This is a genomic window from Nonomuraea sp. NPDC050227, from assembly GCF_044459705.1.
Lineage (GTDB): Bacteria > Actinomycetota > Actinomycetes > Streptosporangiales > Streptosporangiaceae > Nonomuraea.
On sequence record NZ_JBITJF010000002.1, the window covers coordinates 113,148 to 224,164 of the forward strand.

104 protein-coding genes (1 of these 104 only partly in view) are annotated in these 111,017 nt (G+C 74.1%); 50 read left to right on the forward strand and 54 right to left on the reverse strand.

Going from position 1 to position 111,017, the window contains the following annotated elements:
* Window positions 1-252: 252 nt before the first annotated feature.
* From ACIBK9_RS07745 to ACIBK9_RS07755, 3 genes are all read right to left on the reverse strand, one after another.
* Complete coding sequence (locus ACIBK9_RS07745) at window positions 253-594, reverse strand: Lsr2 family protein (RefSeq protein ID WP_352330153.1); 342 nt, start codon at window positions 592-594, stop codon at window positions 253-255.
* Between the two features lie 531 nt (window positions 595-1,125).
* Entirely contained in the window at window positions 1,126-1,314 is a 189-nt protein-coding gene (locus ACIBK9_RS07750; RefSeq protein WP_397156104.1) for a hypothetical protein, read from the reverse strand.
* On the reverse strand, window positions 1,251-1,679 hold the full coding sequence (locus ACIBK9_RS07755; protein ID WP_397156106.1) for a hypothetical protein: 429 nt from the start codon (window positions 1,677-1,679) through the stop codon (window positions 1,251-1,253). Before ACIBK9_RS07755 ends, ACIBK9_RS07750 begins: the two co-directional genes overlap by 64 nt.
* An 84-nt stretch (window positions 1,680-1,763) precedes the next feature.
* Here ACIBK9_RS07755 and ACIBK9_RS07760 point away from each other — a divergent pair, with 84 nt between their 5' ends.
* Window positions 1,764-2,495: an ankyrin repeat domain-containing protein gene (locus ACIBK9_RS07760; RefSeq protein WP_397156108.1), complete on the forward strand. Its 732-nt coding sequence runs from the start codon at window positions 1,764-1,766 to the stop codon at window positions 2,493-2,495.
* A gap of 79 nt (window positions 2,496-2,574) precedes the next feature.
* Here the strand turns inward: ACIBK9_RS07760 and ACIBK9_RS07765 are convergent, their stop codons facing one another.
* From ACIBK9_RS07765 to ACIBK9_RS07775, 3 genes are all read right to left on the reverse strand, one after another.
* A complete protein-coding gene (locus ACIBK9_RS07765; RefSeq protein WP_397156110.1) occupies window positions 2,575-3,789 on the reverse strand; it encodes an RNA polymerase sigma factor in 1,215 nt (404 codons plus the stop codon).
* Window positions 3,786-4,154 (reverse strand): YciI family protein, encoded by a 369-nt coding sequence (locus ACIBK9_RS07770; RefSeq protein ID WP_397156112.1) that lies wholly within the window; start codon window positions 4,152-4,154, stop codon window positions 3,786-3,788. The genes ACIBK9_RS07765 and ACIBK9_RS07770 overlap by 4 nt, the downstream gene beginning before the upstream one ends.
* Before the next feature lie 65 nt (window positions 4,155-4,219).
* Window positions 4,220-4,648 carry an ATP-binding protein gene (locus ACIBK9_RS07775; protein WP_397156114.1) on the reverse strand — a complete coding sequence of 143 codons (429 nt, stop codon included), beginning with the start codon at window positions 4,646-4,648 and terminating at the stop codon, window positions 4,220-4,222.
* A 188-nt stretch (window positions 4,649-4,836) separates the two neighbouring features.
* Between ACIBK9_RS07775 and ACIBK9_RS07780 the strand changes: the two genes are divergently transcribed.
* Window positions 4,837-5,178, forward strand: coding sequence for a hypothetical protein (locus tag ACIBK9_RS07780; protein ID WP_397156115.1), 342 nt, complete (start codon window positions 4,837-4,839; stop codon window positions 5,176-5,178).
* Between the two features lie 34 nt (window positions 5,179-5,212).
* Here the strand turns inward: ACIBK9_RS07780 and ACIBK9_RS07785 are convergent, their stop codons facing one another.
* Entirely contained in the window at window positions 5,213-5,530 is a 318-nt protein-coding gene (locus ACIBK9_RS07785; RefSeq protein WP_358301360.1) for a transcriptional regulator, read from the reverse strand.
* Window positions 5,520-5,951, reverse strand: coding sequence for a hypothetical protein (locus ACIBK9_RS07790; protein ID WP_397156117.1), 432 nt, complete (start codon window positions 5,949-5,951; stop codon window positions 5,520-5,522). Before ACIBK9_RS07790 ends, ACIBK9_RS07785 begins: the two co-directional genes overlap by 11 nt.
* A 109-nt stretch (window positions 5,952-6,060) precedes the next feature.
* On the opposite strand from ACIBK9_RS07790, the gene ACIBK9_RS07795 reads away from it, so the two are divergent.
* Window positions 6,061-6,186 carry a hypothetical protein gene (locus ACIBK9_RS07795; RefSeq protein ID WP_397156119.1) on the forward strand — a complete coding sequence of 42 codons (126 nt, stop codon included), beginning with the start codon at window positions 6,061-6,063 and terminating at the stop codon, window positions 6,184-6,186.
* 12 nt (window positions 6,187-6,198) lie between these two features.
* On the opposite strand, the gene ACIBK9_RS07800 is transcribed toward ACIBK9_RS07795, so the two are convergent.
* Entirely contained in the window at window positions 6,199-6,768 is a 570-nt protein-coding gene (locus ACIBK9_RS07800) for a cupin domain-containing protein (protein WP_387669628.1), read from the reverse strand.
* A 47-nt stretch (window positions 6,769-6,815) separates the two neighbouring features.
* On the opposite strand from ACIBK9_RS07800, the gene ACIBK9_RS07805 reads away from it, so the two are divergent.
* Entirely contained in the window at window positions 6,816-7,637 is an 822-nt protein-coding gene (locus tag ACIBK9_RS07805) for a class I SAM-dependent methyltransferase (RefSeq protein WP_397156121.1), read from the forward strand.
* Window positions 7,638-7,694: 57 nt separating this feature from the next.
* Entirely contained in the window at window positions 7,695-8,870 is a 1,176-nt protein-coding gene (locus ACIBK9_RS07810; RefSeq protein WP_397156123.1) for an acyltransferase family protein, read from the forward strand.
* 6 nt (window positions 8,871-8,876) lie between these two features.
* On the opposite strand, the gene ACIBK9_RS07815 is transcribed toward ACIBK9_RS07810, so the two are convergent.
* Window positions 8,877-9,830, reverse strand: a complete 954-nt coding sequence (locus ACIBK9_RS07815) for a zinc-binding alcohol dehydrogenase family protein (protein WP_397156125.1) — start codon at window positions 9,828-9,830, stop codon at window positions 8,877-8,879.
* 78 nt (window positions 9,831-9,908) lie between these two features.
* Between ACIBK9_RS07815 and ACIBK9_RS07820 the strand changes: the two genes are divergently transcribed.
* Complete coding sequence (locus tag ACIBK9_RS07820) at window positions 9,909-10,499, forward strand: TetR/AcrR family transcriptional regulator (RefSeq protein WP_397156127.1); 591 nt, start codon at window positions 9,909-9,911, stop codon at window positions 10,497-10,499.
* A gap of 30 nt (window positions 10,500-10,529) precedes the next feature.
* Here ACIBK9_RS07820 and ACIBK9_RS07825 read toward each other — a convergent pair whose 3' ends face one another.
* From ACIBK9_RS07825 to ACIBK9_RS07855, 7 genes are all read right to left on the reverse strand, one after another.
* Window positions 10,530-12,791, reverse strand: a complete 2,262-nt coding sequence (locus ACIBK9_RS07825; RefSeq protein WP_397156129.1) for a SpoIIE family protein phosphatase — start codon at window positions 12,789-12,791, stop codon at window positions 10,530-10,532.
* An 82-nt stretch (window positions 12,792-12,873) separates the two neighbouring features.
* The gene (locus tag ACIBK9_RS07830) at window positions 12,874-13,236 is read right to left on the reverse strand and encodes an STAS domain-containing protein (RefSeq protein WP_358286019.1); all 363 of its coding nucleotides are present in this window, start codon (window positions 13,234-13,236) and stop codon (window positions 12,874-12,876) included.
* Between the two features lie 174 nt (window positions 13,237-13,410).
* Entirely contained in the window at window positions 13,411-14,865 is a 1,455-nt protein-coding gene (locus tag ACIBK9_RS07835) for an MFS transporter (protein WP_397156132.1), read from the reverse strand.
* Window positions 14,866-14,976: 111 nt separating this feature from the next.
* A complete protein-coding gene (locus tag ACIBK9_RS07840) occupies window positions 14,977-15,582 on the reverse strand; it encodes a TetR/AcrR family transcriptional regulator (RefSeq protein WP_358286025.1) in 606 nt (201 codons plus the stop codon).
* Between the two features lie 74 nt (window positions 15,583-15,656).
* Window positions 15,657-16,100 (reverse strand): CBS domain-containing protein, encoded by a 444-nt coding sequence (locus ACIBK9_RS07845; RefSeq protein WP_358286027.1) that lies wholly within the window; start codon window positions 16,098-16,100, stop codon window positions 15,657-15,659.
* Between the two features lie 77 nt (window positions 16,101-16,177).
* Window positions 16,178-16,453, reverse strand: coding sequence for an RNA 2'-phosphotransferase (locus tag ACIBK9_RS07850; RefSeq protein WP_397156135.1), 276 nt, complete (start codon window positions 16,451-16,453; stop codon window positions 16,178-16,180).
* 35 nt (window positions 16,454-16,488) lie between these two features.
* Window positions 16,489-17,457, reverse strand: a complete 969-nt coding sequence (locus ACIBK9_RS07855) for an ArsR/SmtB family transcription factor (protein WP_397156137.1) — start codon at window positions 17,455-17,457, stop codon at window positions 16,489-16,491.
* A gap of 83 nt (window positions 17,458-17,540) precedes the next feature.
* Between ACIBK9_RS07855 and ACIBK9_RS07860 the strand changes: the two genes are divergently transcribed.
* The 3 genes from ACIBK9_RS07860 to ACIBK9_RS07870 are packed head-to-tail and all read left to right on the forward strand — an operon-like array spanning window position 17,541 to window position 22,288.
* Complete coding sequence (locus ACIBK9_RS07860) at window positions 17,541-18,758, forward strand: MFS transporter (RefSeq protein WP_397156139.1); 1,218 nt, start codon at window positions 17,541-17,543, stop codon at window positions 18,756-18,758.
* Window positions 18,755-19,294, forward strand: coding sequence for a DUF892 family protein (locus ACIBK9_RS07865; protein WP_352351383.1), 540 nt, complete (start codon window positions 18,755-18,757; stop codon window positions 19,292-19,294). Before ACIBK9_RS07860 ends, ACIBK9_RS07865 begins: the two co-directional genes overlap by 4 nt.
* Before the next feature lie 57 nt (window positions 19,295-19,351).
* Window positions 19,352-22,288, forward strand: a complete 2,937-nt coding sequence (locus ACIBK9_RS07870; protein WP_397156141.1) for an FAD-binding and (Fe-S)-binding domain-containing protein — start codon at window positions 19,352-19,354, stop codon at window positions 22,286-22,288.
* Between the two features lie 81 nt (window positions 22,289-22,369).
* On the opposite strand, the gene ACIBK9_RS07875 is transcribed toward ACIBK9_RS07870, so the two are convergent.
* The 3 genes from ACIBK9_RS07875 to ACIBK9_RS07885 are packed head-to-tail and all read right to left on the reverse strand — an operon-like array spanning window position 22,370 to window position 26,943.
* Entirely contained in the window at window positions 22,370-24,502 is a 2,133-nt protein-coding gene (locus ACIBK9_RS07875; RefSeq protein ID WP_397156143.1) for an ATP-dependent RecD-like DNA helicase, read from the reverse strand.
* A gap of 34 nt (window positions 24,503-24,536) precedes the next feature.
* A complete protein-coding gene (locus ACIBK9_RS07880) occupies window positions 24,537-25,793 on the reverse strand; it encodes an erythromycin esterase family protein (RefSeq protein ID WP_397156145.1) in 1,257 nt (418 codons plus the stop codon).
* Entirely contained in the window at window positions 25,786-26,943 is a 1,158-nt protein-coding gene (locus ACIBK9_RS07885; protein ID WP_397156147.1) for an acetate/propionate family kinase, read from the reverse strand. The genes ACIBK9_RS07880 and ACIBK9_RS07885 overlap by 8 nt, the downstream gene beginning before the upstream one ends.
* A gap of 132 nt (window positions 26,944-27,075) precedes the next feature.
* Here ACIBK9_RS07885 and ACIBK9_RS07890 point away from each other — a divergent pair, with 132 nt between their 5' ends.
* The 4 genes from ACIBK9_RS07890 (at window position 27,076) to ACIBK9_RS07905 (ending at window position 31,113) form a co-directional block, all read left to right on the forward strand.
* Complete coding sequence (locus ACIBK9_RS07890) at window positions 27,076-27,564, forward strand: 2Fe-2S iron-sulfur cluster-binding protein (RefSeq protein ID WP_357977060.1); 489 nt, start codon at window positions 27,076-27,078, stop codon at window positions 27,562-27,564.
* The gene (locus ACIBK9_RS07895) at window positions 27,561-28,532 is read left to right on the forward strand and encodes a xanthine dehydrogenase family protein subunit M (protein ID WP_364343682.1); all 972 of its coding nucleotides are present in this window, start codon (window positions 27,561-27,563) and stop codon (window positions 28,530-28,532) included. The genes ACIBK9_RS07890 and ACIBK9_RS07895 overlap by 4 nt, the downstream gene beginning before the upstream one ends.
* Window positions 28,529-30,550 carry a xanthine dehydrogenase family protein molybdopterin-binding subunit gene (locus ACIBK9_RS07900; protein WP_397156150.1) on the forward strand — a complete coding sequence of 674 codons (2,022 nt, stop codon included), beginning with the start codon at window positions 28,529-28,531 and terminating at the stop codon, window positions 30,548-30,550. Before ACIBK9_RS07895 ends, ACIBK9_RS07900 begins: the two co-directional genes overlap by 4 nt.
* Before the next feature lie 65 nt (window positions 30,551-30,615).
* Complete coding sequence (locus ACIBK9_RS07905; protein WP_352327547.1) at window positions 30,616-31,113, forward strand: DUF6328 family protein; 498 nt, start codon at window positions 30,616-30,618, stop codon at window positions 31,111-31,113.
* On the opposite strand, the gene ACIBK9_RS07910 is transcribed toward ACIBK9_RS07905, so the two are convergent.
* The 7 genes from ACIBK9_RS07910 to ACIBK9_RS07940 form a co-directional block, all read right to left on the reverse strand.
* Window positions 31,065-31,406, reverse strand: coding sequence for a cation:proton antiporter (locus ACIBK9_RS07910; RefSeq protein ID WP_397156152.1), 342 nt, complete (start codon window positions 31,404-31,406; stop codon window positions 31,065-31,067). The two genes, ACIBK9_RS07905 and ACIBK9_RS07910, sit on opposite strands and share 49 nt — an antisense overlap.
* Before the next feature lie 2 nt (window positions 31,407-31,408).
* Complete coding sequence (locus ACIBK9_RS07915) at window positions 31,409-31,669, reverse strand: monovalent cation/H+ antiporter complex subunit F (protein WP_352351365.1); 261 nt, start codon at window positions 31,667-31,669, stop codon at window positions 31,409-31,411.
* Window positions 31,666-32,208, reverse strand: a complete 543-nt coding sequence (locus ACIBK9_RS07920) for a Na+/H+ antiporter subunit E (protein ID WP_397156155.1) — start codon at window positions 32,206-32,208, stop codon at window positions 31,666-31,668. The genes ACIBK9_RS07915 and ACIBK9_RS07920 overlap by 4 nt, the downstream gene beginning before the upstream one ends.
* Complete coding sequence (locus ACIBK9_RS07925) at window positions 32,205-33,773, reverse strand: Na+/H+ antiporter subunit D (protein ID WP_397156157.1); 1,569 nt, start codon at window positions 33,771-33,773, stop codon at window positions 32,205-32,207. The genes ACIBK9_RS07920 and ACIBK9_RS07925 overlap by 4 nt, the downstream gene beginning before the upstream one ends.
* Window positions 33,774-33,794: 21 nt before the next feature.
* Window positions 33,795-34,625: a Na(+)/H(+) antiporter subunit C gene (locus tag ACIBK9_RS07930; RefSeq protein WP_397156159.1), complete on the reverse strand. Its 831-nt coding sequence runs from the start codon at window positions 34,623-34,625 to the stop codon at window positions 33,795-33,797.
* Window positions 34,622-37,393: a Na+/H+ antiporter subunit A gene (locus tag ACIBK9_RS07935; protein WP_397156161.1), complete on the reverse strand. Its 2,772-nt coding sequence runs from the start codon at window positions 37,391-37,393 to the stop codon at window positions 34,622-34,624. The genes ACIBK9_RS07930 and ACIBK9_RS07935 overlap by 4 nt, the downstream gene beginning before the upstream one ends.
* A 146-nt stretch (window positions 37,394-37,539) precedes the next feature.
* Window positions 37,540-38,775 (reverse strand): alpha/beta hydrolase, encoded by a 1,236-nt coding sequence (locus tag ACIBK9_RS07940; protein WP_397156163.1) that lies wholly within the window; start codon window positions 38,773-38,775, stop codon window positions 37,540-37,542.
* A gap of 295 nt (window positions 38,776-39,070) precedes the next feature.
* Here ACIBK9_RS07940 and ACIBK9_RS07945 point away from each other — a divergent pair, with 295 nt between their 5' ends.
* Entirely contained in the window at window positions 39,071-39,439 is a 369-nt protein-coding gene (locus ACIBK9_RS07945) for a hypothetical protein (RefSeq protein WP_397156165.1), read from the forward strand.
* A gap of 122 nt (window positions 39,440-39,561) precedes the next feature.
* Here ACIBK9_RS07945 and ACIBK9_RS07950 read toward each other — a convergent pair whose 3' ends face one another.
* The gene (locus tag ACIBK9_RS07950) at window positions 39,562-39,981 is read right to left on the reverse strand and encodes an SRPBCC family protein (RefSeq protein ID WP_352330618.1); all 420 of its coding nucleotides are present in this window, start codon (window positions 39,979-39,981) and stop codon (window positions 39,562-39,564) included.
* A gap of 179 nt (window positions 39,982-40,160) precedes the next feature.
* Between ACIBK9_RS07950 and ACIBK9_RS07955 the strand changes: the two genes are divergently transcribed.
* The 5 genes from ACIBK9_RS07955 (at window position 40,161) to ACIBK9_RS07975 (ending at window position 51,325) form a co-directional block, all read left to right on the forward strand.
* Entirely contained in the window at window positions 40,161-41,825 is a 1,665-nt protein-coding gene (locus ACIBK9_RS07955; protein WP_397156167.1) for a TIGR02677 family protein, read from the forward strand.
* On the forward strand, window positions 41,822-43,036 hold the full coding sequence (locus ACIBK9_RS07960; protein WP_397156169.1) for a TIGR02678 family protein: 1,215 nt from the start codon (window positions 41,822-41,824) through the stop codon (window positions 43,034-43,036). Before ACIBK9_RS07955 ends, ACIBK9_RS07960 begins: the two co-directional genes overlap by 4 nt.
* Window positions 43,033-47,103, forward strand: coding sequence for a TIGR02680 family protein (locus tag ACIBK9_RS07965; RefSeq protein ID WP_397156170.1), 4,071 nt, complete (start codon window positions 43,033-43,035; stop codon window positions 47,101-47,103). The genes ACIBK9_RS07960 and ACIBK9_RS07965 overlap by 4 nt, the downstream gene beginning before the upstream one ends.
* 61 nt (window positions 47,104-47,164) lie before the next feature.
* On the forward strand, window positions 47,165-48,721 hold the full coding sequence (locus ACIBK9_RS07970; RefSeq protein ID WP_397156171.1) for a beta-N-acetylhexosaminidase: 1,557 nt from the start codon (window positions 47,165-47,167) through the stop codon (window positions 48,719-48,721).
* Between the two features lie 21 nt (window positions 48,722-48,742).
* Window positions 48,743-51,325, forward strand: a complete 2,583-nt coding sequence (locus ACIBK9_RS07975; RefSeq protein ID WP_397156172.1) for a glycosyl hydrolase 2 galactose-binding domain-containing protein — start codon at window positions 48,743-48,745, stop codon at window positions 51,323-51,325.
* A 55-nt stretch (window positions 51,326-51,380) separates the two neighbouring features.
* Here the strand turns inward: ACIBK9_RS07975 and ACIBK9_RS07980 are convergent, their stop codons facing one another.
* The 3 genes from ACIBK9_RS07980 to ACIBK9_RS07990 all read right to left on the reverse strand — a co-directional run bounded on the left by ACIBK9_RS07980 (window position 51,381) and on the right by ACIBK9_RS07990 (window position 53,407).
* Complete coding sequence (locus ACIBK9_RS07980) at window positions 51,381-52,376, reverse strand: carbohydrate kinase (RefSeq protein ID WP_397156173.1); 996 nt, start codon at window positions 52,374-52,376, stop codon at window positions 51,381-51,383.
* A 144-nt stretch (window positions 52,377-52,520) separates the two neighbouring features.
* Window positions 52,521-53,096: an SRPBCC family protein gene (locus tag ACIBK9_RS07985; RefSeq protein WP_397156175.1), complete on the reverse strand. Its 576-nt coding sequence runs from the start codon at window positions 53,094-53,096 to the stop codon at window positions 52,521-52,523.
* Window positions 53,093-53,407 (reverse strand): metalloregulator ArsR/SmtB family transcription factor, encoded by a 315-nt coding sequence (locus tag ACIBK9_RS07990; RefSeq protein ID WP_358286085.1) that lies wholly within the window; start codon window positions 53,405-53,407, stop codon window positions 53,093-53,095. The genes ACIBK9_RS07985 and ACIBK9_RS07990 overlap by 4 nt, the downstream gene beginning before the upstream one ends.
* Window positions 53,408-53,781: 374 nt before the next feature.
* Here ACIBK9_RS07990 and ACIBK9_RS07995 point away from each other — a divergent pair, with 374 nt between their 5' ends.
* On the forward strand, window positions 53,782-54,504 hold the full coding sequence (locus ACIBK9_RS07995) for a hypothetical protein (protein ID WP_397156178.1): 723 nt from the start codon (window positions 53,782-53,784) through the stop codon (window positions 54,502-54,504).
* A 111-nt stretch (window positions 54,505-54,615) separates the two neighbouring features.
* Here the strand turns inward: ACIBK9_RS07995 and ACIBK9_RS08000 are convergent, their stop codons facing one another.
* Window positions 54,616-55,428, reverse strand: a complete 813-nt coding sequence (locus tag ACIBK9_RS08000; protein WP_397156180.1) for an SDR family NAD(P)-dependent oxidoreductase — start codon at window positions 55,426-55,428, stop codon at window positions 54,616-54,618.
* A 170-nt stretch (window positions 55,429-55,598) separates the two neighbouring features.
* Here ACIBK9_RS08000 and ACIBK9_RS08005 point away from each other — a divergent pair, with 170 nt between their 5' ends.
* Together ACIBK9_RS08005 and ACIBK9_RS08010 are read left to right on the forward strand one after the other, a co-directional pair.
* Window positions 55,599-56,078: a winged helix-turn-helix transcriptional regulator gene (locus tag ACIBK9_RS08005; protein ID WP_397156182.1), complete on the forward strand. Its 480-nt coding sequence runs from the start codon at window positions 55,599-55,601 to the stop codon at window positions 56,076-56,078.
* 29 nt (window positions 56,079-56,107) lie between these two features.
* Complete coding sequence (locus tag ACIBK9_RS08010; protein ID WP_397156184.1) at window positions 56,108-56,914, forward strand: GNAT family N-acetyltransferase; 807 nt, start codon at window positions 56,108-56,110, stop codon at window positions 56,912-56,914.
* Between the two features lie 90 nt (window positions 56,915-57,004).
* On the opposite strand, the gene ACIBK9_RS08015 is transcribed toward ACIBK9_RS08010, so the two are convergent.
* Window positions 57,005-58,432, reverse strand: coding sequence for a PLP-dependent aminotransferase family protein (locus ACIBK9_RS08015; protein WP_397156186.1), 1,428 nt, complete (start codon window positions 58,430-58,432; stop codon window positions 57,005-57,007).
* Between the two features lie 69 nt (window positions 58,433-58,501).
* On the opposite strand from ACIBK9_RS08015, the gene ACIBK9_RS08020 reads away from it, so the two are divergent.
* A complete protein-coding gene (locus ACIBK9_RS08020; RefSeq protein WP_397156188.1) occupies window positions 58,502-58,954 on the forward strand; it encodes a carboxymuconolactone decarboxylase family protein in 453 nt (150 codons plus the stop codon).
* An 87-nt stretch (window positions 58,955-59,041) separates the two neighbouring features.
* Complete coding sequence (locus ACIBK9_RS08025; RefSeq protein WP_397156190.1) at window positions 59,042-60,238, forward strand: MFS transporter; 1,197 nt, start codon at window positions 59,042-59,044, stop codon at window positions 60,236-60,238.
* 566 nt (window positions 60,239-60,804) lie between these two features.
* Here the strand turns inward: ACIBK9_RS08025 and ACIBK9_RS08030 are convergent.
* On the reverse strand, window positions 60,805-61,629 hold the full coding sequence (locus ACIBK9_RS08030) for a PIG-L family deacetylase (protein WP_397156192.1): 825 nt from the start codon (window positions 61,627-61,629) through the stop codon (window positions 60,805-60,807).
* Window positions 61,630-61,722: 93 nt separating this feature from the next.
* Window positions 61,723-63,114, reverse strand: coding sequence for a tetratricopeptide repeat protein (locus tag ACIBK9_RS08035; protein WP_397156194.1), 1,392 nt, complete (start codon window positions 63,112-63,114; stop codon window positions 61,723-61,725).
* Window positions 63,115-63,263: 149 nt separating this feature from the next.
* Between ACIBK9_RS08035 and ACIBK9_RS08040 the strand changes: the two genes are divergently transcribed.
* Window positions 63,264-64,493 (forward strand): cytochrome P450, encoded by a 1,230-nt coding sequence (locus tag ACIBK9_RS08040; RefSeq protein ID WP_397156196.1) that lies wholly within the window; start codon window positions 63,264-63,266, stop codon window positions 64,491-64,493.
* Here ACIBK9_RS08040 and ACIBK9_RS08045 read toward each other — a convergent pair.
* From ACIBK9_RS08045 to ACIBK9_RS08070, 6 genes are read right to left on the reverse strand one after another with little or no spacing between them, the layout of a single operon-like run.
* Window positions 64,468-64,965: a MarR family winged helix-turn-helix transcriptional regulator gene (locus tag ACIBK9_RS08045; RefSeq protein WP_352327198.1), complete on the reverse strand. Its 498-nt coding sequence runs from the start codon at window positions 64,963-64,965 to the stop codon at window positions 64,468-64,470. The genes ACIBK9_RS08040 and ACIBK9_RS08045 overlap by 26 nt on opposite strands.
* A gap of 45 nt (window positions 64,966-65,010) precedes the next feature.
* Window positions 65,011-66,579 (reverse strand): amidohydrolase family protein, encoded by a 1,569-nt coding sequence (locus tag ACIBK9_RS08050; protein ID WP_358286100.1) that lies wholly within the window; start codon window positions 66,577-66,579, stop codon window positions 65,011-65,013.
* Entirely contained in the window at window positions 66,576-67,286 is a 711-nt protein-coding gene (locus tag ACIBK9_RS08055; RefSeq protein ID WP_397156199.1) for an ABC transporter ATP-binding protein, read from the reverse strand. The genes ACIBK9_RS08050 and ACIBK9_RS08055 overlap by 4 nt, the downstream gene beginning before the upstream one ends.
* Window positions 67,283-69,040 (reverse strand): ATP-binding cassette domain-containing protein, encoded by a 1,758-nt coding sequence (locus tag ACIBK9_RS08060; protein ID WP_397156201.1) that lies wholly within the window; start codon window positions 69,038-69,040, stop codon window positions 67,283-67,285. The genes ACIBK9_RS08055 and ACIBK9_RS08060 overlap by 4 nt, the downstream gene beginning before the upstream one ends.
* Window positions 69,027-69,884 carry a branched-chain amino acid ABC transporter permease gene (locus tag ACIBK9_RS08065; RefSeq protein ID WP_352327194.1) on the reverse strand — a complete coding sequence of 286 codons (858 nt, stop codon included), beginning with the start codon at window positions 69,882-69,884 and terminating at the stop codon, window positions 69,027-69,029. The genes ACIBK9_RS08060 and ACIBK9_RS08065 overlap by 14 nt, the downstream gene beginning before the upstream one ends.
* Window positions 69,884-71,077, reverse strand: a complete 1,194-nt coding sequence (locus tag ACIBK9_RS08070) for an ABC transporter substrate-binding protein (protein WP_397156204.1) — start codon at window positions 71,075-71,077, stop codon at window positions 69,884-69,886. The genes ACIBK9_RS08065 and ACIBK9_RS08070 overlap by 1 nt, the downstream gene beginning before the upstream one ends.
* A gap of 96 nt (window positions 71,078-71,173) precedes the next feature.
* Between ACIBK9_RS08070 and ACIBK9_RS08075 the strand changes: the two genes are divergently transcribed.
* Entirely contained in the window at window positions 71,174-72,109 is a 936-nt protein-coding gene (locus ACIBK9_RS08075) for a TIGR03619 family F420-dependent LLM class oxidoreductase (RefSeq protein ID WP_397156206.1), read from the forward strand.
* Window positions 72,110-72,150: 41 nt separating this feature from the next.
* On the opposite strand, the gene ACIBK9_RS08080 is transcribed toward ACIBK9_RS08075, so the two are convergent.
* Window positions 72,151-72,543 carry a nuclear transport factor 2 family protein gene (locus ACIBK9_RS08080; protein ID WP_358286112.1) on the reverse strand — a complete coding sequence of 131 codons (393 nt, stop codon included), beginning with the start codon at window positions 72,541-72,543 and terminating at the stop codon, window positions 72,151-72,153.
* Between the two features lie 12 nt (window positions 72,544-72,555).
* Entirely contained in the window at window positions 72,556-73,326 is a 771-nt protein-coding gene (locus ACIBK9_RS08085; protein ID WP_387669562.1) for a MoaF C-terminal domain-containing protein, read from the reverse strand.
* 66 nt (window positions 73,327-73,392) lie between these two features.
* Between ACIBK9_RS08085 and ACIBK9_RS08090 the strand changes: the two genes are divergently transcribed.
* Window positions 73,393-74,181: an SDR family NAD(P)-dependent oxidoreductase gene (locus ACIBK9_RS08090; RefSeq protein WP_397156209.1), complete on the forward strand. Its 789-nt coding sequence runs from the start codon at window positions 73,393-73,395 to the stop codon at window positions 74,179-74,181.
* Between the two features lie 66 nt (window positions 74,182-74,247).
* Window positions 74,248-75,087: a DUF1206 domain-containing protein gene (locus tag ACIBK9_RS08095; protein ID WP_397156211.1), complete on the forward strand. Its 840-nt coding sequence runs from the start codon at window positions 74,248-74,250 to the stop codon at window positions 75,085-75,087.
* Window positions 75,088-75,190: 103 nt separating this feature from the next.
* Here the strand turns inward: ACIBK9_RS08095 and ACIBK9_RS08100 are convergent, their stop codons facing one another.
* Both ACIBK9_RS08100 and hpaE read right to left on the reverse strand, forming a co-directional pair.
* Window positions 75,191-76,285, reverse strand: a complete 1,095-nt coding sequence (locus tag ACIBK9_RS08100; RefSeq protein ID WP_397156213.1) for a glycerophosphodiester phosphodiesterase — start codon at window positions 76,283-76,285, stop codon at window positions 75,191-75,193.
* A gap of 74 nt (window positions 76,286-76,359) precedes the next feature.
* Window positions 76,360-77,826 carry a 5-carboxymethyl-2-hydroxymuconate semialdehyde dehydrogenase gene (hpaE, locus tag ACIBK9_RS08105; RefSeq protein ID WP_397156215.1) on the reverse strand — a complete coding sequence of 489 codons (1,467 nt, stop codon included), beginning with the start codon at window positions 77,824-77,826 and terminating at the stop codon, window positions 76,360-76,362.
* A 277-nt stretch (window positions 77,827-78,103) separates the two neighbouring features.
* Between hpaE and ACIBK9_RS08110 the strand changes: the two genes are divergently transcribed.
* The 8 genes from ACIBK9_RS08110 to ACIBK9_RS08145 all read left to right on the forward strand — a co-directional run bounded on the left by ACIBK9_RS08110 (window position 78,104) and on the right by ACIBK9_RS08145 (window position 87,361).
* Entirely contained in the window at window positions 78,104-79,363 is a 1,260-nt protein-coding gene (locus tag ACIBK9_RS08110) for an ABC transporter substrate-binding protein (RefSeq protein WP_397156217.1), read from the forward strand.
* Window positions 79,363-81,249 carry a hypothetical protein gene (locus ACIBK9_RS08115; RefSeq protein ID WP_397156219.1) on the forward strand — a complete coding sequence of 629 codons (1,887 nt, stop codon included), beginning with the start codon at window positions 79,363-79,365 and terminating at the stop codon, window positions 81,247-81,249. The genes ACIBK9_RS08110 and ACIBK9_RS08115 overlap by 1 nt, the downstream gene beginning before the upstream one ends.
* A complete protein-coding gene (locus tag ACIBK9_RS08120; RefSeq protein WP_358286125.1) occupies window positions 81,246-81,935 on the forward strand; it encodes an ATP-binding cassette domain-containing protein in 690 nt (229 codons plus the stop codon). Before ACIBK9_RS08115 ends, ACIBK9_RS08120 begins: the two co-directional genes overlap by 4 nt.
* The gene (locus ACIBK9_RS08125; RefSeq protein WP_397156222.1) at window positions 81,932-82,618 is read left to right on the forward strand and encodes an ABC transporter ATP-binding protein; all 687 of its coding nucleotides are present in this window, start codon (window positions 81,932-81,934) and stop codon (window positions 82,616-82,618) included. Before ACIBK9_RS08120 ends, ACIBK9_RS08125 begins: the two co-directional genes overlap by 4 nt.
* Window positions 82,605-84,092, forward strand: a complete 1,488-nt coding sequence (locus ACIBK9_RS08130; protein ID WP_397156224.1) for a GMC family oxidoreductase — start codon at window positions 82,605-82,607, stop codon at window positions 84,090-84,092. Before ACIBK9_RS08125 ends, ACIBK9_RS08130 begins: the two co-directional genes overlap by 14 nt.
* The gene (locus ACIBK9_RS08135; protein WP_397156226.1) at window positions 84,089-85,525 is read left to right on the forward strand and encodes an aldehyde dehydrogenase family protein; all 1,437 of its coding nucleotides are present in this window, start codon (window positions 84,089-84,091) and stop codon (window positions 85,523-85,525) included. Before ACIBK9_RS08130 ends, ACIBK9_RS08135 begins: the two co-directional genes overlap by 4 nt.
* Window positions 85,525-86,385, forward strand: coding sequence for a 3,4-dihydroxyphenylacetate 2,3-dioxygenase (hpaD, locus tag ACIBK9_RS08140; protein ID WP_397156228.1), 861 nt, complete (start codon window positions 85,525-85,527; stop codon window positions 86,383-86,385). Before ACIBK9_RS08135 ends, hpaD begins: the two co-directional genes overlap by 1 nt.
* A gap of 283 nt (window positions 86,386-86,668) precedes the next feature.
* On the forward strand, window positions 86,669-87,361 hold the full coding sequence (locus tag ACIBK9_RS08145; RefSeq protein WP_352351279.1) for a GntR family transcriptional regulator: 693 nt from the start codon (window positions 86,669-86,671) through the stop codon (window positions 87,359-87,361).
* A 47-nt stretch (window positions 87,362-87,408) separates the two neighbouring features.
* On the opposite strand, the gene ACIBK9_RS08150 is transcribed toward ACIBK9_RS08145, so the two are convergent.
* Window positions 87,409-88,575, reverse strand: a complete 1,167-nt coding sequence (locus tag ACIBK9_RS08150) for an acyl-CoA dehydrogenase family protein (protein WP_397156230.1) — start codon at window positions 88,573-88,575, stop codon at window positions 87,409-87,411.
* A gap of 153 nt (window positions 88,576-88,728) precedes the next feature.
* On the opposite strand from ACIBK9_RS08150, the gene argG reads away from it, so the two are divergent.
* Window positions 88,729-90,177, forward strand: coding sequence for an argininosuccinate synthase (gene argG / locus ACIBK9_RS08155; RefSeq protein WP_352351275.1), 1,449 nt, complete (start codon window positions 88,729-88,731; stop codon window positions 90,175-90,177).
* 203 nt (window positions 90,178-90,380) lie between these two features.
* A complete protein-coding gene (locus ACIBK9_RS08160) occupies window positions 90,381-91,496 on the forward strand; it encodes a cupin domain-containing protein (protein WP_397156233.1) in 1,116 nt (371 codons plus the stop codon).
* On the opposite strand, the gene ACIBK9_RS08165 is transcribed toward ACIBK9_RS08160, so the two are convergent.
* From ACIBK9_RS08165 to ACIBK9_RS08180, 4 genes are all read right to left on the reverse strand, one after another.
* Window positions 91,488-92,087, reverse strand: a complete 600-nt coding sequence (locus ACIBK9_RS08165) for a class I SAM-dependent methyltransferase (RefSeq protein WP_397156235.1) — start codon at window positions 92,085-92,087, stop codon at window positions 91,488-91,490. The genes ACIBK9_RS08160 and ACIBK9_RS08165 overlap by 9 nt on opposite strands.
* Before the next feature lie 7 nt (window positions 92,088-92,094).
* The gene (locus ACIBK9_RS08170; RefSeq protein WP_397156237.1) at window positions 92,095-92,757 is read right to left on the reverse strand and encodes a glycine-rich domain-containing protein; all 663 of its coding nucleotides are present in this window, start codon (window positions 92,755-92,757) and stop codon (window positions 92,095-92,097) included.
* A 10-nt stretch (window positions 92,758-92,767) separates the two neighbouring features.
* Window positions 92,768-93,223 (reverse strand): hypothetical protein, encoded by a 456-nt coding sequence (locus tag ACIBK9_RS08175; protein WP_397156239.1) that lies wholly within the window; start codon window positions 93,221-93,223, stop codon window positions 92,768-92,770.
* A 100-nt stretch (window positions 93,224-93,323) separates the two neighbouring features.
* Window positions 93,324-93,500, reverse strand: coding sequence for a hypothetical protein (locus ACIBK9_RS08180; protein ID WP_358286146.1), 177 nt, complete (start codon window positions 93,498-93,500; stop codon window positions 93,324-93,326).
* A gap of 174 nt (window positions 93,501-93,674) precedes the next feature.
* Between ACIBK9_RS08180 and ACIBK9_RS08185 the strand changes: the two genes are divergently transcribed.
* Genes ACIBK9_RS08185 through ACIBK9_RS08200 form a run of 4 tightly spaced genes read left to right on the forward strand, consistent with a single transcriptional unit; the run spans window position 93,675 to window position 97,214 of the window.
* Window positions 93,675-94,589: an ATP-binding cassette domain-containing protein gene (locus ACIBK9_RS08185; protein ID WP_397156241.1), complete on the forward strand. Its 915-nt coding sequence runs from the start codon at window positions 93,675-93,677 to the stop codon at window positions 94,587-94,589.
* Window positions 94,586-95,380 (forward strand): ABC transporter permease, encoded by a 795-nt coding sequence (locus tag ACIBK9_RS08190; protein ID WP_397156243.1) that lies wholly within the window; start codon window positions 94,586-94,588, stop codon window positions 95,378-95,380. Before ACIBK9_RS08185 ends, ACIBK9_RS08190 begins: the two co-directional genes overlap by 4 nt.
* An 11-nt stretch (window positions 95,381-95,391) precedes the next feature.
* The gene (locus ACIBK9_RS08195) at window positions 95,392-96,579 is read left to right on the forward strand and encodes a sensor histidine kinase (RefSeq protein WP_397156244.1); all 1,188 of its coding nucleotides are present in this window, start codon (window positions 95,392-95,394) and stop codon (window positions 96,577-96,579) included.
* A complete protein-coding gene (locus ACIBK9_RS08200) occupies window positions 96,570-97,214 on the forward strand; it encodes a response regulator transcription factor (protein WP_358286154.1) in 645 nt (214 codons plus the stop codon). Before ACIBK9_RS08195 ends, ACIBK9_RS08200 begins: the two co-directional genes overlap by 10 nt.
* Before the next feature lie 13 nt (window positions 97,215-97,227).
* Here ACIBK9_RS08200 and ACIBK9_RS08205 read toward each other — a convergent pair whose 3' ends face one another.
* A complete protein-coding gene (locus ACIBK9_RS08205) occupies window positions 97,228-98,055 on the reverse strand; it encodes a metallophosphoesterase family protein (RefSeq protein WP_397157555.1) in 828 nt (275 codons plus the stop codon).
* A 115-nt stretch (window positions 98,056-98,170) separates the two neighbouring features.
* On the opposite strand from ACIBK9_RS08205, the gene ACIBK9_RS08210 reads away from it, so the two are divergent.
* Window positions 98,171-99,007, forward strand: coding sequence for an aldo/keto reductase (locus ACIBK9_RS08210; protein ID WP_397156246.1), 837 nt, complete (start codon window positions 98,171-98,173; stop codon window positions 99,005-99,007).
* 19 nt (window positions 99,008-99,026) lie between these two features.
* Here ACIBK9_RS08210 and ACIBK9_RS08215 read toward each other — a convergent pair whose 3' ends face one another.
* Window positions 99,027-100,376: an amidohydrolase gene (locus ACIBK9_RS08215; protein ID WP_397156248.1), complete on the reverse strand. Its 1,350-nt coding sequence runs from the start codon at window positions 100,374-100,376 to the stop codon at window positions 99,027-99,029.
* A 185-nt stretch (window positions 100,377-100,561) separates the two neighbouring features.
* Here ACIBK9_RS08215 and ACIBK9_RS08220 point away from each other — a divergent pair, with 185 nt between their 5' ends.
* Genes ACIBK9_RS08220 through ACIBK9_RS08240 form a run of 5 tightly spaced genes read left to right on the forward strand, consistent with a single transcriptional unit; the run spans window position 100,562 to window position 106,005 of the window.
* Window positions 100,562-101,311 carry an ABC transporter ATP-binding protein gene (locus ACIBK9_RS08220; protein WP_387669528.1) on the forward strand — a complete coding sequence of 250 codons (750 nt, stop codon included), beginning with the start codon at window positions 100,562-100,564 and terminating at the stop codon, window positions 101,309-101,311.
* Window positions 101,311-103,029, forward strand: a complete 1,719-nt coding sequence (locus ACIBK9_RS08225) for an ATP-binding cassette domain-containing protein (protein WP_397156250.1) — start codon at window positions 101,311-101,313, stop codon at window positions 103,027-103,029. The genes ACIBK9_RS08220 and ACIBK9_RS08225 overlap by 1 nt, the downstream gene beginning before the upstream one ends.
* Window positions 103,026-104,177, forward strand: coding sequence for an ABC transporter substrate-binding protein (locus ACIBK9_RS08230; protein WP_397156252.1), 1,152 nt, complete (start codon window positions 103,026-103,028; stop codon window positions 104,175-104,177). Before ACIBK9_RS08225 ends, ACIBK9_RS08230 begins: the two co-directional genes overlap by 4 nt.
* On the forward strand, window positions 104,177-105,049 hold the full coding sequence (locus ACIBK9_RS08235; RefSeq protein WP_397156254.1) for a branched-chain amino acid ABC transporter permease: 873 nt from the start codon (window positions 104,177-104,179) through the stop codon (window positions 105,047-105,049). The genes ACIBK9_RS08230 and ACIBK9_RS08235 overlap by 1 nt, the downstream gene beginning before the upstream one ends.
* Window positions 105,046-106,005: an aldo/keto reductase gene (locus ACIBK9_RS08240; RefSeq protein WP_397156255.1), complete on the forward strand. Its 960-nt coding sequence runs from the start codon at window positions 105,046-105,048 to the stop codon at window positions 106,003-106,005. The genes ACIBK9_RS08235 and ACIBK9_RS08240 overlap by 4 nt, the downstream gene beginning before the upstream one ends.
* Before the next feature lie 37 nt (window positions 106,006-106,042).
* On the opposite strand, the gene ACIBK9_RS08245 is transcribed toward ACIBK9_RS08240, so the two are convergent.
* Together ACIBK9_RS08245 and ACIBK9_RS08250 are read right to left on the reverse strand one after the other, a co-directional pair.
* Entirely contained in the window at window positions 106,043-107,236 is a 1,194-nt protein-coding gene (locus ACIBK9_RS08245) for a S8 family peptidase (RefSeq protein WP_397156257.1), read from the reverse strand.
* A gap of 37 nt (window positions 107,237-107,273) precedes the next feature.
* Entirely contained in the window at window positions 107,274-108,470 is a 1,197-nt protein-coding gene (locus ACIBK9_RS08250; protein ID WP_397156259.1) for an MFS transporter, read from the reverse strand.
* A gap of 64 nt (window positions 108,471-108,534) precedes the next feature.
* Here ACIBK9_RS08250 and ACIBK9_RS08255 point away from each other — a divergent pair, with 64 nt between their 5' ends.
* Window positions 108,535-109,494, forward strand: coding sequence for a LysR substrate-binding domain-containing protein (locus ACIBK9_RS08255; RefSeq protein WP_397156261.1), 960 nt, complete (start codon window positions 108,535-108,537; stop codon window positions 109,492-109,494).
* A 66-nt stretch (window positions 109,495-109,560) separates the two neighbouring features.
* Window positions 109,561-111,017, forward strand: partial view of a benzoate-CoA ligase family protein gene (locus ACIBK9_RS08260; protein WP_397156263.1) — the 5' portion only. The gene runs 157 nt beyond the window's last position; the window shows 1,457 of its 1,614 coding nt (coding positions 1-1,457); it begins with the start codon at window positions 109,561-109,563; its stop codon lies off the right edge, out of view.

Here is a 111,017-nt window from a genome sequence, read left to right on the forward strand (position 1 = left end):
AAACCCCCCCCCCCCCCCCCCCCGGCTCGCGAGGGGAACCGCGGGGGGTTTCAAAAACCCCCCCCCCCCGGCCCGGGGGGGGGGGGGGGGCGCCCCCCCCCCCCCCCCCCCACCGCGGCACGGCTTCCGGCCGAGGCAGTACAGGCCGGCGCCAAGTGCGTCGCAGGTCGTTCCGAGGTCTCCGCCAAGGGCGTTCGCCGAGCATGGGAGCCCGCCGGCCCGCGCGCACCTGACGTCGTCCTGGTGAGCGGCCTAGTGGGCGGCCTCGTACTTCTCGACCACCGAGGCGGCGATGCGGCCGCGCTCGCTGACGGGCAGGCCGTTGGCCTTGGCCCACTGCCGGATCTCCGAAGACTTCTCCCGGCTCAACGCGCGGCTGCCGGTGACGGCCGCCCGGCGCCCGCGCCCACCGCGATCCACGCGAACAGGACGGGCCTTCACGATGAAGGGCGCCAGTGCTTTCCGCAGCGCGTCCGCCTTCTCCTCATGAAGGTCAATCTCGTAGCTGCTGCCATCGAGTGCAAAGACGACGGTCTCATGAGCCTCCCCACCGTCTACATCGTCGATGAGAATCTCTTGAATCTGCTTAGCCATGGTGGCACTCCATGCTCGATACGGTTGTTGCGTACTGTAGCGCCCTTCAGTAGCGTGCGGGCAACTTAGCTCGGCCCGGCGCCGGTGAACGCGGAGAACTCGCCGGGCACACCGCCTGTCAAACGCATTTCAAACGCGGCCGGAACCGCGCGTGCCCGGGGTGTCACGGCGGCCGCCTTACGTATCTCACCTGGGAATGCCCGGGTCATGTTCCAGGTCGCGGGGCGGGCGGGCGGTCGCGGCGGACGCGGGGCCGCCCGGCGCGCGCACGCGGACGGGGTAGCCGCGGGAAGGCGGCGGCCACGGCGGTGCGCATCTTATCGAAGATGAATTCAAAGGTGTGCTTCAATGTGTCCGCGCCGCTCCCGCGTGCGCGCCGCCGTCGCTTCCCGGCTTCGGCACACGGTTTTCCGGCGCCCCGCGAGCTGTGCGCCGGCGGGGCCCTATGGCGTCAACTCCGGGCAAGGCGTAGAAGTGCAAGTGCGAATGCGACGGGCCCGGCCGTCTTCCGCCCTTTTGTTTCTGACCGATTTATCGGGCGGGGCGGCCGAACCACTCCGTGACGCGGCGGAGGGCGGCGTCCGGGCCGTCGAGGTCGAGCAGGAGCTCGGGGGCGGCGAGCGCGGCCACCTCCTCGAAGGCGTCCTGATGACAGGTCAGCCGCCAGCCGGGCCAGCGCTCGGCCGGCCGCGACGGGGCAGCGAGCAGTCCAGCGACCACCAGTCGAGCGTGCGGGCGGCGGCGTCGAGGTGCACGCCGTTCCAGGGGACGGCCTCCAGCGCCGCGAAGGGCGTCGCCCGCTCCCGGATCTCCGGCACGGACGTGCGCCACACGGGCCCGCGGATCTCCAGGGAGCAGTGGACCAGCAGCAGGCGGCGGGACACGTCCAGCACGGCCACGGCCTGCCAGCGCACCGCGTCGCCCCAGCCGAGGGCGTGGCCGTGCTCCTGCTCGCGCACGAAGGCGGCCAGCCGGTCGGGGCCGCGCAGCAGGTCGCCGTAGAAGGTGCCCGCGCCGCCCCGGCGTGACCAGACCCGATGGCCGCCCGCGTCGACGATCACGTAGTGCGCGTGCTCGGTGCCCATGCCGCCCAACCTAGCCCGCGCCCGGCCGGGGCGGCCTCCAGCTGATCCGTGGCGGGACGGGCCGGGGCTCGTGACAATGGGCCCATGCGCTACCTGGATGCGGCGGACCCGCTGGCGGTGTCGGCGGCGGCGGCCGTGCGGCTCGGCGATCTCGACGGCGTACGGCGTCTGCTGTCCGGGCATCCCGGGCTGGCCCGCGTCCGGCTGGGCGAGGCGGGCGGGGTGTCCCGGACCCTTCTTCACGTCCTCACCGACTGGCCGGGCCACGTGCCGGGCGGTCCCGCCCTGGTACGGGAGCTGGTGGCGGCCGGGGCCGAGGTGGACGCCCGTTTCGCCGGCCCGCACGCCGAGACGCCGCTGATGTGGGCCGCGAGCTGCGACGACGTCCCCGTGCTCGACGCCCTGCTGGACGCCGGGGCCGACGTCGAGGCCATCGGCGCGGTGATCGGCGGCGGCACGGCGCTGTCGGACGCGTGCGCCTTCGCCCAATGGGATGCCGCCCGCCGCCTCGTCGAGCGCGGCGCGTCCGCCCGGTTGTGGGAGGCCGCGGCCCTCGGGCTCATGGACCGGGTCGCGGCGGCGTTCGAGGCCGGGACGCCGTCGCGGGCGGAGGTGACGCAGGGGTTGTGGGCGGCCTGCCACGGCGGGCAGTCGCAGGCGGCGGCGTTCCTCCTGGAGCGTGGCGGCGACCTCGGCTGGGTGGGCTACGACGAGCTGACCCCGCTGGACGCCGCCCGCCGCGCCGGCGCCGACGACCTGGCGTCCTGGCTCACGGCACGCGGCGCCCGCCCAGGCCCCCGACACTCCGCCGACTGACCCCCGCGCGCGCCGCCACCCGCCGGCAGGCCCCGGCATCCCGCCGGCACGCTCCGGCGCCCCGCCGGCGGGTCCCCGCTCAGGTCCCCGTGTCGCGCGCGGTCTCGGTGGCGCGGGTGAGGAGGGCGCGGCGTTCCTGGGCGCTGTGGGCGACGGCGGCGGCCCGCCGGAACAGCGCCGCCGCGCGGGCCGGGTCGCCGTCGCGGGCGGTGAGATCGGCCTCGGCGGCGATGGCCAGCGGATGGCCGTCGAGCTCGGCGCGGGAGCGCTCCAGCAGCGCGAGCCCGGCCCGCGGCCCGTGGGCGTACCCGTGCGCGACGGCCCGGTTCAGCTCCACCACGGGCGTGGGGTGGAGCAGGGCCAGCTCGTCGTAGCAGCGGGCGATCCGCGACCAGTCGGTGCCGGGCAGCGAGGACGCCGTGGCGTGGCAGGCGGCGATGCGGGCCTGGAGCCCGTACGGGCCACCGCCCTCGACCGCGGCCAGCAGGGCGAGCCCCTCGCCGATCGCGGCCCGGTCCCAGCGGGAGCGGTCCTGCCGGTCGAGGGGCACCAGGTCGCCGGCGGCGTCGCGGCGGGCGTCCCGGCGGGAGTGCTGCAGGAGGAACAGCGCCAGCAGCGCCGTCACCTCCTCCTGCTCCGGCATGAGCCGCCGCAGCAGCCGCGCCAGCCGGATCGCCTCTTCGGCGAACGCGGGCTCGCCGCCGGCGTCGTACCCCTGCGTGAACAGCAGATAGAGGACGGCCAGCACCCCGGGCAGCCGCTCGGCCAGCGCCGCCCCCTGCGGCACCCGGTACGGGATGCCCGCCTCGGCGATCTTCCGCTTCGCCCTGGTCAGCCGCCGGGTCATCGCCGACTCGGTGACCAGGAAGGCGCGGGCGAGGTCGGCCGTGGGCACGCCGCAGATCGTCCGCAACGTCAGCGCCACCCGCGACTCCAGGGCCAGCGCCGGATGGCAGCACGTGAAGACGAGCCGCAGCCGGTCGTCCACGACCTCCTCCTCCCGCCCGTCCCCGGGCCCGTCCTGGACGGTCAGGGCCAGCGCCGCCAGCTCGGCCAGCTTGCGGCGCTCGATCGAGACGCGGCGCAGCGCGTCGATCGCGCGGTTGCGCGCCACCGTCATGAGCCAGCCGCCCGGGTTGGACGGCACGCCCTCCTCCGGCCACCGCCGCACGGCCAGCGCCAGCGCCTCCTGGGCGCAGTCCTCGGCGAGGGTCCAGTCGCCGGTGACCCGGATGAGGGCGGCGACGATCCGCGGGTACGCCTCCGCCGCCGCCTCCTCCAGGTGCCGTCTCACTGCTCGAAGTCGGCGAACGGCCGCAGCTCCAGCCGCCCGTGCCTGGCCATCGGGTGGCTGCGGGCGACCTCGACCGCCTCGTCGAGGTCGGCGCATTCGAGCAGGTCGAAGCCCACGATCACCTCTTTGGTCTCGGCGAACGGCCCGTCGGACAGGACCAGCTCGCCGCGGCGCACCCGCACGGTGGTCGCGGCCGACTCCGGCGCCAGCACCGCGCCGCGCACCCGCCGCCCGCGGGCGTCGTTGTCGGCCACCCACGCCTCGACGTCGGGCAGGTTCTCCTGGTCGGTGTCGGGCTCGGTGTCGGTGCAGACGAACATCATGTACTTCATCTCGTGCTCCTCGGTCGGACGGCGTCTCACCATGGTGACGAACGGGACCGACGGAACCGGACGTCGTCCGCCGAGATTTTTTCGCGGAGAGAGAAGGGTCAGGCCGGCACGACGCGGCGCGCGTCCAGGCGGCCGGTCCCGCGACGGGCCCGCAGGTCGAGGGTCAGCAGCGAGCCGAGCCCGGTCTGCTCCAGGACGACCTCGTCGCAGAGCTGCTGGATGACCCACAGGCCGTACCCGTGGGAGGCGGTCGGGTCGAGGCGGGCCGAGGCCAGGTGCTCGTGGGTGAGCCGGCCGGCGACGTCGAGGATCTCGACGACCACGCCGTCGGCGCCGCCGCGGGAGGTCACCATGCCCGTCCGGCCGCCGTGGTCCAGCACGTTGGTGACCGCCTCGTTGACCGCCACCACCAGGTCCTCCAGCCGGTCGGCGGGCAGCCCGCAGTGGCGGCCGTGGACGCGGATCAGGTCCCTGATGAGGGCAAGGTCAGTGCTGATGGGGCACTGGAGCTCGAACTGAAGGGTCATGATCGTCTCGCGTGGCGGGGTCGGATGGGGTGGCGGGCCAGTCTCCAGCTTTCCCACCGGCGGCCACTCAAACGTGTACCGCCGCCGTTCGCAAGTCGGCGGCATGAGGGGCGCAGGACCGGGTAGCGCCATAAGTGCAGAAACTTCCGGCACGCCCACGGTCCCCAGACGAACCCGGAGGCTGACGAATGCGGCATGGCGACGGCGACCAGAGCACGGGCATCGACCATCGCAAGGGGAGCGGCCAGATCACGGGAAGCGGCGGGCTGGGCAGGGCCGCGCTGTGGCCGGCCTCGGTGCTGACCGCGGCGGTGACCGCCGACCTGCTGCGGCGCCGGTTCGCGCCGGCCCGGCTGCGGCTGGCGGAGGCCGCGAGCGGGCTGCTCGAACGTACGGGCGTGCGGCCGGCCAGGCCGCGCCTCACCGACCGGGAGCGGCTGGACCGCCAGTTGCTGACCTGGCGCCAGGCGCATCCGGAGACCCCGTGGCCCACCGGCCGCATGGGCCCGGCCGGGACCGGCGGCGGCTGACCGGGCTCCCGCCAAGGGTCCGCGGGCGGGCGGGTCAGGTGGGGTCGGCGGCGCTCCGGCGGGCCGTCTCGGCGATCGCCTGGAGCGCGTCGAGGTGCCCGGCCAGCGCGCGGCGGCCCTCCTGGGTCAGCGAGAGCCACGTACGGGGGCGCTTGCCGACGTAACCCTTGCGCACGTGCACGTAACCGGCCTCCTGCAGGGCGGAGACGATCCGGCTGACGCTGGCGTCGGAGATCTCGGCGTAGTCGCGGACCGCGGCGAACTCCGCCTCCAGCGCGCCCGACAGGAACGCCATGACGGTCAGCCGGGTGGGATGCTGGATGACCTCGTCCAGCCGGGGGTCAGCGGGCATGGCCGTCCAGTGCCGTGACGGTCCACAGCGCCGCCCCGCCGAGCACGGCGGCGCACAGCGCGCCTGCGCCCTGCCCGAACGGGATGGCGGCGAGCCAGCCCAGACCGTAGACGGCGGCGGGGCCGAGCTGGTTCATCAACCGGCGGGGGAGCGGGCCGCCCGGCATGGTGATGACCCCGCCGCGGCTGATCACCGCCGCGTGCACGGCCAGGAAGGCCAGCAGCACCGCCATGCCCGCCGCCAGCACCGCGCCGTGCTCCGGCCAGGGCCCGCTCACCAGCCCGACACCGACCGCGAACAGCAGCCCGCGCGCCGGGGCGAACCAGCCGGGCGCGGCCGGCCGCGAACGGGCCGCCACCCGCGCCGCCTCGGCCGCCTGCAACGCCTGACGGGCGGCGTGGGCGTCGACGTGATCGCGCATGGGACCTCCTCGGTGAAAGTACTTTCACCGTAGCATCTACTTTTGCCTCGCAAAAGTGCATCAGCCGGTTCCCCAACGGTCGGACGCCGGTACGTGCGACGTTCGCACGGTGACCACCAGGAACGCCGCGCACAACGGCACCCTCGCCCGCCGGAGCCGCCACCACCGGCCCGGCTTCCAGGCGACCCGCCCGGACGGCGACACCGCGCTCCCACCCGGGTGCGTCTGCGCCTGACGGCCGCCGCGCCTACGCCTGGCCCGCGTGCAGGTGGGAGCGCTCGCCGTCGTGGTCGAAGATGGTGAGCAGCTCCACGGGCCCGTCGTGGGCGCCGACGGCGTGCGGGGTCATGGTCGAGAACTCGGCCGCGTCGCCCGCCGGCACCAGGACGGTCCGCTCGCCCAGCACCAGGCGGGCCGTCCCGGACAGGACGGTGAACCACTCGCGCCCGGGATGCGCCTGCGGTTCGAGCGGCCGGTCGGGGGTGATGCGCATCTTGGCCACCGTGACGCCGTGCAGCGAACGTTCCCGGGACAGCAGCCACACGGTCATCCCCGGGTGGTCGCAGGGCAGCGGCCGGATCACCACGTCGTCGTCCTCGGTGGACTCGACGAGCTGGTCGAGCGTCGTGCCGAGGGCCCGCGCGATGGGGACGAGCTGGTCGAGGGCGATCCGGCGGTGGCCGGTCTCGATGCGGCTCAGGTTGGACGGGCTCAGCCGGCACCGCGCGGCCAGGGCGTCGAGCGACCAGCCCCGGGCCAGCCGCAGGCCGCGGATGCGCCGCCGGACCACGGCGTCCAGGTCGACTTCTTGCGTCATAGGCAAGAGTGTATGCCGCACACGCAGGAGCCCCTTACGGTGAAGCCATGGAAGGACATCACCACCACGAACATCACCATGGCGACGAATCAGCCCTGGCTGACCTTCTCGACCTGGACGCCGAAGTGCTCGGGCCGTTCCTGGACGAGCTGACCGCCTGGGTCGGCGAGCAGGCCGACCGCACCCCGCGCACGGTCGCCGACCTGGGCGCCGGCACCGGAACCGGCACGCTCGCCCTGGCCCGGCGGTTCCCCGCCGCCGACATCGTCGCGGTCGACCGGTCGCCGCTCATGCTCGACCGCCTGCGCGCGGCGGCGCGCGGCCAAGGGCTGGGGGAGCGGGTGCGCCTGCTCCAGGCCGACCTGGACGCGGCCCTGCCGCCGCTCGGCACGCCGGACCTGGTGTGGGCGGCGGCGTCGCTGCACCACGTCGAGGACCCGGCGCGGCTGCTCCGCGAGGTGCACGCCGCGCTGCCCCCCGGCGGACTGCTGGCGGTCGTCGAGATGGACGGCATGCCGCGCCTGCTGTCCGACGAGGCCGGGGCGGCGCTGGAGGCGCGCTGCCGGGAGGCGCTCGCGGGCAGCGGTCCTGACCCGTACCCGGACTGGGGGCCGGTCCTGGCGGCGGCCGGGTTCGAGGTGGCCGCGCGGCGCGACTTCCCGATCGAGGTGCGTCCGGCGCCGCCGGGGGCCGTCCGCTACGCGCGGGCGGTGCTGAGCGGCTACCGGTCGCGGCTCGCCGGGCACCTGGCCGCCGACGACCTGGCCGCCCTCGACCGGCTGCTCTCCGCCGACTCGCCGGAGTCCCTCCGCCACCGCGAGCTCGTCGTGCGCGGCACCCGGACCGCCTGGGCGGCCCGCCGTCCTTGACCCGGGACGGGCGGCGGGCGCCCGGGTGTTGCCAGCGGGACCGATACGTTGGGATGCGTGACGACTGCTCCCTTTGGCACCCCCCAGGTCGTTCGTCCGGAGGCGTCCAGGCTCGCCTGGCTGGACGCCATGCGCGGCATCGGCGCGCTCGCCGTCGTCGGCGAGCACCTGACGACCTGGGCCATGCCCTGGCTGCGCCCGACCTTCTTCAACCTGGGCGTGTACGGCGTCCTGGTGTTCTTCCTGGTCAGCGGCTACATCATCCCGTCGTCACTGGAACGGCACGGCGACGTGCGGGCCTTCTGGATCGGCCGCGCCTTCCGCCTCTACCCGCTCTACCTCGCCGTCATCGCCGTGGTCCTGGCCCTGTCCTGGTGGATCCCGGTACGCGCCGAGGTGCCCAGGGACGCCTCCTCGGCCGCGGCGCACGCCACGATGCTGCTGGACGTCGTCGGCGTCGCCGGGGTGATGAACACGATGTGGACGCTCTCCTACGAGATGGTCTTCTACCTGATGGTCACCGCCCTGTTCGTGACCGGCGTCCGGGACCGGCGCGGCCTGGTCGCCGTCGCGTTCGGGGTGACCGCGGTCGTGGCGGGCCTCGCGCTGAGCGCGGCGCCGCTGACCGGCGGCTGGCTGTCGTGGGTGTCGTTCGCGCTGTTCGCCGCCGGGCTGGCCGGCGTCGTCTCCGGCCGGCTGCGCACCGTGGCGGCGTGCGCGCTCGGCGTCATGGCCCTGGCCCTGCTGCTGCTGAGCAGCCGCGTCCCGTGGTTCGGCGCGGCGATCCTCGCGGTCATGTTCACCGGCACGGCGATCCGCCGGTGGGAGAGCGGCCAGGGCTCCCTGTGGCCGGTGGCCCTGGCCGCCTCGCTGGTGACGGTCGCCCCCGTCTGGGCGCTCAGCGCCGGGTGGTGGTGGGTGCAGCCGGACGTGTGGGGCACGACCGTCGTCCTGGCCGGGCTCACGTTCGCGGCCGGTCTGGCCTGGCGGGCCCGCCGGGTGCCCGCCGTGCTCACCTGGCTCGGGCTGATGAGCTACTCCCTCTACCTGGTGCACCTGCCGGTGCTCCTCGTGGTGATGGAGGTGGCGGGGGAGATGCGCTGGTCGCCGCTGCCCCTGCAGATCGGCGTGAGCGTGCTCTTCCTGGCTCTCGTGCTGCCGGGCAGCCGGCTGACCTACCGTTTCCTCGAACGCCCGATGCAGCGGCTCGGCCGCCGCCTGACCGCCTCCTAGGAGCGCCTACCGGCGCGGGTCGAGCACGAGCTTGCCGGTCGTACGCCGTTCCCTGAGCTCCGCGTGCACCTGCCGCACCTCCGACATCGGACGGTCCCCGCCCACGACCACCCGCAGCTCGCCCGCGATCGCCTGCGCCGCCATCTCCGCGTACGCCCCGGCCAGGACGGCGGGCCGCTGGAAGGCGTTGAGCAGCCAGAAGCCGCTGACGGTCGCCGAGCGTGGCTGGAGCGCGCGCGGCGAGACCGGCTGCGGCTCCACCCCGCCCGCCATCCCGTAGAAGGCCAGCCGGCCGAACGGCGCCAGCGCCGCCAGGCTCTGGTCGGTGACCCGGCCGCCGGTCATCTCCAGGACCACGTCCACGGGCTCGCCGCCGTTGGCCGCGCGCAGCGCCGCGGTGAGGTCGTCGGCGGCCGGGTCGACGGCGGCGTCCGCGCCCAGCGACAGGGCGAGCTCCCGCTTGGCGGGCGTGCTCGCCGAGGCGATCACCCGGCCCGCGCCCGCCGCCTTGGCGAGCTGCACCGCCAGCGAGCCGACGCCGCCCGCCGCCGCGTGCACGACCACGCTCTCCCCGGCCTGGACCCGGCCGGTGTGGCGGACCAGCCACCACGCGGTCAGCCCCTGGGCCAGCAGGGCCACCGCCGCGACGTCGTCGAGCTCCTCGGGCACGGGGAAGGCGGACGCCTCCGGGATCGCGGCCTTCTCGGCGTACCCGCCGCGCTCCAGCATGGCGGCCAGGCGGCGGCCGTCGGCGGTCCTGCCGACCACCTCGCCGCCCGGGACGACCGGCAGCGTGGTCGCGGCCAGGTAGGCGTTCTCGCGCATCAGCGTGTCGGCGAAGTTCACGCCGCAGCGCGAGACGTCCACGACGACCTGGCCGGGGCCGGGCCGCGGCTCGTCCACCTCCCGCACCCGCACGACCTCGGGACCGCCGAACTCGGTGATCTGCACGGCTCGCATGGCAACTCCAATGGAATCCAGTTTCAAATGGTACTGAGTACCATAAGGGACGCCGTCCATGAGCGCTAGACTGGGCCCGTGACCGAGCCCTCCCTGCGCGACCGCAAGCGACGGCGAGCCCGCGACGAGATCATCGAGGCCGCCTACCGGCTGTTCGCCGAGCGCGGCTACGACGAGGTGACGGTCGCCGACATCGCCGAGCGCGCCGAGGTGGGCCGCACCACGTTCTTCCGCTACTTCGGCGACAAGCAGGAGGTCGTCTTCGCGGGGGAGCACGACTGGCTCGACGGCCTGGCCGCCCACCATCGCGAGCTGCGCGGCGACCGCCCGCCCGGCCTGCCCGAGGCGCTCGCCCAGGTGCGCGAGCTCACCCTCGCCCTGTGCGCCAGGGCCACCCTCGACCCCGGCCGCTACGTCCTGCGCGAACGGCTGATCGCCGATCATCCCGAGCTCGGCGACCGCACGGCGCGCAAGCAGCGCCGCTTCGCCGAGACGATGACCGAGATCCTGCGCGAGCACGGCGCCACCCCCGAGACGGCGGCCCTGGCCCCGCAGCTCGCGCTGGCCTGCTACACCGCCGGCCGCGCCGTCGCCGGCGACGACCCGGCGGCGCTGGCCCCGAGCGTGGCCGCGGCCTTCGACCGGCTCGGCCTCCTCCCGCCCGCCTGACCCGGCGCCCGGCCCCTTCGCACGCCCGGCTCAGCGCACGTGCACGCCGATCAGGCAGGTGTCGTCGTCGGTGTCGGAGTTGCAGTGGGTGAGCAGGTCGTCGAGCCGGTGGTCGAGGGTCGCGGCGGTCCGCGAGGCGACGGCCAGCAGCCGGTCCTGGGCGTGGCGCAGGTTGTGGTCGCGCCGCTCGATCAGGCCGTCGGTGTAGAGCAGCAGCGTGTCGTCGGCCTCCAGCTGCAGCCGCCCCTCCTCGTAGACGGCGTCGGCGAACGCGCCGAGCAGCGGCCCCTTGACCATCGGCAGCTCGGTGCCCTGGGCGCCGCGCAGCAGGATCGGCGGCAGGTGCCCGGCCCTGGCCCAGCGCAGGACGCGGGTGGCGGGGTCGTACAGGCCGCAGATCGCGGTCGCCGTCATACGGTCGGCCAGGTGCCGGGCGACCAGGTTGAGCCAGCTCAGCAGCTGGGCCGGGCCCGCGCCGGTGGCGGCCAGGCCGCGCAGCGCGTTGCGCAGCACCACCATGCCCGTGGCGGCCTCGACGCCGTGCCCGGCCACGTCGCCCACCGACAGCAGGATGCGCTCCGACGGCAGCACGACCGCGTCGTACCAGTCGCCGCCGACCAGGTCCTCCTTCTGCGCCGGACGGTAGCGGACCGAGATGCGCAGCCCGAAGGAGTCCATGCGGCCGTGCGCGGGCGGCATGATGGCGTGCTGGAGCTGCAGGGCCAGGCGGTTGCGCTCGGCGGACTGCCGTTCGGTGTGGGCCAGCCGGTCGCGGGTCACGGCCAGCGCGACCTCCGTCCAGTGCTGGGGCGAGACGTCCTGGTAGGCCCCCCGCAGCCCGGCCAGCCGGCCGTCGGGGGCGAACACCGGCTCGGCCACCACGCGCAGATGGCGGGCCACCCCGTCGGGCCGTTCGAGCCGGAACGCCGTCGCGGCCGGCCGCCGGTGATGCAGCACCGTGCGCAGGAAGAGGCCCACGGCCACCTCGTCGTCGCGGTGCACGTGGTCGCGCAGGCGCTCCAGCGGGACCGGCCGGGCGTCCGGCGGCAGGCCGTACAGGGAGAACATCTGGGCGTTCCACATGATCTCGCCGGTGAGCGCGTTCTCCTCGAAGCCGCCGATCCGGCCCAGACGCTGGGCGTGCTCAAGCAGGCGGGCCTGGTCGTCGTGGTCGCGCCGGACGAGCAGCACGCTCCCGCCGTGGCGGGTGATGCTCACCTCGGCCGTGGAGGCGGCGGTGAAGGGCATGTCGGCGGCGCGGAACGGCTCGCCGGTGGCGTGCACGTGCTCGATCCTGGCCAGCAGCTCCCTGGCCGCGAACGGGTACGCCTCCAGCAGCAGCCCGCCCGCCCGCACCGCCGACGACCCGTTGGCGTGGTGGACGCGGAAGTCGGCGATATGCCCCTGCGGGTCGAGGTGCGGCACCAGGACGAGCGCCGGGTCGGACATGGAGTCGGCCAGGGCGGCCAGCTCGGCCAGGGCGGCGCCGGCGCGCGCGGGCGGCCCCGGGGAGTTCAGGGTCAGGGCGCACAGGTCGGCCAGCGCCTCGATCTGCCGTTCCATCCTGGGCGTGGGCTCGGGACAGTCACCCGGCCAGCAGATCTCCAGGACGCCGAGCACCCGTCCGCCCAGCCGGGCCAGCGCGGTGACGCGGCCGCCGGTCAGCTGGTGACGGCCGATCGAGGGCGGCCCCTGCGTGGTGTGCCACAGCGTGCGGCGTTCGATCAGCGTGCTGGTGGCCGGCGTGACCAGGCCCGGCGGGACCTGCTGCCAGAGCCCGGTCTCCTCCGCGCTGAAGCCCGCGTGCCCGGCCAGCGTCAGCGACGTGTCCGGCCCGGCCGCCCACACCGCGACCGCCGTCGCGCCGATCGGCAGCAGGGCCGTCTCCAGCACGGCGTGGGCCGCCGCCTGCACGTCCGTGGCGCCGAGCGCGGCGCTCTCGGCCGTGCGCAGCCGCACCGCGGCCGCCGCGTGCCCGGCGGACGGCTCCGGACCGCCGTCGAGCCCGGCGGCGCCGGTCAGGGACGCGTCGGCGATGGGGTCGTCGGCGGCCCGGTTGACGACGTCGGCCGCCAGCTCGGCCAGCGGCCGCCCGGTCCTGGCCGCGAGCGTGGCGAGCTGGTCGGCGGCCTGCGCAGGGGCGCAGCGCAGGCGTTCGACCAGGATGCCCTTCGCCAGCTCGACCAGCGCGCGGTCGTCGGCGGCGCGGCGGACCTCGTGCAGCTCGGCGCGCAGGCGCTCGACGGTCGCGGCCAGCCTGGCCAGGCCCGTCTCCTCGGCTGAACTCCCCATGGCGCGACTCCTCACCGCGTCGCCTGCGCCCAGACGCCTGCTAGCCCCGAAGTTAGCCGAGAATGCCCCCGCGCGCCGCCCGTCACACGGAACGTTCCGCGGCGGCCCTGGCGGCGGCCACCGCCTCCTCGACGGTGTCGTGCACGGGGAGGTGCCCGAGCACCCCGGTGATGTCCAGCAGCCGGGCGGGCAGGGGCTGCACGGCGGCCAGGCGCACCGCACCCGACCTCCTGAGCTGGTCGGTGGCGAAGGCCAGCAGGACGTGCAGGCCCGAGCTGTCCACGAACGGCACCCGGGCCAGGTCGAACACGACCTGGTGACCGGGCTCCGGACGATCTCGCAGGAAGCTCTCGAACTGGGCGCGGTTGGTGGCGTCGAGCTCGCCGGACACCACGATCACGGTGACGCCCGGCTGCTCCCGGCGCAGGAGCGTCAGCGGTGGCATCGCCGCTGCCCACCGCGCCTCGGGCGTGACGCGACCGGCGGCGGAGGGGCGTCGCCCGGCGCCCGGTGATGACCGGCCCCGGCGCAGGGCGGGTGGGTCGAGTAGCCGCGTCCCGCGGGGGGCGGAGCAGTCACGCAAGCAGAATAGCCTCCCGGGGTCGCCGGGGACATCCCGTCAGTGACCGTGACCGTGCCCATGGCCGACGAACGCGCCCGCCGGCCTGCCGGGCGGGACGAGGCCGAGCGAGATCACCGCCGCCGCCCCCGCGACGACCGCGCACAGCACGAGCCCCGAGGTGAAGCCGCCGGCCCCCGCGCCCGGCATCAGACTGGACGCGGCGACCGTGGACACCACGGCCACCCCGATCGAGCCGCCCAGCTCGTGGAAGGTGTTGATCACCCCGGAGGCGACGCCGTTCTCGCCGGGCGGGACGTTGGCCATCGTCGTGGTGGTGGCGGTCACGAACGCCGGCCCGATCCCCACGGCGGCCAGCACGAACCCCGGCACCAAGGTGGTGAACGCGCCCGCCTCGGGAGAGACCCGCGTCATCAGCGCCGCCCCCGCGGCGGTCAGCAGGAACGACGCCACGGCCACCGGCCGGCCCCCGACCTTGCCGATGAGACGGCCGCCGAGGTGTGCGCCGAGCGTGATGGCGACGGCGACGGGCAGGAACGTGAGCCCGGTCCGCAGGGGGCTGTAGCCCAGGACGTGCTGCAGGTAGAGGGAGCTGAGGAAGAACAGGCCCAGCATCAGTCCGGTGGCGACCAGCATGACGAACGCGCCCGAGACGACGGGCCGCCTGGCCAGGGTCTCGACCCGCATGAGCGGCGCCCGTACCGACCGCTCGACCAGCACGAACGCGACATAGGACAGGGCGGCCCCGGCCAGCGGCAGCACGGTTCCCGCGGCGCCCCAGCCGCCGTCGCCGGCGGAGACCAGCCCGTAGATCAGCAGGGCGGTCGCCAGCGTGACGAGCAGCGCGCCCCCGACGTCGACCCGGCCGCCGCGCGGGGCCTCGTCCTCGACACCGTCCCTGACGCGGGCGGGGACGACGCGGGGGACGGCGGCCAGCACCAGCAGGCCGACGGGGACGTTCACGTAGAACACCCACATCCAGCCGGGGCCGTCGGTCAGGACGCCGCCGAGCAGCACGCCGATCGCCGCGCCCGAACCGCCGATGGCCGCCCACACGGCGAGCGCGCGGGCCCGGCGCTCGCCCTGGAAGACGGTGGTGACGACGGCCAGGGCCGCGGGGGACAGCAGCGCCGCGCCGACCCCCTGGACGGCCCGCCCGGCGATGAGCGTGCCGCCGTCGCCGGCCAGGCCGCAGACGAGCGAGGCCGCGGTGAACAGCGCCAGCCCGGCCAGGAGCGTGCGGCGGGGGCCGAGCGCGTCGGCGAGCCGCCCGCCGAGGATCATCAGGCCGCCGAAGCACAGCGTGTACGTGGTCACCACCCAGGTCAGCGCCTCCCGGCCGAGCGCGAGGTCGGCGCCGATGGTGGGCAGGGCCACCTGGACGACGGTGATGTCGATGATCAGCATGAACTGCGCCAGGCACAACAGCGCCAGCACCGCCCAGCCCTTGCTCTGCGCGGGCGCGGCAGCCCGCGTCCCGACGTGATGACTCATCCCAGGTCTCCTTAACTTGTACACTGCTGTTCAAGTTAAGCACAGCAAAACGGTACGCCGGTAGGGTGTCGCGGCGACCGATCGGCTGGGAGGAGCCCTGAAGGGGAAGTATCAGGCGGGGGAGGGCGGGGTGAGGAGGGAGAGCATGGTGCGGGTCAGGACCGGCTCGACCTCCTCCGCGGCCAGACGGCCGGCCTCCCGTTCCTGGGCCGCGCTGTGGATGATCGCGAAGAACGTCGTCACCAGCCACTCCAGCGGCAGGTCGGTGCGGAAGTCGCCGTCGTCCTGGCCGCGGGCGATCAGGCGCTCCACCCGGCGCAGCGGGCGGTCGTGGTGCTCGCGGATGCGCTCGGTGGGCAGCACCCGGTCGGCGGCCACGAAGAGCCGCCGGTGGCGGTCGAGGATCTCCCACGACGAATGCAGCAGCCCGGCCATCGCCTCCGGCGCGGGAGCAGTGTCGAGGGCCTCGTCCTCCAGGACGGCGTCGGCCAGCCCGACGGTGTGGTCGAGGACGGCGTCCACCAGGGCCTCGCGGGAGGGGAAGTGCCCGTACAGGGTGACCCGGCCGACGCCCGCGGCCTTGGCGATCTCGGCCACGCTCGCGCCCGGATCGTCGCTGAGCAGCCGCGTCCCGGCTTCCAGGATGGCGGCGATGTTGCGTTCGGCGTCGGCCCGCCGGGCGGGGACGGGCTGTCGGGCGGCGGCGGTCTTCCCCATGGGCACCAGCCTACGACGCCCCCGGCCGGAGATCGCCGCTGCCCTCGGCGCGTCACCGGGACCGGGGGAGGTGGTCAGAGGGCGAGCGCGTGGTCCAGCAGGGACTGGAGGGTGACGGCCCCGGCGACCCGGCCGTCCTCCACGATCGCCACCAGCGGGCTGCGCGTGCGGGCCATGAGCGCCGCCAGTTCGAGCACCGTGGCCTTCATGTCCGCCACCGGCAGCTCGCGCGGCTGCTCGGGCAGGCACTCGCGGACGGTACGCGTGCCGAGCCGGCGCAGGAACAGGTCGGCGTGGGCCTCGTCCACCACCCGGGCCAGGGCCGGGTCGTCCTGGCAGTAGCGCGGCACGGCCAGCCGGAGCACCTGCGTGCCGGGGAGGATGCTGTGGGGGCGGCCGTCGTCGCCGATCACGATGAGGCCGGGCAGGTCGCGCTCGGCCAGCAGCCGGGCGGCGTCGAGCGCCGACATGTCGAGCGTGACCGCCGGGAACTCCGTGACGAGATCGCGTGCGCGCATGAGTGATCATCCTCCGGCCCACAGCCTAGCCAACCCCCCTCCCGCCCGGCGAAGGCCCCAGGCTCCCCGTGGCGGGGTCAGGAGGGGAAACGCAGGTGGCCAGGTGGGACGTGGGCGGTGAGCCAGACGCCGTTGTCGCTGCGCAGGAAGAGATGACCGCCGGCGTGCATGTCCCCGGCGGCGACCGCCAGCACCACCGGCCTGCCCCTGCGCGCGCCCACCCGGACGGCGGTCTCCCGGTCGGGGGACAGGTGCACGTGGTGGCGGCTCATCGGCCGCAGGCCCTCCCGGCGGATGGCGCCCAGGTTGCGGGCCAGGTACTTGGAGATGCGGATCACGCGTCGTTCGTCCATGGGGTTCCCATGGTGGCAGCGACGGGCGGGCGCGGTCAGCTGGTTTGTGCCCGTACGAGATCGTCGCCGACGGGCGTACGGCCGTAGAGGACCGAACGGCCCGCCCGCACGCGGCCGACCAGCCCCGCGTCGAGCAGCACCTTGAGATGGCGGCCCACCGAGCCCAGGCCCTGGCCGGTGAGCGCGACGAGCTGCGTGGTGCTCTTCGGGGTGTCCAGCAGCACCAGCACGCCCGCCCGCGCCCCGCCCAGCAGCCGGGCGAGCGCCTGCGGCGCGGGCGGCGGGCCGACGTCGGCCAGCGGCCCCGAGCACGGGTAGACGATCGCGCAGCGGCGGGAGCCGTGCCAGCTCACCCAGCCCTGGCGCGGCGTGACCGGCACGAACATCAGCCGGGCGCCCGCCAGGTCCCGCGGCGGGTGGTCGTAGGCGTTGATCTGCAGCCGTCCGTCGCCCAGCCAGCGCAGGCCGGGACGCATGCCGTCGAGAGCCGCCGCCCAGCCGCCCCGGCCCAGCCGCGCGGCGCGGGCGGTGACGTCGGCCTCGATGATCCGGCGGCGCCGCGGCCAGGCCGGCAGCACGGTCTCGCGCCACACCCACTCCAGCCGGGCGGCCATGCGCGCGGGCAGGTCGTCGCGGCGCAGCACGGCGGGGACCGGGCCGCCCAGCGACTCGACCAGGTCCTCCCGCGCCTGCTCGGGCGGGGTGTCGCGGACGCTCGCCACCTCCTCCTCGAAGGCCGCCTCGCCCTCTCCCTCGGGCGTGGGCGTGAGGAAGGTCGCGTTCCACGTGCGGCCCAGCGCGGCGCGGACGAGCAGTGCCGTGACCGGGTCGGCGGCCTGCTCGGCGCGGTAGGCGGGCAGGTGGGCGGCCAGCCAGGCGTCCTCGCCGGGATGGGCGGCGACGGCGCGGTCCAGCGTCTTCAGCGCGGCGATCGTCTCGGCCAGCGGCGACAGGACGAACCGGCCGTCCGCGAGCGTGTCCGCGTCGACCTGCCAGAAGCCCACCACGTCCTCCTCGTCCCCGCGTTGTTTCGCGGGTGGGCGAAACAGTAACGCCTGCCGCCGCCGGTCGCGAAGACTGCCGTCCCATGCGCACGTACCGGGACCTGTTCGGCAGGTCCGGATTCACCCCGCTCTTCCTGGTCTCGTCCGGGCAGGTGGCCGGGCAGACGGTGAGCGGGCTCGCCCTCGGCACCCTCGTCTACGCCGACACCGGATCGCCGCTGCTGTCCGGGCTGGCCATGTTCGGCCCGGCGCTCGCCCAGGTGGTGGGCGCGGCCACGCTGCTGTCGGCGGCCGACCGGCTGCCGCCGCGGGCCGCCCTGTCCGGGCTGGCGCTGGCGGCCGCGCTCGGCGCCGCCTTCCTGGCCGTGCCCGGCCTGCCCGTGTGGGGCATGCTCGCCGTCGTGCTGGCCTTCGGCGCGCTGTCCGCGCTCGGCGGCGGCGTCCGGTACGGGCTGCTGAACGAGCTGCTCGACCGGGACGGATACCTGCTCGGCCGGTCGGTGCTCAACATGTCCTCCGGGATCGTGCAGATCGCCGGGTTCGGCGCGGGCGGCGTGCTGGTGACCGTCCTGTCGCCGCGCGGGACGCTGCTCGTCGCGGCGGCCCTCCACCTGGCCGCCGCGCTGGCCGGGCTGGGGCTCGGACGGCGGCGGCCGCGCGCGTCCGGACGGCCCTCACCCGCCGAGACCTGGCGCGACAACGCCCGCCTGTGGTCCGATCGGCCGCGCCGGCACGTCTACCTCGCCCTCTGGCTGCCCAACGGCCTGATCGTCGGCTGCGAGTCGTTGTTCGTGCCGCTCGCGCCGGACCGGGCCGGGCTGCTGTTCGCCTGCGCCGCCGCCGGGATGCTCGCCGGTGACGTGCTGGTCGGCCGGTACGTGCCGCCGCACCGGCGGGCGCGGCTGGTCACGCCGCTGTACCTGCTGCTCGCGCTGCCGTACCTGGTGTTCGTGGCCTACCCGTCGCCGGTGCTGGTCGCGCTCGCCTCGGCCGGGTTCGCCGCCACCCTGCTGCTCCAGGAGCGGCTCATGGCGCTGACGCCCCCCGAGCTGAGCGGGCACGCGCTCGGGCTGCACTCCTCCGGCATGGTCGCCATGCAGGGGCTGGCCGCCGCGCTCGCCGGCGCCCTGGCCGAGCACACCTCGCCCGGCGCGGCCATGGCCGTGCTGGCCGCGACGTCGGCGGCGGTCACGCTCGCGCTGGCCCCCCGCCTGCGGTCCGCCCGTGTCGCAACCCCGGCGCAGGCTCCGGCGAAGTTACCGTTGACCAGGGGAAATCGCCGGGGGAAGGACACATCATGACGCAGACGGACGACTTCGTGCTCGACGTCACCAGGATCCGCGAGCAGGTGCGGCAGAAGATGGACGAGGGCCCGATCACGCAGACCTTCGGCCGCGACCCGGAGAAGGTCATCGAGATCCTCAACGACGTGATCGCCACCGAGGTGGTGTGCTGGCTCAGGTACACCAGGCACGCCATCTCGGCCAAGGGCATCGACCGCGCGCAGGTGGCGGCGGAGTTCACCGAGCACGCCAAGGAGGAGCTGGACCACGCGCTGCGCGCCGCCGAACGCGTCAGCCAGCTCGGCGGCGAGCCGGACTTCGACCCGGCCAAGCTCGTCCAGCGCTCGCACACCGACTACCAGGTGCCCGCAGACACCGATCTGAAGGCGCTGCTGGAGGCCAACCTGTGGGCCGAGCGCATCGTCATCTCCACCTACCAGGAGATCATCCGCTGGCTCGGCGAGGGCGACCCGACCACCCGCCGGCTCATGGAGTCGATCCTGGAAGAGGAGGAGGAGCACGCCGACGACCTCACCGACCTGCTCGGGGTCTAGAACCGGGCTTGGCCCGCCGTTGGGCGCACCGTGAGCGGGCCCGGGTAAGTGCCCGGCATGAAAAGCCTGGTCAACACGCCCGTCACGCACACGCCGCCGTCCCGCGAGATCGACGTCGAGACGCTGAGCCGCCGCCTCGCCGCGGCCGTGGACGGCGAGGTGCGCTTCGACCTGGGCAGCCGCGCCGCCTACGCGCGTGACGCCTCCAACTACCGGCAGGTCCCGATCGGCGTCGTCGTGCCGCGCGACCTGGACGCCGGGGTGGCGGCGGTGGCCGTGTGCCGGTCCAGGGACGTGCCCGTGCTCTCCCGCGGCGGCGGCACCAGCCTGGCCGGGCAGTGCTGCAACGCGGCGGTGGTGATCGACTGGTCCAAGCACTGCGGCGCGGTGGAGTCCGTGGACGCGGCGGGCCGCCGGGTCGTCGTCCAGGCGGGGGCCGTGCTCGACCAGGTGGACCACGAGCTGGCGCCGTACGGGCTGATGGTGGGGCCGCGGCCGTCCAGCCATCGGGCCTGCACGATCGGCGGCATGATCGGCAACAACTCGTGCGGGGCCTCGGCGCAGGCGTACGGGAAGATGTCGCAGTCGGTGCTCCGGCTGGAGATCCTCACCTACGACGGCGTGCGCGCCTGGGTGGGGCCGACCAGCGACGCCGAGTACGACCGCATCCAGGCCCAGGGCGGCCGGCTGGCCGAGATCTACCGCCAGGTGCGCGACCTGCGCGACGAGACCATGGAACTGGTCCGCACCCGCTACCCCAGGCTGGAACGCCGCATCTCCGGCTACAACCTCGACCAGCTCCTGCCCGAGAACGGCTTCGACCTGGCCCGCGCCCTGACCGGCAGCGAGGGCACGCTGGTGACCGTGCTCCGCGCCGAGCTGCGCGTCGTGCCGTCCCCGCCCGCCAGGGCGCTGGCCGTGCTCGGCTTCGAGGACGTCTTCACCGCCGCCGACGCCGTCCCGGCCGTGGCCCGGCACGCGCCGATCGCGCTGGAGGCCATGGACGAGACCATGTACCGGCTGGCCAAGCGGGAGCACCCCGGCGACCCGGCGCTCCAGGACCTGCCCGAGGGTGGCGGCTGGCTGCTGGTGCAGTTCGGTGGGGACACGCCCGAGCAGGCGCGCGAGCGGGCCGAGACGATGATGCGCGACGTGGGGGAGCGGCCCGAGGCGCCCACGCCCACGCACGCCTTCCTCGGCGACCCGGCCAGGGAGGACCGGCTGTGGCGGTGGCGGGAGTCGGGGCTCGGCGTGGAGGCCTACCCGCCGACCGGCCGCCAGACGTACGAGGGCTGGTCGGACGCGGCCGTGCCGCCCGAGCGGCTGGGTGCCTACCTGCGCGACTACGAGCGGCTGCTGCGCGCGCACGACTACCAGGACTCCGCCCTGTACGGCCACTTCGGCCAGGGCTGCGTGCACGGCCGGCTGCCGCTCGACCTGCACACCGACGACGGCGTCGCCCGCTACCGCGCCTTCGCCCGGGAGGCCGCCGAGCTGGTCGCCTCCTACGGCGGCTCGCTGTCCGGCGAGCACGGCGACGGCCAGGCGCTGGCCGAGCTGCTGCCGGTCATGTTCGGCCAGGAGGTCGTGGAGGTGTTCGGCCGCTTCAAGGCCATCTTCGACCCGCGCGACCGGATGAACCCGGGCAAGGTCGTCCATCCCCGCCACCTCGACCAGAACCTGGCCCAGCACCGCTTCTACCCGCACGAGCCGCGCCAGACGTTCTTCCAGTACCCCAACGACCACGGACGTTTCGGGCACGCCGCCACCCGCTGCGTCGGCACCGGGACCTGCCGCAAGCACACCTTCGAGGGCGGCGTCATGTGCCCCAGCTACCGGGTGACCCGCGAGGAGGAGCACTCCACGCGCGGACGGGCCCGGCTGCTGGAGGAGATGGTGCGCGGCGACGTCATCACCGACGGCTGGCGTTCGGCCGCCGTGCGCGACGCGCTCGACCTGTGCCTGTCGTGCAAGGGCTGCCGCTCCGAATGCCCGGTCAACGTGGACATGGCCACCTACAAGGCCGAGTTCCTCGCCCACCACTACCGGCGCCGCGTCCGGCCGCGCGCCCACTACTCGATGGGCTGGCTGCCGGTGTGGGCCGCGCTCGCCTCGGCCGCGCCCGGCCTGGTCAACGCGGTCAACTCGGCGCCCGGACTGTCGCGGCTGGTCAAGGCCGTCGCGGGGATCACGCCGGAGCGCGAGCTGCCGAGGTTCGCCCGGCAGCGGTTCACCGACTGGTTCAGGCGGCGTCCCCGGAGCGGGCCGGGCCCGCGGGGGCGGGTGGTGTTGTGGGCCGACACGTTCACCGACCACTTCGACCCGCGCATCGGGCGGGCCGCCGTGGACGTGCTGGAGGCGGCCGGGTTCGAGGTGGTGGTGCCGCCGGTGACGCTGTGCTGCGGGCTGACCTGGATCAGCACCGGGCAGCTCGGGGTGGCCCGGCGGGTGCTGGCGCGGACGGTGGGGGCGCTCGCCCCCTGGGCCGAGGCCGGGGTGCCGGTGGTCGGCCTGGAGCCGAGCTGCGCCGCCGTGTTCCGCTCCGACGGGCCCGAACTGCTCAACACGCCCGAGACGCGGCTGCTGGCGGAGCGGTTCCTGACGCTGGCCGAGCTGCTGGAGACGCGCGCCGCCGACTGGCGGCCGGCCACGACCGGCGGGCAGGCGATCGCGCAGGTGCACTGCCACCAGAGCGCGATCATGGGCTACGACGCCGACCGGGCCGTGCTCGACCGCTTCGGCATCCGGACCAGCGTGCTCGACTCCGGCTGCTGCGGGCAGGCCGGCAACTTCGGGTTCGAGCGGGGGCACCACGAGGTGTCGCAGGCGTGCGCCGAGCAGGGGCTCTGGCCGGCCGTACGGTCGGCGGGGCCGGGGGAGGAGCTGCTCGCCGACGGCTTCTCCTGCCGCACCCAGATCGCCGCCGCGGGCACCGGACGCCAGGGCCGCCACCTGGCCGAACTCCTCGCCACGACCCTCGTCCGCCAGGACTGACCCGGCCCGTCCCCCTCACGGCCCCGGCCGGGCACGGCCCGATCACGGCCCGATCGATCACGGCCCCGGCCCCGGCCGGGGTCAGGCCGACAGGCTTTGGGACAGGCGGCGGGGCAGGCCGGTGTTGCGGGGGCGGCCCACCCGGTGGACGGCCAGCTCCAGCGCCTCGCGCTGCCCCACCAGCACGACCCACGCCTTGGCCCGGGTCACCAGCGTGTACAGCAGCTTGCGCCGCAACATGATCCCGCCCGCCTCGGCCACGATCGGCGCCACCACGAACGGGTACTCGCTGCCCTGCGAGCGGTGCACGCTGATCGCGTAGGCGTGGGTGAGGTCGTCGAGCTCGCCGAACCCGTACTGGACGGTCTCGCCGTCGTCGGTGCGGACCTCGACCACGCGGTCCTGCGGCAGCACGGCGGTGACCGTGGCGGTCTCCCCGTTGAAGACGCCCTTGTCGTAGTTGTTGCGGATGGGCATGACCCGGTCGCCCACCCGGAACACCGACGCCCCCGACCAGTGCTCGGGCTTGTCGTCGGCCGCCGGGTTGAGGCGGTCCTGGAGCAGCCGGCCCAGCGTGACCGCGCCCGTCTCGCCCTTGCGCATCGGGCACAGCACCTGCACCTGCTCGGGCGGCACGCCCTGCTTGCGGGGGATCGCCTCCATGGCCAGATGGGCCACCCGCTCGGCCACCCGCGCCGGATCGTCGAGCTCCTCGAACCAGAACCCGCCGCGCCCCGGCGTCGCCGGCATGCGGCCGGCCCGGATGAGGTGGGCGGCCTCGACGATGCCGCTGCCGCTCGCCTGGCGGAAGACGTGGGTGAGCCGCACCCGCGGGATCGCCTCCACGCGCAGCAGGTCGGCCAGCACGTCGCCGGCGCCGATGCTGGGAAGCTGGTCGCTGTCGCCGATGAGCAGCAGATGGCTGCCCGGCTGGACGGCCGCCGTGAGCCGGGTGGCGAGGTGGAGGTCGAGCATCGACGCCTCGTCGACCACGATCAGGTCGGCCTGCGCGGGCGCCTCCTCGAACAGCGTGGACGGGTCGGGGTCGGGCTGGTGGGCGAGCATGCGGTGGATGGTCATGGCGGGCATGCCGGTCAGCTCCGACAGGCGTTTGGCCGCCTTGCCGGTGGGGGCCGTGAGCGTGACCGTGCCGCCCGACGCCTTGACCGTGGCGGCCACGGCCCTGACCGTGTGGCTCTTGCCGCAGCCGGGCCCACCGGTGATGATCGAGACGGTGCAGGTCAGCGCCATGTTGACGGCCGCGCGCTGGTCGTCGTGGAGGGTCTCGTCCTCGCGGAAGGAACGCAGCGGCAGCGTGGAGCGGGCCCGCAGGAGCCGGGTGAGCTGCTCGGTGAGCTGCCGCTCGCGGGCGTGCACGTGTTTGGCGTAGGCCACCGCCCGCCCCGGCTGCTCGTCGTCGGCCTCGACCACCACCCGCCGTTCGGCCACCAGCGCGTCGATCATCGGCCCGACCGCCTCGGGGTCGAGCTCGATCAGCTCGGCCGCCCGCGCCACCAGGTGGGGCACCGGCACGAAGCAGTGGCCGTCGCGCACCGCCGCCGACTCCAGCCGGTCGAGCAGCGCGGCCTTGATCCGCTGCGGGCTGCGCTCGGGCACCCCCCGCTGCAGCGCGATGCGGTCGGCGACGCGGAAGGCGATGCCCCTGACCCGGCCGATCAGCCGGTAGGGGTCGGTGGCCAGGACCTCCTCGGCCTCGCCGCCGAACACCTGGTGGATCTTGGCCGCGAGCAGCGGGCTGACGCCCAGCCCCTGCAACGTCACCATCAGCGCGGCGATGGCCTTCTGCTCCTGCCACGCCTGGACGATCTGCGCCTGCCGCAGCGGCCCGATGTTGACGACCTCGGTCAGCCGCCCCGGCTCGGCGTCGATGACCTTGAGCGTCTCCTCGCCGAAGTGGTCGACGATCGCGTACGCCAGCCGCGGCCCGATGCCGCGGATCAGCCCCGACCCCAGGTAGACGCGGATCGCCCGGACCGTGGCGGGCACCACCCGCTCGCACCCGGCCACCGCGAACCGCCTGCCGTGGCGCGCGTGGTGGCTCCAGTCGCCGGTCAGCCGGAGCGTCTCGCCCGGCTGCGCGCCCGACAGCGCCCGGCCGGTGGCCACGAAGTCGGGCACGCCCTCGGCGCTCATGCGCGCGACGGTGTATTCGTCGTCCCTGACGTAGACGAGCTGCTCGACCGAGGCCTCCACAGCAGCGATCAAACCATCTGCCACCGACAGTCCGTCACATGGCGCTCGGATAGGTCTCCGGCTCGACGTCGTCCCACGGCTCGGCGTGCAGCGGGTGCAGGGCCTCGGTGACGTCCAGCCAGATGAAGGCGTCGTAGCGGTCGCCGAGCGCGGTGGGCACGTAGTTGCCCCACTTCTCGCGCTCGGGCCGGTAGACGACGCCGATCGCGCGGTGGTCCAGCGGCTGGTCGAACCAGCGCGGACGGGGCCGCCGGGGCGTCACGAACAGGGCGCGCTCGCCGCCGAGCGCGTCGTGCAGCAGCGCCTCCAGCGATCCGGGCCGGGCCGGCGGGACGGGCATGACGTGCGCCCGCGTGCCCCAGCTCGCCCCGGCCACGACCGTCCCCCGGTAGCCGCCGAAGCCGACCAGGACGACGTCCTCGCCGTGCCGCTCGCGGGCCAGCTGGCCGAGGTTGGTCATGCCGGCGGCGGCCATGTCGGTGGCGCGGGCGTCGCCGACGTGCGTGTTGTGCGCCCACACCACGCCCTTGGCCCCGTAGAAGGCGGTCAGCCGGTCCAGGGTGTCGGCCATGTGCACGTCCCTGACGTTCCACGAATCGGGGCCGCCGCCGACCATGGTCCGGTAGTAGTTCTCGGCCCCGGCCACGACCTCGGCGTTCTGCCGGGCCTCGAAGCCGTCCTCGTCGGCGGGCGCGGCCGCCACGACCGCCCTGAGCAGCTCCACGACCTCGGTCTCGCAGGAGTCGGGGACCAGGCGGGTCTCCAGGCCGTACCGCTGCGGGTCGTGGCCGTAGGACTCGAAGCAGTACAGGGCCTCCATCACCGTGCCGAGCTGGCCGGGCAGGTGGTCGGCGGCGTAGCGGCGCACGGCGCGCAGGGACTCCCAGAGGCTGTAGACGTCGAGGCCGTGGAAGCCGACGCGCTCGCCCGGCGGCAGGGCCGCGTTCCAGCGGCGCAGCCAGCGGCAGAACTCGGCGACCTCCTCGTTGGCCCACATGAACGCGGGCCAGCGCTGGTAGGCGTACAGGGCGTCGAAGGGGTCCTCGCCGTCGCGGGTGACCGCGCGGTGGACGCGCTCGCAGTCGGGCCAGTCGCCCTCGACGGCGACGAACCCGAAGCCCTTCTCGGCGATCAGGCGGCGGGTGAGCGCGGCCCGCCAGGTGTAGAAGTCGTGGGTGCCGTGACTGGCCTCGCCGATCAGCACGAGACCGGCCTCGCCGACGCGGTCGAGCAGCGGGTCGAGATCCTGCTCGCCCGACAGCCGCAGCGCCGAGCGGGTGACGTCATCCATAGCCGTCCTCCTCTGCCGGCCGGAAGACGCCCAGGCATTCGCGGGCGAGCTGGAGCTCCTCGCGCACCTGGACGACCAGGACGGGCACGGCGGCGCCCGGCCCGCTGACCGGGCCGTCGTCGTGCCGGTTGCCGGACTCGGGCGGCTCGACGCCGAGCAGCCCGAGACGGCGGCAGACCGCCTCGCGCACCTCCGGCTGGTCCCAGCCGATCTCGCCGGTGAACACCAGGGCGTCGATCCTGGACAGCGACGTGGCGGCGGCGGCGATCTCCCGGCTCACCCGGTGGCAGAACACCTCCAGGGCCAGGGCGGCCTCGGCGTCGCCGGCGCGTTCGGCCTCGACCAGCTCGCGGGTGTCGCCCGAGCGGCCGCCGGACAGCCCGAGCAGCCCGGACCGGCGTTGCAGGCCCTCGCCCAGTTCGTCGGCCGACAGGTGGCCCTGCGCCAGCAGCCACATCAGCATCCCGGGATCGACGCTGCCCGAGCGCCTGCTCATCGGGACGCCGTCCAGCGGGGTGAACCCCATCGAGGTGTCCAGGCTGCGCCCGCCCGACACCGCGCACACCGACGAGCCGCCGCCCAGGTGGGTCAGCACCAGCTCCAGGTCGGCCAGCGGCCGGCCGAGCAGCTCGGCCACCCGGTCGGCGGTCCAGGCGTAGGACAGGCCGTGGAAGCCGTAGCGGCGCAGGCCGTACCGGTCGCGCCACTCGCGCGGCAGGGCGTAGACCGCGGCGGCGTCGGGCAGGCCGGCGTGGAAGGCCGTGTCGGGGCAGAGCACGTGCGGCACGGCGGGAAGCTGCTCGCGGGCCGCCTCCAGCAGCGCCAGCGCGGGCGGCAGGTGCAGCGGCGCCAGGCTCACGACGCCGCGCAGCGCCTCGACGGTCTCGTCGTCGGCGACCGTGGGCGCGCGGACGACGTCGCCGCCGTGCACCAGCCGGTGCGCCACCGCGCGGATGTCGCGGTCGAAGTGGCCGCCGAGGAACGCCGCCAGCTCCTCGCGCGCCGAGCCCGGGTCCGCGGCCCGCTCGGCGTGCGCGCTGTCCAGCACGCAGCCGCCCTGCACGAGGTCGAGGCGCAGGCTCGACGAGCCCGCGTTGACGGTCAGCACCGCCTCGGACTCCGCCACCTGCTCGTCGAACGCTCGCCCCATGCACCCCTCCGCGGCCCGATCCTCTCCCCGGCTACCCGCCGCCCGCGCCCCGACACCTGGACCCCGTCACCTTTACCCCGAGATGTCCGAGCCCGTGGTTGCCTCCGGCGGTGGCCGGGTAGGCGAGCGCCTATGGACATCACCCTGCAGGTGAACGGCGTGCCGCACACCGTGGCCGTCGACCCCAGGATCTCCTTGCTCGACCTGCTGCGCGAACGGCTCGGCCTGACCGGCTCCAAGAAGGGCTGCGACCACGGCCAGTGCGGCGCGTGCACGGTGCTCATCGACGGCCGCCGGGCCAACTCCTGCCTGGCGCTGGCCGTGGCGGTGGACGGCAGCGAGATCGTCACCGTCGAGGGGCTGGCCTCGGGCGAGCAGCTGCATCCGCTGCAGGCCGCGTTCATCGAGCACGACGCCTTCCAGTGCGGCTACTGCACGCCCGGCCAGCTCTGCTCGGCGGTCGGCATGCTGGGCGAGCCCGGTCCGAGCGCCGTCACCGCCGACCTCCTCCTCGACCCGGCCCTGACGCCCGAGGAGATCAGGGAACGCATGAGCGGCAACCTGTGCCGGTGCGGCGCCTATCCCGGCATCGTGGCCGCGATCGGCGAGGTGGCCCGGTGAAGCCGTTCGACTACGTCCGCGCCCAGAGCCCGTCCGACGCGGTCGGCCGGTACGGCCCCGGCACGATGTACCTGGGCGGCGGCACCAACCTGGTCGACCTCATGCGCCTCGGCGTGGCCGCCCCCGACCACCTCGTGGACGTCAGCCGCCTGCCGCTGGACGCCGTCGAGCCCGTACGCGACCGGCTGCGGATCGGCGCGGCCGTGCGCAACAGCGACCTGGCGGCCGACCCGCTCGTCCGCGCCCGCTACCCGATGCTCGCCAGGGCCGTGCTGACCGGCGCCTCCGGCCAGGTCAGGAACATGGCCACGGTGGCCGGAAACCTGCTGCAACGCACCCGCTGCCCCTACTTCCAGGACGTCACCAGGCCGTGCAACAAGCGCGAGCCCGGCACCGGCTGCCCCGCGATCGAGGGCGACCACGGCAACCTGGCCGTGCTCGGCGCCTCGGACGCCTGCGTGGCCACCCACCCCTCGGACATGGCCGTGGCGCTGGCCGCGCTCGATGCCGAGGTGCACGTCACCGGCCCGGCCGGCGACCGGATCATCCCCATGCCCGGCCTGCACCGCCTGCCCGGCGACGCGCCGGAGCGCGACACCGTGCTCGAACCCGGCATGCTGATCACCGCCGTCGAGCTGCCCGCGCCGCCGCCGGGCGCCTCCCTCTACCGCAAGGTGCGCGAGCGGGCCTCGTTCGCGTTCGCCCTGGTGTCCATCGCCGCCGTGCTCGACGTGCGCTGGGACGGCGTGGTGACCGGCTGCCGCATCGCGCTCGGCGGCGTGGCCCACGCGCCCTGGCGGGCCGAACGCGCCGAACGGGAGATCATCGGCGGCCCCGCCACGGGGGAGGCGTACCTGCGGGCCGCCGAGGCCGAGCTCGACCAGGCCCGCCCGCTGCCGCGCAACGCGTACAAGCTGCCGCTGGCGCGCAACCTGATCGTCCGCACGCTGGAGGAGCTGACGCCGTGAACCGCATCGAGGGGCGCGTCAAGGTCACGGGGCTGGCCACGTACGCCGCCGAGTACCCGGTCGAGGGCGTCGCCTACTGCTACCCGGTGCAGTCCACGGTCGCCAGGGGCCGGGTGACCGGGGTGGACGCCGGGCAGGCGCTGGCCATGCCGGGCGTGCTGGCCGTGCTGTCCGTCGAGGACCCGCCCGACCTGGCCGAGGACGCCGACCCCGAGCTGGCGCTGTTCCGCTCCCGGGACGTCGTCTACCGGGGCCAGCTCGTGGCCGCCGTCGTCGCCGGCACCTACGACCAGGCCCGCGCGGCCGCCGACGCCGTCCACGTCGCCTACGAAGCGCAGGCCCACGACGTGCGGCTGCGCGCCGACCACCCGGACCTCTACCGGCCCGAGACGGTCAACCCGAACCTGCCGCCCGACACCGGCAAGGGCGACGTGGAGGCCGGGCTGGCCGCCGCCGCGTCCGCCGTGGACGTGACGTACACGACGCCGCCCCTGCACAACAACGCGATGGAGCCGCACGCCGCGGTGGCCGTGTGGGCCGACGACGGCCGGCTGCTGGTCTACGACTCGACCCAGGGCACCAGCGGCGACCGGGACAGCATCGCCAAGACCCTCGGCCTGCCCGCCGAGCAGGTGCGCGTGGTGTCCAGGCACGTCGGCGGCGGCTTCGGCTCCAAGGGCACCACCAGGCCGAACGCCGTGCTCGCCGCCCTGGCCGCCCGGGCCGCCGGCCGTCCGGTCAAGGTCGTCTTCACCCGGCAGCAGATGTTCGACCTCACCGGCTACCGCACGCCCACCGTCCAGCGGCTGCGGCTCGGCGCGGACGCCGACGGCCGGCTCACCGCGGTCGAGCACACGGCGTACGTGCAGACCAGCAGGATCGTCGAGTTCGCCGAGCAGGCCGCCACCCCCGGCCGCGTCATGTACGCCACGCCCGCGCTGCGCACCGCGCACCGGCTCGTCCGCCTCGACGTCGCCACCCCGTCCTGGATGCGCGCCCCCGGCGAGTGCCCCGGCATGTACGCCCTGGAGTCGGCGATGGACGAGCTGGCCGAGGCGGCCGGGATCGACCCCGTCGAGCTGCGCATCCGCAACGAGCCCACGACCGAGCCGGACGGCGGGCTGCCGTTCAGCTCCCGCAGCCTGGTGACCTGCCTGCGCGAGGGCGCCCGCCGCTTCGGCTGGGACCGCCGCGACCCGGCGCCCGGCGTCCGGCGCGAGGGGGAGTGGCTGGTCGGCACCGGCGTGGCCGCCTCCACCTACCCGGCCAGGCGCGGCCCTTCGCAGGCCACCGCGACCGTGCGCGACGGCGACTTCGTCATCCGGGTGGCCGCCGCCGACATCGGCACCGGCGCCCGGACCGTGCTCACCAGGATCGCGGCCGACTGCCTCGGCGTCGCCCCCGACCGGGTGCACGTCGAGCTCGGCGACAGCGACCTGCCTGCCGCCCCCGTCGCGGGCGGCTCGATGGGCACGGCGTCGTGGGGCTCGGCCGTCGTACGGGCCTGCGAGGCGCTGCGGGCCGACGGTGGCGAGGGGTCCGCCGACACCACCGAGGAGGTCAAGGCCGACGAGGAGCTGGCCAGGCACGCCTTCGGCGCCCAGTTCGCCGAGGTCAGGGTCAGCTCCGTGACGGGCGAGATCCGCCTGTCGCGCCTGCTCGGCGTGTTCGCCGCCGGCCGCATCCTGGACGCCAGGCTGGCCAGGTCGCAGTTCGTCGGCGGCATGACCATGGGCATGGGGATGGCGCTGATGGAGGAGACGCTGACCGACGACGAGTTCGGCGGCTTCCTGCACCGCGACCTGGCCCAGTACCATGTGCCGGCCTGCGCCGACGTGCCGGCGATCGAGGCCGTCTGGATCGACGAGCAGGACGGCCTGCTCAACCCGATGGGCTCCAAGGGCATCGGCGAGATCGGCATCGTGGGCACCGCCGCCGCGATCGGCAACGCCGTTCACCACGCCACCGGCCGGCGGGTGCGCGACCTGCCCATCACCCCCGCCAAGATCCTCAGCTGACCCCGCCATCCATGTTTCGACCGGCCTCCGCCAAGGAAGAGGGGAACATCCAACGAGGAGGCCGAGTGAAGAACGAGTCGCACGAGGAACGCGCCGACCGCAACTTCGTCGAACTGCTGCAGGGCGCCCGCGTCGCGGTGACCGGCGTGCAGGTGCTGTTCGCGTTCCTGCTGACCGTCCCCTTCTCGCCCGGCTTCGTCAAGCTGGACCAGACCGACCGCTGGCTCTACTTCGCCGCGCTGGTCAGCGCCGCCGTCGCGTCGATCTGCTACATCGCGCCGACCGCCCAGCACCGCGTGCTGTTCCGGCAGGGCCACAAGGAGAGGCTGGTACGCCGGTCCAACACCTACGGCCTGTTAGGAGCGCTCGCCCTGGTGGTGTCGATGACCACGGCCACCATGCTGGTGATCGACTACCTGTTCCACTCCACCCTGGCCTGGGTCACCGCCGGCATCCTGGCCGGGCTGGCCGCCTGGACCTGGTTCGGCCAGCCCGCCCTCGACCGCAGGGGCGATCAGTCCTCCTCCGAGGGCGGCATCTCGGTCTCGTCCCGCGACGACTGACGCGAGTAGGCCGCCCGCCCCACCATGTACGCCGCCACCGACACGGTGATCACCTGCGAGGCCCCCACGATCAGCAGCGGCCCGGCGTTCCACCAGGTGGGCCGGTGCAGCCACATCGCGGCCAGCACCAGCAGCACGCCGAGCACCTGTGGCTTGGTGCCGGCGTGCATCCGGTCGAGCGTCGTGCGGAAGCGCACCAGCCCGGCGCCCGCCGACAACGCCAGCACGGCCCCGAGCACCAGGCAGACCGCCGCCGCGACCTCCATCACGCTGCCCATCACGCTGTCCGTCACGCTCACCCCGACCGCCCCGGGAAGAACCGGGCCAGCGACACCGAGCCCACGAACCCCAGCAACGACAGCACCTGGAGCACCGGCAGGTCGGAGTAGTCGTCCCTGACCACCGCGAACAGCCCGACCGCGCACATCGCCAGCGACGTCAGCACGTCGAGGGCGACCGCGCGGTCCAGCATCGACGGCCCGCGCCCCACCCGCCACAACGCGGCCGCCGCCCCGCCGCCCAGCAGCGCGATCGTCACCAGGTACACCGCGCTCACCGCAGCTCCTCCCGGTCGGCGCGAGTGCCGAACGCGGCCACGATGCGCGACTCCAGCCCGGCCAGGTCCCTGCGGACCGCGTCCGGGACGCCCTCCCCGGCCAGCCCCAGCACGTGCAGCATCAGCTCTCTCCTGTCCATGTACGCCTCCACCACCAGGCTCCCCGGCATCGTGGACAACGCCACCATGATCATCACGGTCATCGACTCCGACGACGTGCGCAGCCGCACCAGGACCAGCTGCGTGGGCGGATCGCCGGGCCGTACCACCCACGCCACCACCCGCACGGTCGAAAGCAGCATGTCCCACCCGAACCACAGCAGGAACCGCGCCAGCGGCAGCGGCCGCACCCTGATCCCCGGGTCCAGGACGGGCAGCGGCAGCAGCCACGTCACCACCAGCGCGGTCGCCAGGCCGCCCAGCACGTTCCCCGCCGACAGCTCGCCCCACAGCGTCACCCACACCAGCGTCAGCCACGCCACCAGCGGCAGCGGCACCCGCCGGCCGAACAGCCGCGGCGCGAGCAGGCCGCCGCTCACCGCCGCGTCCCCAGCACGGCGGTGATGTACGTCTGCCGCTCGCTCAGCTCCGTGGCCACCCGCTGCGTCAGCGCCGCCAGCGGCCCGGCCAGCACCGTGAACGACAGCCCCAGCGCCACCAGCGCCGCCGTCGCGCCCAGCAGCACGGGCGGCAGCGCCGTCGTCGTCACCACCGGCTCCTCACCCGTCGCCTCCTCGCTCTCCATCACCTGGCCCAGCCGCTCCTCGCGCGGCGCGCGCCAGAACGCCTTGCCCCACGTCTTGGCGATCGCGTACAGCGTCAGCAGGCTCGTCAGCAGCCCGCCCGCCACCAGCACGAGCGCCGCCGGGCCGCCCTTGTCCAGGCCCGCCTGCACCAGCAGCAGCTTGCCCAGGAACCCCGACATCGGCGGGATGCCCGACAGGTTCATCGCGGGCACGAAGAACAGCACGCCCAGCACCGGCGCGCTCCTCATCAGCCCGCCCAGCCGGTTGACCGACGTGGTGCCGGTGCGCCGCTCGATCAGCCCCGTCACCAGGAACAGGCTCGTCTGCACGGTGATGTGGTGGACGATGTAGAACACCGCGCCCGCCAGGCCCGCCACCGTCGACAGCGCCACCCCGAACACCATGTAGCCGATGTGGCTGACCAGCGTGAAGGACAACATGCGCTTGATGTCGGTCTGCGCCACCGCGCCCAGCACGCCGGCCAGCATCGTGGCCAGCGCCACCGCCATCAGCAGCGTGGAGACCGGCCCGCCGGGGAACAGCAGCGCCTCCAGCCGGATGATCGCGTACACGCCGACCTTCGTGAGCAGCCCGGCGAACACGGCCGTGGCCGGCGCGGGCGCGGTCGGGTAGGAGTCCGGCAGCCACGCCGACACCGGGAAGATCGCCGCCTTGATCGCGAACGCCAGCAGCAGCGTCAGCTCGACCAGCAGCTTGACCTGCGCGGGCAGCGTGCCGAAGCGCTCGGCGAGCTGCGCCATCGACAACGTGCCCGTCGCGCCGTAGGTCACCGCCAGCGCGATCAGGAACAACATCGACGACGCCAGCGCCATCAGCGTGTACGTGGCCCCCGCCCGCATCCTGGACTCGGTCCCGCCGAAGGTCAGCAGCACGTACGAGCCGCTCAGCAGCATCTCGAACGCGACGAACAGGTTGAACAGGTCACCGGACAGGAACGCGTCCGCCACGCCCGCCACCATGACCAGGAACGCCGGATGGAAGATCGCCATCGGCGCGTCGTGCTCGGCCTCGTCGTAGGCGTTGGCGATCGAGTACACCATCACGCAGAGCGTCACCGCCGACGACACCACCAGCACCAGCGTCGAGAGCCGGTCGGCCACCAGGCAGATCCCGACCGGCGAGGCCCAGCCGCCCAGCTCGGTCACCAGCGGGCCGTGCGTGTCGGCGTGCGCGAGCAGCAGCACCGACACCGCCAGCGAGATGCCCAGCGTGGTGACGCTGATGGCCGACTGCAGATGCCGCAACCGGCCGCCGATCGCCAGCTTGATCCCGGCCGCCAGCAGCGGCAGCAGCACCGGCACGCACACCAGCCCGCGCAGCTCGACCAGGTCACCCACGGGCCCCGCCCCTGCCTGCCACTAGTCTCCGCCCTCCAGTTCGGGGTCGTTGGCGAGCGCCTGGCGGGCCCGCTCCTCGCGGATGGCCGAGCGCATCTGCCTGCGGGCGTCGCGCTGCCGGGCCTTGATCCGCCGGCGCAGCTCCTTCTCGCCGGCCGCCTGCTCGGCCCGCCGCCGGGTGTGCTCGCGGCGCAGCTCGTCGATGCGCTCGGCGTTGTCGCCGGCCGTGGCCTCCTCGCCCGGCCGGTCCCGCTGCCCGGCCTCCTCGAAGCCGAGTTGCAGCTGCTCCTCCGACAACCCTTCGGCCATCCCCGTGCGCATCCACTCCTCCAGCTCGGTGTGCACGCGGGCGATCCGCCGTTCCAGGTCGGCCTCCTGCAGCCGCTCCCGCTCGGCCTGCTCGGCCTCCAGCCGGGCCAGCTCCGCCCGCTGCTCCACGACCAGCCGCCGGTAGGCGTCCTGCCGGGTGCGCAGGGCGTGGCTCAGCTCGCCGCGCCTGGCCCGCAGCCGCACGCGCCGGTCCTCGGTGTCGTCCTGGACCTCGTCGCTGCCGGTGAGCTGCCACGTCCGGTGCACCATGGCCAGCACGAACGCCGTCACTCCCAGGGTGATCACGATGGCGGTGAGCACCATCGCCTGCGGCAGCGGATCGGCCATGTCCGCCACCGGCGTGCTGCCCAGGATGGGCGGCCCGCCGGCGTTCCCGCCCGCGGTGACGATCAGCAGGTTCACGCCGTTGCCCAGCACGACCACCCCGGCCAGCACCCGCACCAGGCTCCGCTCCAGCAGCAGCGTCACACCGGTCGTGATCATCACGCAGCAGCACAGGAACGGCGCCAGGGAGATCGTCACGCGCTCTCCTCCGCCTCGATCTGCCGGTCCAGCTCGGCGCCGAGGCCGCGCAGCACGTCCTGGACCATGCCGGTGACCGAGACGTACACGCCGAGGTCGAACAGCAGGCCCGTGGACACGTGCAGGCTGCCGACCAGCGGCAGGTGCACGTCGGCCGCCAGCATGTCCAGCGCCGCCCGCCCGAACAGCAGCCCGGCCAGCGCCGTGCCGGTCGACAGGGTCAGCCCGGCGCCCATCAGCACGCCCGCGTGCACCGGGACCGCCGCGGCCAGCTCGTACCGGCCGCCGGCCAGGTAGCGCACGGTGATCGCCAGCCCGGCCACGATGCCGCCGGCGAACCCGCCGCCGACCCCGCTGTGCCCGACGAACAGCAGGAACACCGAGAGCACCAGCACCGTGTGGAAGGTCAGCCGGGCCGCCACCTCGAAGGCCACGGCCCGCTGGCCGCGCGGCAGGGTCGAGGACAACCAGTGCGTGCGCTCGGCGGGCACCCGGCCGCGGTCGTCCCGCTCGATCTCGTACGTCCTGCGCCGCAGGAACACCAGGCTCGTCACGCCCAGCGTCAGCACGACCAGCACCGTGCTCTCGCCCATCGTGTCCCAGGCCCGGATGTCCAGGATGATCGCGCTGACGATGTTGCGCGCCCCCGCCTCGCGCGCCGCGGCGGGCATCAGCGACCCGACGGCCCAGGTGCTCCGCGCGCCGGTGGCCAGCAGGCCCGCCCCGGTCACCACCACCCCCACGGCCAGCCCGAGCCCGAACCGGAACAGCCGCGGCAGCCGCGCTCTGACCGGGGTCACCGGCAGCCGCCGCAGCACCAGGGCGAACACCACCAGGGCCAGCGTCTCGGCCAGGAACTGGGTCAGGGCCAGGTCGGGCGAGCCGTGCGCGAGGAACAGCAGCGCGGTGCCGTACCCGATGACGCCGACGACCACGGCCAGCAGGATGTAGGCGCGGGCGAACAGCGCCAGCGCCGCCGACGCGGTGATCAGGACCGCCAGCACCGGCTGCTCCACGCGCTCCCAGGCGACGACCGGCACGTCCAGGTGCGGCACGCCGCCGTAGGCGACGGCGAACACGCCGACGCCGGTCGTGGCGGCCAGCGTGAGCAGCAGGTAGTCGGGCAGCGAACCGCGCTGGACGAAGCCCGTGGCCTGCACGGCGAACCGGTCCAGCCGACGGACGAGCGCCCAGAAGAGCTGCGTCGAGTCCAGCACGTGCAGCGCCGCGCCCGCCCTGGCCACCGGCTCCCTGGCCAGGAACAGCAGCACCCCGGCCGCCAGCGCCACCGCCGACAGCAGCAGCGCGGGGGACAGCCCGGCCCAGATCGCCAGGTGCGTGGCGTGGCCGGGGTCGCGGAAGGTGCCGGTGTAGCCCGACATCGCGCCGCCGTACCAGGAGGCGAAGGGCGCCAGCGCCAGGCCGAGCACCGCCAGCAGCGCGGCGGGCGCGAACATGGCCGCCGCCGTCCGGTGCGCCGGCGTGGCCGGCACGCCCGGCTTGGCGGCGAAGGCCCCCCACAGGAACCGCAGCGTGTACGCCGCCGTCAGCGCCGACCCCGCCACCACCCCCGCCAGCACGAGCGGCCGGTCCAGCAGCGCCTCCAGCGCCGCCTCCTTGCCGGCGAACCCCGCGAACGGCGGCAGCCCCGCCATCGACGCCCCCGCCAGCACCGCGGCCGCGCACACCCACGGCATCGACCGGCCGACCCCGCTCAGCTCGCGCAGCTCACGGGTGCCGGTCGCATGGTCGACGACGCCCACGACCAGGAACAGCGCGGCCTTGAACAGCGCGTGCGCGGCCAGCATGCCCACCCCGGCCAGCGCCGCGCCCCGGGTGCCCACGCCGAACAGCGTGATCAGGAAACCGAGCTGACTGACCGTGCCGTAGGCCAGCAGCCGTTTCAGGTCCGTCTCGCGCAGCGCCCGCCAGCCGCCCAGCAGCATCGTCAGCACGCCGAGCGGCACCGCGACCGCCCGCCACAGCGGCACGTCCCCGAACGCCGGCCCGAGCCTGGCCACCAGGTACACCCCGGCCTTGACCATGGCCGCCGCGTGCAGGTACGCCGACACCGGCGTCGGCGCCGCCATCGCGGCCGGCAGCCACGTGCTGAACGGGAAGATCGCCGACTTCGACAGCGCCCCGGCCAGCACCAGCACCAGCCCGGCGGCCAGCGGGCCCGCCTGCGGCGGCCGGGCGACGACCCCCGACAGCGCGTACGTGCCCGCCGCCTGCCCGACCACCACGAACCCGGCCAGCATCGCCAGCCCGCCCAGCGTGGTCACCGTCAGCGCCTTCATCGCGGCCCGCCGGCCCGCCCGGCTCTCCGGGTCGTAGCCGATCAGCAGGTAGGAGAAGACGGTGGTCAGCTCCCAGAAGACGTACAGCAGGAGCAGGTTGTCGGCCGTGACCAGCCCCAGCATCGACCCGGCGAAGGCGGTCATCGCGCCGCCGTAGCGGCCCAGCCCGTCGTCGCCGGCCGGGAAGTAGCGCACGCTGTAGACCAGGACCAGCACGCCCACGCCGGTGACCAGCGCCATCATCAGCAGGGTCAGCGAGTCGGCCCGGAAGGACAGCTCCAGCCCGAGCGCGGGCGCCCAGCGGGTGTCCTCCCGCGCCGGCAGCCCCCGCACCCCCAGCCACACCGTGTACGCGAAACCGGCGCCGGGCGCCACGGCCAGCAGCAGGAAGGAGGCCCGTCCCATGCGCCGGGCCAGCCAGGGAGCGCAGACCGCCGCGAGCGCGTGCAGGACCAGCAGCGACTCCATGGGCTCCTCGGGCGGGAATTTCCGGCTACGTCCGCCCAATCTCTCCCGCCCGGTCGTGCCCGCCGCGCAGGCGCGGCCAGGGTTGACCCGAACGTCACCAGTCCCTCACCCGCCCATGAGCGGGTGAGGGAGCGGGGCCCACGCCCTCAGACCTTCGCGCAGGCTCCCGGACGGGGCGCGCGAGCCGTGATCACGTACCGGTCGATCTGCCGGTCCAGGCAGGACGAGCTCCCCTTGTACGCCGTGTGCCCGTCGCCGTCGTGGGTCAGCAGCACGCCGTGCTCCAGCTGCCCGGCCAGCCGCCTGGCCAGCTCGTACGGCGTGGCCGGGTCACGCGTCGTGCCCACCACCACGATCGGCGGCGACCCGTGGGCGCGCACCTTCCTGGTGAACCCCTTGCCCTTGACCGGCCAGTACGCGCAGCGCTGCTCGGGATGGTCCAGGCAGTTGACGGCCGTCAGCGCCTCGCTGCTGTTGTCGTAGCTGCCGTCGGGACGGCGTCCGTGGTTGACGTCGGCCAGGGCGAGCATGGCCGTGCCGTCGCCCTTGAAGGCGAGGGTGAGCGCCTGGCGCAGGTAGGGCCAGCTGTCCCTGGCGTACATGGCCTGGTTGACGCCCGCGCGCAGGATGGCCTCGTTGACCTGCCTGCTGTCGCCGTCGTTGCGCAGCGGCGCCCGGTCGGCCCGCTTGTAGAGCGCCTCCAGCCGCTTGGTCGCGGCGGCGACGGTGTGCCGGGGGAACGGGCAGTCCCTGGCCCTGAAGCAGTCGCGCAGGAACGACTCGCGGGCCAGCCGGAACCCCCGCTCCTGCGCCGCGCCGAACTCGGCGAGCGTCTGGCCGGGATCCTCGGCGCCGTCGAGCACCATGGCGCGGATCCGGGTGGGGAACAGGTCGGCGTAGCGGGCGCCCAGGTAGGTGCCGTAGGAGAAGCCGAAGTAGGTCAGGCGGGCCTCGCCCAGGGCGGCCCGCATCACGTCCAGGTCGCGGGCCACCTCGCCGGTGCCGACGTGCGCGAGCAGCTGCTTGCCGGAGTTGGTCGCGCAGCCCTGGGCGAAGATCTTCATCCACGCCTTGGCCCGCTTGACCTCGGCCGCGTTGTCAGGGGTGGGGTCGGCGGCGAAGTAGGCGTCCAGGCCGAGGGGGGACAGGCAGCGCACGGGGGCGGAGGCGCCCACGCCGCGCGGGTCGAAGCTGACCACGTCGAAGTGCTGCCGGACGGCGGCCGACATGACGGTCTTGTCGGCCTTCAAGATGGTCGTGCCGGCGCCGCCGGGGCCGCCGAAGTTCAGCACGATCGAGCCGATCCGCCGGCCGGTCGCGGGCAGCCGGACCATGGCGATCCCGATCCGCCGGCCGCCGGGCTTCGCATAGTCGAGGGGCACCGTCAATTTCGCGCACTGGAACCCGCTGCCGCACCCCGACCAGGCCAGGCGCTGACCGTAATAAGCGTTGAGCCCGCCGTTCGCAGCCGCGTTTGCAGTGCCGGACAGGCCGGCCGCGGCGATCAGACCTGCGAGTACGGGGGAAAGAATCGTGATTAAACGTCGCATAATCAAAAGTTGACGGGAATACCTTGCGAGCCCCTTTAAGCGTGGTGGCACAGATCATTTGCAAGAAGCGCGCCGGGCTGGGTATCGAGCAGGTCATCCGCACGACTACCAGGGGGAACAGGCCGCCATGTCGAAGCAGAACCGTCCCGTCGAGGGCGAGCACAAATACGAGCAGCACGTCACCTCGACCGACGAGCACGAGGAGCGGCCCGGCCGCAGCCTCGTCACCACCGACCACGACGTGATCGAGGAATGGGCGCATGAGCGCGGCGCCAAGCCCGCGACCGTGCCCGGCACCGAGCACCAGGGCAGGGCGGGCGTGCTCCGCTTCGACTTCCCCGGCTACGGCGGGGACGACCTGGCGGAGATCACCTGGGAGGAGTGGTTCGAGACCTTCGACCAGCGGAGGCTGAACTTCATCTACCAGGAGCACAAGAAGGACGGCAAGCAGAGCAACTTCTTCCGGCTGGAGAACACGGACCGCGAGGACGCCTGACCCCCGGAGGGGCGGGCCCACCCCCGCCCGCCCACCGGGCCTCTGCCGCCCCCGCTTGCGCGCCGGACTCAGCCGCTCCCGGAGAAGCCCGCCGTCCGGCAGCGCTCAGGAAGGGCCGTCGTTCAGCCGCCCTCGGAGACCCGGCGGGTGACCTCGTCGGCCAGCCGGTCGAGGGAGCGGTCGAGCAGTTCGCGCACCTCGCCGACCCTGGCGCTGGAGGCGGGCTCGTCGAGCAGCGACAGGTGCACGGTCACCTCGCTCGTGCCGGCCGCCGAGTCGGACACCTGCAGCCAGCCCGCGTAGTCGGGGTGGTCGCGGCCGCCCCACTCCACCCGGAGCTGGTCCTCCTGGGCGCGGAACAGCCCCTCGTGCCGCCCGCTGCCGGGCACCAGCTCGCCGCCCGCCTCGACGGTGCCCGCCCCGCCGTCGCCGACCCACAACCCCTGCGGCAGCCACCGGTCCATCAGCTCGACGTCGGACGCCACCCCGAACACGATCATGCTGTCGGCCGGCATCCCGCGCGTCGCCTCGATCTCCGCCATCACAGGCCCCCGTCTTCCCCGAATGCCGCCGTACCGGGCGCGGACCGCGCCGCCTGCCACCGGCAGCCGAACGCGGCGACCATACCCGTGGCATCTGCTCGCAAACCGGCTCCCGCGGTGCCCGTCTGTGCCACTACGGTGGCTCCGGTGAAACCGCGGCGAGAGGGGAGAACGGCGCGATGGCGGAGCTGCCACGAGTGCCGCCGGAGATGTTCCGGTTCGCCACCACTGAGCGGGCGGATCTGCACACGGCCCTCCTCGACGTCCTCGGCGCCGCCGCCGAGCGCCTGGAGCCCGCGCTGACCGCCGGCGAGGCCCGCGACCGGCTGCGCGACCGCGGCTGGTACGCCCCCGTCGGCGACCACGACCTCACCGGCGCGCTGCGGCAGCTCGCCGGCTGGCGACTGGTCGAGGCCGTCTTCGACCACGCCGCCGGCTTCGCGACCGCCGAGGAGTACGAACGCGGGAACCTGCGCTACGCCCTGACCGCCCAGGGCGAGGCCGCCCACGCCGGGCTGCGGCAGGCGTCGGCGACACTGGCCACCGCGACACCGGTCTCGGGGAGTGCGCACACCGCCGTGCTCGACGCCGTCGCCGACCGGCTGGAGGAGCTGGAGGCGCTGCTGGCCGACCCCGACCCCGGCCGCGACCGACGGGTGTTCACCTGCCTGCGGGAGCTGGAGTGCCACCTCGACGGGCTGCGCCGCGACACCGTGCGGCTCAACGGCGAGCTGCGCCGGCTGCTGCGCGCCGGCGGCGCCGACGTTGGCACGTTCCACGAGGCCGAGGCGGCCACGGTGGCCTACCTCCAGGAGTTCCTGACCGGGCTGGAGCAGCGCGGCGAGACGGTGGCGCGGGCGCTGCGCGGCGTGGCCGCCCGGGGCGTCGGCGTCCTGCACACCCGGGCCCTGGCCGGCGCCGACCTGCCCCGGATCCCCGGAACCGACCTGGCCACGCCGTGGCTGGCCGCCCGCGCCGCCGCCTGGGCCGAACTGCGCCAGTGGTTCGACTCGGACCTCGTCCCGGCCCCCGAGAGCGGCGGGACCGGAAGCGGCAGTGCCGGGAGCGGAGGTGCCGGGAGCGGCGGTGCCGAGAGGGGCGGGACCGGGAGCGGCGGCGCCGGGAGTGGGGGCGGGCCCCGGTTGCGGCGGCTGCAGGAGGTCGCGGGCGAGGCCGTCGTCACCCTGCTCGGGCTGCTCGACCGCGTCACCGCCGCCCGCCGCCCCGCCTCCGGCGCCGCCGCCGACTTCCGCGCGCTGGCCCGCTGGTTCGCCACCGCGCCGGCCGAGGACGACGCCCACCGCCTCTGGGACGCCGCCTTCGGCCTCGGCCCCGCCCGGCACGCCCACCTCGGGCACGCCGACGCCGAGCTCGTCCCGGCCGGGACGCCCTGGGCGGAGGCCGGGCCGGTGGCGGTCTCGGCGCTGCTGCGCTCGCGGGGCAGGACCGAGCGCATGGGCCGTACCGGGCGGGTGCGCGACGTGGCCGCCCTGCGCGCCGAGCGCCGCGCCCGCGCCGAGAAGGAGCACGCCGGGCTGGAGGCCGCCTGGCGGGCGCTGGCCACCACCGGCTCGGTCCGGCTGTCCCAGCTCGGCGCGCTCGACCACGACACCCTCGGCCGGCTGCTCGACCTGCTGGGCCGGGCCCTGGCCGCCCGTCCCGACGCCACCGGCCTGCGCCGGGCCGTCACCTCCGACGGCCGGGTCGAGGTCGTGCTGCGGGCCCCCGGCGACGGCGCGGTCGCGGTGCTGCGCACCTCCGAGGGCTGGTTCCGCGGCCCCGACTACCTGCTCGACGTGCGCTCCCCGGGCGCCCGCGACCACGGGAGGGCCGAAGGGGCATGAGCAGCCTGGCCAACCAGCTCGTCAGGGCGGAGAAGGAGGAGATCGCCCGCGCGATCAGGACCCTTCTCGCCCGGCCCTTCCTGACGGCGGACGACGAGCCCGCCGCCTTCGCGGTGATCAGGAAACGGCGGGAGCCGCTGACCCGGTGGTTCGACTACTTCTGCGGCTGGCGGCTGGTCGTGGAGCCCCGCGAGGGCTACGCCCGCCTGGTCAAGGTCGGGTCGCGGCCGACGGCCACCCGCCCGGCCCGCCGCCGCGCCGGCGGCCCGCCGTTCGACCGCCGCCGCTACACGCTGCTGTGCCTGTGCGCGGCCGAACTGCTCGCCGCGCCGGTCACCACGATCGGCATGCTGGCCGGACGGGTGGCGCGGGCGGCGGCGGTCGAGACCGGCGTGCCGCCCTTCGACCCGGTCAGCGCCGACGAGCGGGCCGCCTTCGTCGACGCGCTCGAACTGCTCGAACGGCACGGCGCGATCACCCCCACCGACGGCACGACCGACGCCTACCTCGGCGACGAGGAGGCCAAGGTGCTCTACCGCGTGGACACCACCCGCGTGATCAGGCTGCTGGCCGCGCCCGTCCCGCCCTCCCGCCTGCCCGGCGCGGCCAGCGACCCCACGGCTTCCGTCGCGGCTCCCGTCGCGGCGCTCACCGTCGAGGCCCGTTACGGCGGCGACGAGCCCACGGAGACCCAGCGCGCCCTGTGGGCCCGCCACTCCGTCATCCGCCGCCTGCTCGACGAGCCCGTCGTCTACCGCGACGAGCTGACCCCCGCCCAGGCCACCTACGCCGCCTCGCTCACCGGCCGCCGGATGATCCGCAGGGCCGCCGAGGAGGCCGGGTTCGTGCTGGAGGAACGCGCCGAGGGGCTGCTGCTCGTCGACACCGAGGCCACCGCCACCGACACGAGGTTCCCCGACGACGGCGGCCCCGCCAAGGTCGCCGCCCTGCTGCTGCTCGACCTGCTGGTCACCGCCGGTCCGCTGCCCGCCGGACGCTTCGACGAGGAGGCCGCCGAGCTGCTGCGGCGCTTCCCCCAGTGGGCCAGGGCCTACCAGTCGGACGGCGGTGCGCCCCGCCTCGCGGCCGACGCGCTGGAGGTGCTCGCCATGTTCGGGCTGGCCCGCCGTACCGGCGACCGGGTGGCCGCCCTGCCCGCCGGAGCCCGCTACCGGGTCGATCGCGGCCCGGCCGACACGGAGGACGCATGACCGTCACCGAGCTCACGCCCGCCCGCACCGCCCCAGGCATGGACCGGCGCTGGATGCCCGTACGCGCCGGGATCCTCAACGTGTGGCGCTACCACGACGAGGTGTTCGAGTTCCACCGGGGCAGGCTGCTGCTGCGCGGGCCCAACGGCAGCGGCAAGTCCAAGGTGCTGGAACTGCTGCTGCCGTACGTGCTGGACGCCAGTCTCAAACCCAGCAGGCTGTCCACGTTCGGCGGCACCGAGCGGACCATGCACTGGAACCTCATGGGCGAGGGCGCGAGCGGCGTCACCCGCGTCGGCTATGTCTGGCTGGAGTTCCAGCACGCCGACGGCCGCTGGTTCACCTGCGGCGCCCGCCTCCAGGCCACCGCCCACACCAAGAACGTCACCGCCGCCTACTTCACCACCGGCTCCCGCGTCGGCCTGCCCGGCGGCGTCCGGCTCACCGGCGACGGCGGCCAGCCGCTGACCAGGGTCCAGCTCGCCGACGAACTGGGCGAGGCCGGGACGGTCCACGAGTCCGCCGACGCCTACCGCGCCCTCGTGCGCCGCACCCTCTACACCGGGCTCAACGAGCAGCGCTACGACTGCCTGCTCACCGCGCTGCGCCAGCTGCGCACCCCCAAACTGTCCGAACGCCTCGACCCCGGCCTGCTGTCCGACCTGCTGTCCAGCGCCCTGCCGCCGCTAGGCGAGGGCGAGATCCACGAGATCGCCGACGGGTTCGAGCGGCTCGACCGGCAGCGCGAGGAGCTGCGCCTGCTCGACCGTGACGTGCAGGAGGCCGACCGGCTGGCCGACGTCCAGCGCGGCTACGCCCAGAAGGTGCTGCGCGCGGCCGCCGCCGCGGCCCTGGACGCCGGGCAGGCCGTCGACGCCCTCGCCGCCGAGGTCAAGGCCGGACGGGAGGCGCTCAAGCAGGCCGGCGACGAGCTGGCCGCCGCGGCCGTCCGGCTGTCGGAGGAGGAGGCGCAGGAGCTGGCCCTGGCCGCGCAGATCGAGGGGCTGAAGGAGAGCGAGGCGTACCGGTCCGGGCGCGACCTGCACCGGCTGCGCACGCAGGCGCGCGAGGCGCACGAGTCGGCGGCCCGGCTGCGCGACCAGGCCGGGGCGGCGGCCCGCGGCGCGTCGGCCAGGCAGGAGCTGTCGTTGCGCGCGGCGGCCGTCGCCCGCGCCGCCACCGGCCTGGCCGACCGCGCCCGCGCCGAGGCCCGCCGGGCCGCCGAGCGCGCCGGGCTGCTCTCGGTCCACCTGGAGTGCGAACGCCCGGTTCCGGATCACTCGGGCGCTCAGCCGGGCGGCGAGGGGGAGCGGGGCGACGACGGCGAGGAGTCCGTGCGCCGCGCCCGCGAGCTGCTGCGCGCCGCCGTCACCAGCCGCGCCGGCCAGATCCGCGAGGTCGCGGCGGCGGCCGTCGAGCACGAGGAGGCGATCGGCCGCCGCACCACCGCCGAGCACGACCGCGACCGCGTCCGCGACGACCTGGCGGCCGCGACCGCCGCCCACGACCAGGCCGGCGCGACCCGCGACGAGCGCGCCCGCGACCTGGCCGCCGCCCTGGAGGAGTGGGCCCGCGGCTGCGCCCACCTCCGGCTCGACCCCGAGGAGCTGGCCGGCCTCGCCGACCGGTCCGACCAGGCCGACGAGCTGGTCGGCGCGGCGCGCACGGCGGCCGCGGTCCGGCTGGCCGCCCGCGAGCACCACCTGACCGGTCTGCGCGACCGGCTGCACGCCGAACGCGCCGAACTGGCCCGCGAACGCGAACGCCTGGCCGACCGGACCGCCCTGGAGCCGCCCCCCTCGCCCGTCCGCCCCGCCTCCCGCTCCGGACGGCCCGGCATGCCGCTGTGGCGGGCGCTCGCCTTCCGCTCGGGCGTCGACCCGGTCACCCAGGCGGGCGTCGAGGCGGCGCTCGAAGCCTCGGGCCTGCTCGACCTGTGGCTGCTGCCCGACGGCGGCATGGACCCCGGCGAGCACGACGCCTTCGCCGCCTCCGCCCTGGCCCGGCCCGCGCCCGGCCACAGCCTGGCCGCCGTGCTGTCCGCCCAGCCGGGCGCGCCCGTCTCGGCCGAGCGGGTGCTCGCGGGCGTCGCCTTCGCCCCCACGGCGCTCGGCCTCGACCACCCGGCGGCCGTCGGCGCCGACGGCACCTGGCGGCTCGGCCCGGCCGCCGGGCGCTGGGTCAAGCCGGAGCCCGCCTACATCGGCGACGCCGCCCGCGAGCGCGCCCTGCGCCGCCGCGTCGCCGAGCTGGACGACCGGCTCTCCGACCTGGCCGGCACGATCGCCGAGTGCGACCACCTGTTCAGGGTGCTGGCCGGCGACCGCGACACGCTCGCGGCCGAGCTGCGGCGGCGGCCCGACCGGAGGCCGTACGACGGGGCCGCGCGGGCGCTGGACGCGGCCGTGGCCAAGGTCGCCCTGCTGGAGGACCAGCTCCGCGCGCACGAGCAGCGCCTGCACGAGCGCGAGAAGGAGGTGGGCAGGTCGCTGCGTCGGCTCACCGAGCTGGCCGCCCGGCACGCCCTGCCCGCCGCCCGGCCCGCGCTCGACCGGCTGGAGGCCGCCCTGCGCGCCGCCGAGACCACCGGCGCCGTCTGGCACGACCGGCGCGGCGACGCCCGCGCGGCCAGGGAACGCGCCGGCCAGGCGGCCGAGACCGCCCGCGAGTACCAGGACCTGGCCGTACGGGCGATGGAACGGGCCGAGGAGGCGGCCGACGCGGCCGTCGTGCTGGCCGAGAAGCTGGCCGCCGTCGAGCCCGCGGCCGGCGGCGAGGACCTCGACCTGCTCGGCCGGCTCCAGGACGCCCAGACCGCCCACCAGGGCTGCCGCCGCCTGATCCGGACGATCCACGACGACACGGCCCGGCTCAACGCCCGCCTCGGACGGCTCAGGGGCGAGCTGGGTCAGGCCGAGGAGAAGCACGCCGAGGCCGGGCGCGTCCGCGAGGCGGTCTGCGAGCGCCTGCGCCGCCTGCTGGCCGGCCACCTGGCCGCCGACGCCGGCCTGCCCGCCGGGCCCGCCCCCGACGCCGGGGTGCGGGCGGTGCTGGAGGCGGCCGGGGACGTGGCCGGGCGGCTCGCCGCGGTGCCGCACGAGCAGCGGACCGTCAGGGAGGCCGAGGCCCGCCTGCGGGACGCCTTCCACCACGCCAGGGAGGTCCTGGCCGGCCGCGCCGAGCTGGAGCTGGCCCCCGACGAGGACGTCCAGGTGCTGACCGCCACCGCCGGCGGCGTGCGGGCGGGCGCGGCGGCGCTGGGCAGGGCGCTGCGCGGCGAGCGCGACGAGCGGCGCGGCGACATCACCGAGGCCGAGCGCGACCTGTTCGACCGCACGCTCGCCGGTGACACGCGGCGGCACCTCGCCGACCGCATCCGCCAGGCCGCCGCGCTGGTCGAGGGCATGAACCAGCGGCTCGAACGCGTCCGGACGGCCTCGGGGGTCGCGGTGCGCCTGGTGTGGCAGGTCGATCCCACCCAGTCGCCGGCCACCCGCGCGGCCCGCGAGCTGCTGCTGCGCGACCCGGCCGGGCTGAGCGAGGCCGACCGCGAGGCCCTGTACGCCTTCTTCAGGGACCGCGTCGAGGAGGCGCGCGCCGACAACTCCTCGGCCGGCTGGGAGGACCAGCTCATGAAGGTGCTGGACTACACGTCCTGGCACCGGTTCGTGGTCCGCCTCGACCGCGGCGACGGCCAGGGCTGGCAGGACCTGACCAGGAAGCTGCACGGCGCCCTGTCCGGCGGCGAGAAGGCCATCGCCCTGCACCTGCCGCTGTTCGCCGCCGTGGCCGCCCACTACCGCACCGACCCCGGCTGCCCCCGGTTCATCCTGCTGGACGAGGTGTTCGTGGGCGTCGACCGGGCCAACCGCGGCCAGGTCTTCGACCTGCTGGTGAACCTCGGGCTCGACCTCGTGCTCACCTCCGACCACGAGTGGTGCGAATACCGCGAGCTGGACGGCATCGCCATCCACCAGCTCATCACCGGCGACGGCGACGACGCGGTGACCACGGCCCGCTTCGTGTGGAACGGCTACCGGACCGTCGCCACCGAGACCCTTGATTAGAAAGGTTCTTTACCACCAGCGATCGCGTCCGTATGGTGGGGGCAACCCTCGGGAGGCGGTCATGAAGATCCGCACCGCTGCGGTCGTGCTGACGACCCTGCTCGCCCTGTCGGTCCCCGCCTCGGTGACCGTCTCGCCCAGTGCCACGGCGGCGGCCGCCGTCGCCTTCGGCGCGATCGTGCCCGCTCCGGTGAGCGCGGTCCCGGCGGCGGGGGTGACGTACCTGATCACCGCCGCGACCGCCCTTTACTCCGACGCGCCCGAGGTGGGCGAGCAGCTCGCCGCGCGGTTGCGCCGCTCCACCGGCTACCCGGTCCCGATCGTGACCGCCCCGCCGGCGGACGGGATCGCGCTGCGGCTGGGCACGGTGGCCGGCGGTGAGGAGGCGTACCAGCTCGACGTGACCGCCACCGGGATCGTCGTGCTGGCCAACGGGCCCGCCGGGCTGTTCAACGGCGTGCAGACGCTGCGGCAGCTGCTCCCGTACGCCGCCGAGGCCGGCACGGTGCAGCCGGGCCCCTGGCCGGTGCCCGGCGGGCGGGTCGTGGACCGGCCGCGCTACCCCTGGCGGGGCGCGATGCTCGACGTGGCCAGGCACTTCTTCCCGGTGGACGCGGTCGAGCGGTACCTCGACCAGATCGCGCTCTACAAGATCAACCGCCTGCACCTGCACCTGTCCGACGACCAGGGCTGGCGCATCGCGATCGACTCCTGGCCCCGGCTGGCCTCCTACGGCGGCGGCACGGCGGTCGGCGGCGATCCCGGCGGCTTCTACACCAAGGCCCAGTACCAGGAGATCGTCGCCTACGCCGCCGCGCGGAACATCACCGTGATCCCGGAGATCGACATGCCGGGACACACCAACGCCGCCCTCGCCTCCTACGGCGAGCTCACCTGCGACGGCGTCGCCCCGCCGCGCTACACCGGCACGGACGTCGGGTTCAGCTCGCTGTGCACGTCCAAGGAGCTCACCTACACCTTCGTCGACCAGGTGATCGGCGAGCTGGCCGCGCTCACCCCCGGCCCGTACCTGCACATCGGCGGGGACGAGGCGTCCTCCACGACGCCGGCCGACTACCGGGCGTTCGTCGACCGGGCGCAGGGCATCGTGGCCGCCCACGGCAAGACCGTGATCGGCTGGCACGACGTCGTCAACGCCACCCCGCTGCCCTCCACGGTCGTCCAGTACTGGGGCAGCGACCCCACCGAGACGGCGGTCTCGACGGCGGGCCGGAAGGTCGTCATGTCCCCGGCGAGCCGCGCGTACCTGGACATGAAGTACAACCGGCGCACCCCGCTCGGCCAGACCTGGGCGGGCACGATCGAGGTCAAGGACGCCTACGGCTGGGATCCCGGCGCCTACCTCAGAAGGCTCCCGCCCGAGCAGGTGCTCGGCGTCGAGGCGCCGCTGTGGACCGAGACGCTCAGGACGTCCGCCGACCTCGAATACATGGCCTTCCCCCGCCTGCCCGCGCTCGCCGAACTGGGCTGGTCCCCCTCCGTCACGCACGACTGGACCGCGTTCCGGCAGCGGCTGGGCGCGCAGGGCCCGCGCTGGCGCGTCATGGGGATCGCCTACTACCGCTCCACCCAGATCGCCTGGCCCTCCGGTTCGTAGGAGCCCCCTCAGGAGCTGCGCATGTCACGATCGATCAGATGCGTCCTGGCCGTGCTCGTCCTGCTGCTCGCCTCGGGGGTGGTGAGCGCGGGCAGCGCCGTCGCGGCGGCCGGTTCGACCGAGCTGGCCTCGGGCTGGGCGCTGCGCCCGGCCACCGGCCTCGCCGACACCGGCGCGGCGATCTCCACGCCCGGGTACGCCACCACCGGCTGGCACCCGGTCACCCTGCCCTCGACCGTCCTGGCCGGGCTGGTCGCGAACGGCGTCTACCAGGACGTCTACTTCGGCCAGAACCTCAAGAACGTGCCCGACCTGACCACCCAGGACTGGTGGTTCCGCGGCGAGTTCACCGCCCCGGCCACGGCCCCCGGCCAGGTGTACTGGCTGCGTTTCAAGGGCCTCAGCTACCGCGCCCAGATCTGGCTGAACGGCGTGCAGTTGGACGCCGCGGCCGTGGGCACGTTCGTCGGCCACGAGTACGACGCCACCGCCGCGATCCGGCCCGGCGCGGTCAACGCGCTGGCCGTCAAGGTCACCCCGCCGCGCCACGACTGCAAGGACCTGTCCACCTGCACGGTCGACTGGAACCCCGAGGCCCCCGACATGAACGCGGGCATCTGGAACACGACCCTGCTGGACACCACGGGCCCGGTGGCCCTGCGCGACCCGTACGTGCGGACCACCCTGTCCGGCGCCGCCGCCGACCTGGCCGTCTACGTGGACGCCGTCAACGCGACGAACGCCCCCGTCACCACCACGGTCAGCGGCACGATCACCAAGGCGGGCCGGCCCGACCTCACCTTCTCCCAGGCCGTCACGCTGGCCGCCCGCGAGCGCAAGGAGGTCGCCTTCGCGCCCCTGCACGTGAGCGATCCGGTGCTGTGGTGGCCGTACCAGTTCGGCAGCCCCGAGCTGTACCGCCTGACGGTCAGCGCGGGCGCCTCCGACAGCAAGACCATCGACTTCGGCATCCGCCAGGTCACCGACTACCGCACCACCGTCAACGGCACCTCGTTCGCCGGATACAAGATCAACGGCCGGCCGATCCTGCTGCGCGGCGGCGGGTACGTGTGGGACCTGATGCAACGCTGGGACACCAGGACGAACGCCGCCCACATCGCCTACGTCAAGGACATGGGCCTGAACACCATCAGGCTGGAGGGCACCCTCGGCAACGAGGAACTGTACGACATGGCCGACAAGGCAGGCATCCTGGTCATGCCGGGCTTCGTCTGCTGCAGCGCCTGGGAGGACGACAGCGCCTGGACCGCCGAACAGGAACAGGTCGCCCGCGCCTCGCTGGACAGCCAGCTCCGCTCGCTGCGCCACCACGCCTCGGTGTTCCTGTGGACCTACGGCAGCGACCAGCCGCCGACGGCCGCGCACCTGGCCGCGTACAAGAGCGTGGCCACCGCCCTGCACTGGCAGAACCCCACCCTGGACAACGTCGCCACCTGGTCCAACGCCGACGCCGGCATGAAGATGGACGGCCCGTACGTGTGGGAGCCGCCGGTGCTGTGGTGGGACGAGAGCCGCAGCGGCGGCGCGTACGGCAGCACGGGGGAGGAGGGCACCGAGTCGCCGCCGCCCCTGGAGACGCTGCAGCGCTTCCTGGCGCCCGCCGACGTCTGGCCCATCGGGACGGCGTACAACTACCACGCCGGCAAGCCGGGCAGCGTGTTCGACACCATCGCCCCCTACAGCACCGGCCTGGCCAAGCGCTACGGCACGCCCGCCTCCGCCGCCGACCAGTCCCGCAAGTCCGAGGCGCAGAACTACGAGAACGCCCGCGCCTTCTTCGAGGCGTGGAGCGCCAGGCAGCACGTGCGCTCGTTCGGCTCGATCTTCTGGATGCTGAACAACGCCTGGCCGTCGGTCCACTGGAACCTCTACGACTACTACCTCAAGCCCGGCGGCGGCTACTTCGGCACCAGGAAGGCCACCGAACCCGTGCACATCGCCTACGACTACCTGACCCGGGCCGTGCACGTGGTCAACTCGACCCTCACCACGCGCTCCGGGCTGACCGCCACGGTCTCCGTGCACAACCTGCCGGACCTGGCCCAGCAGTACATCGCCTCGGCCCCCGTCACCGCCACGGCCAACGCGGGCGTCCAGGTGCTGACGATCCCGGCGCTGACCGGGCTGTCGCGGACGTACCTGATCAGGCTCCAGCTCAAGGACGCCGCCGGCGCGAAGGTCAGCGACAACGTCTACTGGTACTCCACCGCGCCCGACACGCTCGGCAACAAGAGCAACTGGTACCGCACCACGCCGAAGACCTACGCCGACCTCACCGGCCTGAACGCCCTGCCCGCCGCCGACGTCGCCGCCACCGGCGTCCGCGCCGTCTCCGCCGGGACCGAGACCGTCACGATCACCCTGCGCAACCCGTCCGGCCTGGCCTTCCTCGTGCGCCCGGAGGTGGTCGCGGACGGGCGCGAGGTCGTCCCGGTGACCTACACCGACAACTACGTCACGCTGTGGCCGGGGGAGACCACCACCATCACGGCCACGTACCGCACGAGCGACCTCGGCGGCCGGCAGCCGGCGCTCCGCGTGCGCGGCTACAACGTCCCCACCACGACCGTCCCCCTCACCTGACCCGCCGCCCCGGGCGGGATCCCGGTCGCTTGCCGGGGTCCCGCGCGGGCGGCGGTCAGGGGGTGGCCAGGGCGTCGGCCCAGGGCGGGTTCGCGCCCGCCACCGAGCACGTCAGCGCCGACACCCGGGCCGCGAAGGACGCGGCGGCCACGGCGGTGTCCAGGTCGAGGCCGTCGAGCCGGCCGCCGAGCAGGCCGCGCGCGCCCAGGTCGTGCAGGAGCCCGGCGGTGAAGGAGTCACCGGCGCCGACCGTGTCCACGACGACGACCTCCGGCGCCCGCACCTCCGCCCGTTCGCCGTCGAGGGACACCAGCGCGCCCGCCGCCCCGCGGGTCACCACGACGAGCCGGGCCCCGGCGGCGTGCCAGGTGTCGCAGGCGCGTTCCACCGGCACGCCGGGCATCAGGAAGCGCAGGTCGTCCTCGCTGAGCTTGAGCAGGTCGGCCCACCGGCACCAGCGCTCGACCCGGTAGTCCTCGCGGGCGGCGAGAGTGGGCCGCACGTTGGGATCGACCGAGACGGTGGCCCGCGCGGCGGCCGCGCGCGCGAACTCCTCGACCGCCGCCCGGCCCGGCTCCCTCACCAGCGCCAGCGACCCGGTGTGCAGGCAGGCGGCCGGGCCGAGCCGGGCCGGGGTCAGCTCGTCCGGGCTCCACTGCCAGTCGGCGGTGCCGCCCGCGTAGAAGGTGTAGGCGGCCTGGCCGCCGTCGTCGAGCGCGGCGACCGAGAGCGTGCTCGGCTCCGCGGCCTCGACGGCCGCCGACAGGTCCACGCCCGAGGACGCCAGCCGTTCACGGAACAGCGCGCCGAACACGTCGCCGGAGATGCGTCCGAGGAAGCGGGCCGGCGTGCCGAGCCTGGCCAGCGCCACCGCCGTGTTGGCCGGGCCGCCGCCCGGCAGCACCCGCAACCCGAGCTCGCCGCCCTGCCCTGCGCCGCCCCCCGCGCCGCCTGTGGCGCTGCCTGCCGCGCTGCCTGCCGTGCCGCCTGTGGCGCTGCCTGCCGCGGTGGTGAAGCCGTCGGCGACGCACTCGCCCAGAACAGCGATCATCGAGCCTGCCTTCCTGGCGCGCGCCGCCGATGCCGTACGCCCCGGGCTGCATCGACGTCTCCGGATGGGAGCTCATCATCGCAGCCCGGCCGCCTTCTCCGCCCCTGTCGGCTCCGGGGCCGCGTCCGGCGTGGTGCGGGCCCGTCAGGAGGTCTGGTCGCCGTCCTTCAGGTGGCCGGGCAGGCCGGTGTTCGGGACGTCGAGCTGCCGGGCGTACCGGTCGTTCAGCTCCGACCAGCCGAAGCCGACCGCCGCCGCACCCCGGATCGGCGGGATCGGCCGCCCGTCGAGCAGTCTGTCGGCCACGTCGAGGCAGAGGTGCCACCCGGCCGCCACCTTCGGCAGCAGGTCGCGGTCCAGGACGGTGTGCCGCAGCGTCAGACGCGTGCCGCCGCCGGTCGCCGCCAGCTCCCACCGCAGCAGGTCGGTGCCGAACGTGTACTCCAGCAGCGTCCGCGGCTGGACGCGGACGACCTCGGCCACCAGGTCCTGAGGCTTATCGTCGTCGATCATCGTGAGGGTCGCGCCACCGGCCTCGGAAAGATCACGGTCGGCGGTGTACGGCGCCCACGCCGCGAGCTGTCCGGGCTCGGTCAGCGCCCGCCACACCTTCTCAGGCGGATGCCGCAGGTCGCGGACGAAGACGAGGGTCCAGCGACCTTCCGTCACCTCGCTGCCGACCTGGGCCGGCTGGCTCGGGCGGTACGCGTCTGGGGTCATGGCTGCTCCAGGTTGTCGAGATGGCGCTCAAGGGCGTCGAGATGCGTGTCCCACAGGGCCCGGTACGGCTGAAGCCAGTCGTCCAGCGCCTGGAAGGGGCCGGCGTGCAGGCGGTAGATGCGCCGCTGCGCCTCGGTGCGGCAGGTGACGAACCCGGCCTCCCTGAGCACCTTCAGCTGCTTGGACACCGTGGGCTGGCTGACATCGAGCGCCTCGACCAGCTCGTTCACACTGCTCTCGGCCATCCGGAGCCGATCGAGGATCCGACGCCGGGTCGGCTCGGAGAGCACGGAGAACGCGTCGACGGACATGCCTTCATATTCTCTTGCGGGTATATGCCTGTCAAGGTATACACGCCGCGCATCCCTTGTCGGCGGGCCCTTCGGCGAGCCGCGGAACTCGTCGCGGCTCGCGAGATCCCCTCGGCTCGCGAGGTCCCTTTGGGGCGCGAGGTCTCCTCGGCTGTGTCGCCTCGTCGGATATCTGGCCCGAGGACGGGTCGTTCGTCGGCGTCCGGTTCGATGAGGGGGGATCGTCCGGGGGCCTGCCTCGGTGGCTGCGGGGGCCGGGATTCCGGTCGGGCATGTGGTTTTTTCGTGTCCGTCCGAGGGCTCGCTAATGTTACCTCTTCGTGATGTGCGGCGCTGGCGAACGATTTGTCCCGAGAGGGTGTCTCTAGAGGAGATTGGTTGCCCGACTTTTCGTTTTTATCAGGAAAAGTGGGGCGGCGCTGTCCGATCATTCTTGTGGTTACGATTCCTTCGTCCAGTCGTTCTGCGGAGCGGAGGGGAAGAAGGGCGCCATCGATTCCCACGATTTGGCCGAACTCGAAAAGCGCCGAAACGACCCTGCCTTCGCCGTGGCGTTCGCCGCCGTGATGCCGCCGCGCCAGCTCAAGAGCCTTCTGGCCGGTCTGCGCCGCGCGCATGCCATCCAGTCCACCAGCCTCGACAGACTGGCCAGGGCGCTGAGCACGCTTCTCGGCACCGCGTCGCGCGCACCCAGTGCGGCCAGGATCTCGACCCCTTACGTTCACCGTCTGCTCGAAAACCTCGATGACCCGGAAACCGGGTTCGCGCTCGGGCAATTGTTGCGATACGGCTGTTTCGCCGACGTGTTCCTGCGCGACCTCGCCTTCAAGGTCTACGACTACGAACGCAGCCAGCCTCCCGCGTCCCCGTACTGGCGGAACCTCCGTCCGGACTCACGTCCGATGTGCGCCATTCCCCTGGACGAACGCGACCCCATGGCGGCCGTCATGGCCGCCCTGTCCAACCACCCCCGGGCCGCCCGCGAATTCCTGACGGACGAGCGGCGGGACCCGCTGGAGTATCTCCTCTACGAGCGCTTCTGGCCCGGAAGCACCGAGACGTACCTCGACCAGGCGATCGACATCGCGGGCCTCTGACAACCTCGGACCGCAGCTCGCGGCGGCACGACCGCACCCACCGCTCCGTGATCAAGTTCATCCGCGCCCTCACTGCCCCCGCAGCCCGGCGAACGTCCTGGCGAATCTGAACTAGTCGACGATCGCGCCGCTGGTCAGGTTGGCGATCGTCCCGGTCATGGCCCCCGCTCGATCCGACGCCAGGAACGCGGCCGTCTCCGCGATCTCGGAGAGCGTCGGCAGCCTCTTGAGCAGCGTCCCCTGCGCCATCGCCCCGCCGTCGAGCATCTCCTCGACCGACTGTCCGGCCGCTGCCGCCGCCTGTTCGAAGAGCTCCTTGGTGTAGGAACCGGCGGCCGGCGCGTCGACGACAGCGTGAGGACGGATGCCGATCACCCGGACATTGCTCGGTGCCAGCTCCGCGGCCAGAACCCGGGAGAACGCCTCCTTGCCGGCCGCGCTCACGGCGTGTCCCAAGATGCCGCCAACGGCCAGCTTGGCGCCCGGCTCCGACAGCGTCAGGATCACACCGGGACGCTCGCCCCCCATGTGCCGGGCCACAGCCTTGCTGGTGATGAACAGCGTCCGCAAGAACCCGTCGATCGGCCGCATGAACTCCTCCAGCGACAGATCCGCCAGCGAGGTCCCCTGGTCGTGCTGGACGCTCACGGCGTTCACGGCGATGTCGATGCCGCCGGCCGTCGCCGCGACCGCGGCGGCGTGCTTGTCGACCGCCTCCTGGTCGAGCACGTCGACCCGCGCCGTCTCGACCTTTCCGCCCGCGGCGGCGATGTCACGCGCCACGGCGTCGAGCTTCGCCTGCGTCCGCCCGGCGATGAAGACCCGCGCGCCTTCCCTGGCGAAGACCCGTGCGATGGCGCCGCCGATCGCGCCGCCGCCTCCGTAGAGCACGGCGTTCTTGTCCTGGAGCAGCAATCCACTCATCGGTGACCTCCACATGATCGTTGTTCCGGACGGGCTGGCGGGCTCGCTGGTCACGCCGTGGTCGCGGCCATGGAGCCGTCCGCCATTCGAGAGCGCACTTGCGTGATGCAAGCGACACTAGAGGGGTAGTCTTGCATCACGCAAGTGCTCCTCTGGGAGGTGGGGTCGCCATGCTCGGCAAGACCTACGACACGCAGGTGTGCTCGGCCGCCAGGGCGCTGGAGGTCGTCGGCGAGCGATGGAGCCTGCTGATCGTGCGTGACGTGCTGTTCGCCGGAGCGACCCGGTTCGCCGACTTCCAGCGCCTGGGCATCGCGACCAACATCCTGGCCAAACGCCTGGACAGCCTGGTCGACGCGGGCGTACTCGAACGGCGATCGAGCAAGGAGCAGCCCGACCGGGGCCGCTATGCCGCGACCGCGAAGGGGCTCGACCTGGCGCCCGTGATCATCGCGCTGACGCAGTGGGGTGATCGATGGGCGGCACCCGACGGTCCGCCCATCCTGTATCGGCACACCGGTTGCGGCGGGGCCGTCACCGAGCAGACCACCTGCGGCACCTGCGGCGAGGTCACCGACCTCGGGCAGATCCACGTCGTCCACGGTCCCGGCTTCCCCGAGGCCCTGATGGCCTCCCGGACCCCGCGGTGACACTCCGCTCCGGGAGATGAGGGCTCAAGATGCATGATCATTCACTCGTTGAAGCCGACCTGCTGGACAGGATGGAGCGGAACCTGGCGGAACACGCCTGCCACCTGCACCGGAGCATGACCGGCGCGACCGTCACGGAGACCGATGACCTCCTGGTGGCCGACAGCGGCCTGGACGACGACACCTTCAACATCGTCGCCGCGGCCCGCTTCGCCGTCGCCGACGCCACGGCCCGCATCAGCGAGACCGCTCGGACGTCGGCTCGCACCGGCCGCCGTTTCTCCTGGTGGGTGGGGCCCGCCTCGACACCGCCGGACCTCGGTGCCCGCCTGACGGCGGCCGGTCTGCCGGCGTCCGAACGCGAGACGGCGATGTGGGCCGAGCTGGACGACGCCCTGGCGCCGCCCGCCGTCCGAGGACTGGACATCCAGCGGGTCGCCACGCCCGGACAGCTCGCCGACTACGCCACGGTTCTCGCCGCGAACTGGGATCCGCCCGCCGGCACCGTCCGCCGCTTCTTCGCCCGGGCCGCCCCGCAGGCGCTGGCCGCGCACTGCCCGGCCCGGTATCTGGTCGGCTACGTGGACAGCCGTCCGGTCTGTTCCGCCGAAGTGTTCCATCACGCGGGGGTCGCCGGCATCTACAACATCTCCACCCTGGCCGCCCACCGCAGGCGGGGCTACGGCGGCGCCATCACGCTCGCGGCACTGCGTGCGGCCCGCGACCGAGATCATCGCATCGCGGTCCTGCAGGCGTCGGCCGACGGCGAGCCCGTCTACCGCCGCCTGGGCTTCCGTCCCTGCGGCCACTTCACCGAACATCCCATCAACCCCTGAGCCCCGGGCGCTGGTTCACAGCCTCTCGTCAAGGGACGGGCCCGCGGAGGCCCTGAGCGCGACCGGGCGACATGGCCTGGGAAGACCGCGCTACGGCCGGGTCGTCATCTGAGGGCGGGCCTCGTCAACCCCGGTGTCACCGGGGGCCGGCAGGGCCAGGCACAGGGCGTCCAGCGCGGCGGCGAACGCGTGCTCGGCTGGTGTGCCGTACCCGACGACCAGGCCGTCGCGTGCCGGCATGGCGCTGTCCGGATGCCGGTAGGGACCCAGGCCGTCGAGGGCGAGGCCGAGGCGGCGGGCGGCGCGCAGGGTGGCCTGCTCCGTGCCGGGGGGAAGGTCGAGCACGGCGTGCAGGCCTGCGGCGATGCCGCTGACGGTGATGTGCGGGGCGCGCTCGGCGAGCGTGGCTGTGAGCAGGCTCCGGCGGCGCCGGTAGATCGCGCGCATGCGGCGCAGCTGGCGGTCGTAGGCGCCGCAGGCGATGAAGTCGGCCAGGGCGAGCTGGTCGGTGACGCTCGACCAGAACTCGCGCGCACCTTTGGCGGCGAGCACGTCGTCCACCAGCCGGGTGGGCAGCGCCATCCAGCCGAGCCGCAGCGATGGGGACAGGCTCTTGCTGGTCGAGCCGAAGTAGACGACGCGGTCGGGATCGAGGCCCTGCACGGCGCCGACCGGTTCGCGGTCATAACGGAGCTCGCCGTCGTAGTCGTCCTCCAGCACCAGGCCGCCCGTGGCGCGGGCCCAGTCGATGGCCGCGGCCCGCCGCCGGGGGTGCAGGGCGCCTCCGGTGGGGTACTGGTGCGCCGGCGTCAGCAGGACCGCTCGCACGTCTGTGGCGGGAAGGTCCTCGATCCGGGCGCCGTGGGCGTCCACGGTGAGCGGGACGGTCCTCAGCCCGGCCTCGGTCAGCAGAGAGCGGTGGAAGGCGAGCCCGTAGGCCTCGACGGCGACCGGGCCGCGCAGTACCTGGCACAGCAACCGCAACCCGTGCGCGTACCCCGAGCAGATCACGATGTGCTCCGCCGTGGTGCGTACGCCTCTGGTGCGCGCCAGGTAGTCCACCAGCGCCTGACGCACCTCGGGCCGGCCGCGGGGGTCGCCGACGCCGAAGGCGTCGCTGGGCGCGGCGGTCAGCGCCCGCCGGGCCGACGTCGCCCAGGCCGAGCGGGGGAAGGCGGCGGCGTCCGGGGAACTGGGCGTCAGATCGTGGACGATCCGCGGACGGGACGGACGCGCGGGAGCTCGCCGCAGGTCCGGCTCCACCGGCGCGGCGCGGTGCGCGACCTGGGTGCCCGAACCCTGACGTGCGGTGAGCCAGCCCTCCTCGACGAGCTCGGCGTAGGCGGCGGCCACCGTGTTGCGGGCGATGCCCAGGTCCACGGCGAGGGCGCGGTAGGGCGGCAGCCGGATGCCGGGCGCCAGCCGTCCCGACCGGATGGCCTCGCGCAGGGCGCGCATCAGCCGCACGCGGGCGCCGCCGCTGCCGGTGAGCTCCAGATGCAGGTCGCTGCCGCTCACGAATTGGCCCAGGAAAGAGACACGAGAATGCACCATATCGTGGGCCGATCACGCTCCTAGCGTGGTGGCATGACGAACGTTGCCATTGCCGAACGGATGAACCTCTCGCGTGTCGCCCCCAAGGTCTTCAAGGCCGTGCTGGCCCTGGACGCCGTGGCTCGCGAAGGGCTGGACCCCGTGCTGACCGAGCTGGTGCAGATCCGCGCCTCGCAGATCAACCGGTGCGCGTACTGCATCGACTACCACACCGGCGACGCCCGCCGGGCGGGCGAGAGCGAGGCGCGGATCTACCAGCTCAGCGCCTGGCAGGAGTCGAGCCTCTACACCGCGAAGGAGCGCGCCGCTCTGGCGCTCACGGAGGCGGTGACCCTGCTGCCGCGAGGAGTCGAGGACGAGGTGTACGACGAGGCCGCGCGGCACTTCGACGACAAGGAACTGGCCCAGCTCATCGCGCTGATCTTCACGGTCAACGCCTGGAACCGCATGAACGTGACCACGCGCAAGACCCCCGGCACCGAGTAAGCGCCCCTTGTCCCTGTTCCCGGGCGGTGGCCGCCTCGTCGCGGCCACCGCCCGCGCCTTGACCACACCCGGAGAGGCCCCTCACCCATGACCACCATCGACGCAAGCTCGCCGGACGCGGCCCAGGGCCCCGGCCCCTCACCGGTCCGGGGCTGGTCCGCGATCCTCGCCGTCACGCTGGGCATCTTCGCCCTGATGACGTCCGAACTGCTGCCCGTCGGACTGCTCACCCCCATCGGCACCGCCCTCGACCTGTCCGAAGGCACCACCGCGCTCATGGTCACCGTGCCCGGGCTGGTCGCCGCCGTCGCGGCGCCGCTGGTCACCGTGGCCACCGCCCGGATCGACCGCCGCCTGGTGCTGGTCGTGCTGATCGGCATCGTGGGCGCGGCCAACCTCGCTTCCGCCTTCGCCACCAGCTTCGCCGTCGTCCTGCTGGCCCGCTTCTTGATCGGCATCAGTGTCGGCGGCTTCTGGTCCCTGGCCGGCGGCATCGCCCTGCGCCTGGTGCCCGAACGCCACGTGGCCCGCGCCACCGCGGTCGTCTTCGGTGGCGTCGAAACCGCCTCCGTGCTCGGCGTGCCCGCCGGCACCCTGACCGGTGACCTCGCCGGCTGGCGCACCGCGTTCGCCGCCGTCGGCGTGCTCGGCCTGATCTCGCTGGCCTGCATGGTCATCGTGATGCCGAAGGTGGCGCCGCAGCGCACCCTCACGTTCGCGGACCTGCCGCGCGTGCTGCGCACCCACCGCGCCGTACGCACCGGCCTCGCCATGACCTTCCTGGCCATCACCGGGCACTTCACCGCCTACACCTTCCTGCGGCCCATCCTCCACGACGACGGCGTCGCCGACGGCATGATCAGCGTGCTGCTGCTCGTCTTCGGCGTCGCCGGCATCTGCGGCAACTTCCTCGCCGGCGCCCTGGTCACCACGCGCCTGCGGCAGACCGTGTGCGGCATCGGCCTGCTGCTCACTGCCGCCATGGCCGCCGTCGCGATCGGCAGCCACGACGTCCGGTCCGCGGCTGCGATCCTGGTCGTCTGGGGACTGGCGTACGGCGCCGTCCCGGTCACCTTCCAGACCTGGATGCTCAACGCCGCCCCTACCGCCACCGAGGCCGCGTCCTCCCTGTACGTCTCGACGTTCAACCTGTCCATCGCCCTCGGCGCCTTCGTCGGCGGACTGGCGGTCGATGCCGCCGGCCCGGTGAGCGTGCTGTGGATCGGCGGCGCCCTGGCCGTTCTGGTGCCGCCGCTCGTCACCGTCGCGGGCCGCCGGACATGACGACGGCCCGCACCGCCTCAAGGCATCACCCTTGGTTCGCTCTACGAACTGCTTATCCTGCGGGGAGTGTTTCATGAGCGACCACCCGTGAGACACCGCAAACGGGCAGGCACCCGAAACGCTGCAATGAACGGTCCCGTGGATGCCGACCCTCGCCATCGATATCGCTCACTGCGGGCGAACTTCTGCGATGCTCGCCGCGCGAGTGGCGCCCCGAGGAGGTCGCCGGACTCGACGTCGCCGAGAGGGAGCTGTCGGAAGGTCGCGCCCGCAAAGGAGGCAGGCCCCCGAAGGCCGGCTGAATCCACGGGCAGCACGAGAGCGGTGACGAGCTCCAGCATGAGAGGCGCACGGAGGTCGTCAGATTGCATGATGGTCTTCGCAGTGCTCGGCGAGCCGGCCCCCCCGGCGTCGTCGGCCCGGATCCGGTCGCTCGACTCGAACCGGGTGCTGCACCGGGAACGGTCGTCGGGATGTCCGGCCGTGCCGCACGCACGCTGGCCGGCGTCGGACCGCGACTCGGCGAAGATCCATCACCGCCGGACAGTCCGGCGGGAGGGGGAGGGTCAGGGGCGGAGGCCGGTGAAGAGGTCTTCCTCGTGGTCGGGGGCGTTGACCTTGTTCAGCTTCCGTTCGAAGGCCTCGTGGGAGAACGCCTGGTGCTGGGCCTCGTCGGGCATGCGGAGGAGGAAGATGTTCTCGCCCTGGCTCTCGTGGGCCTTGAGTGCCTTGAGCTTGCGCTCGACGTACGGGGTGACGTCGACGACGGCGTTGACCCGCTCGTCGGGGGTGCCGAAGTCGTCGGACGGCTCGAAGCCGCCCAGGTCGACGCCGCTGTCGCGCATCAGCTCGAACATGCGCTTGATCGCCGCCCGGGGGATCGCCGTGTAGTAGAACTTGTCGGGGATGCCGGTCGCCTCGACGGCGGCCACCGTGATGCGGTGGGCCTGCACGTGGTCGGGGTGGCCGTAACCGCCGCCGCCGGTCTCGTCGTAGGTGATGACCACCTGCGGGCGGTAGCGCTCCATCAGCTCGCCCAGCCTGGCGGCGGCCACCTCGACCGGCACGTTGGCGAACGCGTCCGGGTGGTGGTTGGTGTCCCAGCCGTCCATGCCGGAGTCGCGGTAGCCGAGCAGCTCCAGATGGTCGATGCCCAGGTGCGCGACGGACTCGCGCAGCTCGGCCAGCCGCCGCTCGGCCACCCTGTCGGCGTCGTGACCCTCCTCGCCCGGTTTGACGCCGCCCGTGTCGTCACCCTGCTCGCCGTTGGTGCAGGTGACCAGCACGGTGCGGATGCCCTCGTCGGCGTAGCGGGCGAGGACGCCGCCGGTGCTCAGGCACTCGTCGTCGGGGTGGGCGTGGACGACCATCAAGGTGAGTTCCCGATCCATGAAGGGAACCCTACTCGGCGCGTGCGACACTTCCGGCCGCGCGTCCCGCGGCGACCGCGGCGGAGCGGCCGGGTGGGGGAAACGCCCGGCGGGTCAGGCGTCGGCGATCAGCGTCGCGGCCTTCCGGCGGGCGACGGCGGCGGCCGCGCGGTCGCCCAGCCCGTCGGCCACCGCCGCCTGCTTGAGCCAGTTGAACGGGCTGCACGGCCGCACGCCGATCCGCTCGCTCACCAGCGCCCGCGCCAGCTCGTGCCGCCCGCCCCGCAGCGCCGCCTCCAGCAGCGTCTTCTGCACGGCGTCCCGCTGGGCGTGGCTGCCGCCGAACTCGCCGACCCGGTGCCGGATCGGGTGCAGCAGATCGACCACCGCCGCGAAGTCGCCCCGCCCATACGCCACCAGGGCCCGGCACACCGGCAACCCCACCCGCAGCGTCATCGCGACGTTGGTCACCCCTGGACGGCCCTCCAGCGTGTACGCCTCCCGCGAGGCGATCAGCTTCTCCGCCTCCCCGATCCGCCCGGCCCCGACGTACGACATGACCGCGTGCACGTCGTTGAAGGCGTAGAACGGCTCGGCCACCAGCGGCGGCCACGCCTCGGCCAGGGCCTGCCAGCGTTCGTGCTGGTCGGAGCCCTCCAGCAGGAGCCGCCAGAGCAGCGCGGCGGCGTCCAGCAGCTCCATGGACGTGCGCCCGCCGGCCAGCGCCGCGTCGTGCACCTCCAGCGCCCGCCGCGTGTCGCCGCTCTCCAGGGCGTAGAGGGCGTAGTGCCACCAGGTGTGGACGTTGAAGAACGTGCCGGTGGACCAGTCGTCCAGGCGGGCGTCGAGGTAGCGCAGGCCCTCGCCGAAGCGGCCCTGCATCTCGTAGGTGTGCACGACCGCGTGGATGCCCCACACGTCGCGCGGGTTGAGCTCGACGGCGCGCAGGCCGACCTGCTCCGAGCGGTCGTAGTGGCCGGCCTCCTCCAGGCCGAAGGCGTACATGCCGAGCAGGTGGCCGAAGTGCCGGTCGTCCTCGTGCCAGGCGGTGAGCGCGCCGCCGATCCGGTCGCGCAGCGAGCGGGCGTCGCCGGTGAAGAAGTCGAGCTGGTGCCCGGCGGCCAGGGCCAGCGCGTCGCGCGGGTGGGCGAGGGTGATCTCGGCGAGCAGCGCGCCGCAGGTGGTCAGGTCGCCGTCGAGCAGCGCCTGGACGGCCGCCACGTGCGCGCGCTCGCGCGGCAGCAGCGACGACTCGTCGGCCCGGCGGCGGAAGGACGCGAACCGGGCCCGCGCGGCACGGGCGCCGGCCGCCTCGGTGGTCAGCAGGTCGAGGTAGGCGGCCAGCACGTTGCCCATCGGGAAGCCGGGGGAGTCGGCCAGCGCGGCGGCCGCCTCGGCGCCGACCTCGGCCCGGAAGTGCAGCAGCTCGTCGATCGCCCGGTCGTAGTGGCGCGCGGCGGCGGCGCTCGCGCCGGACATGGCCAGGCCGTGCTGGTCGGTGGTCACCCGGCCACTGTAACCGCGCGACCGTCGGCGGCTCAGGGCGACGGCACGCCGGCCTCAGAGCTCATTCGTATCCGTACGACCTACCAGACCCCTTGTCCGGATAAGTCACCAGACGTAACGTTTGTGGCCGAACAAGGTGAAGGAGAGCCATGCGTCTGGAAGACGTCGACCTCGCCGACCCCGGCCGGTTCACCGACGGAGCGACCCCGTGGCGCATGTTCGACGTGCTGCGCGCGCAGTCGCCCGTCCACTGGCAGGACGAGCACGGGCACGGCAGAGGCTTCTGGGCGGTCACCAGGCACGCCGACATCGTGGCCGTCGGCCGCGACCCGGAGACGTTCACCTCCGAGGGCTTCACCAACCTGGAGGAGGTGGACGAGCGGCAGGCCGCGATCCGGCGTTCCCTGCTGGAGACCGACGGCCCCCGCCACCACGCGCTGCGGCGGTTGCTGCTGCGCGACTTCTCGGCCAGGGCGGTGGCCGGCTACGAGGTGTTCCTGCGCGGCCTGACCGCCACGACCCTGGACGCCGCCCTGCCCAAGGGCGAGTTCGACTTCGTCAAGGAGGTCGCCGCCGACTTCCCGATCAACGTGCTGGCCCGCATGCTCGACGTGCCCGACACCCAGCGGCTCATCGACTGGGGCAACCAGATCATCGAGAACACCGACCCGGAGCGGCTGCGCGAGAGCGAGGAGTTCAAGGACCTGCCCTTCCGCAGCCCGGCCTCCCTGGAGGTCTTCGAGTACGGCCGCGAGCTGGCCGCCCGCCGCCGCGGCGGCCACGGCACGGACCTGGTCAGCAGGCTCGTCAACCAGGAGCCCGTGGACGGCCTGCCGCTGTCGGAGCGCGACTTCGACAACTACTTCCTGCTGCTGGTCGTGGCCGGGAACGAGACGACCAGGCACGCCGTCTCGCACGCCATGCTCGCCCTCATGGAGCACCCCGCCCAGCTCGACCGGCTGCGCGCCGACCCGGCGCTGATGCCCCGGGCCGTGGACGAGTTCCTGCGCTGGGCCTCGCCCGTCTACCACTTCCGCCGCACCGCCACCCGCGACGTCACCCTGCACGGCCGCCGCGTCGCCGCCGGCGACAAGGTCGTCATGTGGTACGCCTCGGGCAACAGGGACGAGCGCGTCTTCCCCGACCCGTACCGGTTCGACGTCGCCAGGGACGCCGACGAGCACCTGACCTTCGGCAGGGGCGGCCCGCACTACTGTCTCGGCGGCGCGCTGGCCAGGCTGGAGATCCGGGTGCTGTTCGAGGAGCTGCTGCCGCGCCTGTCGTCGATCGAGCTCGCCGGCGAGGTGCGCAGGATCCGCTCGAACTTCGTCAACGGCATCAGGGAGCTGCCGGTCAGATGCTCTCCAGGTGCTCCATGACGCGCCTGAGCGAGCCGGCCAGCTCGCGCCGCTGATCGCTGTCGAGCTCCTTGACCACGAACGCCTCCTGCCGGTTGAACTCCGGGAACAGCTCGCGCATCAGCCGCTCGCCGGTCGCGGTGAGCGCCAGCATGACCCGGCGGCCGTCCGTGGGATGCGGGAAGCGGCGCAGGTGACGGTAGGACTCCAGGGTCTTGACCACGCCCGTGAGCGTGCCCTTGGAGATGCCCGCCTCGGCGGCGACGTGGCGGGTCTCGCTCTCGCCCCAGATCCACACCACCCACATCACCACGAACCCCGTCCAGGTCAGGCCGGTGTCGCGCAGGACGGTCTGCTCCAGGTGGTTGCGGATGGCCGAGGAGGCCCGGTAGACGTTCGACACCGCCCACATGGCCTCGAAGTCGATGTTGAGGTCGCCCAGCCGCTGGCCGATGGCCTCCTCGGTCTGGCGCAGCGTGTGGTGTCCCGTCATGGCACGAAAGTATATTCGGTACCTAACAATCTTCACGTCCGCCGCTCACGAACGGGACCAAACGACCCGGCCGCCGAACACCGTCAGGTCCACCGGCGCGGCCACGACGTCGTCGTCCGCCGTCGCCGCGCTGACGCACAGGTCGGCGACCTTGCCCGGGGTGAGCGTGCCCTTCCAGCCCTCGGCGAAGTCCTGCCGCGCTCCGGCGATCGTATAGGTGGCCAGGGCCTCGGCGAGCGAGACGCCCTCGCCGTCGCGGTCGACCAGCGCCGCCACGCCCGCCCGCCAGTCCGGCGCGGTCACCGGCGCGTCGGAGCTGCACGCGGTCAGCACGCCCGCGTCGATCGCCGAGCGGGCCGGCCACTCCTGCTCGGCCGCCCGCGCGCCGAACAGCTCGCGCGTGGTGCCCGACTCCACGCGCTGCAGCACCGGCTGGAGGTTGATCCCGTAGCCCAGCTCGCCGAGCGTGGCCAGCGCCTGCTTCGAGGCGAACTGGCCGTGGATCACGTAGTGGCGGGGGTCGGCCCTCGGGTGCTCGCGGGAGATCGCGGCCAGCGCGTCCACGACGGCGTCCACGCCCCGGCTGCCCACCACGTGCACGCCCGCCTGCAGGCCGGCCACGTGCACCAGGCGCAGGATCTCGTCCAGCTCGGCGACCCGCTCGGCGTCCGTGCCGCCGTGCGTGCACAGCGAGCCGTGCCCGCCCGACGGGTACGCCTCCCGCATCCAGGCCGTCTCCGAGGGCGGGATCCCGTCGGCGAACACCTTCACGCCCAGCAGCCGGACCAGCCGCTCGTCCACCCCGTCCAGGTCGTCCGGCAGGCGGTCGAGGTAGGCGGCGGTGTCGGCGACCGAGGCGCCCGACATCGGGCTCGGCAGGCCCAGCACGCTCACCCGCGCGGTCAGCTCGCCGGCCCGGGCCAGCTCCGCGTATGCGCCCAGCACCCCCGGCCCCATGCCGCCCGCGAACGCCTCCCCGCCGCCCGGCCCGAGGCCCGGCTCGGTGAAGCTGGTGATCCCGGCCCGGTTCAGCTCGGCCACCACCTCGCGCAGCACCCGCGTCAGCCCGCCGGGCGGCGGCGGCACCAGGCGCTGGACGAGGCCCTGGTCCCCGTGGTGCAGCAGGCCGTCGCCGTCGTCGGGCAAGCCGGCCAGCCGGAGCGCGGCGGAGTTCGCCCACGTCGTGTGGCCGGAGAAGTCCTGGAGGAGGACGGGATGGTGGGGGGCGACGTCGTCCAGGTCCGTCCTCGACGGCGACCGGCCCTCGGCCAGCCGGCCGGGGTTCCAGCCGATCCCGCGCACCCACTCGCCGGGCCCGGCCGCGCGTACCGCGGCGGCGACCCGCTCCCGCACCTCGGCGATCGACCCCACCGCGACGTCCACGCAGAACGGCGGGCGGGTCAGGCCGTAGCCGCAGGCGTGCAGGTGGGAGTCGTTGATCCCGGGCAGCAGCACGCGGCCCCGCAGGTCCACCACCTCGGCCGCGCTCCAGCCGGCGGCGTCGCCGACGTGCGCGATCACGCCGTCGCGCACCGCCACGCCGGTCGCGTACGGCCGCGCCGGGTCCATGGTGAGCACCCGCCCGTTGACCAGCAAAAGATCCGCGTTCGTCATGAATCATCTCCCAAATAGGCGCGCCTGAGCGCGGCATCCGACTCGCGCAGCGGCGCGGGGTCGCCGCCGTAGGTGATCGCGCCGTGGGCCAGCACGTACGCGCTGTCGGCCAGGGCCAGGGCGGCGTGCGCGAACTGCTCGACCAGCAGCACCGCGCAGCCCTCGTCGGCCAGCCGCCGGATCACCGGCAGCAGCCGGCGCACGACGCCCGGGGCCAGGCCGAGCGACATCTCGTCGAGCAGCAGCGCCGCGGGACCGGTCCCGATGGCCCTGGCCAGCACCAGCATCTGCTGCTCGCCGCCGGACAGCAGCCCGGCCCGCACGTCGAGCCGCCGTTCCAGCTCGGGGAACAGTTCCAGCGCGCGCCCAGGGTCGCCGGCCAGGGCCAGGTTCTCGCGCGTGGTGAGCGTGGCGAACACGGCCCGGCCCTGCTCCACGTGCGCCAGGCCGTGCCGGGCCCGGTGGGTGCGCGGCCGGCCGGTCAGCGTGGTCCCGCCGAGGACGATCTCGCCCCCGGCGGCGGGCAGCACGCCCGAGACCGCTTCGAGCAGCGTGGTCTTGCCCGCGCCGTTCGGGCCGAGCAGCACGGTGACCTGCCCGCGCGCGGCGGTCAGCGTCACGCCCCTGACCACCGGCTGGCCGCCCCTGGCCACGGTCACGTCCCGCAGCACGAGGTCCATGGGGTCGCCTCCCGTCCGCCCGCTCACGCGGCGGGCTCCTGACCCAGGTAGGCCCGCAGGACGCCGGGCTCGGCGAACACCTCGGCGGGCGGGCCCTGGGCGATGACGCGGCCGAAGTCCAGCACGGTCACGCCCGTGCACGCCGCCCTGACCAGGTCCAGGTCGTGCTCGATGAGCAGGACGGCGGCGCCGTACCGGGCGGGAACCCGGCGCAGCCAGGCGCCCAGCCGTTCGCTCTCGGCGTGCCCGAGGCCGGCGGCGGGCTCGTCCAGCACCGCGACCGCGGGACGGGCCAGCAGCGTCCCGGCCACCTCCAGCAGCCGCCTGCTGCCCACGTCGAGCGCGGCGATCGGGTCGCCGGGCGCCGCCGCCACCAGCCCGGCCAGGCCCTCCGCCAGCTCGGCGTCGCTGAGGGCGCGGCGCGCGGCGAAGCGCAGGTACTCGCGCACCGACAGGCCCACCGGCACCCGGTCCTGCTGGAACGTGCGGCGCAACCCGGCCCTGGCGCGCCGGTGGACCGCCGTGCCGCCCCGGGCCCCGGCGACGGCCACGCCGCCGACCTCGACCAGGCCGCCGCCGGCGGGCACGAATCCGCTGATCGCGTCGACCAGGGACGACTTGCCCGCGCCGTTCGGGCCGACCAGCCCGTGCACCTCGCCGGCGAGCACGGTGAGGCCGACGCCGTCCACGGCCACGACCTGGCCGTACCGCACGCTGACGCCCTCGATCCGCAACGCCGGCGGCCGTCCGTCCGGGCCGGGCGCGGGGAGCTCGGGCGCCGCCGCCGCGGCGGGCACGTCCGGCCCGGCGCCGGACCCGCGCGAGCGGCGGGCACGGCGGGCACGGCGGGAGCGCAGGGCGGCGCGCAGGCCGTCGCTCATGCCCGAGCCCTGCGTCATCGCCTGCACCGCGCCCACCGCGAACACGACGTTCGCCCACTGCTGCGGCACGCCGAACCGCCGCAGCAGCTCGCTCACCAGCACGCCCAGCGCCCCGCCGACGAGCGCTCCCTCGGCGTGGTGGGCGCCCGCCATCACGGCCACCGCGTAGGCGACCAGCGACTGCCCCGGGTCGAAGTTGCGCGAGACCACCATGGCGAGCTGCCCGGCCAGCAGCGCCCCCGACACGCCCGCGATGAAGGCGCTCACCGCGAAGGCGCTCAGCTTGGCCCCCGGCACGCTGGTCCCGGCCGCCGCCGTGGCCCGTTCGGACTCCTTGAGCGCCCGCCACGACGCCCCCAGCCGGGTCCGCCGCACCACCGCCAGCGCCACCGCCACCAGGGCGAAGACGCCGCAGCAGAACAGGAAGAACTGGCGGTCGGAGGTCAGCCCCGCCGGACGGCCCACCACCACGCCCTGGCTGACGCCGGGGAAGGAGTTGGCGGCCATCACGACGTCCACGGTCGCGGCGAAGCCCAGGGTGACGATCGCCAGGTGCACGCCGCGCAGCCGCAGCGCCGGCAGGCCGATGAGCAGCCCGAACGGCACGGCGGCCAGGCCCGCCAGGGGCAGCCAGACGTACAGGCCGCCGGGGACGCCCCAGACGTTGAGCTGGGCGGTGGTCCAGGCGCCGATGGCGGCGAAGGCCATCTGGCACAGCGACACCATCCCGGCCTGCCCGGCCACCACGCCCAGGCTCTGCAGCAGCACCCCGGAGATGACCGCCGACATCGCCAGGAACACCCAGTACGCCGGCAGCCCGGCGGCCAGCCCGTAGGCTCCCGCCGCCATCAGGACGCCCGCGGCCGCCCACCGCGCCACAGGCCCGTCAGCGGGACGCATCCCACACCTCCCGCCGCCGGCTCCACACCAGGATCAGCAGGATGGCCGCGAACGGCACCACGTCCCGGTACTGCTGCACCACCGCCGACCCCGCGAGCACCCCTTCGAGCAGCCCGAGCGCCAGGCCGCCGGCCAGCGCCCCGGCCAGCCGCCGCAGCCCGCCGAGCAGCGCCGCCGCGCAGGCGGGCACGATGAGCATGCTCAGCGACAGGATGTCGCTCGACCGCACGGGCGCCACCACCAGCAGCACCAGCGACGACAGCGCGCCGGCCAGGGCCCACACGGTCACGGTGAGCGCCCGGGTGCCGATGCCCAGCAGCTCCGTGGTCACCGGCCGCTCGGCCATGGCGCGCAGGCGCAGGCCCAGCGGCGTCCGGGTGAGCAGCAGCCAGGTGCCCGCGCCGATCACCACGGCCAGGGCGAGCAGCACGACCGCGCCCTGCGTCACCACCACCCCGGCCAGCGTGGCGACGCGGCCCGCGGCCGGGTTCGGCAGCACCCGCGGCTCGTCGCCGAAGGCGATGTAGGCCAGCGCGATGATGCCGATGAGCTGCGCGATCGACACCGCGGTACGGGTCTGCGGCCCGCTCTCGGCGAACCACCGCGTCATCACGAACCCGCACCCGGCCGACACCAGCGCCCCCGCCGCCACCCCGGCCAGGGCCGCCGCCCAGTACGGCCACCCCGTCCCGGCGAGCGCGGCCATCACGTACACCCCGGCCACGCCGGTCGCCGCGACGGCCAGGTTCACCGTCGCGGTCAGCCGGTACATGGCGGTGAGCAGGAGGCCGAGGGCGGCGAAGGTGCCGCCCGCGGCCAGCCCCGAGACCAGGCCCTGGAACATCAGCCGAGCGTCCCCGGGTAGCGCACCCAGTCGCGGGTGACCACGTGCCACGCGCCGCCCTTGAGCTGGACGATCTTGCCGGCCCGGTTGGAGAAGTGCCTGGGGGCCTGCCCGAACTCGTACGGGGTGCCGGTCATCGGGGTCCGGACGGGCTTGAGCGACTGGAAGGCCGCCGTCACCGACTCCCGGGTGATCGGCCCCTTGATCGTCCTCAGCGTGTCCACGAAGTAGGTGGCCGCCAGGTAGCCGCCCTGGCCGAAGGAGGTCAGCGGCACGTTCTTCGAGGTCATGAGCGTGCGCCAGTCCTTCAGCGCGGGCGAGTCGGCCTCGGTGAACGGCTCGAACTCGGCGTTGGCGTACATGCCGTCCCCGTCGGCGCCCAGGGCCTTGGCGACGGCCTCGGTGTAGGGGGCGGTGGTCATCAGCCAGTCGATCCCGCTGACGCGCTGCTGCTTGACGACCTTCATCCAGGAGATCGCCATCGGCTCGGTGCCGTTGTACAGGACCGCCTGGCAGCCCTCCCGCCGGGCCCGCAGCACGAACGGCGTCGGGTCGGAGTCCGGCTTGACCGTGCGGTCGTCCAGGGTGAGCTTCTTGCCGGTGAGCGCGGTCCAGCTCTTCACGGCCCCGCCGTAGGCGTCGTTGGTGTTGCCGAGGATGGCCAGGAACATGCAGACCTTGTCCCGTTTGAGCACCTCGGAGGCGTAGTAGAGGTTGATCGCCATGTTGAGGTACGGGCCGGTGTTCACCGGGGAGATCGCCGGGGACTCGAAGCAGGTCGGGTCGACGCCGGTGCCCTGCACGGAGACGATCCGCGACTGCTGGTAGAAGGGGGCGTTCACGGCGCAGTCGAGCAGGCTGGCCGAGCCGACCAGCGCCACCACGCCCTGGTTGGTGACCACGTCCCGGGCGGCCTGGGCGGCGGCGGCCGGGTCGCCCTTGTCGTCGGCGCTGACGTACTCGATCTTGTGGCCGTTGACGCCGCCCTGCTCGTTGACCCGGTCGAAGACGGCCTTGGCGGCGGCCGAGGAGTCGGGGAAGGTGACCGCGCCGCTCAGCGAGCTGACGCCGCCCACCTTGATGACGTCGCCGGCGGCCCCGGACGAGGCGGCCGGCGGGTCGTCGGACAGGCCGCACCCGGCGGCCAGCAGCAGGGCGGCGAGCGGGACGGCGAGTGCCCTCATGGGGATCATGGGCGACCTCTCTGCGGATTTTGGAGGGATCGTAAGGTGCCAAACGATTGGGTTCAAGAGCTAGCTTGCTGAAGATCGTTCGGGTATGAATGCAAGATGAAGCAACCGCGCATGCAACTCGTGCTGTCCGAGAACTGGACGATGACCTCGGCCCGCGACCTGCCGGTGCTGGTCCGGTGGGCGCGTGAGGCCGAGGACGCCGGGTTCGACTCGGTCATGATCAGCGAACACCTGGTGCTCGGCCCCGACGCCGGCGCCCGGGGCCGCATGGCCAACCCCCGCGAGTACGCGCTGCCCGGCAACCAGGACCCGTTCACGCCGTGGCCGTACTCGCTGGGCCTGCTGGCGGCCGTCGCCTCGGTCACCACCCGGCTGCGCCTGGCCGCCGCCGCGGTGCTCGCCCCGCTGCGCCACCCGCTGGCGCTGGCCCGCGAGCTCGGCACGCTCGACCTGCTGTCGCAGGGCCGGCTCGTCGTGCTGCCCACCGTGAGCTGGAGCCGCGACGAGTACGCCGCGCTCGGCGTGCCCTTCGAGCGGCGCGGCGAGCTCCTCGACGAGCACCTGGAGATCTGGGAGCTGCTCTGGCGGGACTCGCCGGTCACCTACCACGGCCGGCACTACCGGTTCGACGAGGTGTACTTCGAGCCGAAGGCGTACCGGGAGAGCGGGCCCGCGCTGTGGTTCGGCGGCGCGCGGATGAGCGGCCCCCTGCTGCGCCGGATGACCCGCTGGGGCAGCGGGTTCAACCCGCTCGGCTACCCGCCCGCCGAGGACATGAAGGCCCTGGCCGACGGCATGAAGGCGGCCGGCCGGGACATCGGCGAGCTGGAGCTGGCCGGCGGCACGCGGGCCGTCTTCCCCGACGCCGTCTCCTGCGCGCCGCTCGGCCCCGCCCTGGAGCACATCCCGGCCCGGATGGCCGAGGGGTACACCACGTTCTGCATCAAGCCGTCGCAGTTCATCGACGACCCGGACGGCGTGGGCGCGTTCTGCCGCGAGGTCATGCGCCGCGTGGGCGAGCTGACCGGCTGAGGACGTCGCGCGGCCGGCCCTCATCCGGCCGCGCGACGGGATCATGGGACGAGCGCCTCCCGGACCAGGGCCGTGTCGGTGAACTGCTCGAACCGGGTGGCCACGCCGTCCGCCAGGTGCCAGACGTGGGTGAAGCGCACCCTCATCGACTTGCCGGTGGCGCGGTAGGTGCCGCTGTAGTGGCCGATCACGACGACCACGTCGCCGCCGTCCACGAACTCCTCCGGCTCGGCCTGGTAGCCGTCCCACTCGCTGCCCAGCTTGGCGAACACCTCCGACAGCACCTGCTGCGGCCCCACGTACGTGCCCGCGTAAGGGAAGCCGGCCATCTCCGTCCACCGGGCCTGCGGGCCCAGCAGGGACACGATGCCGTTCACGTCGCCGGCCGCCGAGGCCGCGTAGGAGGCGCGTACGGCGTCGAGATTGTCGCTCATCTGTGTTTCTCCTCAGACCGGTTCCTCACCGGCCGGATAGGTGACCTGACCCAGCGGCTCGATGTGCGCGCCGCCGGGGGAGTGGTGGATCTCGCCCTCGCCCGACAGGCCGAAGAAGGTGCCGACCGTGCGCAGGGCCGTCCAGTCGTAGAGCCAGGTGGCCGCGACCGGGATGCGGAACTCGCGGAAGGTGAACACGTACAGGCCGTCGGCGATCTTCCAGGCGGCGGCGAGATCGACGTCGCCGTGGCCGCGCTGCGCGCCGGCCAGGCACTGCCAGGCGTAGCGCTCGGAGCTGAGGTAGACGTGCTCGTAGAGGTGCTCGGGGCTGTAGCGGTACAGGGCCCGGCGGCCGATCAGCTCGCGGGTCGGCGCGGGCGGCTCGCCGGTGACCTCCCGGCCCTCGATCACGCCGGGCGTGAACGTCTGCGACACCCGCGGCTGCCCCGGGACCGGCTCGGGCGCGATGACCGAGACCACGCGCAGCGCCCGGCCCGTGCTGGTGTGCAGGACGGTGACCGTGTACTCGCGGGGCCGCTCGGCGTGCGCGCGGCCGACGTAGAACAGGTCCTCGCGCATGGCCACGGCCTCGTACGGCTCGGCGGGGCCGCCGTCGGCGTGCAGCTTGTACCGACCGGCGAAGGCCAGGGACGTCTTGCTGCCGTCGTCGAAGGTGAGGTCCACCTCGGTGCCCGCGAGCGCGTACGTGGCCGGAAGGCGGTTCGTGGCGATCCCGGGCGCGAAATCGTCCATGTTCTTCCAACCGGCAGGGCGATCGGTCATGGCCGCTCCTTCCTCCACGAATTCGTCTATGAAATCATATAGCTTCCCGTTGCAAAGGAGTAGGCGATGAGGCTCAAGGGAAAGGTCGCGCTGATCACCGGGGCGGGCACCGGCATCGGCGCGGCGACCGCCCGCAGGTTCGCCGCCGAGGGCGCCTCGGTCATGCTGACCGGGCGGCGTCCCGGGCCGCTGGCCGAGGTGGCCGCGGACCTCGGCGACGCGGCGGCCGTGGCCTGCGCGGACATGTCCGACACCGGCCAGGCGCGGGCGGCGGTCGAGGCGTGCCTGGGCCGCTTCGGCGGGCTCGACGTGGTGGTGGCCAACGCGGGCGGTCACGGGGGCGGGCCGGTCGGTGAGACCGACGACGCGTCCTGGCGGCTCAGCCTCGACGCCAACCTCAACACCTGCTTCGTGACCTGCCGGGAGGCGCTGCCGGCGCTGGTGCGGGCCAAGGGGGCGATCGTGGTCGTGTCGTCGATCGCGGGCCTGGCCGCCGGCCCGGCCGTATCTGGATATGTCACGACGAAACACGCGCTCATCGGCCTGACCCGCTCGATCGCCCGCGACTACGGCCCCCAGGGCGTCCGGGCCAACTGCCTGTGCCCCGGCTGGGTGCGCACGCCGATGGCCGACGAGGAGATGGACGTGCTGGTCGGCCGGGACGGCATCACCCGCGACGCGGCGTACGAGCTGGTCACCAAGGACGTGCCGCTGCGCCGCCCGGCCACCGCCGACGAGATCGCCGCGATCTGCCTGTTCCTCGCCTCGCCGGACAGCGCCGTCATGACCGGCAGCGTGGTCGTGGCCGACGGCGGCGCCACGGCCGTTGACCTGCCCACCCTCGCCTTCGACTGATCGGCGACGCCTAGGACCCCGTTTCCCGGGCAAAGGGAGTTCTTCCGCAAACCCCCAGGAGGAACGGTGAGCACCGCACAGAGCGCGGGCCGCGACGCCATGGACGCGGGCCGCGAGGCCAAGAACGCGGCCCGCAGAGCAGCGGACAGCCCGGCGATGACCACGCTGGCCCGCATCGGGCTGGCCTGCCGCGGCGTGCTGTACGCGCTGATCGGCGTGCTGGCGTTGCAGATCGCCTTCGGCGACGGCTCGCGCCAGGCCGACAAGTCGGGAGCCATCACCACCATCGCCGGACTGCCCTTCGGCCAGGTGCTGCTGTGGATCATGACGGTCGGCTTCGCCGGGCTGGCGTTGTGGCAGGCGTCGGAGGCGCTGTTCAGTCACCGCAAGGCGAGTGACCGCGCGCAGTCGGCCTTCCGCACCGGCGTGTACGTCCTGATCTGCGTGACCTTGCTGAGCGTGCTGCTGGCCGGTCAGGCCAAGTCCGACGACAAGCAGTCGCAGAACCTGACGAGCAAGCTGCTCGACCTGCCCGGCGGCCAGGTCATCGTCGGCCTGATCGGGCTCGGCATCGTCGCCCTCGGCGTCTACTGGATCCACGAGGGCGTCACCAAGAAGTTCGAGCGCGAGCTCGACCTCGGCCGCATGTCGCCCAAGGCCCGCAAGGTGATGGAACGGCTGGGCCAGGCCGGCTACATCGCCCGCGGCGTGATCACCGGCGGCGCCGGCGTCTTCGTCGGCTACGCGGCGGTCACCTTCGACCCCGACAAGGCGGGCGGCATCGACGCCACCCTGCGGCGCTTCGCCGACACGCCGGTGGGGCCGTGGCTGCTCGCGGTGGTGGCCCTCGGGCTGCTGCTGTTCGCGGGCTACTGCTTCGGCGAGTCCCGCTGGCGCCGTACCTGAGGCCGTCCCGGCGGCGAACCGGCGGCGGGTCCCCGGCACGGGGGCCCGCCGCTTCGTGTGCGCGCCCCGGTCAGGAGGGGCCCGCCGCTTCGTGTGTGCGCGGTCAGGAGGGGCGTCCGGCGACCACCGCGCGGCCCATCGCCGGGTCGTCGCAGAACGCGCCGTCGATGCCCAGCTCGATGAGCCTGGCCAGCCAGCCGGCCACGTCGCCGGTGGCCCGCCCGTAGACCGGGCTGGCCGGGTTCCCCCTGCGGTGGTCGGCGGGCAGCTGGGAGTTCTCGTTGCGGATCGTCCACACGTGCACCTCCAGCCGCCTGCGGTGGGCGTCCTGGACCAGCGTGGTCGGGGGCAGCGTCGCGCCCGCGGCGTCCACCGGGACCACCCGGCGGGTGTCCACGCCGATCCCGGCGGCGTACCGGGCCACCTCGCGCAGCCCGTCGGGGGTCACCATGTCGTCGTAGGTGCGGGTGCTGCCGGCGGCGACCCAGTCGTAGGGCGCGCCGCCCGAGGTGATGAGCTGGATGAGCGGCAGCCGCGTCCGTCCGCGCAGCTCGCGCAGGTTCGCCGTCTCGAAGGACTGGATGTACGCCTTGCGCACGTGGTACCGGTTCAGCACCTCCAGCAGCGGCTCCTCCAGCGACAGGCCGATCGAGTCGAAGTACGTCGGGTGCTTGGTCTCGGGATAGACCCCGACGCCGTGCCGCTGCGCGAGCTGGACGACCTCCTCGAACGTGGGGATCTCGGCCACCCCGTCGAAGGCGGTGTTGTCCGGCCGCAGGTCGGGCACGCGTTCCTTGGCCCGCAGCGTCTTCAGCTCGGCCAGCGTGAAGTCCTCGGTGAACCAGCCGGTGACCGGCCGGCCGTCCACGGCCTTGGTGGCGCGCCGATCGGCGAACTCGGGGTGGGCGGCCACGTCGGTCGTGCCGGAGATCTCGTTCTCGTGCCGGGCGACCAGCACGTGGTCCTTGGTGGAGACCAGGTCGGGCTCGATGTAGTCGGCGCCCATGGCGATGGCCGCCTCGTAGGACGGCAGCGTGTGCTCGGGCCGGTGGGCGCTCGCGCCCCGGTGACCGATCACGACGGGGGCCTGGCCGCGGCGCTCGGCCGTGGCGGATGGCGTCTGGGTCAGCACGACAGCGACCGTACCGCCGGCCAGGACGGCGGCCAGCACGCTCGCGAACAACCTGCGCGTCGTCATGCGGGCACGGTAGACCGCCGAGGTGGCCCGGACGTTACGCCCGGGCGCACAGTGAAGGACGTGGCGGGACGGGTTCAGCCGAGGCCGAAGCGGGGGATCGGCAGGTCCTCGGTGGCGACGTGCACGATGTGCGCCTCGGTGTAGACGTCGATGCTGTACCGGCCGCCCTCCCTGCCCAGGCCGCTGGCCTTCACGCCGCCGAAGGGCGTGCGCAGGTCGCGGATGTTCTGGGAGTTGATCCAGAGCATGCCGGCCTCGACGGACTGGGCCAGGCGGTGGGCGCGGCGCAGGTCGCTGGTCCACACGTAGGCGGCCAGGCCGTACCGGGTGGCGTTGGCCAGCTCCAGGGCCTCCTTCTCGGTGGCGAAGGGAGTGACGCAGACGACCGGGCCGAAGATCTCCTCCTGGAAGACGCGCATCGCGGGCGTCACGTCGGCGAAGACCGTGGCGGCCAGGAAGTTGCCCTCGGGCAGGCCGTCCGGGCGGCCGCCGCCGGCCACCAGGCGGGCTCCCTCCTCGACGCCGGCCCTTACGTAGGACATGACCCGCTCGTAGTGCTCGGGGTGGATGAGCGCGCCCAGCTCGGTCGCCAGGTCGTGCGGCGGGCCGACGCGCACCCGCGCGGCGCGCTCGGCGAGCCGGGCCACGAACTCCTCGTAGACGGTGTCCTGGACGAGCACCCGCGAGCTGGCCGTGCAGCGCTCGCCGTTGAGCGAGAAGACGCCGAAGACGGCCGCGTCGAGCGCCCGGTCCAGGTCGGCGTCGTCGAAGACGAGCAGCGGGGACTTGCCGCCCAGCTCCATCGACAACGTCTTGAGGCCGGTGGCGGCGTCGCGCATGATCGTCTGGCCGGTGGCGGTCTCGCCGGTGAAGGAGATCACCGGAACGTCGGGATGGGCCACCAGCGCCGCCCCGGCCCGCTCGCCGATGCCGTGGACGAGGTTGAACACGCCGGTCGGCAGCCCGCCCTCCTCCATGATCTCCGGCAGCAGGCTGGCCGAGAGCGGCGACCACTCGGCCGGCTTGAGCACCACCGGGCAGCCGGCCGCCAGGGCGGGCGCGAGCTTCCAGGTCTCCAGCATGAACGGCGTGTTCCATGGCGTGATCAGCCCGGCCACGCCGACCGGCTTGCGCACGACGTAGTTGAGCTGGGCCGAGCCGACGCGGTAGACGTCCTCGCCCAGGCTGCTGATGACGTCGGCGAAGAAGCGGAAGTTGTGCGCCGCCCGCCGGGCCTGGCCCCTGGCCTGGGTGATGGGCAGGCCGGTGTCGCCGCACTCCAGCTCGGCGATGCGCTCGTCGCGCGCCTCGATGGCCGCCGCGATGCCGCGCAGCACCGCCGCCCGCTCCTCGCCCGGCATCCGCGGCCACGGCCCGTCGGTGAACGCCCTGAGCGCGGCACGCACGGCCAGGTCGACGTCCTCGGCGTCCCCGGAGGCGACGGTCAGCGCGGGGCGGTTGGTCGCGGGTTCCAGCGAGGTGAACGTCTGGCCGGACACGCTGGGCACGTGGGCCCCGTCGATGTAGTGCTCCAGGTTCAACGGGCGATCTCCTTGCACTGGGACGGCGGCCCCCCGGCCACGGGTGCGATCGATCCCCTGTCGGACGTGCGGCCGGACCGCCCTGTCATGGCACTCCTCCTCCGCCCCGCCACGATGATTGCCCAGGTGGAAGGCCCAGCGGAAGGCCCCTCGCAACCCCGTCAAATCGTATAGGACATCGTCGATGATACATGGGGAACCTATGGACAGAAATATCTGATGTCGTACATGATTTGTCCATCGGGGCTGGACGCACGGCGCTTCGAGGAGGATGCGTATGCGATGTCCACGACGCCTGGTGTGGTGGGCCGCGATCGCCCTGGTGGTCTCCGCCTGCGGCACCGGCCAGGACGGCGGCGCCGCCAGAACGGCCTGCGGCACGGGGAAGCCCGCCACCGGGACCCCGATCACCGTCGGCGCGATCGTCACCGCGAGCGGCGGCATCGACTTCAGCTCGGCCACCAAGGCGGCCAAGGCGTACTTCGACTGCGTCAACGCCGGCGGCGGCATCGGCGGCCGTCCGGTCGAGTACCTCGTCGAGGACGACGGCCTCAACCCGCAGAAGGCCTCGGCCCTGGCCACCAAGCTGGCCGGCAACCGCGACCTGGTCGCCCTGGTCGGCGGCTCCAGCTTCGTCGCCTGTGGCGTCTCCGGCCCGATCTGGGAGCAGAACGGGCTGTTCGACGTGCTCGCGGTCGGCGTGCCGAGGGCGTGCTTCGAGTCGCCGCGCATCGCCCCGGTCAACGCCGGCCCCAGGGTCAGCGCCGTGGCCGCCGCCCAGTACGCCGTCGAGGTCAAGGGCGCCAGACGGGTCGCCCAGATCAGCAACCGGGTGCCCGGCGTCGGCGACTGGACCCAGGACGGCGTGCGCGCCTACCTCAGGACCAAGGGCCTGACCTCGGCCGGCGACGTGCTGCACGACCCCGGCGTCAAGGACGCCACCGCCGTGCTCCTCGAAGCCATGCGGGGCGGCCCGGACGCGATCATCCTCCAGGACCCCGCCCCCGACGACGCCGCCATCCTCAAGGCCGCCCAGGCGCAGGGACTCAAGGACAAGGTCACCTTCGTCTGCCTGACGCCCTGCTACGACACCACCTTCCCCGGCCAGGTCGGCGGCTACTGGGAGGGCTTCGTGTCCAACTCCGAGTTCACCATGCTCGACGCCGGCACCCCCGACAACAAGCTCTGGCGCCGCGTCATGGACGAGTACGCCGACGACAAGGCCCCCCGCGACTCCTTCTCCCAGGGCGGCTTCCTGGCCGCCAAGATCTTCGTCGACACCCTGACCAGGACCGGCGGGACGATCGACCGCGCCTCGGTGAGCCGGGCCCTGTCGCAGGTCAAGGGCTTCCGCAGCGACCTGCTCTGCGCCCCCTGGTACTTCGGCCGCGCCGCCCGTCACAACGCCAACCACGACACCCGCTACGTCACGATGAAGGGCGGCGGCTGGTCGAAGATCAAGGACTGCACGCCGACCCAGGACCCCGACCTCGCGCCGCTGCTGCGGGAGGAGAAGCAGTTGGGGCTGACCGGCTGATGCTGCCGTTCGTCATCAGCGGGCTCGCCCTCGGCGCCGTCTACGCGCTGTCGGGCGTGGGCATCGTCGTGCTCTACCGCGCCACGGGCGTGCTCAATCTGGCCTACGGCGCGCTCGGCGCGATCGGCGCGCTGCTGTCCTGGCAGCTCCTGCAGGACGGCTGGCCGGTCGCGCCCGCGCTGGCGGCCGCGCCGCTGCTGTCGGCGCTGCTGTCCGGCCTGTACGGCGGCCTGGTCAGCCCGCTCGTCGCCGCCCGCGACCCGCTGGTCAAGGCGGTGTGCACGCTCGGTCTCGCGCTCGTGCTGCTCGGCCTGTGCTACTGGACGTGGAGCGACGACCCGCGCACGCTCACCCTGCCGACCGACACGGCCGGGTTCGACGTGGGCGGCGCGCGGGTCACGCTCACCCAGGCGCTCGCGCTGGCCCTGGCCGTGGCGCTGACCGCCGGGACCGCCGTGCTGCTGCGCCGGACCGGCTTCGGCACCGCCATGCGCGCGCTGGCCGACGACCGCGAGATCAGCGCGCTGCTCGGCGTGCCCATCCGGCGGGTCGAGACCGTCACCTGGGCCGCGGGCGGCGCGGTGGCCGGGCTGACCGGGCTGGTGCTCGGCTCGCTGACCCGGCTGGAGGCGGGCACCCTGACCTTCCTGGTGATCGCCTCGCTGGCGGCGGGCGTGGTCGGCCGCTTCAGGTCGCTGCCGGTCACGCTGGCGGCCGGGCTGGCGATCGGGCTGGCCGAGGCTCTGGGCGGGGCGTGGGAGCAGACCGCGCCGTACCGGTCGGTCGCGCCGTTCGCGGTGGCCGTCGCGGCGATCCTGTGGCTGCAGCGCACAGGGGCGCGGGCCAGGCGCGGCGGCACGGTCGAGGTGCGCCCGGCCGAGCCCGCGCCGCCGTCGCGGACCCGGCCGCTGCCGCCCGGCGACGCCCGTTCGGTGCTGCGCGTGGTGCTCGGGCTGGCCGCCGGGGCCGCGGCGCTGGCGGTGCTCGTGCCCCTGGCCGTGGACGGCTACTGGGTGCGGGTGCTCACCTCCGCGGTCATCTTCGTGATCCCCGCCGCGGGCATCGCCCTGCTGTACGCCCGGCTCGGGCTGGTCTCGCTCGGCCAGGTGGCGCTGCTCGGCGTCGGCGGCTGGGTGGCGCTGCGGCTGGCGTTCGCCACCGGATGGCCGTTCCCGCTGGTCGTGCTGGCGGCCGGGGCGATCACCTGCCTGGTCGGCATCGTGTACGGGCTGCCCGCGCTGCGCCTGTCCGGCGTGGACCTGGCCCTGGTGACGCTCATGGCCGGCGGGGCGTTCCAGGTGGCGTTCTCGGCGACCGGGTTCCCCGACGGCGGGCCCGGGTTCCTCGGCCGGGTGGCGGGCAGCGGGACGCAGCAGGCCATGCCGCGGCCCTCGATGGCCTCCTCCGACGCCGGGTTCTTCCGGTTCGCCGTCCTGTGCGCGGTGCTCGCGCTCGTCCTGGTCGTGCTGCACCAGCGCGGGCGGCCGGGCCGGGCGTGGGCGGCGATCAGGGGCGGCGAGGCCGGCGCGCTGGCCGTCGGCGTGGCCCTGACCAGGTACAAGGTGTGGGCGTTCGCGCTGGCGGCGTTCGTCACCGGGACCGCCGGGGCGCTGCTGGCGGCCAACACCGGGCGGCTGGACCCGATCTCGTTCCGGGCCTCGGACTCGGTGCTGCTGTTCGCCGTCGTCCTGGTCGGCGGCGCGTACGGGCTGACCGGCGTGGTGCTGTCCGGCGTGGTCGGCCAGGTCGTGCCCGCCGCCCTCGACGCCGCCGGGCTCGACGGCAACCTCATGCTCGTCGTCTTCGGCGCGGGCACCGTGCACGCCCTGGTCACCGCGCCGCGCGGCATCGGCGGGCAGCTAGAGGACCTGCGGCGGCCCGCATGAGGCTGGAGATCGAGGACCTGCGGGTGCGCTTCGGCGGCGTGCGCCCGCTGGACGGCGTCACCCTGACCTTCGACTCCGGCCTGTGCGGGCTCATCGGGCCCAACGGCGCGGGCAAGACCACCCTGTTCGACGTGCTGTCCGGCTTCGTCCGGCCGGTCTCCGGGCGGGTCACGGCCGGCGGCGCCGACCTGCTGGCGCTGGCGCCGCACCGGCGGGCCAGGTGGGGGCTGCGCCGCACGTTCCAGCAGGAGCAGGTGGTCGCCGAGCTGAGCGTGGCCGGCAACCTGCGCCTGGCCGCCGACCACCTGGGCGGCCAGGACGAGGGCCTGCTCGCGTTCTGCGGCCTGAGCGACCCCGGACGCCCGGCGGGCGAGCTGACGCTGCCGGAACGGCGGCGGCTCGAACTGGCCCGCGCCCTGGTCGGCACGCCCAGGATCGTGCTGCTCGACGAGCCGGCCGCCGGGCTGTCGGAGGCGGAGTCGCGCTCGCTGGCCGAGGTGGTGACGGCCGTGCCGGACCGGTTCGGGGCGCTCGTGGTGCTCATCGAGCACGACGTGGCCCTGGTCGGCGAGGTCTGCGCCACCACGGCCGTGCTGGACTTCGGCCGGCTGGTCGCCGCCGGCCCGACCGCGGCGGTGCTGGCCGACGAGCGGGTGCGCGCCGCCTACCTGGGGGAGGCGCCGTGAGCCTGGAGGTGCGCGAGCTGCGCGTGCGCAGAGGTGGGCGCGAGGTGCTGCACGACGTGACGCTGGACGTGCCGCCCGGCGAGATCACCGCGCTGCTCGGCGCGAACGGCGCGGGCAAGAGCACGCTCGTGCTCGCCGTGGCCGGGCTGCTGCCGGTCGAGGCGGGCGCGGTCAGCGCCGACGGCGACGAGCTGACCGGGCTGCGCCCCGAACGCGTCCGGGCGCTGGGCGTGGCCGCCGTGCCCGAGGGGCACCGGGTGCTGCGCTCGCTGAGCGTGGCCGACAACCTGCGCGTGGCCGGGCCCGACCCGGGACCGGCCCTGGCCGCCTTCCCCGAGCTGGCCGGGCTGCGCGACCGGCGGGCCGGCACGCTGTCCGGCGGCCAGCAGCAGATGCTCGCCCTGGCCCAGGCCGTCACCGGCGGGCCGCGCTACCTGCTGGTGGACGAGCTGTCCTTCGGCCTGGCCCCCGCCGTGGTGTCCAGGCTCGTCCCCGCCCTGGCCGCGCTCGCGGAGGCCGGGGCCGGGGTGCTGCTCATCGAGCAGTACACCCGGCTCGCCCTGGAGCTGGCCACCCGCGTGCACGTGCTGGACCGGGGCCGGGTCGTGCTGCGCGGCACGCCGGACGAGCTGCGCGGCCGGCTGCGGTCGGCCTATCTGGGAGCGGGCGATGGAGACCTTTGACGTCGTCGTGGTCGGCGCGGGCTCGGCGGGCGCCGCGGTGGCCCGCCGGCTGGCCGACGACGAGGCGCTGCGCGTGCTGCTGCTGGAGGCGGGCGGCCCCGACGTCAACCCCGACATCCACGACCCCGGCGGGGTGTTCCGGCTGTGGGGCGGCGCCGAGGACTACGACTACCGGGTGGCGCCGCAGCGGCGGCTGGGCGGGCGGCGTCCGCACTGGCCGCGCGGGAAGGTGCTGGGCGGCTCGTCCTCGCTCAACGGCATGATCTTCGTCAGGGGCGCGCCGGCCGACTACGACGCCTGGGGGCCCGGCTGGTCGTACCGCGAGGTGTTGCCGTACTTCAAGCGGCTGGAGGACTTCGACCGCGGGCCCGGCGACTACCACGGCGCCGGCGGGCCGGTACGGGTGATCGCCGACTACGCGCCGCACCAGGTCAACGCGGCGATCGTGGCGGCCGCCGTGGAGCAGGGCCTGCCGTTCAACCCCGACTGCAACGGCGAGCGTCCCGACGGCGCCGGGTTCTGCCAGCTCACCATCCGGCACGGCCGCAGGCACAGCACGGCCGACGCCTACCTGCGCCCGCGCTGCGACCGGCCGGTCCTGGAGATCCGCACCGGGGCCCGCGCCCGCCGGCTGCTCCTGCGCGGGCGGCGGTGCGTGGGCGTGGAGTATCGCCAGGGCGGCCGCCTGCACCAGGTCGGGGCCGCCGCCCAGGTCGTGCTCAGCGCCGGGACCGTCGAGTCGCCGCGCCTGCTCCTGCTGAGCGGCCTCGGCGACGCGGCCGAGCTGCGCCGGCACGGCATCAAGGCGGTGGAGGACCTGCCCGGCGTCGGGCGCAACCTGCACGACCACGCGCTCGTCCCGGTGATCGTGGCCGCCCGGCGGCCCGTGCCGCCCGCGATGCCCGGCCTGCAGCCGATGCACAGCCAGCTCTTCTGGCGCAGCCGTCCCGGCCTGCCCGGCCCCGACGTGCAGCCGCTGTTCTTCCACATCCCCCTGTACGACGAGGGCATGACCGGCCCGCCGGACGCCTTCACCCTCATGGCCGGGATCGTCCGGCCGGAGAGCAGGGGCCATCTGGCGCTGACCTCGGCCGACCCCGACGCCCCGCTGCACATCGACCCCGCCTACCTGGAGGCGGCCGCCGACCGCGCGTGCATGCGCGCGGCCGTCGAGCTGTGCCGGGAGCTGGCCCACGCCGCCGCCCTGCGGGAATGGGCGGGCGCGGAGCTCTTTCCCGGTGACCGTGAACTGTCCGAGCACATAGAGAGGACCTTGGTGACCTACCACCATCAGGTCGGGACCTGCGCCATGGGAACCGTCGTGGACCAGCGGCTCAGAGTCCACGGCATCGACGGGCTGCGCGTCGCCGACGCCTCGGTGATGCCCGCCGTCACGTCAGGGAACACGAACGCGCCCGCCATCATGATCGGCGAGCGGTGCGCGGACATGGTGCGAGAGGAGATCGGCTCATGACCGGCCTGTACATCGGCGGCGCCTGGGGCCCGGCCGCGGACGGCGCGACGTTCGCCACGCTGGACCCGGCCGAGGCCACCGTCATCACCGAGTGCGCCGAGGCGGGCCCCGCCGACGTGGACCGCGCGGTGGCGGCGGCCAGGGCCGCGCTGGACGACCCGGCCTGGGCCGAGCTGCCCGCCGCCGCCCGCGCGAGGCTGCTGTGGAAGGTGGCCGACCTGGTGGAGGAGCACGCCGACGAGCTGGCCGAGCTGGAGACGAGGGACAACGGCCAGCCGCTGGCGGTGGCGCGGAACGTGACCGTCCCCGGCACCGCCGAACATTTCCGATATTTCGCAGGATGGTGTACGAAAATCGAGGGCTCGGTGTTGCCCGTCTCGTACCCCGACACCCTGCACTACACCCGGCGCGAGCCGGTGGGCGTGTGCGCGCTCATCACCCCGTGGAACTTCCCGCTGATGATCGCCGCCTGGAAGCTCGCCCCCGCCCTGGCCTGCGGGAACACGGTGATCGTCAAGCCCGCCGAGCAGACCCCGCTGACCACGGTCCGGCTGGTGGAGCTGATGGCGCTGGCCGGCTTCCCGCCCGGCGTGGTGAACCTGCTGACCGGCGGCCCGGAGACCGGCGCGGCGCTGGCCGGGCACGCGGGCGTGGACAAGATCTCCTTCACCGGCTCGACGTCGGTCGGCCGCTCGCTCGTGCACGCCGGCGCGGACAACCTCAAGCGCCTGACGCTGGAGCTCGGCGGCAAGACCCCGAGCATCATCGCGGCCGACGCCGACATCGACGCCGCGGTGGCGGGCAACGTCCAGGGCGCGCTGTTCAACAGCGGCCAGGTCTGCGCCGCGTACTCGCGCTTCTACGTCGACCGCAAGCGCGTCGACGAGTTCACCTCGAAGATGGCCGCCGCGGCCGACGCGCTCAAGGTCGGGCCCGGCCTCGACCCGGCCACCGACCTCGGCCCGCTGATCAGCGAGGACCACCTGATGGCCGTGGACGCCCACGTCCGCAGCGCGCTGTACGATGGCGCGCAACTCGTCACCGGCGGCAGGCGCGCCGAGGGCCCCGGCTTCTTCTACCGCCCGACCGTGTTCGCCGAGGTGACCGACGCCATGGCCGTGGCCCGCGAGGAGGTGTTCGGGCCCGTCATCCCGGTGCTGGCCTACGACGACCCCGACGAGATCGCCGGCCGCGCCAACGGACTGGAGTACGGCCTGGCCGCCTCCATCTGGACCAACGACCTGTCGACCGCCCACCGCCTGGCCGCCCGGATCCGGGCGGGAGCCGTGTTCATCAACATGATCCATGTGCCCGACGCCGCCACCACGTGGGGGGGCTACAAGGCCAGCGGGTGGGGGAGGGAGATGGGCCCGTACGCCATCGACGCCTACACCGAGGTCAAGGGCGTCTGGACGCACCTGGGGAGGGTGTGATGGGAGAGCTCGTCCTGGCAGCCAAGGTCACGCATGTGCCGTCGATCTGGCTGTCGATCCAGCCGGGCAGGCACTTCGGCATCCGCCGGCCCGCCGAGCTGGCTCTCACCGAGGTCGGCAGGCGGGCGCGGGAGCTGGGGGTGGACACGTACCTGATCGCCGACACCCACTGGATGAACAGCATCGGCTTCCACCTCAACGGCAAGGAGCGCCACCGCGACTCCTACGCCAGCCACGAGCTGCCGCACTTCATCCACGACCTGGACTACGACTACCCGGGCGACCCCGAGCTGGCCGAGCTGATCCGCGCCGAGATCGCCGCCGGCGGGCAGAAGGCGCTCGTGCACACCTACCGCGACCTGGGCCTGGAGTACGCGACGCTGGTCCCGATGCACTTCATGAACGAGGACTCCGCCGTGCGGGTGTTGCCGATCGGCTGCAACGTCCACTCCTCGATCGACGAGAACCGGCGCATCGGCGAGGCGCTGCTGCGCGGCATCCAGCAGAGCGACCGCCGGGTCGCCTTCCTGGCCAGCGGCTCGCTCTCGCACGCCTTCCCCTCCAACGAGACCGCCGAGTCGCTGCTCAACGAGGTCAGCAGCCCGCTCAACCGGAAGATCGACATGGCCGTGCTGGACATGTGGGCCGAAGGGCGCATCGGCGAGTTCCTGGACATGTTGCCCGACTACAACGTGCGCTGCGCGGGGGAGGGCGCGATGGCCGACACCGCGATGTTGTTCGGGCTGCTGGGGTGGCGGTCGTACAAGGGGCGGGGGGAGCAGTTGTGCCCGTACTTCGGCTCGACCGGAACCGGGCAGGTGGTCGTGGACTTCCCCGTGCCCGCGTACGATAAGATCTGAAATCATATGTGAAATAGGACAGACGGAGGTTCTGGATGGCGGGGCTGATCTCCCGGTGGCCCGGCTCCCGCTCCTCCGGCGCCCCGTGCGGACGGGCCGTCCGCGCGGGGGACCGGGCGCCGCGCGTGCTCGTGGTCGGGCAAGATGAGGGGATGACAGCGGGCGTCCAGCGTATCGTCGAGGTGACTCCGGGGGCGGAGCCGGTGAGGGCTCCGGGCGGTCGCGTCGAAGCGCCGGCGGGCGCGGGCTTCCGCGACGCCATCATGAAGGTCCTGCAGAGGTGATGGTGAGCAGCACGAGAAAACCGGCCCAGGCCAAGCGGCCCAAGGGCTCCAAGGCCGAGATCAGCTACGACCTGCTGCGGGCCCGCATCCTCGACGGCACGTACGGCCCCGGCTACCGGCTGGTCATGGACCAACTCGCCCGGGAGACCGGCGTCAGCACGATCCCGCTGCGCGAGGCCGTGCGCAGGCTGCAGTCCGACGGGCTGGTCGAGGTCGTCCGCAACATCGGCGCCCGGGTCGCGGTCTTCGACTCGGTGCAGGTCGAGCACACCCTCAACGTGCTGGCCCGGCTGGAGGGCTACGCCACGGCCATCTGCGCGCCGCACATGGACGCGGCCAAGATCCAGGAGTCGCGGGAGATCAACGAGCGGATGAAGGAGGCGTTGGAGGAGTTCGACCCCACCTCCTTCACCGCGCTCAACCGCGAGTTCCACTTCTCGCTCTACCGCCACTGCCCCGACGAGCACCTCAACGCCCTGCTGGAGTCGGAGTGGGCGCGGCTCGACCACATGCGCCGCTCCAGCTTCACGTACGTGCCGGGGCGGGCGCGCAGGTCGGTGGAGGAGCACGACCACCTGCTGAGCCTGATCGAGGGCGCCGCCGAGGCCGAGGTGATCGAGCAGGCGGCCCGCAACCACAAGATCGCCACCGCCGACGCCCTGCACACCGCCCAGGTCTCCCGGCAACACTGACCCCCGTCCGGGCTGCAGAGCGGGTCGGGGGTTCAGGGGGTTTCGGGTCAGGGTTGCAGGGTGAAGAGGGTCCATTCCTCGCCCTGGGCCAGGCCCGCCAGCTCGCGGCCGCACTCCCGCAGCGCCTGCGGGCCCGAGGTGATGTGCTGGGCGCCGGCGTGCGCGTCCCGGAACAGGCGCTGGAGCAGGCCGTCGCGCAGCGCCGTCGTGCCGCCCGAGGCGTAGGCGAACCCGGCCGCCCCGGTGAGCGTCGAGGTGGCCTGGTTGAGCGCGAGCCGCACCATCGTCTCCTGGCGGGTGGACAGCGTGCCGCCCGCGTCCAGGGTGCGTTCGGCGTCCTCCCACGTCTCGCGGACCAGGGCGCGCGCCGCCCGCAGGGCCGCCTCGGCGCGGGCGAAGCCGGTGTGGAAGGCGTCGCTGACGGCGAGCTGACCCGGACGTCCGGCGCGGGCCGCGACGTGCCGGCCCAACTCGTCCAGCAGGCGGCGGCCCAGGCCGAGCGCCCAGCCGGAGTGGGCGATCAGCGCCTGGTCCAGCAGGCCCAGCCGGTAGATCGCGCCGCCGCGCAGCGGCTCCCGCTGCGCGAACAGGTGCGTGCGCGACTCCGGCACGAAGACGCCGTCGATGGCGTAGTCGAGGCTGCCGGTGGCGCGCAGCCCCAGGACGTCCCAGTTGCCGAGCAGTTCGGCGTCCTCGACCGGGGTGATGAAGATGCGCTCCTCGCCGGTGCCCTCGACGACGCCCAGGCTGTGCACGTACCGGGCGTGCGGCATGGCCGAGGCGAAGCTCCAGCGGCCGGTCAGCCGGAAGCCGCCGTCCTCGCGCACGGCGGTGCCCGGCCGGGTGCCCTGGCCCGCGAACAGCGGCGTGCGGGGGCCGCCGAAGATGTGCTCGACGGCGTCGTCGCCCAGATAGGCGCCCGCCGTGCCGTTCTCCAGGGTGGTGGCCATGACCACCCAGCCGGTCGAGGCGTCGGCGTAGGTCAGCTCCTCGAAGAGGGCGAGCAGCTCCGACGGCGACAACTCCGAGCCGCCCAGCGGGGCGGGCAGCCAGACGCCGAACAGCCCGGCCTCGTGCAGGGCGGCCACGACGGGCTCGGTCAGCCGGCCCAGCGCCTCGGCCTCGGCCGCCTCGCTCTCGATCAGCGGGCGCAGGTCGCGGGCGCGGTCCAGGTGGGTGGGGCCGGCTGAGTGCAGGCGCGGCTTGTCGCTCATGTCCCGGTGCTCCTGTTCGTGATCGTCGGCGGTCCTTCCTCCGTCAGATCACGTCCCCGCCCGGTTGTCCACCCTCCGCCGGAGATCCCGGCCCGCACCCGGAAAAGACGCTGGCTTTGCATGAACATGCGTTGCAATGCATAATCTTCTTCTATGTCCAAGGTTCTCACCTCCCTGCCCACCGGCGAGCGGGTCGGCATCGCCTTCTCCGGCGGTCTCGACACCTCGGTGGCCGTCGCGTGGATGCGCGACAAGGGCGCCGTCCCGTGCACCTACACCGCCGACATCGGCCAGTACGACGAGCCCGACATCGCCTCGGTGCCCAGCCGCGCGCTGGCCTACGGGGCCGAGCTCGCGCGCCTGGTCGACTGCCGCGCCGCGCTGGTCGAGGAGGGCCTGGCCGCGCTCACCTGCGGCGCGTTCCACATCCGCTCGGGCGGCCGGGCCTACTTCAACACCACGCCGCTCGGCCGCGCCGTCACCGGGACCCTGCTGGTGCGGGCCATGCTTGAGGACGAGGTGCAGATCTGGGGCGACGGCTCCACGTTCAAGGGCAACGACATCGAGCGGTTCTACCGCTACGGCCTGCTGGCCAACCCCCACCTGCGCATCTACAAGCCCTGGCTCGACGCGGACTTCGTCTCCGAGCTCGGCGGGCGCAAGGAGATGTCGGAGTGGCTGCTCGCCCACGGGCTGCCCTACCGCGACAGCACCGAGAAGGCGTACTCGACCGACGCCAACATCTGGGGCGCCACCCACGAGGCCAAGACCCTCGAACACCTCGACACCGGCATCGAGACCGTCGAGCCGATCATGGGCGTGCGCTTCTGGGATCCCGAGGTCGAGGTCCTCCCCGAGGACGTCACCATCGGCTTCGACCAGGGCCGCCCGGTCACGATCAACGGCAAGGAGTTCGGCTCCCCGGTCGACCTGGTCATGGAGGCCAACGCGATCGGCGGCCGGCACGGCCTGGGCATGTCCGACCAGATCGAGAACCGCATCATCGAGGCCAAGAGCCGCGGCATCTACGAGGCCCCCGGCATGGCGCTGCTGCACGCCGCCTACGAGCGCCTGGTCAACGCCATCCACAACGAGGACACCCTGGCCACGTACCACAACGAGGGCCGGCGGCTCGGCCGGCTCATGTACGAGGGCCGCTGGCTCGACCCGCAGGCGCTCATGCTGCGCGAGTCGCTGCAGCGCTGGGTCGGCACGGCGGTCACCGGCGAGGTCACCCTGAGGCTGCGCCGCGGCGAGGACTACTCGATCCTCGACACCACCGGCCCGGCCTTCAGCTACCACCCCGACAAGCTGTCGATGGAGCGCACCGAGGACTCCGCGTTCGGCCCGGTCGACCGCATCGGCCAGCTCACCATGCGCAACCTGGACATCGCCGACTCGCGCGCCAAGCTGGAGCAGTACGCCACGCTCGGCATGGTCGGCACTACCCACCCGGCGCTCATCGGCGCCGCCCAGGCGGCCTCGACCGGCCTCATCGGCGCGATGCCGCAGGGCGGCGCGGAGGCCATCGCCTCCCGCGGCGAGGTCTCCGAGGACGACGAGCTGCTCGACCGCGCCGCGATGGAGCTCGGCACCGACTGACCGGGCCCCCGGCCCCCGGGCCGCTCCCGGGCCCCCGGCCCACCGCTCGACCGCGCCGCGATGGAGCTCGGCACCGACTGACCGGGCCCCCGGCCCCCGGGCCGCTCCCGGGCCCCCGGCCCACCCCCCGGACCCCCGGACCCCCGGGGCGCCGCCGCGCGGCCCGGGGCGTGGCGCGCGGACGCCACGGGTACGGACCGGAGATGATGATCGACGAGCGGGACGGCGCGGACGTCACGCCCGCCACCGACTGGCTGCTCGGCCCGGTGTCCCGCGAGGAGTTCCTGCGGGACCACCAGGGGCGGCGGCATCTCCTGCTGCGCAGGCGGTCGCCCGGCCACTACCGCGAGCTGTTCTCGCTGGCCCGCCTCGACGAGCTGCTGTCCGGCTCCGGCCTGCACTCCGGGGCCGTGCGCGTGGTCCGCGACGGCCACGCCGACGGCGGCGCGGCCGGGCTGGAGGACCTCTACGCCCGCTACCGCGACGGCTCGACCCTGATCATGCCCTCGGTGCACGAACGGTGGCCGCCGCTGCGGGAGCTGTGCCGGCGGCTGGCGGGCGAGTTCAGCGCGGAGTGCCGGGTCAACGCCTACCTCACCCCGCCGCGGTCGCGCGGCTTCGGCGTCCACCGCGATTCCCACGACGTGTTCGTGCTGCAGGTGGCCGGGACCAAACGCTGGCGGATCCACGAGGACGCCCGCCACGAGTTCGACCTGTGCGAAGGGGACCTGCTCTACCTGCCGCGCGGCCTGCCGCACGAGGCCGCCTCGGCGCAGGGTGCGTCCCTGCACCTGAGCGTCGGCGTCCATCCCCTGACCTGGGCCGACGTGCTGCTGGCCGGGTGCGAGGCGGCCGTCTCCGCCGACCCCGGCTGCCAAGAGCCGCTGCCCATCGGCTTCGCCCGTACGAGCGGCGGCCGGGCCGCCACACGCGAGCGCATCCGGGAGCTGACCGCCCGCCTGATGACCGTCCTCACCCCCGAGAGGCTGGCCGACGACGCGGTGGACATGGCGTTGCTCGCCGAGGGCGACCGGCTGGGCGGCCATCTGCTCGACCTCACGGGCCTGGCCGGCCTCGACGCCGGCACCGCCGTCCGGCTCCGCCCCGGCCTGCGCTGGGAGAGCAGACGGGACGCCGGCACGCTGGTCCTCGCCTTCCACGGCAAACGGCTCAGCCTCCCGGCCCGGCACGAGGCGGCCGTCCTGCGCATGGCGGACGGCGAGCCCTTCACCGCGGCCGGCCTGCCGGGGGAGGACGGCCTCGCCCTGGTACGCCGCCTGGTCGAGGAGGGTTTCCTGACCCTCGCGACGTCAGGCTGACCCGGCGGCGCCACCTGTGCCGGGGGCGGCGGGTCTGCGGAAGACGCAGCGCACCACGTGCCAGCGTTTGGGCTCGTCCCTGGCGTCGACGCCGTCGTAGCGGTCCTCGCGCAGGACGACCGGCTCCAGCCGGGGGAACAGCGCGCCGGCCTCGGGGGCGCGCAGGAACGTGCGCCCCGGCCGCCCCGCCCAGGCGTCCTCCGGACCGAAGAACGTGCAGCACAGCACGCCGCCCGCGGCCAGGCCGCCGGCCATCGCGGCCGCCACCCGGCGGACGTCGGCCTCGGGCAGGAAGGGCAGGACGTGGATCGCGACCATCAACGAGTAGGCCCCCGCCGCGATCGGCACGTCCCGGACGTCGGCGTGCACGACCCGCAGCCGCGGGTGCCGCCAGGCCGCCGCCAGCGCGAGGGTGCAGGGGTCGGTGTCCACGGCCTCGACCGAGAAGCCCAGCTCCAGCAGGAAGCGGGTGTCGTTGAGCGGGCCCGCGCCGAGGTCCAGCGCCCGCCCGCGGACGCCGCCGAGCACGCCCAGCGCCTCGACGACCAGCGCGTTGGGCCCCCGCCCCGCCCGCAGGGAGGCGTAGGTCACGCCGCCGCTAGCCGCTCACCTTGAGGATCCGCTGCTCGACCAGCACCTCGGCCAGGGCGACCCGCTCCTCCCCGGTCAGGCCGCCGGGCAGCTCCCGCACGTAGAAGGCGCCGGTGCGGGCCACGAACTCCAGCGCGGGCGAGGCGATCATGTTGGCGGCCACCAGCGGTTCGCCCGACGGGGAGAGCAACTCGACCTGGTTCCCGTCGCGGCGGGTGGTGAGCAGCCCGGCGCGCTCGTTCACCACGCGGCGGGTCAGCGTGACGGTGCGATGGTCGTACCAGACGTCGGGGAGCGGGCAGCCGAAGAGCTCCTCGTAGCGGTCGCGGAACTCGGCGAACGTGCCCGCCGGGGTCTCCTCGGCGGGCTCGTCCGGCGTGCCGGGGTCGTTGCTCGGGCTGTGGTGGACGTACCGGCCGAAGTAGGTGCGGCAGAACTCGGTGTACAGGCCGGTGAAGAGGATGAAGTGATGCCAGGCGTCGTCGACGCGCGTCGAGTGCATCGTCCAGATCCGCGACCGGTCGACCTGCGTGAGCACCAGGTACTTCTTCGCCTCGGCGAACAGCTCCCCGGCCTCCTCCTCCGTCGCGGCGACGCGCTCCTTGACGAGCCGTTCGAGCAGGTAGGGCGCCTGGTGGTCGAGCGCGGCGAGCGGGGTGTCGGTGATCATGGCGGTTCCCCTACTCCGGCGACAACTTCCTGCGGCAGGACGAGAGGCACACGCTGCTGCAGTCGCGGCAGGTCATGCAGGGGCTGTGGCAGTCGGCGCGCTCGGTCTTGACCCGCAGGTGCAGCCGGCCCGTCCGGATCTCCCCGGCGTCCTCGGCGGCCTCCGAGGTCAGCGACGTCTCCGCCGTGCCGGCCTGCCGGCGGACGACCTTGGCGTCCCGGCGTACCCACAACACCTTCGCGCCGAAGAGCAGGATGTCCTCGGGCACGTCCTCGATGTGCAGGACGTCGCTCAGCGGGATGTCGAGGGCCGAGTTCAGATCCTCCAGGCTGGGGTACAGCGTGACGCATCCGTCCTGGTACGGCGGGCCCACGTAGCCCCAGAACGTCATGGTGTCCGGGGATCCCTCCTGGAGCAGCTTGACCAGGAGAGGATGCGGCTCGGGCCCTTGCGCGGCTTTGCTCATGGCGGTACTCCTCGTTCCCGGTGAGCGTGACATCCCGGACCCGGGAGCGGCGGCGCGCCGCGCCGCCGCTTTGCCGAACCCGGGGCCGCGCCGGGCGGGCTCAGCCGAGGTCGCCCTGTGCCGCGCCTGGCGCGTTCGCCTCGGCGAAGACGCCCACCTGCTCGGACGCCGGTGACGGCGGCTGCTCCATGAGCGCCTGGATCGCGGACCTGCGCTTCTCCAGGCCCACTTCGTCGATGCTGATCCGCCGCCGGTTCCGGCTCTTGTCTTCGGTCATGCTCGGCAACCGTAGTGAGCCGCGCGTCAACGCGGGGCAACGGCACCGTCTTGTTTGGGCGCGCTCGCCCCGGCCGGACGGCGTCGCGACCTGGTCTGTTCCGGTTTTCCGCCATCGAGGTCGGCGGCCGGACCCCATGGTGGCCCGTCCCCCGGCTGCCTAGCGTTGACCCTCGTGATCAGTCTGAAGGGTTTGACCAAGCGGTACGGCGACCGGACGGCGGTGCACGACCTGTCGCTGGAGCTCAGACCCGGCGCGGTGACCGGGTTCCTCGGTCCCAACGGCGCGGGGAAGTCCACCACGATGCGGCTCGTCCTCGGGCTCGACCGGCCCTCGGCGGGCACGGCGCTGGTCGGCGGCGTGCCGTACCACCGGATCAGGAACCCGCTGCGGACGGTCGGCGCGCTGCTCGACGCGCGGGCGCTGCACCCCGGGCGCAGCGGCCGGGCGCACCTGACCGCGCTGGCCCGCAGCAACGGCATCCCCGTGCGGCGGGTGGCCGAGGTGCTGGAGAGCGTCGGCATGGCCGGCGCGGCGAACCGCCGGGCCGGGGCGCTCTCGCTCGGCATGAGCCAGCGGCTCGGCATCGCCGCCGCGCTGCTCGGCGACCCGGCGGTGCTGCTGTTCGACGAGCCCGTCAACGGGCTCGACCCCGACGGCGTGCGGTGGGTGCGCCGGCTCATGCGGTCGCTGGCCGCGGAGGGCCGCACGGTGTTCGTCTCCAGCCATCTGATGAGCGAGATGCAGCTCACGGCCGACCACCTGGTGGTGATCGGCAAGGGCCGGCTGATCGCCGACGCGCCCCTGGCCGAGGTCATCGGGCGCAGCTCGCTGACGGCCGTGCTGGCCCGCACCCCGCACGCCGGGGAGCTGGCCGGACGCCTGCGCGCCGCCGGGATCGCCGCCGAGCGCGTCGCCGAGAACGAGGTCGTCGCCACCGGCGCGCCCGTCGAGCGGGTGGGCGACCTGGCCTACGAGGCCGGGATCAGGCTGCACGGCCTGCGCACCCGGGAGGCGTCCCTGGAGCAGGCCTATCAGGAGCTGACGGAGAGCAGCGTGGAGTACGGGACGACGGAGGCGGGCGCGTGACGGCGGTGTTGTGGCAGGCGGCACGGGCCGAGTGGGACAAGTTGTGGTCGGTCCGGTCCACGTGGTGGTGCCTGGCCGGCGCGGCGGCGCTCATGGTGCTGACCGCCGTGGCCCTGGCCGCCGCCGCGGCCACCGACGCGGTGCGCGAAGGCGTGCCCGGCGCGCGGGTGACGGCGAGCGAGTCCGTGGTGTCGGCCACGTCGTTCGTGCAGTTCGCGCTGGTCGCCCTGGCCATGCTGGCGATCACGTCGGAGTACTCCTCGGGCGGCATCAGGGTCACGCTGCAGGCCACGCCGGTGCGCGGGCTCGTGCTGGCCGCCAAGGCGCTGGTGGTGGCGCCGGTGATGTTCGCCGCCGGGGTGCTGTCGGGGGCGCTGGCGACGGCGGCGGTCTACGTGGTGCTGCAGGCCGACGCGTTCGGCGGGCTGGTCGCGCTGCCGTTCGGGGAGGCCGTGCGGGACGTGGCGGGCGCGGGCGTGTTCTTCGCCCTGGTGGCGGTGACGACGCTGGGCGCCGGGGCCGCGATGCGCAGCGCGGCGGGCACGCTGACCGTGGTGTTCATGCTGCTCCTGGGCCTGCCGCTGGTGCTGCTGATGACCGGGAGCCAGGCGGCGCTGGACGCCTCGCTGCGCATGCCGACCTTCGCCGGGCTGGCGTTCATGGGCAGCGTGGACAACCTGACCGGCGGGCCCATCCCGTACTCGGCGGGGGAGGGCCTGGCCTGGCTGCTGGCCTGGGCGGCGGCGGCGCTGGCGGCGGGCTACGCCGTGCTGCGCCGCCGCGACGCCTAGACTTCGGGCCCGTGTCGGAGAACTTCGGGTCCATGCCGGACAACCGGGAGAACACCGGCAGCCGGGCGGTCAAGGCGCTGGTGGGGGTGCTGGCCGGCATGGCGCTCGGCGCGGTCGAGCTGGCCTTCCTCTGCGCGGCCTGGCCCGCCTGGCTGGTCCCGGCCGCGCGCCCCCTGGCCCGGCGCGGCGCGGCGCGGCTCATGGCGCTCGAACGCGCCCGGCTGACCCGGTGGTTCGGCCACCCCGCCCCCACCCGCGACGGCGGCTACGCCTACCTCGCCGCCCGCGCCGCCCTGGGCGTGCTCGGCGGGTACGGCTGCGCCGTCGCCCTGTTCGTCGGTGGCCTGCTGCTGGGCGGCGGGGCGTGGGACCTGATCACCGGCGGCTCGGACCCCGTCCCCGTCGAGCTGCCGGGCGTCCGGCTCGTCACCACCGGCGGCATGCTCGGCCTGACCGGCGGCGTGGCCCTGCTGACGGTGACCGCGCTGCTCGCCCTGGCCGCCGGCGTGCTCGAACGCCGCCTGGCCGCCCACTTCCTCGGCCCCGGCGGCCGGGAGCTCATGCGCCGCCGCATCGCCGAGCTGACCGCGACCCGCTCGGGCATCGTCCGGGCCGTGGACGACGAGCGCCGCCGGATCGAACGCGACCTGCACGACGGCGTCCAGCAGCGCGGCGTGGCCCTGGCCATGCTGCTCGGCCGGGCCCGGCACGGCCGCGACCACGACCGGACCGCCGAGCTGGTCGACCAGGCCTACGCAGAGTCCCGCCGCCTCCTGGACGAGCTGCGCAGCGTCGCCTGGCGCATCTACCCCACCGCCCTGGACGAGCTGGGGATCGAGGCCGCGCTGGCCGGGGTCGCCGAACGCTCCGTCGTGCCGGTCACCGTCCACTACGGGCTGTCGGCCCGGCCCGCCACGGAGATCGAGACCGCCCTGTACTTCGTGACCAGGGAGGCGATCACCAACGCGGTCAAGCACGCCCGCGCCCATGACATCCTGGTCGTGGTGGGCGAGGACGAACGGACGGTGAGCGTGGCGATCTCCGACGACGGCGGAGGCGGCGCCGACCCCGCGGGCGGCGGCCTGTCCGGGCTGGCCCGCCGGGTCCTGGCGCTCGACGGCGCGTTCACCGTGGACAGCCCGCCCGGCGGCCCCACGAAGATCGTCGCCACGCTGCCCAAGGAGCCGCCGTGCGGCTGATCCTGGCCGACGACTCCGTGCTGCTGCGCGAGGGCCTGACCCGGTTGCTCGCCGAGGCCGGGCACGAGGTCGTCGCGGCCGTGGGCGACGCGCCCGCGCTGCTGGCCGCCGTCGCCGATGACCGGCCCGACGTGGCGGTGATCGACGTGCGCATGCCGCCCGGCCACAAGGACGAGGGGCTGCGGGCGGCCCTGGAGATCCGCGCGCGGTGGCCCGAGGTGGGCGTGCTCGTCCTGTCCCAGTACGTCGAGCCCCACTACGCCGCCACCCTGCTGGCCGGGCCCGCCGAGGGGCTCGGCTACCTGCTGAAGGACCGGGTCTCGGAGGTGGCCGACTTCCTCGACTCGCTCGACCGCGTACGCGCCGGCGGCACGGCCTTCGACCCCGAGGTGGTGCGGCGGCTGCTGGCCCGCACCAGCCACGCCGACCCGCTGAGCCGGCTCAGCCCGCGCGAGTCCGAGGTGCTGGCGCACCTGGCCCAGGGGCTGGTCAACGCGGCCATCGCCGAGCGCCTGCACGTCTCGGCGTCCACCGTGGAGAAGCACGTCAACGCCATCATGGAGAAGCTCGACCTGCCGCGCGACACCGGCTACAGCAGGCGGGTGCTGGCGATCCTGCGCTACCTGGAGGGCTGACCCGGGCCGGCGTTCACACGTCGACCACGCGCGGCAGCGCCGGCGGGTTCGGCCGCGGCCGCCACTCGCGCGGATAGCCGAGCGAGACCTCCATGAACGGCACGCCGTCGTGGTGGGTCAGGCGCGGGATGTGCAGGTGGCCGTACACGACGGCGGCGGCGTCGTATTCGAGGTGCCAGCGGGCGGTGCGCTCGGTGCCGCACCACTGCGCGAACTCCGGATGGGTGAGCACCCGCGTCGGCTCGCGGACCAGCGGATAGTGGTTGACCAGCACGGTCGGCAGCCCCGGCGGCCGGGCGGCCAGCCGCGCCTCGGTGTACTCGACCCGGGCCGCGCACCAGGCGTCCCTGCCGGGGTGGGGGTCGGGGTGGAGCATGACCTCGTCGGTGCAGACGATCCCCGCGTCGTAGGCCGTGCGCAGGGCCTCCTCCTTGGTCGTCGCGCCCTCCGGACGCCAGGTGTAGTCGTACAGGACGAACAGCGGCGCCACCGTGACCGGGCCGCGCGCCCCCTCCCACACCGCGTACGGGTCCTCCGGCGTGAGCACGCCGAGATCGCGGCAGAGCTCCACCAGGTACCGGTAGCGTTCCTCGCCGCGCAGCCGCACCGGGTCGCGGGCCGGCGTCCACAGCTCGTGGTTGCCGGGCGCCCACACCACCCGCGCGAACCGGTCGGCCAGCAGCCGCAACGCCCAGGCGATGTCCGTCGTCAGCTCGCCGACGTCGCCCGCGACGAGCAGCCAGTCGCCGTCCGACCCGGGGCGCAGCTCCTCGACGAACGCGCGGTTGTCGGGATGGTGCACGTGCAGGTCGCTGACGGCGAGCAGGCGGGGAGCGGTGATCACGTCTCGGATCGTACGCCGCCCGCGCCGCGACGTGGCGCGGGGTCCACCGGCAGGTTGATCATCCCGGCGGCGGGTAGGTACGTCACCTGCCCGCACCCGGAAGAGGACCGCCATGACGACCGCGCCGACCCTCGTGCTCTCCGACGGCCGCGCCATGCCGCGCCTGGGCCTCGGCACCTGGCCGATGGACGACCGCCAGGCCCGCCAGGCCGTCGGCCACGCGCTCACGCTCGGCTACCGGCTGATCGACACCGCCGCCAGTTACGGCAACGAGCGCGGCGTGGGCGCGGCGGTCGCCGAGTCGGGCGTGCCGCGCGAGGAGCTGTTCGTCACCACGAAGCTGCGCGGCGCCCAGCACGGCTACGACCTGGCGCTGCGCGGGTTCGAGGAGAGCCGGTCCCGACTCGGCCTCGACCACGTCGATCTGTACCTCATCCACTGGCCGCTGCCCGGCCACGGCCTGTTCGTCGACACCTGGAAGGCGTTCGTCCGGCTGCGCGAGGAGGGGCTGGCCCGCTCGATCGGCGTCTCCAACTTCACCCCGGAGCAGATCGAGCGGGTGGTCGACGCCACCGGCGTGTGGCCCGCGGTCAACCAGGTCGAGCTGCACCCCGGCTTCCCGCAGCCCGGCCTGCTCGCCTGGCTCACCGGGCACGGCGTGGCGACCGAGTCGTGGAGCCCGCTCGGCGCCGGCGGCAAGCTGCTCGACGACCCGGCCGTCACCGAGGTCGCCGCCGCGCACGACCGCACCCCCGCCCAGGTCGTGCTCCGCTGGCACGTTCAGCTCGGCGCCGTGCCGATCCCCAAGTCGGCCGATCCCGGGCGGATGCGCCACAACCTGGAGGTCTTCGACTTCGAGCTGTCGGCCGAGGAGATGGCGCGCATCTCGGGCCTGGGCGGCGGCGGCAGCCGCCTCGGCGGCGACCCCGACCACCACGTGGAGCTGTGACTCCAGGAGCGGCCCCCGGTCAGCGTTCGTAGACGATCCTGCCGTCCACCATCGTCATCGCGACCGGCACCTCGGGCAGGTCGGCCGGGTGCGCGTCCAGCAGGCTGTCGTCGAGCACGCACAGGTCGGCGACCTTGCCCGGCTCCAGCGAGCCCTTCCACGACTCCGCGCCCTCCTGCCAGGCCGGGGTGCTGGTGTAGGCGCGCAGCGCCTGGTCCAGGGCGAGCCGCTGGTCGCGCGCGCCCTCGACGGCCCACCGGGTGGCGGCCGCGGCCACGCCGTGCCGCCAGTCGGGGGTGAGCATGGGGGCGTCGGAGCTGAGGCTGAGCCGTACGCCGGCGGCCAGCGCGTCCCGCACCGGCCAGGCGTGCCCGAGCGCGGCCTGGCCCAGGGCGTCGCGCAGCATGGGGGAGGCGGCGGCGGCGATGCCCGGCTGGGTGGTCAGGCCGATGCCGGCCGCGGCCATCGTCTTGAGGGTGTCCGGATGCAGGACGTCGCCGTGGACGAGGTAGTGGCGCCGCCCGGGGGCTCCGGCCAGGGCGCGGGTGACCGTCCGGGTCGCGCGGCTGCCGGTGGCGTGCACCGCGACCTGGTGCCCGGCCGCGGCGGCGGTCTCGATCATGGTCGTCAGGGCGGTCTCGCGCTCGTCCTCCGAGCCGCCCTCGACCAGCGGGGCGCCGTGCGTGCCGTCCTCGTACGGCTCGTCGCTCCAGGCCGTGCGCATCGGCGGGATGCCGTCGGCGAAGATCTTCACCCCGGCCACCCTGAACCAGCCCGGCACCTCGGCGGGCGGCGTCAGGTCGCGCAGCCCGGCGACCAGGTCGGGCAGTGAGCTGCGCCCGTCCACCTCGGCGAACAGCAGCAACGCGCTCACCCGCGCCTTCAGCTCGCCCCGCGCGGCCATCCCGGCGTACTCGCGCAGGACCTCGACGCCGAAGCGCCCGCCGCCGTCGTGCTCGCAGGGGCCGAGGCCGGGTTCGGTGTAGCTGGTGATGCCCAGGGAGGCCAGCAGGTCGCCGGCGCGCAGGATCGCCGCCCGCCGCTCCTCCTGCTTGCCCAGCCGGGAGTCGGGGACGAGATCGGCGGCGCCGGTCAGGCGGTCCAGCAGGAGGTCGGGCCAGCGCAGGCCGAGCCACGCGCCGTGCAGGTGGCTGTCGTTGATGCCGGGCAGCACCGATCTGCCGCGCAGGCGCACGACCCGCGTCCCCGGGCCCACCATGGCCTGGACCTGCAGGGGAGTGCCGACCCTGACGATGCGTCCGTCCTTGATCGCGATGCCGGACGCGAGATGGCCGGCCGCGTTCATCGTGTGGACGACGCCGCCGGTCATGACCAGATCCGCCGACCTGTTGTCAGCCGCAGATTTCATATCCGCTCCGCTCTGGACACTCTCATTTCCATCCGCATAACGTACATGGAATCAGATACGATTTCGTGCCGGGAGGTGACGATGCCTCTACCTTTCGAGGCACGGCGCATCATCGATCGGGCCCCTCGCGGACCGGCGCACGCGCCGCCGGCCGCCGCGGCCGACGACCGCTGCCGGAGCCGCTGATGGGCGCTCCCGCGGACGACGTCCTCGACGTACGGGGCCTCAGCGTCTCCAGGGGAGAGGTGCCCATCGTCCATGAGGTCAGCCTCGGCGTCGCGCCCGGCACGGTCACCGTGCTGCTCGGCGCGAACGGCGCGGGCAAGACCACCCTGCTCGACGGCATCGCGGGCCTGGCCCCCGCCGCCGCCGGCACGGTCACCCTCGCCGGCACGCCGCTGACCGGCCTGCCCACCTACCGCCGCGCCCAGGCCGGACTCGGGTACGCCGAGCAGGCCCGCACCGTGTTCCGCACCCTCACGCTGGAGCAGAACCTGCTGGTCTCCGGCGACGGCGACCCGGCCATGGTCTACGACATCTTCCCCGAGCTGGACCGCAGACGCTCCCTGCCGGCCGCCAACCTGTCCGGCGGCGAGCAGCAGATGCTCGTCATCGGCCGGGCGCTGATCGCCGGGCCCAAGGTCGTCCTCATCGACGAGATGTCGCTCGGGCTCGCGCCGGTCGTGGTCCGCCGCCTGATGGGCTCGGTGCGCGAGCTGGCCGAGCGGGGCATCGGGGTGCTGCTCGTCGAGCAGTTCGCCAACCTGGCGCTGGAGATCGGCGCCCGCGCGTACGTGCTGCGCAAGGGCCGGGTGGTCTTCGAGGGCCCGTGCGAGGAGCTGCGCGGGGCGCAGGACCGGCTGCACGAGTTCTACTTCGGCGCGGTCACCGACGACGGCCTCGCCCGGGCGGCCGGCACGGAAGGCGGGAGCTGATGAACGCGCTGCTGAGAACCTGGGGTCCCGGCCTGGGGCTGGCCGTCGCGGCGTGCGCGGTGCTGCCCTGGGCGCTGCCGCCGTACTGGATCTACCTCGCGGTCGCGGCCGTGGTCAGCGGCGTGCTCATGCAGAGCTACGGCGTGATCGTCGGGCGGGCCGGGGTCATGTCGCTGTGCCAGATGTCGTTCGCGGCGATCGGGGCCTGGGTGGTGCTGCGGCTGAACCTGGCCGACGCGCCCGGCGGCTTCCTGCTGTGGCTGGTGCTCGGCGGCCTGGCGGCCGTGCCGGTGGGCGTCGCGATCGGGCTGCCCGCGCTGCGCATCCGGGGCGTCAACCTCGCCGTCGTCACGCTCGGCTTCGCCGTCTCCACCGACATCATGCTGAACGCCAACCAGTTCCCCGGCACGACCGAGCTGAAGACGCTCGTCCGGCCGGAGCCGTTCTCCTCCGACGCGGCGTACTTCGTGCTGGCCATGGCCGTGTTCGTGCTGATCGCGATCGGCCTGGCGCTGGTCAACCGGACCAGGATCGGGCGGTCGTGGCTGGAGCTGCGGCACTCCGAGCGGGCGGCGGCGGCGCACGGCATCTCCGTGGCCCGCAGCAAGCTCACGGCCTTCGCCATCAGCGCGTTCATCGCCGGCATCGGGGGCGGGCTGATGGCGGGGCAGCTCGGCCTCGTCGTATCCGGAAATTTCGCGATGATGCAGTCGCTGGCGCTGTTCGCGGTCGCCGTGCTCATCGGGCCGCACAACACCGAGGGCGCCGTCCTGGGCGGCATCTTCGGCGCGGTCATGGCCACGGTCCTGGAGAAGCTGCGCCTGCCGCAGGACCTCGGCGGCATCCTGTTCGGCGTCATGGCGATCTTCGCCCTGCGCAGCGGGGTCAGCCAGACCGACTTCACCCGCGCCCGCAGGCGCGAGCGGGCCGCCCGCCCGCTGCTGGAGGCCGCGTCCGGCGCGCCCGCCGAGGAGCCCGCCCCGGTCCCGCCGGCGGCGGGCGAGGGGAACGTGCTGGAGATCCGCGGGCTGAGCGTGCGGTTCGGCCAGGTCGTCGCCCTGGACGGCGTGGACCTGACCGTGCCCGCCCTCGGCGTCTCCGGCCTGATCGGCCCGAACGGCGCCGGCAAGTCCACACTGATCTCCGCGGTCACCGGGTTCGCCGCCCGCTACGAGGGCTCGGTCGTGCTCGCCGGACAGCCACTCGACCGGCTCAGCCCGAGCGTGAGGGCCCGGCGCGGGCTGCGCCGCACGTTCCAGACCACCGCCATCGCTCCGGAGCTGACGCAGGAGGAGTACCTGGCGATCGTCGCCGGGCGGCGCCTGCCCAGGCAGGAGGCGGCGGAGGTGCTGCGCTTCTTCGGCTGCCCGCCCGGCGAGGTGCCGGTCTCGATCCTTGACGCGGGCACCAGAAGGCTGCTCGACGTCGCCGCCGCGATCGCCGCCAGGCCGAAGGTCGCGCTGCTCGACGAGCCGGCCGCCGGCCAGTCCGCCGCCGAGTCGCTGCGGCTCGGCCACCGCCTGGCCCAGGTCCCGGCCCGCTTCGGCGTGTCGATCCTGCTGGTGGAGCACGACATGGATCTCGTACGAGCCGCCTGCGGCCAGGTCACGGTGCTGGACTTCGGGCACGTGATCGCCTCGGGGCCGACGCTCGACGTCTTGGACGCACCGGCCGTCAGGGCCGCCTACCTCGGCACCGTCTTGGAGGAGACATCGTGAAACGCGTACTCGTGGCCCTGCCCGTCCTCGGCCTGCTGACCGCTCTGACGGCCTGCTCCGGCGGCTCGGGCACCGACGGGCCCATCAAGGTCGGCGCCGTCAACGGCGTCACCGGCCTGTTCCAGACCCCCGAGGTGCCGCAGGCGGTCAAGGCCGTCTTCGAGGAGGTCAACAAGGCCGGCGGGATCAACGGCCGCAAGATCGAGCTGATCAGCAAGGACGACGCGATGAACCCGCAGCGCTCCACGGAGGCGGCGCGCGAGCTGATCGACTCCGAGGAGGTCGTCGCGTTCGTCGGCTCCTCCAGCGCCGTGGACTGCGGGCTCAACCGGGCCACCTACAGCAAGGCGCAGATCGTCTCGATCCCGGCGGTGGGCGTGGACCCGGCCTGCTTCACCAGCCCGAACATCGCCCCGGTCAATCCCGGCCCGTTCAAGCTGCTGACCGCGATGCTCTACTACGCCTCCGAGACGCTCAAGCGCGACAAGGTGTGCCTGGCCTTCACCGTGCTGCCGGGCAGCGGCGGCGGCATCGACGCGGCCATCAAGGAGTGGAGCGACATCACCGGCAAGACGCTGGCGGTCAAGGACACCTCGGTCGGGCAGGGCGACCCGACGCCGTACCTGGTCAAGCTCAAGAGCGGCGGCTGCCAGGCGGTCGTCTACAACGCCCAGGTCGGGCCCTGGTTCGCCCAGGCCAAGACCCAGGGCATGCAGGACGTCGACTTCATCCTCATGGCCAACGCCTACACCGACGCCAACGCCGCCCTCATCCCGGCCGGCATGAAGGCCCAGGCGGGCACCGAGTGGCAGCCGTACACCGACGAGACGCTGCCGGGCAACGAGCGGTGGGCGAAGATCGTCAACGACAACAAGATCCAGAAGACCGCGTTCAGCCAGGGCGGGGTGATGGCGGCCGACGTGTTCGTCCAGGTCCTCAAGACGATCAAGGGGGACGTCACCCGGGAGTCGGTGACCAAGGCGTTCAAGTCGATGCAGCCCATCACCTACCCCATGGTGGGCACGCCCTGGGTGTTCGGCCCCGGCCAGACGCACAACCCCATCGAGGGCAGCCGCTTCGTCAAGGCCGAGAACGGCAAGTGGACGGTGCTGCCCGAGGGCTTCATCGTCCCGAAGCGGAACGGCTGATGCTCGACTCCGTGGTCGCGGGCCTGACCAGCGGCGGCGTGTACGCGCTGCTCGGGCTCTGCGTGGTCCTGACCTACCGGCTCGTCGCGGTGGTGAACTTCGCGATGGCGGCCGTGGGCGCGATGGGCGCCTTCGTCATGGTCACCCTCACCGACGCCGGCCTGAACGTCTGGCTCGCGCTCCCGCTCGGGGCGCTGGCCGGCGGGCTGGTCTCGGCGCTGCTCGGCCTCGGCCTGGTGCGCTGGTTCGGCGAGCACGACCTGCGCACCAAGGCGGCCGTCACCGTGGCGGTGTTCGTCGCGCTGATGTCGGTCGGGCTGCGCCTGTTCGGCAACAACACCAGCGGCGCGCGGCGCTTCCCGCAGCCTTTCGACGCGCCCGCCTTCACCGTGGGCGAGGTGGTCGTGCCGCAGGCGGTGCTGGTGTCGCTGTCGTTCGCGGTGCTCATCACGGTCGGCGTGGGGCTGCTGCTCGGGCGCACCCGGGTGGGGCTGCGGCTCCAGGCGCTGTCGGAACGACCGGCCACCGCGCAGGTCGTCGGCATCCCCGCGCCCCGGCTCGCGCTGGTCGTCTGGGTGGCGATCGGCGCGGTCAGCACGCTGGTCATCGTCCTGGTCGCGCCGCGGCTCGGCGGCGACTTCTCCACGCTGGGCAACCTGGTCACGACCGCGCTGGCGGTGGCCATGGTGGGGGCGTTCAGCAGCCTGTGGCTGACGCTGGCCGGCGGGCTGCTGCTGGGCTGCCTGGAAGGGGTGACGGCGTCGCTGGAGGCGGTCCAGCAGTACCGCGGGGTGCTGCCGTTCCTGGTGATGGTGGCGTTGTTGTGGTGGCGCAGCCGCCACCAGGTCTGGGACTCGGAGGCGAACGTATGACGGTCAAGGTCCCCCAGCGTCAGATCGGCGCGCACGGCCCCGAGGCGTCGGTGCTGTCGCTGGGGTCCTGGCACACCTACGACCGGATGGACTTCGGCGCGGCCGTCGAGCTGCTGCGGCACGCCGTGGAGATCGGCGTCAACCTGTTCGACGTGGGCGTCTACGGCCTGCCCGGGCAGCGGCCGGTCTTCACCGACGTGCTCTTCTCGGCCATGGTCAGGGCCGCCGGCCTGGCCCGCGAGGACTACCTGCTCTCGGTCAAGCTCTGGCTCGACGACCACCCCGGGCGTCCGCTGCGCGACCAGCTCGAACGCGCGCTGCTGCGGGCCGGCACCGACCACGCCGACCTGGCCGTGGTCGGCGACGTCCACCGGGACGACCTCGACCTGCGCCGCCTGGCCCGCGAGCTGGCCGCGCTGGAGGCCGAGGGGCTGCTGGGCTGCTGGGGCGTCAACAACTGGTCGGCCACCTCCATCCTGACCATCCGCAACCACGCCCGCGACCTCGGCTCGCCGGGGCCGCAACTGGCCCAGCTCAAGTACAACCCGTGCCGCCGCTCGATCCCGGAAGGGGTGCCGTTCTCCGAGGTGTTCGACGCCGGCGTCTCGCTGCAGGCCAGCGACGTGCTCGAAGGCGGGCTGCTGGCCGGCAAGGACAGGCCCGCCCGGCCGGTCTTCCCCGACCCCGGCGGCGTGCGCGCGCGGGCCGCGACGGCCGCCGCCGGGCTGGCCGAGGTGGCGGCCGCGCTGGAGGCGACGCCCGCGCAGGTGTGCGTGGCGTTCTGCCTCACCCATCCGGCGGTGGCCAGCGTGCTGTTCGGCGTCACGAGCACGGCCCAGCTCGCCGACAACGCGGGCGCGCTCGCCCTGCTCGACCGGGTCGGCGCGGCGCGGCTGCGCGAGCTGGCCGCGCCGTTCTGGGCCGACGCCGACGCGGTGGACCCCGAAGGCCCCTGACGGTCTTCCGGCCGTCCGGCCGGAAGACCGTGCCGGTTCAGCGGGGCGACTGGACCAGCCCCGCGCCCAGGTCCGCGGTGTCGGCGTCCGGGACGAACACGTCCGTCGCGGCGGTCAGCAGCAACCGGCCGGTGACCGCCGCGGCCCGCGCGCCGTCGCTGCCCGCCCGCAGCTCCTGCCACCACAGCGCCGCCGCCCCGGCCACGTGCGGCGCGGCCATGCTGGTGCCGCTCTTGCTGGTCAGCCCGCCTCCGGTACGGGCCGAGACCACGTCCACGCCAGGCGCGCACACCTGCGGGAAGGTGTTGGAGAACCGCGCGACCGCCAGCCGCCCGGACGGCAGCCGCTGCACCGCCCCCACGGCCATCATGCCCTCGGCGGCCGACGGCAGCTCCGGCCCGACCTCGAAGTCCGGCCGCAGCTCCCGGTGGCTGGCGTTGCCCGTGGCCGCGACGACGATCGTGCCGGCGCCGAACGCCGCCCTGGCCGCGATCATCCGCATCAGCGAGTCGTAGAGCCGCAACGTGGCCCGGTACGACTCCAGCGCGATCGACGTGGCCAGGAACTGCGGCAGCCCGCGCTCCTCCAGCTGCCGCATGGCGGCCGGGAAGTCGATGCCGAGCGACATGGTGATGACGTCGGCGTCGTTCCCGAGCGCCCAGAGCAGGCCCTTGACCGTCGCGGCGGTCGAGCCCTTGCCGTCGTCGCCGAGCACCTTGCCGATCAGCGCCCGTTCGACGCCGGGGGCGACGCCGATGCGCATGCCGTCGACCGGGCGGCCGAAGACCGTGCCGGCGCAGTGGGTGCCGTGGCCGACCTTGTCGCCGCGGCCCGACCCGGTGAAGTCCTCCTCCACCAGCGTCATACCGGTGAAGGCCGGATGCGTGGCGTCGATGCCGGTGTCGAGGACGGCGACCACCGTCCCCGCCCCCGTACGGGTGGAGGCGTCGGCGCCCAGCGCCCGCACCCCCCACGTGACCTGCGCGCCCGCCTCCGCCGCCGGCGGCGGCGCCTCGGCGTCCTCGGGCGCGCCCGGCACGGTGGTCGGCATCGGCCGGGCGACCGCGGCCACCGACGGGTCCCGCGCGAGGTCGGCCACCTCGCGCTTGCCGAGCCCGGTGACCTCGACGTGCGGCTCGCTCGGCGTCTCGGCCACGGCGGCGGCCCGCTCGAACGGCGCGGCCATGCGGGTCCTGCTCAGATCGCGCAACACGATGAACTGGTCGGCCATCGTCTTCCCCTCCTGGAAGTAGCCCACCCCTGTGATGTCAGGCGTACTCCTGCCGGGGTCGCCTGGCAACAGCCCGCGGCCGCCGGCCCGCGACGAGCACGGCCACGATCGCCAGCAGCAGCCAGGCCGAGGTCAGGACGATCAGCCAGGTCCATCCGGCGTGGCCGTAGACGGCGCTGCCCGCCGTGCCGCCGGCGCCGCTGCCCAGGTAGTAGCACAGGGTGTAGATCCCGGCGGCGCGACCGCGGGCGGCCGGCGGGGCCTGCGCGGCGACCCACGCGTTGGCCACGGCGTGCGCGGCGAAGAACCCGGCGGTCAGCACGGCGAACCCGGTCACGACCGCGGCCAGGGGGCCGAGCGCGGTCAGCGCCGAGCCGGCGGCCGTCACGGCCAGGGCGGCGACCAGGGCCGCCCGGCGTCCCAGGCGGTCCGCCAGCCGGCCGGCGGCGGCCGAGGAGGCGGTGCCGAGGGCGTAGGAGAGGAAGACCAGGGAGGCCACGGCGGGGGAGAGCGACAGCGGCGGCGCGGACAGGCGGAAGGAGGCGGCGTTGTAGAGGGCGACGAACGCGCCGACGCCCAGCGCCCCCACCGTGTACGGCGCCAGCAGCGCCGTCCCGATCCGGCCGCCGCCCCCGGTGCGCGGGGCACGGACGACGGGCGGCGGGGCGGGCAGCGTGCGGGCCGCGTACGCCGAGCAGAGCAGCGACCCGCCGGCCACCACCAGCAGCGCGCCCCGCCACCCCCACGGCCCGGCGGCGAACCCGGCGCCCAGCCGGCCCAGCATCCCGCCCACCGAGTTCCCGGCGATCATCACGCCGACCGCCCCGGCCAGCCGCGTCGCCCCCACCAGATCGGCCAGGTACGCCGCCCCGACCCCGGCGAACCCGGCGACCGCCACCCCCTGCGCCGCCCGCATCGCCACCAGCACGGGGAACGTCGGCGCCAGCGGCAGCGCCAGCCCGATCAGCGCCGAGGCCAGCACGGACCACACGATCATCCGCCGCCGCCCGACGACCTCCGCCAGCGCGGCCAGCGGCAGCACCGCCACCGCCAGCGCCGCCGTGGCCACGCCGACGGCCAGCGACGCGCCGCCGGGGTCGAGCCGGAAGTCGGCGGCCAGCTGCGGCAGGACGGGCTGAGGCGCGTACAGCAGGGCGAAGGAGGATACGCCGGCCGCCGCCACGGCCGGACCGGCCCGCCGGGTGCCGACTCGTTGAGCTTCGATGACCGCCATGCCTGGAAACGCTAAGCAAGGCTAATAAATACGTCCAATGCGGAAATAGGCCATAATTCATGCTGTGGTGGATGAATACCAGCTCGTGGACGAGCGGCTGGCCGCCGGGCTGGCTCCCACGCTCGCCCTGCTGGCCGCGGTGGGGGAGACCGGGCACGTCACGCGGGCGGCCGAGCTGCTCGGCATGCCGCAGCCCACCGCCAGCCGCCGCCTGGCCGCGCTGGCCGACCTGGTCGGCGCGCCCCTCGTCGTCCCCTGCGGGCGGGGCATCCGCCTGACCAGGGCCGGGCGCGTCCTGGCCGCCGCCTCCGGCAAGGCGCTGGCCACCATGGAGTCGGCCGCCCGCGAGGTGCGCGAGGAGATCGACCCGGGCAGCGGCCGGATCGTGCTCGGGTTCCTGCACCTGCTGGGCCGCACGCTCGTCCCCTCGCTGATCCGGGGCTTCCGCGAGCGCCACCCGGGCGTGCGGTTCAGCCTGGCGCAGGGCTCGCGCCAGGACATGCTGCGCGCGCTCGCCGAGGGCGAGATCGACCTGGTGTTCGTCGCGCCCCTGCCCGACGGCGACCCGGGCCTGTCCGGGCACCCGCTCGCCGACCAGGAGCTGGTGCTGTCCGTGCCGCCCGGCCACCGGTTCGCCGGACGCGCCCGGGTGCGGCCCGCCGAGCTGGCCGGGGAGGAGCTGGTGACGCTCGAACACGGCTACGGCGTCCGCCAGATCACCGACGACCTGTGCGCGGCGGCCGGGTTCACGCCCAGGATCGCCTTCGAGGGGCAGGAGTCGGAGACCGTGCGCGGCCTGGTGGCGGCCGGGCTCGGCGTGGCCGTGCTGCCCCGTCTGACGCCCGCCGAGGGCGTCGCGCAGATCCCGCTGTCGCCCCCGGTGTTCCGGACGATCGGGGCGTGCTGGCCCGCCGGGGCCCGGCTCACGCCCGCCGTGCGCGCCTTCCTGGACCACGTGCGCTCCGGCGCCGCCGACGTCGGCCCGGGGCTGCGGCCCTGCCGACACCCGTCCTCGCAGAAGTAGTTGACGGCTCATCGATTCTGTATGGAGACTTCAGCTGCACACGCCCTTCTGCGGATGGGGACGACCATGCCTGCCGAGTCGTTCAACGCCGGCGTCCATCTCACCGACCGCCTGGTCGAGGCCGGGCACGGCGACCGCGTCGCCGTCGCCGGGCCGCTGGGCGCCATGACGTACGCCCAGCTCGCCACGCACGTCGCCGAGCTGGCCGGCGGGCTGCGGGTGATGGGCGTGCGGCCGGAGGAGCGCGTGCTGCTCGTCCTGCCCGACCGGCCCGAGACGCTGATCACGATCCTGGCCGTGCTGCGGATGGGCGCGGTCGCCGTCCCGGTGCCCGCCCTGTACGACGGGGCCGAGCTGGGCGCGCTGATCCGCGACTCCAGAGCGCGGGTGGTGGTCTCCGCGCCCGAGTTCGAGCCGGCCGTGCAGGAGGCGCTGCTTTCGGCGCCCGAGGTCGTGGCGCTCGTGCTCACCGACGCGGGCCAGGCCCCCGGCCACGTCGCGCGCATCGCCACCGCGACCGGAGCGGGCCCGTCGGCGGCGGTCGAGCCCGGCGTGCCGGTCTGCCTGTGGTCGGACGTGCTGGAGGCCGGCCGCGGCGCGACCGGCGCGTACGACACCTGGCCCGACTCGCCCGCGCTGTGGCTCTACACCGCCGGCACCACCGGCGCGCCCAAGGCGGCCATGCACCGCCACGGCGCGCTGCGCGACGTCCACGAGGCGTACGGGCGGCAGGTGCTCGGCGTGCGCCCCGAGGACCGGTGCCTCTCGGCGGCCCGGCTGTTCTCCGCCTACGGGCTCGGCAACTCCCTGATCCTCCCGCTGGCCGCGGGCGCGACCACGATCCTCGACCCCGCCGCGCCCACCCCGGGCGGCGTCGTCGAACGCCTGCTGGCCGAGCGCCCCACCCTGTTCTTCGCCGGCCCGTCGTTCTACGCCGCGCTGCTGGCCGCCGAGGCCCCCAAGGACGCCTTCGCCTCGGTCCGCCTGGCCGTCTCCGCGGGCGAGGCGCTGCCCGCCGAGCTCCACCGCCGCTTCACCGGCCGCTTCGGCGTGGACCTCATCGACGGCCTGGGCTCCGCCGAGTCGCTGCACGTCTTCCTCTCCGGCCGTCCGGGCCAGGCGCCCCCCGCCGGCTCGGGCGCCGTCGTGCCCGGCTACGAGGTGCGCCTCCTGGACGACTCCGGCGCGCCCGTCCCCGACGGCGAGCCCGGTCACCTGTACGTGCGCGGCGACTCGATCGCCACCGGCTACTGGTGCCGCACCGCCGCCACCCGCCAGGCGTTCCAGGGCGAGTGGCTGCGCACCGGCGACACCTGCGCCCGCGCCGCCGACGGCTCCTACCGCTTCCTGGGCCGCTCCGGCGACCTGATCAGGACAGGCGGCGCCTGGACGTCACCCCTGGAGGCCGAGGCCCGGCTGCTGGAGCACCCCTCGGTCGCCGAGTGCGCGGTGGTCGCCCACGCCGGCGCCGACGGGCCGGACCGGCCGGTCGCCTGCGTGGTGCCCAGGCCGGGCCGCCCGAT

Bases quoted from the DNA above. Each gene is read 5' to 3' on its own strand.
- ACIBK9_RS07745 (WP_352330153.1), bottom strand. From the start codon at position 594: ATGGCTAAGCAGATTCAAGAGATTCTCATCGACGATGTAGACGGTGGG.
- ACIBK9_RS07755 (WP_397156106.1), bottom strand. From the start codon at position 1,679: ATGGGCACCGAGCACGCGCACTACGTGATCGTCGACGCGGGCGGCCAT.
- ACIBK9_RS07760 (WP_397156108.1), top strand. From the start codon at position 1,764: ATGCGCTACCTGGATGCGGCGGACCCGCTGGCGGTGTCGGCGGCGGCG.
- ACIBK9_RS07770 (WP_397156112.1), bottom strand. From the start codon at position 4,154: ATGGTGAGACGCCGTCCGACCGAGGAGCACGAGATGAAGTACATGATG.
- ACIBK9_RS07775 (WP_397156114.1), bottom strand. From the start codon at position 4,648: ATGACCCTTCAGTTCGAGCTCCAGTGCCCCATCAGCACTGACCTTGCC.
- ACIBK9_RS07780 (WP_397156115.1), top strand. From the start codon at position 4,837: ATGCGGCATGGCGACGGCGACCAGAGCACGGGCATCGACCATCGCAAG.
- ACIBK9_RS07785 (WP_358301360.1), bottom strand. From the start codon at position 5,530: ATGCCCGCTGACCCCCGGCTGGACGAGGTCATCCAGCATCCCACCCGG.
- ACIBK9_RS07790 (WP_397156117.1), bottom strand. From the start codon at position 5,951: ATGCGCGATCACGTCGACGCCCACGCCGCCCGTCAGGCGTTGCAGGCG.
- ACIBK9_RS07800 (WP_387669628.1), bottom strand. From the start codon at position 6,768: ATGACGCAAGAAGTCGACCTGGACGCCGTGGTCCGGCGGCGCATCCGC.
- ACIBK9_RS07805 (WP_397156121.1), top strand. From the start codon at position 6,816: ATGGAAGGACATCACCACCACGAACATCACCATGGCGACGAATCAGCC.
- ACIBK9_RS07815 (WP_397156125.1), bottom strand. From the start codon at position 9,830: ATGCGAGCCGTGCAGATCACCGAGTTCGGCGGTCCCGAGGTCGTGCGG.
- ACIBK9_RS07825 (WP_397156129.1), bottom strand. From the start codon at position 12,791: ATGGGGAGTTCAGCCGAGGAGACGGGCCTGGCCAGGCTGGCCGCGACC.
- ACIBK9_RS07830 (WP_358286019.1), bottom strand. From the start codon at position 13,236: ATGCCACCGCTGACGCTCCTGCGCCGGGAGCAGCCGGGCGTCACCGTG.
- ACIBK9_RS07835 (WP_397156132.1), bottom strand. From the start codon at position 14,865: ATGAGTCATCACGTCGGGACGCGGGCTGCCGCGCCCGCGCAGAGCAAG.
- ACIBK9_RS07840 (WP_358286025.1), bottom strand. From the start codon at position 15,582: ATGGGGAAGACCGCCGCCGCCCGACAGCCCGTCCCCGCCCGGCGGGCC.
- ACIBK9_RS07845 (WP_358286027.1), bottom strand. From the start codon at position 16,100: ATGCGCGCACGCGATCTCGTCACGGAGTTCCCGGCGGTCACGCTCGAC.
- ACIBK9_RS07850 (WP_397156135.1), bottom strand. From the start codon at position 16,453: ATGGACGAACGACGCGTGATCCGCATCTCCAAGTACCTGGCCCGCAAC.
- ACIBK9_RS07860 (WP_397156139.1), top strand. From the start codon at position 17,541: ATGCGCACGTACCGGGACCTGTTCGGCAGGTCCGGATTCACCCCGCTC.
- ACIBK9_RS07865 (WP_352351383.1), top strand. From the start codon at position 18,755: ATGACGCAGACGGACGACTTCGTGCTCGACGTCACCAGGATCCGCGAG.
- ACIBK9_RS07870 (WP_397156141.1), top strand. From the start codon at position 19,352: ATGAAAAGCCTGGTCAACACGCCCGTCACGCACACGCCGCCGTCCCGC.
- ACIBK9_RS07880 (WP_397156145.1), bottom strand. From the start codon at position 25,793: ATGGATGACGTCACCCGCTCGGCGCTGCGGCTGTCGGGCGAGCAGGAT.
- ACIBK9_RS07885 (WP_397156147.1), bottom strand. From the start codon at position 26,943: ATGGGGCGAGCGTTCGACGAGCAGGTGGCGGAGTCCGAGGCGGTGCTG.
- ACIBK9_RS07890 (WP_357977060.1), top strand. From the start codon at position 27,076: ATGGACATCACCCTGCAGGTGAACGGCGTGCCGCACACCGTGGCCGTC.
- ACIBK9_RS07935 (WP_397156161.1), bottom strand. From the start codon at position 37,393: ATGGAGTCGCTGCTGGTCCTGCACGCGCTCGCGGCGGTCTGCGCTCCC.
- ACIBK9_RS07945 (WP_397156165.1), top strand. From the start codon at position 39,071: ATGTCGAAGCAGAACCGTCCCGTCGAGGGCGAGCACAAATACGAGCAG.
- ACIBK9_RS07950 (WP_352330618.1), bottom strand. From the start codon at position 39,981: ATGGCGGAGATCGAGGCGACGCGCGGGATGCCGGCCGACAGCATGATC.
- ACIBK9_RS07955 (WP_397156167.1), top strand. From the start codon at position 40,161: ATGGCGGAGCTGCCACGAGTGCCGCCGGAGATGTTCCGGTTCGCCACC.
- ACIBK9_RS07960 (WP_397156169.1), top strand. From the start codon at position 41,822: ATGAGCAGCCTGGCCAACCAGCTCGTCAGGGCGGAGAAGGAGGAGATC.
- ACIBK9_RS07965 (WP_397156170.1), top strand. From the start codon at position 43,033: ATGACCGTCACCGAGCTCACGCCCGCCCGCACCGCCCCAGGCATGGAC.
- ACIBK9_RS07970 (WP_397156171.1), top strand. From the start codon at position 47,165: ATGAAGATCCGCACCGCTGCGGTCGTGCTGACGACCCTGCTCGCCCTG.
- ACIBK9_RS07975 (WP_397156172.1), top strand. From the start codon at position 48,743: ATGTCACGATCGATCAGATGCGTCCTGGCCGTGCTCGTCCTGCTGCTC.
- ACIBK9_RS07980 (WP_397156173.1), bottom strand. From the start codon at position 52,376: ATGATCGCTGTTCTGGGCGAGTGCGTCGCCGACGGCTTCACCACCGCG.
- ACIBK9_RS07985 (WP_397156175.1), bottom strand. From the start codon at position 53,096: ATGACCCCAGACGCGTACCGCCCGAGCCAGCCGGCCCAGGTCGGCAGC.
- ACIBK9_RS07990 (WP_358286085.1), bottom strand. From the start codon at position 53,407: ATGTCCGTCGACGCGTTCTCCGTGCTCTCCGAGCCGACCCGGCGTCGG.
- ACIBK9_RS08000 (WP_397156180.1), bottom strand. From the start codon at position 55,428: ATGAGTGGATTGCTGCTCCAGGACAAGAACGCCGTGCTCTACGGAGGC.
- ACIBK9_RS08005 (WP_397156182.1), top strand. From the start codon at position 55,599: ATGCTCGGCAAGACCTACGACACGCAGGTGTGCTCGGCCGCCAGGGCG.
- ACIBK9_RS08010 (WP_397156184.1), top strand. From the start codon at position 56,108: ATGCATGATCATTCACTCGTTGAAGCCGACCTGCTGGACAGGATGGAG.
- ACIBK9_RS08020 (WP_397156188.1), top strand. From the start codon at position 58,502: ATGACGAACGTTGCCATTGCCGAACGGATGAACCTCTCGCGTGTCGCC.
- ACIBK9_RS08025 (WP_397156190.1), top strand. From the start codon at position 59,042: ATGACCACCATCGACGCAAGCTCGCCGGACGCGGCCCAGGGCCCCGGC.
- ACIBK9_RS08030 (WP_397156192.1), bottom strand. From the start codon at position 61,629: ATGGATCGGGAACTCACCTTGATGGTCGTCCACGCCCACCCCGACGAC.
- ACIBK9_RS08040 (WP_397156196.1), top strand. From the start codon at position 63,264: ATGCGTCTGGAAGACGTCGACCTCGCCGACCCCGGCCGGTTCACCGAC.
- ACIBK9_RS08045 (WP_352327198.1), bottom strand. From the start codon at position 64,965: ATGACGGGACACCACACGCTGCGCCAGACCGAGGAGGCCATCGGCCAG.
- ACIBK9_RS08050 (WP_358286100.1), bottom strand. From the start codon at position 66,579: ATGACGAACGCGGATCTTTTGCTGGTCAACGGGCGGGTGCTCACCATG.
- ACIBK9_RS08060 (WP_397156201.1), bottom strand. From the start codon at position 69,040: ATGCGTCCCGCTGACGGGCCTGTGGCGCGGTGGGCGGCCGCGGGCGTC.
- ACIBK9_RS08065 (WP_352327194.1), bottom strand. From the start codon at position 69,884: ATGTTCCAGGGCCTGGTCTCGGGGCTGGCCGCGGGCGGCACCTTCGCC.
- ACIBK9_RS08070 (WP_397156204.1), bottom strand. From the start codon at position 71,077: ATGATCCCCATGAGGGCACTCGCCGTCCCGCTCGCCGCCCTGCTGCTG.
- ACIBK9_RS08075 (WP_397156206.1), top strand. From the start codon at position 71,174: ATGAAGCAACCGCGCATGCAACTCGTGCTGTCCGAGAACTGGACGATG.
- ACIBK9_RS08080 (WP_358286112.1), bottom strand. From the start codon at position 72,543: ATGAGCGACAATCTCGACGCCGTACGCGCCTCCTACGCGGCCTCGGCG.
- ACIBK9_RS08085 (WP_387669562.1), bottom strand. From the start codon at position 73,326: ATGACCGATCGCCCTGCCGGTTGGAAGAACATGGACGATTTCGCGCCC.
- ACIBK9_RS08090 (WP_397156209.1), top strand. From the start codon at position 73,393: ATGAGGCTCAAGGGAAAGGTCGCGCTGATCACCGGGGCGGGCACCGGC.
- ACIBK9_RS08100 (WP_397156213.1), bottom strand. From the start codon at position 76,285: ATGACGACGCGCAGGTTGTTCGCGAGCGTGCTGGCCGCCGTCCTGGCC.
- ACIBK9_RS08110 (WP_397156217.1), top strand. From the start codon at position 78,104: ATGCGATGTCCACGACGCCTGGTGTGGTGGGCCGCGATCGCCCTGGTG.
- ACIBK9_RS08115 (WP_397156219.1), top strand. From the start codon at position 79,363: ATGCTGCCGTTCGTCATCAGCGGGCTCGCCCTCGGCGCCGTCTACGCG.
- ACIBK9_RS08120 (WP_358286125.1), top strand. From the start codon at position 81,246: ATGAGGCTGGAGATCGAGGACCTGCGGGTGCGCTTCGGCGGCGTGCGC.
- ACIBK9_RS08130 (WP_397156224.1), top strand. From the start codon at position 82,605: ATGGAGACCTTTGACGTCGTCGTGGTCGGCGCGGGCTCGGCGGGCGCC.
- ACIBK9_RS08135 (WP_397156226.1), top strand. From the start codon at position 84,089: ATGACCGGCCTGTACATCGGCGGCGCCTGGGGCCCGGCCGCGGACGGC.
- hpaD (WP_397156228.1), top strand. From the start codon at position 85,525: ATGGGAGAGCTCGTCCTGGCAGCCAAGGTCACGCATGTGCCGTCGATC.
- ACIBK9_RS08145 (WP_352351279.1), top strand. From the start codon at position 86,669: ATGGTGAGCAGCACGAGAAAACCGGCCCAGGCCAAGCGGCCCAAGGGC.
- ACIBK9_RS08150 (WP_397156230.1), bottom strand. From the start codon at position 88,575: ATGAGCGACAAGCCGCGCCTGCACTCAGCCGGCCCCACCCACCTGGAC.
- argG (WP_352351275.1), top strand. From the start codon at position 88,729: ATGTCCAAGGTTCTCACCTCCCTGCCCACCGGCGAGCGGGTCGGCATC.
- ACIBK9_RS08160 (WP_397156233.1), top strand. From the start codon at position 90,381: ATGATGATCGACGAGCGGGACGGCGCGGACGTCACGCCCGCCACCGAC.
- ACIBK9_RS08170 (WP_397156237.1), bottom strand. From the start codon at position 92,757: ATGATCACCGACACCCCGCTCGCCGCGCTCGACCACCAGGCGCCCTAC.
- ACIBK9_RS08175 (WP_397156239.1), bottom strand. From the start codon at position 93,223: ATGAGCAAAGCCGCGCAAGGGCCCGAGCCGCATCCTCTCCTGGTCAAG.
- ACIBK9_RS08180 (WP_358286146.1), bottom strand. From the start codon at position 93,500: ATGACCGAAGACAAGAGCCGGAACCGGCGGCGGATCAGCATCGACGAA.
- ACIBK9_RS08210 (WP_397156246.1), top strand. From the start codon at position 98,171: ATGACGACCGCGCCGACCCTCGTGCTCTCCGACGGCCGCGCCATGCCG.
- ACIBK9_RS08215 (WP_397156248.1), bottom strand. From the start codon at position 100,376: ATGAAATCTGCGGCTGACAACAGGTCGGCGGATCTGGTCATGACCGGC.
- ACIBK9_RS08220 (WP_387669528.1), top strand. From the start codon at position 100,562: ATGGGCGCTCCCGCGGACGACGTCCTCGACGTACGGGGCCTCAGCGTC.
- ACIBK9_RS08225 (WP_397156250.1), top strand. From the start codon at position 101,311: ATGAACGCGCTGCTGAGAACCTGGGGTCCCGGCCTGGGGCTGGCCGTC.
- ACIBK9_RS08235 (WP_397156254.1), top strand. From the start codon at position 104,177: ATGCTCGACTCCGTGGTCGCGGGCCTGACCAGCGGCGGCGTGTACGCG.
- ACIBK9_RS08240 (WP_397156255.1), top strand. From the start codon at position 105,046: ATGACGGTCAAGGTCCCCCAGCGTCAGATCGGCGCGCACGGCCCCGAG.
- ACIBK9_RS08245 (WP_397156257.1), bottom strand. From the start codon at position 107,236: ATGGCCGACCAGTTCATCGTGTTGCGCGATCTGAGCAGGACCCGCATG.
- ACIBK9_RS08250 (WP_397156259.1), bottom strand. From the start codon at position 108,470: ATGGCGGTCATCGAAGCTCAACGAGTCGGCACCCGGCGGGCCGGTCCG.